Below are 115343 nucleotides of genomic sequence, written 5' to 3' on the forward strand. Positions count from 1 at the left end.
CGTTCCGGCATCGGACGTCCCGCGACTGCTACCGCGCATGGTCGAACTCCTGCCGCGGTGTCTCGCCGCGCATGAGGACGACCTCCGCGAGCGGGGCGTCCTCATGCCGGGTGCCGTGTCCGCCCTGAAGGCGGTGCACGAGCGGACGCACTGCGTGCCGACCGTCGTCACGGGCAACCTCAGGCCCAACGCGCTGCTGAAGCTTGGGGTGTTCGGCCTCGACACCTTCCTGGACACGGAAATCGGCGGGTACTCCTCCGACGACGAGCACCGTCCCGCCCTCGTCGCCATCGCACAAGAGCGGGCCGAGGCCAAGCTCGGGGTGGCCTTCACCCGCTCCAACACCGTCATCATCGGGGACTCGCTCGAAGACGTCCGCACCGGAGTCGAGGGCGGCGCTTCAGTGATCGGAATCGCGTCCGGCAGGACCACGGCCCGCGAACTGGCGGCAGCGGGAGCCGACGCCGTACTGGACAGTCTTGAGGACGTACCGCGGCTCTTGGAGGAGATCGCGGCGTTGGCGCGTTCATCGTCCATGAAGTGACGGGCAAGTAATCCGGTCTACGGCTCCCGGTCTTGTCGTCCTTGGCCGAGGAGGATTCGCGGCCGGGCCTCGGGTCTGTGAGCTGGGTGCCCGTGTGAGTTGCGCAGCCGGATGCCGTTGAAACCGCAGGTGCTGGAGGTGATGGTCTCCCAGTACGGCCACAGGACGTCCAGAACCCGGAGCTGGATGCCGGCCTGGGCGTGCAGGGCCAGAAGGTCGCCGACGGGCTCCGGGGGCCCCAGCGGCTCGACGGGTTCCTCCGCCACGTGGGCGCGAGGGATCGGCCCCCCGATGGGGCGGAAGGGTGTGGAGTCGAACCGGTAGGCGTAGAGGCGAACGCCGCGGATCTCCTCCAGCCAGTCGTACTCGATCGCGTGCACTCGATCCCCTCCGCCCGGACCGATGATCCGTTCGCGGTCTGACGAGGACGTCTCGGGTGTCACCCATGCCATCGCCCGGGGGCACTGCTTCGGAAACCAGTAGTCGGGGGCACGGACCGCGTCCACGGCCCAGACAAAGGCACCCTGGTCTTTCGACGTCGGAGCAACGCGCGGGACGAAGCGGGTGATCGTGGGATCTTCGGAGAAGTGCAGTACCTGTCCGGGTTCTGGCCGCATCGGGGCATGGTAGGTCCACACGCGCGCTGCTCGCGTACCACATTCCAGGCGCCAGTCAGAGTTGGCTTGATCTTGAGGGCCGTTGTTCGGGCTTGCCGCGACCAGGCGTGTACGTCCCGCGCCGGCCGACTGAGTGACCAAGCGCCGGCTTCAGAACGGGCAGCGTCCCAACGATCTCGCGCGCACGGCCCCATGGGTGAGTGACGCCGTTCCCCCCGTGGCTGTGACGTCGCGTCTGTCGCGTGCGTTGAGCCGGGCAGCCTTACCAGCTTGGGGCGATCGTCCAGAGCCGGGTGGCATCAACTCACCTGCAAACAAGGCCTGTTGCTGTCAAGAGGCTGGCGGCGAATTCCTGCGGACACTTTGTCCGCTCGCCGCACTCGCGTAGTGGAATCGTCTCCTCACGCTCCGTTGCGCGAATCCCCGACGGACCGCACCACCCATGCGCGACCCAGGTGTCTCCCTGCCCGAGCCACCGTTCTCCCCCGCCTATCCCGCACTGGAGGAGTCTTCCCATGGCAGCCCGTACACGCAGTTCACAGGGCGTGGCCCCCGTTCCGACGACCAAAGCGGTCCCTGCTCAGCGTCAGAGAGGTGAAGAGGGAGCCGTCGGGCCGGCCTCAACCACGATCCCGTCGAAGATCGCGGTCGCGCTGCATGACGGCTACTACGGGTGCACATCGGGTACGGGCTTCAGCAACAGGGCCTTCCTTGAGGTACTCACGCGGGCACTGCCCCGAGGACGCCTCCTGGTCATGCCCGTGCACATCTCACGCTCCGACCCCAGTTACGACCCCACCTGGGTGGCCGAGACCGAGGGAATGCTGGGGCAGGCCGGGGCCGAGGTCGTTCCGGTTCCGGGTGGTCGCGCGGCGACCGCCGCCCTCGCGGGCTGCGAAGCACTGTGCGAGCGGGTCACGGAAACCGCCCGGGCACGCCTTGCCGATGCGCCGATGGCCCAACTCATCGGCCTCGACATCCCCTTCCTCGGACTCGGATCCCATCGACGCGCCAACGATCCGTTCAGCCTCCTTCTCCTGCCCCGGTCGACGAGTGAACTCGCCTCTCCGGAGGACCGGCGACGCATCCGCTGGGAGCACAAGGGGCTGATGGCGGCGGTGGGTGACGGCGCACGCGTCGCCGCCATCTCGCACCACATGCGCGGCCATCTTGAGCAGGTCTACGGCCTCCCGCGACACGCGGTCGTCGATCTCCCCAACGGCCTGCTCCTGAACGACCACGAGGACGTGGTGCCTGCTCCGCTGCCGCCGCAAGCCGAGGCGGGGTTCCTGCTGGCCATGGGCCGGGCGGTGGAGAGCAAGGGCTTCGAGGACCTGCTGGAAGCCGTCCGACTCCTCCGTACGCAGGGCGAACGGGTGCCACACCTCCTGCTCGCACCCGCAACACACGCGGAGACCCTGACCGGCTACCAGCAACGGCTCCAGGCGATGGTCCGCGACTACACGATCGACGCGACGTTCCTGCCGCGGTTCTCCCCTCGGTACCGCTCCTGGCTGCGGAGCCCGGCGCTCCGGGGAGTGGTGGTGCCCTCCCGGGCCGAACCGTTCGGGAGGATCCCCCTCGAAGCCTTCGCCTCGGGGGCCGCGCCGGTGGTCGCGACTCGGGCAGGCGGGCTCACGGAGACCGTGGTCGACGGGGTGACCGGGTTCACGGCCGGAGCCCGTGACCCCATGGACCTCGCCCACGCGATCAGGCGAGCACTTCACATCAGCGTCCGAGAGCGTGAGCAGATGCGTGCGCGCGGCAGGGCACTGCTCATGGCCCGGCACGACTACGAGGCCACGATCCGCTCCTACCTGCGTCAGTACGCCCCTTGGGCAATGGCACGCAGCGCCCCCTTGAGGGATGGAGCGTGACAACCACCGCACTGGTTGCCCTCAACTCTCCATATCCCTTCTGGCAGTTATCCGAGTGGCACGCCGGACAGTTGAGGTCCGCCTTTCCGGACGTCCGCTTCCTGCTCGCCCAGGAGCAAGACGTCCCTGTCCAGATCCGTACCGCTGACGTCTATTTCGGCTGGTCCTTCGACGCGGAGTGGCTCAAGTCCTCCCCACGGCTCCGCTGGACGGCCACCCCATCCGCAGGCGTCGATCACTGGCCGGTCGCCGCGCTCGATGCCGCGGGCATCACGCTCACCCGCGGGTACGGCTACCACGGGAGGCCGATGGCCGAGCACGCGATCGGCCTGCTCCTCGGCTTCTCGCGGGGCCTGTTCACGAGTACACGACTTCAGACCCGGTCCGTCTGGTGGAAGGACGAACTCGCCGACAGCTTCTTCGACCTGTACGGCGAGACGCTCACGATCGTCGGCTGCGGCTCTGTCGGCATCCGCCTCGCCGAGGTGGCGCGTGCCTTCGGAATGCACGTCATCGGCGTACGGCGCAGTCCCACTCATTCCGAACCCGGCGGGATCGAATGGGTGCCGTCGCACCGCGTTCGTGAAGCACTCTCGCGTTCCCGTGCCGTCGTCAACCTGCTTCCCGCGACCGACGAGACGCGCGGCTTCTTCGACGAGAGCACCTTCAAGGCGTGCCGCCCCGAGACGGTCTTCATCAACCTCGGGCGGCCCAGCACCGTCGACCACCATGCGCTCCTCGGCGCCCTCGACCAAGGCCCGCTGGCCGGCGCCGCCCTCGACGTACAGCCGCGCAAGCCGCCCGCGCTCGACGATCCGCTCCGCCACCACCCGCAGATCGTGCTCACACCGAAGAGCGCCGTCTTCAGCCACGCCTACATGGACGAGGCGGTCGCCTTCTTCATCGACAACCTCCGACTTTTCCTCGCCGGCCAGCCCCTCAACGGTGCTGTCACCCCAACCCACGGAGGGACACATGATCCCCACTGACCAGCGATTTTCCAGGACCAACCTGTTGCGGCGGTTCGCCGAGTCGGGTCGGAACCATCCCTACCTGGCCTTCACGCTGAACTCCATCTGCAACCTCGACTGCGTCTTCTGCAAGCCGCGGTGCATGCCCGACTACGGACACAAGGACAAGACGCTCACGGTCTCCGACTACGCGGGCATCGCGAAGGAGGCCGGGCTCTGGGGCATCCGCAAGGCGCACACCTCGGGCGGGGAGCCGACGCTGCGCGCCGACATCCTCGACATCATCGGAGCGCTCTCCGACGGTCTCGGCGACAAGGCGACCATCGGCATGACCAGCCACGGCAACCTGCGCCGCGGCCTGACCGTGGACGCCCTGCGCGACGCCGGGCTCACGTACCTGAACATCAGTTTGCACAGCCTCGATCCCGCACGATCCACCGAGATCATGGGCGGCGGCGACCCACGAGTCTCCCGCGCCACCATCGACCGGGCACTCGAACTCGGCCTCAAGGTCAAGATCAACTGCGTGCTCCAGCGGTCGTACCTGGACGACGCCTTCGCTGTCGCCGAACTCGCCAGGCGACTGCCCGTCGCGGTACGGCTGATCGAGCTGCAGCGCATCGGACCGGCGGAGGCCCTGTTTCCCGCCGAGTTCGTGCCCGAGGCGGAGGTCCGCGAGCGCCTGCACGCCTGGTTCGAGGAGGCCGGCGAGATCTCCCGCGCCGAGCTGGGAGTGCGAAGCCCGGGTCGGTACCTGCAGCCGACCGGCTGGGCCGGCTCCATCGGGTTCATCTCCAACTCCTCCTGTGCCACCTGCTCCGACGCCAACCGCATCAAGATCACGCCCACCGGTATCGCCCGGCCCTGCATCCTCCACAACCGCGACATCCCCCTGAAGCCGCACCTCGCCGACGGCAGCATGGCCGACGCCTACGCCCACCTCTTCCGCGCCATGCTCGAACGTGACAGCAACGAGGCCTGGCAGGGCTTCCACTACGTCGACTACGACCTGCGCTGGGACCGCATGGAGCGACCGCAGGGCGTGCCCGTGCTTCCCCTACTGCCCGTGGCCAGCGGTACGGGCGGGGGCTGCTCGCTTCGCCGGCCCGGAGGTGAGTCCGAGTGACGACGGCCCGTTCCACCGTGTCTTACCCGCAGCTCGGCGTCGTCTACGCCGAGCAGTTGGCCGCCCAGGACGTCACCGCGAGCATGCTCACCCACAAGTGGCAGGCCGACGACCTCATCGCACCGCACTCGGACATCGACATCCGCGTCGTCCTCGACCAGGCCCCCGACTCGTGGTGGGAGTGGAACGAGCGGCTGGCCAGCGCCCATCGCCAGGCGGTACTCCTGGACCCGACCCACAGCCGACTGCTCGAACATCCTCCCGGGTTCGCGTTCACCGCCGGCGAGCTCGACCGGAACCAGGTGTCACCGGCCGAGATCTCCACCTGGAGCCTTGTCACGGGCAGCGCGGCCACGCTCGGGCGGTGGCAGTCCCGTGCGCGGATGATGCCGTGGAGTCGCGCGGACGAGAGGTTCTACCGCGGGATCCTCGACGCGAGGATCGGAGGCCGCTACCAACTCGACAAGGACAGCGCCGACAACGTCCACCACGACCTCGACAGCTACCGAAGGCACTGCGTCGCCTGGCACTACGTGGCGCCGTGCTGGTTCGCGTCGGCGGCCCTCGCCACGCGCACCCGGTGTCCCGGGAAGACCGCGGCTCTCAACCAGTGGCACCCCGGCGAACTCGAATCACATGCCGAGAGGTTTCTTCGCCTGTCCGCCGCCACCTCGGATCCGGACCTCTCCCCCACTCAGGTACTGCGCACGGCCCACGTAACCGTGGACGCCGTACTGCGCCGCACACCGCCTCCCAGGCCGCTGCCGGAGGCAGTGGACGCGGAAACGGCAGCCTGGATCACGGCCGCCGGCATGCTCCGTGTGCGCGTCGCACGCTGGATCTACTACCTGAACCCGCCGCCGGAGACCGTGACCGGCTACTTGATCGCTCGCGAGGAGAAGGAACTCCGTTCCGCCCGGAACACCTTAACCCGTCTCGCCGACCGAACCTCCGGTGACGACGCGCTGCTCGTCAAGGCCATGACGGAGCTGCTGCCCCCAGGCCCGACCACGACAGGCAGCCTTCGCGACCTCCTCGCCCTGTGGGGGCGTCACCGCTCCGTCGTCGAAGACTTCCTCTCCGCCCACCCCGAGTGACCAAAGGGGCTCCCCATGACGTCGTCCCCCGTGCTGTCCACCACGCAAAGGACCCTCAAGACCGCGAAGATCAAGATCACGACCAAGTGCAACCGCCACTGCGACTTCTGCATCTTCGCCGAGGGCGGCCAAGGCGAGAACATGCCGCTGGAGACGTTCAGGCGGGTCCTCGACCGCCTCGGACAGATCCCGTTCCGGCAGCTGCACATCAACGGCGGAGAACCCACCGTTCACCGCGACTTCAGCGAGCTCAGCGGCCTTGCCCGTGACCGTTTCCCGGAGCAGGTCATGGTGCTCGGCTCCAACGCGATCACCCTGGCCCGCAACGAGCGCCTCCTCCAAGCGACCCTCGCGCACTACGACCAGGTCCTGATCGGCTGCGACGAGGAGCACGACAACTACGACGAGGTCAGCGCCGTTATCCCCGTACTCCGGGAGGCCGGAAAGACCGTCGTGATCAACAGCGTGCTGGAGGCCATCGCCCCGGACCGTCTGAGCCAACTGGCGGCCCTCTGCGACGAGTACGGCGCCATCCACGTCACCAACCACGTCCACCACATCGACGTCGGCCAGCCTGCCAACGATCTCGGTGGGCTCTGCGACCGCAACGTCGACCGGCACCTCATGATCGAGGTCGACGGCGACTGCTACCGGTGCTTCAACGCCATGGCCAAGAACGACAGCGAGTTCACGGTCTGGGACGACGACTTCGCGGCCAAGGTCTTCGCGCCACGCCGCAAGCACTACGACTTCTGCCTGAAGTGCCACGAGTACAGGGACTCGGGCCTTCAGATCGTCCCCGCTCTGGCCCGTCGCACGGCTTCCGTCTGACCGCCCTCTTCCCGGAGGTCCCCATGCCCGCAGCGCTCGGTCTGAACTTCCACCACGACACCTCCGCCTGCCTCGTCGTCGACGGCCGCATCTACGCGGCCGAGGAGGAGCGATGGAGCGGCGTGAAACACAACCGCACAACACGCAAGGGGGTTCTCACCGCCCCCACCCACGCACTCGACTGGTGCCTGCGGTCCGCCGGCATCGCCGTCGACGACATCGACCACGTGTGGACCCCGTCCATGCGGCCCAGCCCCCGGCACGGATCGTGGGCGTCCACGGAGCAGGCCGAACTCGCCGCCCTGCTCCCCGGGGCGCTCGGGCAACGGTTGAAGCTCATCTCCCACCACACCGCGCACGTCCTGTCCGGCTATCTGCTCTCCGGCGAGGAGCACGCCGCCGGCCTTGTCATCGACGCGGGCGGTTCCGCCCTCGGCACGGACATCGCGTCGGGGCGCGAACGGATCACCGGCTACGACCTGACTCCGGACAGCATCGACCGGATCCACCAAGTCGCACCGGCCATCACCCGCGGCCCCTCCGGACCTGTGCGCACCCACCCGTCCCTCGGCCACTTCTACCGCAACCTCGCGCTGCGGGTGATTCCGCCGGGCAACGAAGTCGAGGGCAGCATGATGGCCCTGGCCGCCTTCGGTGACCCGGACCGCTGCTACAAGGAACTCCGCGACCTCGTCCATCTCGGCGAGAACGGGCACGTACACATCGCGGCGCCATGGGGGTCGTACGACGCCGAGACCCCGCTCGGGATCGAAGGCGCGGCATGGACCGCGCGGTCCGCCGACTCGAAGCCGCTGGACGCCCGGGCCGACCTGGCTGCGGCGGCGCAGCGGGTCTTCGCCGAGGCGGTCATCCACGTGGCCCGCCACCTGCGTCACCTCACGACCGCCCGCACACTGGTCTTCTCCGGCGGCTGCGCCCTGAACTCCCATCTCAACGGCACGCTCGCCGAGCAGTCCGGCTTCGAGAACCTCTTCGTCGCCCCGGCGCCGCACGACGCCGGCACCGCGGTCGGCGCCGCCCTCTACGCCTGGAACTACGCCCTCGGACAGCCCCTCCTGCCGACGCCCGAGGACGCCGACTGGGGCCCGCTCCCCGGCTCCCTGCCCGACGGAGCGCTCGCGGGCGGCTACCACGCCGTCTCCGGCCTCGGTGAGCGGCTGATCCCAACCGTCGCCGCGCTCCTCGCGGATCACCACGTCGTCGGCTGGGTACGCGGCGGCATGGAGTTCGGGCCCAGGGCCCTCGGCCACCGCTCGATCCTCGCCCACCCCGGTAAGGCAGAGACCAAGACCCGCCTGAACGCCCTCAAACAGCGAGCCGACTACCGCCCGTTGGCGCCTCTGGCACTCGCCGAGGAAGCCCATAGGTGGTTCCTCGGCGACGGCGACCCGTTCATGAACCGGGTCGTACGCGCCCGGCACTGCCAGTCCGACCGGATGCCCGCGGTGGTCCACCACGACGGAACCGCCCGCCTCCAGACCGTTGGCCGAGGGCACTCCGGCGTCCGCCCGCTCCTGGAGGAGTTCCACCGGCTGACCGGCGTGCCCGTCCTCCTGAACACCTCCCTGAACTTCAAGGGAACGCCCATCCTCCGCACCGCCGAACAGGCCGTCACCGCCGCGGTCGAGCTCGGCCTCGACGCCCTGGTCGTCGAGGACGCGTTGGTCCTCGCCCCGCACGTGCGGATCGACACGGCACTGTCGGCCCCCTACGGAACGGACCGCACATGACCAGCGCCCCCACCGTGACGGACGAACTCGGTTTCAAGGACTGGCCAGCGCCGGACCGAGCGCGAGGCCAGCTCGCCGCGACCCTCGCCACGACGATCTACGCCGGTCACGTCCGTGACCAGGGCACGCCCTACATCAACCACCCGGTGCGCGTCGTGACCGTCCTGAAGAACGAACTCGGCGTCATCGACCCCGAACTACTCATCCTCGGCCTGCTGCACGACGCGCTGGAGATTGCGCCGTCGAATGAGCGACTCATAGCGTCCCACCTGGGCCCAGCCCTCACCCAACGCCTGCGTTCCATGACCCCCGACCACCGGCTGGAGCAGCGCCGGAAGGAGCCGTGGGACTCTGACGTCTGGCACAACAAGATCAGGTGCCTCGGTCCGGAGGAACTGCTCATCCGTCTCGCCGACCGCATCGACAACCTGCGCGACCTGCGGCATTCGCCGGACCCGGACCGCCGGGCTCGCTTCCTCGACAGCCTGACCAGCACCTACTTGCCGCTCGCCGAGAAGTCCCGCGACGTGAACGCGCCACTACGAGCCGCGTACGAGGTGCTCCACGCCGAGTTCCGGCAGCAGGCAGAGGCGGGCACGTGACTCCGGTCGTCCACTCCATGTCGCCGCAGGGCCGCACCGGAGGCCGCGTCTACCTCCGCATGATCCACGAGGTCACAGCCAACTCGATCGAGTGGCGGACGGTGCCGGACTACAAACGCGCCTACACCGTCCGCCGAGGCCGGAAGGTACGCCACCTCGCCCGCCTCGCCCCCCACATCCGCGAACTCAGAGACGAGCCCGGCGCGATCCTCTGGGACGACCTCAGCATCCTGTTCTTCACCCCGGAGATGCGGGCCCGGACCGTATTCGTCTTCCACCACTACGAGCCGCTCCAGTTCGACTCCTGGCCCCTCGAACCGCTGCTGTGGCGCAGGCTCTTCGCGGTCCTGCCCCAGTGCCGCGCGGTCGTGTGCGTCGCCCCGTCCTGGGCAGTGTTCCTCCGGGAGCGCGGAGTGGACAACGTCCAGGTGATCTACAACGCCTTCGACCTCGCCGAGATCGACAGAGTCCGCGGCATGGACCCTGCTGAATGCAAGGCCCGCCTCGGTCTCCCTCAAAACGAGATCGCCGTGTACGCGGGCAAAGCAGTGCACTGGAAAGGCATCGAGACGGTCGCCACGGCCGTCGAAACCGATCCCGGGCTCCGTCTCGTGACCACCGGAAGCAACACCATCGGCTCCCCGGGGCACCATTTCGACCTGCCCCGTCCCCGGTACCTGGAACTGCTACGGGCCTGCGACGTCGGGGTCTTCACTCCGCGCATGCGGGAAGGGTGGAGTCGATGCGCCGCAGAGGCCCTGCTCCTAGGCCTGCCCTGCCTCATCCAGCCGGTCGCCGGGCTCGGTGACCTCGCGCGTCTGACCGAGCAGCCGGCTCCGGATCCACGCCGGCTGGCCCAGCAGATACGGAAGCGGGCGAACGCGGCGCCTGCCGAGTCGAAGACCGTGTACGAGACGCTGGCCCGTTTCGACACCGCGTACTTCGCCGAGGCCTGGTCCCGCCTCCTCGCACGGGCGACGGGACCGTGATCATCAAGTAGTCAGCCGGCGAGCTTCGCCAGCGCAGCGTCGATCCGTGCGAGCGTGCGGTCCTTGCCGAGGACCTCCAGGGACTCGAAGAGGGGCAGACCGACTGTGCGGCCGGTGACCGCGACGCGCACCGGGGCCTGAGCCTTGCCCAGCTTCAGGCCGTGCTCCTCGCCGGCGGCCAGGACCGCCTCCTTGAGGGACTCGGGGCTGGTCCAGTCGGCCGTCTCCAGCTTGACGCGGGCCGTGGTGAGGAGAGCCACCGGGTCGCCCTTCATCGCCTTGTCCCAGGACGCCTCGTCCTCCACCGGCTCCTTCAGGAACAGGAAGTCGACGTTGGCCGTGATGTCCGACAGGACGGCCACGCGGGTCTGGGCGTGGGGGGCGATCGCCTCCCACGCCGCCTGGTCGAAGTCCTCGGGCGCCCAGTTGGCGTACGGGGCGCGCAGCCACGGCTCACAGGCCGCGACGAACTTCTCCAGCGGCAGGGCGCGGATGTACTCGCCGTTGAAGGCCGTCAGCTTCTTGATGTCGAAGAAGGCTGGCGAGGTGTTCACGTCCTCGACGCGGAACTTCTCCTCCAGCTCCTCGTACGGGCGGAGCTCGACGTCGTCCCCGGGGCCCCAGCCGAGCAGCATCAGGTAGTTGGTCATCGCCTCCGGCAGGAAGCCCTCGGCGAGGTAGTCCTCGAGAGCGACCTTGTCCCGGCGCTTCGACAGCTTCTGCCGCTTCTCGTTCACGATCACCGGCAGGTGAGCCCACACCGGGGCCTTCGCGCCGAGCGCCTCCCACAGCAGCTGCTGCTTGGGCGTGTTCGACAGGTGCTCGTCACCACGGATGACCAGGGTGATGCCCTCGTCGAGGTCGTCGACCACGTTGGCGATCAGGAAGACCGGGGAGCCGTCGCCTCGGGCGATGACGAAGTCCTCGATCGCCGAGTTCGGGAAGGACGGCTCACCCCGGATCAGGTCCACGACGACCGTCTCGCCCTCCGTGGGCGTACGGAAACGCAGGGCCCGGCCCGCCACGTACTCCAGACCCCGGTCCCGGCAGAAGCCGTCGTAGCCGAGGTGCTGCGAACCGGTCCTCTCCTGGAGCTGCTCACGGGTGCAGTCGCAGTAGTACGCGTGACCCTGCGTGTAGAGCTGCTGTGCGGCCTCGGTGTGACGGCCGGCGTTCTGCGACTGGAAGTACGGACCCTCGAAGGTGGGATCGTCCTTGGAGATCCCGATGGCCGCGAGCGCGCTGATGATGCCGTCGATCCACTCGGGCTTGTTGCGGGCCGCGTCGGTGTCCTCGATCCGCAGGACGAACCTGCCCCCCGACTGTCGTGCGACGGCCCAGTTGTAGAGAGCCGACCGGGCCCCGCCAACGTGGAACATTCCAGTCGGGGACGGGGCGAAACGCACGCGCGTGGAGGCTGTAGACATGCGCGCAAGCCTACCGATTCCCAGCATGTGCTCGCCCGCACGCACAGGAGCGGGCGTCATCCTTCTCGTCGCACCCGGCGAGCACACGCGCTTTCAGTCCGTCGCCGGGCGACGGCTGCGTGCGCACACGTGCCAGGCTGTGGCCTCGCTGACGCCGAACGCCGCGCCGAGCTGGGCGTACGTGGCTCCGCTCTCCTCACGCATCCGTACGAGATCGGCTTCCCGGGCACTGGTGAGTGCGTGCCGGCCGCCCCGACCGGAGGCCGGCACAGGAGGTGGATCAGTGAGGTGGCGCCAGGTGGTCCCCCGCACCGCCGCTCGGACCGTCGCGTACTTCAGACGGAACTTGTCAGCGAGCGATCGCAGGGAAGCACCGCCGACGTGCGCACGCCGCATCTCCCCCACTGTCGCCGCGGTCAGGAGCACGCCTGGGCGGCACGCCTCCCCGGGGAGGATCTCCTCAGACACCTGTTCATCAACGTGCGCCCAGGTGACGCCTCGGATCGCATCGTGAACGGTGTTGTAGGTCAGTCCGTCTCTAGTCGCGAGATAGCGCACCGACGCGCCACCCGCATGCTCGCGGCGCAGCCTACGCACATGATCTTCGTTCAGAACGGTGGGGCTGGGCCGGTCTGGATCGGCAGGTCGGGGTCGGCTGATCGGCGGCGGATCGTCCACCCGGCGCCAGGTGACCCCGTAGACCGCCTTCGAGAGCGCCCTGCTGCTCACGCCGATCGCACGCGCGAGATGATCGACCGAGGCCCCGTCTCGCACCTGTCGGCGGGCGTCACGTACCAGCTCCGCGGTGAGCACCCTCCGGCCGCCGAGGTGCTCCCGCCCTGGACCGTCGGCATGCCGTTCCAGAGCACGTGCCGTCACCTGTACACACCCCCACTCCGAATGGCTGGACCGCGCGCCGACCTCCAGTTGCGGCCCCTTCTCCGCTCGGCGCGTCCAGGGATCACAACGACCAGAGGCACGGTCTGACCGTATCCGTCTTTCAAACCTCAGGGCCTCGGTAGAAAGCCCAGCTACGTCATACACCGGGCACGAGAGCACGCGATCGCGGCCATCGAGGCGGGGGGCACGCTCAGCCTGTGGCGACATCCGATGAGGCCACGGACGGCGGCTGGCCGATTCGACTCACGGCATCAGGCAGCCTGATGCTGCTTCCCCACCGCTGCTGGGACCAACGACGACCGCGGGTTGGACGACGACGCCATGGGAGCTTGGCACTCTGCTCGTCGCACGGCAGGTTCACCTGCGTGAGCGGAGAACGGCGCATCTGCGGAGTTGTTGCCCAAGCCGTCGGTCGACGGCTCCAGCGTGACCTCGAACCACGTCGTCTTGCCCGAGGGTTCCAGTTGCATCCCCCAGTCGGCCGCCAAGGCGCTCACGAGCAAGAGACCCCGACCGTTCTCGTCGTCCGGCCCGGCCTCAACAGTGCTTGGCAACGACGCGTCCGTGTCCGTGACTTCGACACGAAGCCGTTCATCAGCCCGCGTCACGGAGACGTCGCACGGAGCGTCTGTGTAAAGGACGGCGTTGGCGATCACCTCGCCGGCCAGCAACTCGACTGTCTCCAGCGTCTGGTCCGACAGCGGGAGGCCCAGATTCCGGGCCAGAGAGACGACTCGGCGACGTGCCGCCGGTACCGCGTCGACAGCAGCCGCGACCGTGAATCCGTACGTCGGACGTTCGGGACTGCGACGCGCCATGACGACAACCTCACCCTGGTAGTGGCCTCGGTGAAAGAAGCCTTCCACCCGACAAGCGCTGTGTGAGGACACTCTGTCCGTAGGCCCGCCCAGCAAGACGCCTTGCTTCTTCAGCGAGTTGTGGTACGCGGGGCAGCTTCCGTCGAGGGAGACACCGTGAGGCGCGTGGCGAACAAACCGTACCCCTCCACACCGCGCATCAGACCTCTAGGCGCACAGGCTGTGCCGCCGGCTTCCGGCTTCGAGGTCGCCGTCCGACGGCTGGCGGTCCAGCCCGAGCAGCCTCAGCAGGTCGGCAGTCACTACTCGGTAGGCATTTCCGAGCCGCAGCACCTTGACCGGGTACGCCCCTTGCTTGGCGAGCCCGTATCCGGTGGAGCGGCCGATCATCAGCGCCCGGTTCGCGGTGTCGAGGTCGATGACCGCCGGAAGAGCGAGCAGCTCGTCACTCGTCAGCCCTCGCACCTCACGGGAAGAAGCGGGTGCCGTCATGATGCCCTCCTGATGCCTTCAGGTGCTGCAATGTCGGGCCCAGGTGTATCACCTAGTTGCGGCAGCACTTTCCAGCGTCCTAAAGTGCAGCCATGAAACCCGATCACTGGCCAGCGGCGTTCACCGCCCGGATCGCCCAAGAGATGCGCGAGGCACGCAAGGCCGCCGGCCTCACCATGGGCGAGGTCGCCCATGGGTGCGCCGACCGCGGGCTGACGGAGATCACCGAGCAGTCCGTGAAGAACCTGGAGTCCGGCCGTAAGGCGAGCATGACCATCGCCGACTTCATCGTGCTGGCTGACGTCCTCGGCGTCCCGCCCGTGACCCTCCTCTTTCCGCTCGGTACCTCCGCCACGGTGGAGGTCCTCCCGGGTCAGGAGGTGTCCACCTGGGACGCGCTCGCGTGGTTCACCGGCGAGACCCCCATGGGCCAGCCCGCCCCCGAGGGCACCGCCCGCGATGTCCTCGACGTCTTCCGTAACCACGGTGACCTGGTGTCCGCCGCGGCAGCCTCCACCGCCCTGGCCAAGGAGAGGCGGCGCGCGGCGAGCACCACCTTGGACCGTGCTCGCAGAGCCACGCTCTTGGAGCGCGCCGAGGGTTACGAGGAGCACGCCTTCGAGGACTGCCAGGAGCTGCGCGCGTTCCGAGCCCGGATGCGTGAACGCGGCCTCGTACCTCCGGCCTTGCCCGACGAACTGGCCTTCGTCGACCAGCCCGACATAGCGACCCACCCGGAGGACGGCGAGTGAAGAACGGCACCATCACCCGGCGGTGCCGGTGCACCGATCCCGCGACCGGCAAGGACTACGGGGCCTCATGCCCCAAGCTCAAGTCGCGGCGACACGGCGTCTGGAGTGTGTTCCAGGAGCTGGACCCCGCTCAGGACGGCCGCCGTCGCCGGTTCCGTCGCGGCGGCTTCGGAAGCTCGGCCAAGGCCCAGGAGGAGTTGGACAAGGTCCGTGCTCTCATGGCCATACCCGAGGAGGACGACGCCTGGGGCAGGACCCAGATCAGCGACCTCATCGAGAGCTGCCTCAAGGAGAAGGAGCCGCTCCCGGACTACGACGAGACCCGTCGCCGCTTCCAGACCGGGCAGACTCTCAACTCGAAGACCACCGTCGCCGAGTGGCTCGACACCTGGCTCGCCGGACGCAAACGCCTGCGTCGCGGCGGGGCAGCGCGCTACGAGTGCGACATCCGCGTCCACCTCAAGCCGCACCTGGGCCACCTGCGGCTGGACAAGCTCCGCGTGCACCACATCAACACGATGTTCGACGCGATCAACGAGCGCAACATCGAGATCCAGGAGCAGAACGCCCAGCGGCGCGCGGTACGCGACGAACTCAAGGCGACGCCGTGGAAAGGCGCTGAGAACCGGGCCCGTCGCAAGTGGCTGCAGGCGCAGCTCGACGCCATGCCGCCGTTCCGGCGCATCACCGGCCTCAACACCCAGCCGCATATCCGCGACACCCTGCGGGCCGCGCTGAACATCGCTATCGCCCAGCAGGTGATGCCCGCCTTCAACCCGGCCGCCCACGTCGAGTTGCTGCCCGGCACCAAGCCGAAGGCCCTCATCTGGACCGACGAGCGGATCGCCCACTGGCAGGAGACCGGCGAGAAGCCCTCCCCGGTCATGGTCTGGACACCCGAGCAGACCGGTCAATTCCTCGACTTCGTCGCCGAGGACCGGCTGTATCCGCTGTGGCGGCTCATCGCTTTCCGGGGAACACGACGCGGTGAGGCCTGTGGCGTCCGCTGGGTGGATCACTCGGCCGCCGCGCAGTCCCTGGCCATCGCCACCCAACTCGTCCAGGACGGCTGGGAGATCCACGAAGGTGCCCCCAAGACCGACAGCGGCATCCGTCTGATCGCCCTCGACGACGAGACGCATCAGGTCATGCTCAGACACAAGGCCGGCCAGGAGCAGGAACGGGAGGCGTGGGGCGATGGCTGGCAGGACACCGGCCGCGTCTTCACCCAGGAGGACGGTTCCCTTCTCCACCCCGGCAAGGTCTCCGACCTCTTCGAGCGTCTGGTCGCCGCTGCCGGCCTGCCTCCGATCCGGCTCCACGACCTGCGCCATGTCTCCGCGACGCTCATGCTCGCGGCCGGAGTCGACATCAAGGTCGTCTCCGAGACCCTCGGGCACTCGGACACCCGTATCACCCGCGACATCTACCAGGCTGTCCTGGACGATCTCGCCCGCGACGCCGCCGAGAAGGTCGTGCAACTCGTGCCCCGGGCCCGGAAGCCCCTCACGGTGGTCAAGGACACCGAGGCTGCCGCCCCCAGCCGCAGGCCGAAGATGACTCCGCCCCGGAAGGCCAAGAGGGCAGACGAGGAGCGCTCCGCCTGAGTGAGCCATGAAGAGGAGCCCTGGTCAGCGGAAATCTGACCGATCGCATGCAGACTCGGCAGCGGGGCGGTCACGCTGCTGATCCTGTGGTGGGAAACCCGCCACTGCCGTTCTGGCGGGCCCCCGCTTAGCACGGGCCCGCCTCATCCCGACGGCACCGCATCGACATGGCACGCTCGATGGTGCTTGTGGGAGAGCTCGCCGCCGGACAGGCTCAGCCGATGACCGACTGGGCGAACAGGACACCGCCGGCGAACGCGCCGCCTCCGGCGAGCACGGCCGTCGGCCACGGGCTCCCCGACAGCCCGGTCAGGACCGCCGCCCCGACACCGGCCAGAACGCCTACTACAAGGACCACGGCGGCGCGCACGCTCAGCAGCGCCTGCGGTTCACCTCGTTCGCCGAGGCTGCTCACTGTCCCTCCCCCATCTCAAGGGTTTTGCGGCGCAGGACTTCGTTGCCGAGCCGGCGCAGCTTGCGTCGCACCCGGATACCGTCCTCAGGTTGCGCTCCGATCAGTAGCGGGGCCTCCAGCCAGGTGACGGTCGAATCCTCCGCCCAAACCCGGGAGACATCGCGCTCCTTCGGCTTCAGCTGCCTCGTGGCGTAGCGGACGTGCGGGTTGTCGAACTGATCAGGCCATGCCACGGCCCTGTTCAGCACGGCCGTTTCCGGGCCGGGTGCCAGGTCCTGGGGGACGAAGTCGCCCAGATACTGGATGCGTTGGCCTCGGAGGGTGCGGTCTCGTTCCAGACCTACGCCCGTACTGGCGTATGCGCGCATGGCCTTGTGCAGAGCAGCCGGGTCAGATGGGTCTGCGGCATCGATCAGCCCCTCCAGGATCGCTAGCGCCAGGGCTTGGCAGCGTTCGTCCAGCCGGTCGGTCAGCTTCAGCTCGTTCCTGATGAACGTACGCAGCGGCAGGGAGTCACCCGTGGCGTACGCAGTCAGCGCTCTCTTCGCCCAGCGCACCAGGCGGTAGCCCCTGGCTTCGTCGAGGATGACAGCCGCCCACTTCAGGGCGTCGCGCATCAGAAAGGGAACTTCCCAGTCCGCGAGGCTCGCACGAACCACCGCGCTGAGACGACTGGTGATGCCGAAGGCGGCCACGGTCTCCTGGACGGAACTGATCAGGGGCGCGATATCCAGCCTCATCCATGGGGCCGCCGCGATCCTTGCCTGGACGTCCAGGAGGGGCTGGCTGATGCTGCGGGCGTACTGCGCGAGCAGATGCTCGGTGTGCGCGACAGGAACGAGGGTTTCCAGGACGGCCCGCGGAACGAGTGGCGGCTGGAGCACCGAAGCGGCGAGATCCGCGAGGCCGCGCTGGACCGCGACAGTGCGGGTGTCGATGGCCGGGAACCTCATCTGGCTGGCAAGGCTCGCGACGGAGGTGACCGTGCCAGTGAGAATGGTCGCGGACTTTACGGCAGGGACGATGGCTGGCTGCGGCAGAACGACGGTGGAAGTGAGCTGCGCCGCGATCTCAGACACCCGAGATGCCGTCGCGACGACTGCTGCGGGAGCAGTGGCCACGGCCCGTACAGAGTCCATCGTCTGAGCGAGCTGTGCCGCGATATCTGCGTATGGCCGGCAGATCGCTGTCGCGGCTTCCACCGCTGCGGCAGCTGTCGAGTGCACCTGACGCAGGGAGGCGATCACCTCGGCCGCGTCAACTACGGCCGACTTGGCTGGCTCATCCGTGACGAGCACCAGTGCCTTGCTGGTGCTGCCCTCCAGCGCGGAGGCCTTCTGCGGACTGGGCTCCGCAGCCTCGCCCCCCGCCGGGGCGGCGTCAGAGGAAGCGGTGAGGGACATCTGTGCTCCTTGCCTTTTGACAACTCTCTGCCTAAAGGCAATGGCGCTGGTCTCAAGCGACAAAGATTCCGGCACCAGGTGAAGTGATGTACATCACTTACCGTCTGGTTAGACAGGTCGCTCGACCACCGTCAGCAACGCGGCGGCAATGCTGATCAACGCCTTCGCCTCGTCCGCGCTGTACTTGAATGCCGAGGTGACGGCATCCGCGTGTACCGATCCGCTCGCCTGGTCCTCGACGACCGAGCGGATCGCCGCCCACCGCTCGTCCTTTCCGCGCAGGCGGCTGTCCTTGTTGAGCGGCCACGTCCAACCGCTGTGGAGCCTGATCCACTCAAGGGTTCGGCGAGCGTCCAGGATCGCACCGTCGATGTCGTCGTCGAGGAGCCGACGCTGCGCGGACCGCAGGTGCTGCGCCGGCTCGGCCCGCGGGTCGTCCTCCAATGGAAAGGGCACCCTCATCTCGAAGGCGACCGACGGGCCGAGAGCGTTGATCTGGTCGATCCAGCGACTCCTGGCAACGCTGAAGTGCAGCACTTCCGTCGTGCTACCGGGGTATCCGGTCGCCTGGGGCAGCGTGCCTGTCACCTCCAGCTCCATGCGCAGGTCTCCGTCGCGGGCCTCGTTGATCGCGTGGAGCTGTGCGGCGGTGAGCAGGAACTTGAGGGTGCGGCGCTCGATGCCGATCTCGGGCGTGAACGGCAGCATCTCCGTTACTCGGCCGAGGAGCGTTCGCTGGTACGACCCACGTATGCCGTAGAGGTCAGCTTGAAGCGCCAGGAACCTGCCGACCTCCTGAGCGGGTGGGGCCTTGACCTCCAACCCCAACTGCAAGCAGATCGTGCCCATGCCCCTGAGAAGCTGGACGCTCTCCGCCTGGACACCGAGGGTGAAGTCCCCGACTCCGCCATCGAAACGCATAACGTTCACGACCGGGCTCCTCCGTACTAATGCCTCCAGCCGATTCTTCACCAGTAGCCGTCTCGGCTCCCTCGATTTATGGGAACCCCCCAACAGCACTGCTTCCGGCAACCCGTCGTACCAGGCCCGGCAGCCCCATCGCCTCTGGCATGTCAGTCCGGTTCTCGTACACCGGCTCGTCCACCGCTCTGCACGCTCGCTGCACGCTTGTCCACCGGTTGTCCACCGGAGCCCCCAAGCAGCGACCCTCGGGCCCGTCAGACGCAGCGAGACTCGTTCACGGAAAGTAAAAGGACCAGGTCAGATAGGGTCTGACCTGGTCCTAAAAAGAGCCGCCTTCGGGATTCGAACCCGAGACCTACGCATTACGAGTGCGTTGCTCTGGCCATCTGAGCTAAGGCGGCGCGCCGTCCGGACCATGGTGCGGTCGGCAACGTCGGTAAGTCTACACAGTTTCCGGGGGTGCTCCGCACCACCCCCGGAGGGGGGCGTTCCGGGGGCGGGGCAGGGGCTATGAGCAGCGCTTTCCCCGGGACGGGGGCGTTCCGTCGAGGAGGTAGGTGTCGATCGTGGAGTCGATGCAGGCGCTGCCGCGGCCGTATGCGGTGTGGCCGTCGCCGACGTAGGTGAGGAGGCGGGCGGAGGAGAGCTGGCGGGCCAGGGACTTCGCCCAGCGGTAGGGGGTGGCGGGGTCCCGGGTCGTGCCGACGACGACGATCGGGGCGGCGCCCTTCGCCGTGATGCGGTGCGGTCGGCCCGTGGGCCGCACCGGCCAGTACGTGCAGTTCAGGGAGGCCCAGGCGAGGCCCTCGCCGAAGACCGGGGAGGCCTTCTCGAACGCCGGCAGGGCCTGCTCGGCCTGCTCGGGCGTGGCGAAGGCGGCCGGGAGGTCGAGGCAGTTCACGGCCGCGTTGGCGGACATCAGGTTCGAGTACCGGCCGTCGGGGTCGCGCTGGTAGTAGCTGTCGGACAGCGCGAGCAGGCCCGCGCCGTCCCGGTCCTCGATCGCCGCGGTCAGCGCGGCGCGCAGCTGCTCCCAGCTGCTCTCGTCGTACATCGCCGCGATCACCCCGGTCGTCGCGAGCGCCTCGCCGAGCCTTCGGCCGTCGGGGTCTCCGGTGGGGAGGGGGCGCCGGTCCAGCGCGCCGAAGAACGCCTTCAGGCGCGGCCCGATCTCGTTCTCCTCGCGGCCGAGCGGGCAGTCCGTGCGCCGGGCGCAGTCCTTGGCGAAGGACCGGAACGCCGTCTCGAAGCCCGCCGTCTGCTCCAGGTTCAGCTCACGGGCGGACAACGAGGGGTCCAGCGCGCCGTCCAGGACCAGCCGTCCCACCCGGTCCGGGAACAGCCCCGCGTAGGTCGCCCCGAGGAACGTGCCGTACGACGCCCCCACGTACGTCAGCCGCCGGTCCCCCAGGGCCGCCCGCAGGATGTCCATGTCACGGGCCGCCTCGACGGTGGAGACATGGCGCAGCAGCCGGGCAGCGTGCGCGCCGCAGGCCTCGGCGAACCCCCGGTACGCCTCGACCAGCCCGTCCGTCTCCCGCCGGTCGTCAGGAGTCGTGTCCGTCTGCGTGTACGCGTCCATGCGGCGCCCGTCGAGGCACTCCACGGGCTCGCTGCGGCCCACGCCCCGGGGATCGACGGCGACCAGGTCGTACCGGGCGCGGACCGGGGCCGGGTAGCCGACACCGGCGTACGACTGGAGGTAGCCGACCGCCGAGCCGCCCGGTCCGCCCGGGTTCACGAGGAGCGATCCGAGCCGCTTCGCGGGGTCCGTCGCCCTCGTCCGGGACACGGCGAGCCGGACGTCCCCGGCGCCCGGGTGGGCGTAGTCCAGCGGCGCCCTCATCGTGGCGCACTGGAAGCCGGGGGCGCCGCAGGACCGCCAGGACAGCTTCTGCCGGTAGTACGGTGCGAGCACCGACGGTGTGGCCTTCGGCAGCGCCGCCAGTTCCGCCCGAGCCGCGGAGCCTGCGGTGGTCGCCGAGCCGCCGGAGGCGCACGCGGACAGGGCGAGCAGGGCGGCGAGGGGGAGGACGGACAGGGCGCGGAGGGCGATGCCGGTGCGGGTCCTGCGGGGAGTACGGGGCCTGCGGGGACAGCTCCTGAGGTGCATCCCGCGAGCCTAACTCTGCGCTATGGATCGAGTGCTTTCCGTGCGCGAACAGCCACGGACGAGGTACACCGTCAATCACCGGCCGACGTTCACCCGGGCCGCCGCCGCCCCGCTTCTTGGCCCCCCTGGCCGTCGTCAGCCCGCTCTCAGTGCCATCGTCATCGCCTCCACCGCCAGCAGCGGCGCCACATTGCGGTCGAGGGCCTCCCGGCACGCGCCGATGGCCTCGATCCGGCGCAGGGTGGACTCCGGGGTGGTCCCGCGGGCGAGCCGCTCCAGGGTGTCCTCGGCGTCCGCGTTGGCGATGGCGACCCGGGAGCCGAGCTGGATCGCGAGGACGTCCCGGTAGAAGGCGGTGAGGTCGGTCAGCGCGAGATCGAGGCTGTCGCGCTGGGTGCGGGTGCGCCGGCGCTTCTGCTTGTCCTCCAGGTCCTTCATCACCCCCGCCGTACCGCGCGGCATCCGGCCGCCCTGGGCCGCGCCCAGCGCCGCCTTCAGCTCCTCGGTCTCCTTGCCGTCCCTCTCCTCCGCGAGCACCTTGGCGTCCTCCGCCGCCGCGTCCACCAGCTCCTGGGCGGCCTTCAGACAACCCCCGACGTCCTCGATCCGCAGCGGCAGCTTCAGCACCGCCGCGCGGCGCTCCCGCGCGGCCGGGTCGGTGGCCAGGCGGCGGGCCCGGTCCACGTGACCCTGGGTGGCGCGGGCGACCGCGGCGGCCACCCCCGGCTCGATGCCCTCGCGCCGGACGAGCATGTCGGCGACGGCGTCGACGGACGGCGTCCGCAGGTTCAGGTGGCGGCAGCGGGAGCGAATGGTGGGCAGCACGTCCTCCAGGGAGGGCGCGCACAGCAGCCACACCGTCCGGGGAGCGGGCTCCTCCACCGCCTTGAGCACGGCGTTCGCCGACTTCTCGTTGAGCCGCTCGGCGTCCTCGACGAGGATGACCTGCCAGCGGCCGGTGGCCGGTGAGGTGTAGGACTTGCGGACGGTGTCCCGCATGTCCTCGGCGAGGATCTGGGCGCCGACGGCGGCGACGGTCGTGACATCGGCGTGGGTGCCGATCAGCGCCGTGTGGCAGCCGTCGCAGAAGCCGCAGCCGGGGGCGCCGCCGAGCGCGCGGTCGGGGCTCACGCACTGCAACGCGGCGGCGAACGCGCGCGCCACCTGGGTCCGGCCGGCCCCCGGCGGGCCCGTGAACAGCCAGGCGTGGGTCATCTTCGAGGCCTCGGGCGGCGGGGCCTGGGAGACGGCCGCGGTGACGGACGCGTCGGCGTCCCGGGCGGCAGCGGTCAACTGCTCGCTCACCCTCTCCTGCCCGACGAGGTCGTCCCACACGCTCATGGGTCACGCCGCCCTTCCGTCACGTCCGCTGCCGGTCTCCATTGTGCGGGCCCCCACTGACAACGGGGGCCACCGGCCCAAACGGCCAGGTGACCCCCGTGACGCTCAGTCCCGCGTCCGGCCCAGTCCCGCGTCCGGCCCAGTCCCGCGTCCGGCTCAGCGCCGTCGGCCGCGGCCCCGGCCGCCGTCCCGGTCCTCGTCGAACCCGTCGTCGTCGCGGTGCGGGCCCAGCAGCTCGTCGGCGAGGGACGGCAGGTCGTCCAGCGGTGTCTCCTCTGCCCAGTCCGGCCGGGGGCGCTGACGGGGCGCGCCCGCCTCGTCGACCTGGGGCAGCTCGCGCGTCCGGCTCTCGGAGCCGTCGGGCCCGGCGCCCTCCCGCTCGTCCCGGAAGAACCCGGACGGCATCCGGTCCGCGAGAGCGTCCTGCCGTACCGGAGGCAGTACGGCCGTCTCGTCCGCCGCGCCCCGGTCGTCGCGCACCGGCGGAAGCACCGCGGTCTCGTCCGTGGCGCCGGGGGCGTCCTGGCGTACCGGAGGCAGTACGGCCGTCTCGTCCGCCGCGCCGGCGGGCGGGGCCGAGGGCTGGGGCAGCTCGGCCGTCACCTCGGCGTCAAAGGGGTTCCCGGCCGGCCGCGTCGGCTCCGGGTCCTTGTCCATGCGGATCCGGGGCAGCGGAGTGGTGTCCTCCATCGGCCGCCTGTCCGCGACCGGCCGCTTGCTCATGTCCGGCCGCTTGCTCATGTCCGCCTTCTTGCCCATCGGCACCCGCGGCGGGACAGCCGACTCCTCCGTCGGCGCGGCCGAGGTGTCGGGAGAGGTGTCCGTCGAGGTGTCGGGCGCGACCACCGGCGTCGGCACGGTCGCCGCGTCCGGGGCGGCCGGCGGCCTGGACCGGGGGCCGAACTGGGCCGCCGCCGCGGCCTGCTCCGCCGCGCGCCGCGCCTCCTCGGCCCGCAGCAGCGCCTCCTCCGCCTTGCGCTGCTTCTCCAGCCGCGCCGCCTCGGCCTTGCGCAGCTCTTCCTGGCGGACCGCCTCGGCCTCGGCGCGCCGACGGGCCTCCTCCTCGGCCAGCTTGCGCTGCCGCTCCTCCTCGGCCCTGCGCCGTTCCTCCTCCACCTTGCGGCGGGCCTCGGCCTCGGCGCGGGCCTTCTCCTCGGCGAGGAGCCGCTGACGCTCCTCCTCCGCACGCCTGCGTGCCTCCTCGGCGCGCAGCCGGGCCTCCTCGGCCTGGCGCTCGGCCTCACGGCGCTGCGCCTCCTCCAGCTCGCGCCGCTTGCGCTCCTCCTCCTCGGCGCGCAGCTTGGCGAGCTGCTCCTGGCGCTCCCGCTCCAGGCGCTCCTCCTCGGCCTTGCGGGCGGCCTCCTCCTCGGCCTTGCGGCGGGCCTCCTCCTCGGCCTTCCGCCGCGCCTCCTCCTGGGCCTTGATCTCGGCCTCGGACAGCGGCAGCATCCGGTCGAGCCGGTGGCGTACGACGGTGGTGACGGCCTCGGGCTCCTGGCCCGCGTCGACCACGAGGTAGCGGCCGGGGTCGGCGGCGGCCAGGGTGAGGAAGCCGGAGCGCACGCGCGCGTGGAACTCGGCGGGCTCCGACTCCAGCCGGTCCGGTGCCTCCGTGAAGCGCTCGCGGGCGGTCTCCGGGGAGACGTCCAGCAGGACCGTCAGATGCGGCACCAGGCCGTTGGTCGCCCAGCGCGAGATACGGGCGATCTCGGTCGGGGACAGATCGCGGCCGGCGCCCTGGTAGGCGACGGACGAGTCGATGTACCGGTCGCTGATCACGACGGCGCCTCGCTCCAGGGCGGGCCGCACGACGGTGTCGACGTGCTCCGCGCGGTCCGCCGCATACAGCAGGGCCTCCGCGCGGTGGGACAGGCCGGCGCTGGACACGTCGAGGAGGATCGAGCGCAGCCGCTTGCCGACGGGCGTGGCGCCCGGTTCGCGGGTGAGGACGACCTCGTGGCCCTTGGCCCTGATCCAGTCGGCGAGCGCCTCGGCCTGGGTGGACTTGCCGGCGCCGTCGCCACCCTCCAGGGCGATGAAGAAGCCGTGCGCGGCGGGGGCCTCGGCCGGGTCGTCGCCGCCGAGCAGCGCGTCACGCAGGTCGAGGCGGAGCGGGACGCCCGAGCGGTCGTCGATCTTGGCCAGCACCAGCACGGCGACGGGCAGCAGCAGCGCGCCGACGAGCATCAGGGTGAACGCGGCGCCGCCGTGCGCGAACACGAACCTGCCGTTCTCCAGCCGGTGCGGTCCGATCAGCGCCGCGAGCAGCGGAGCGCCCACCGCGGCGAGCGCCACGCAGACCCGCACCACCGCGTGCAGGTGTTCCGTCGCGCGGGTCCGGCGGCTGTCCTCGGTCTCCTGGTCGAGCAGCGCGTGCCCGGTGTTCGCCGCGACGCCCGCGGAGACCCCGGCCAGCCCGGTGATCAGCAGCACGCTGGTGACGTCGGGGACGAGTCCGGCGGCGAGCAGGGCCAGGCCGGTGACGGCGATCGCCAGCGCGAGAAGGCGGCGGCGCGACAGCGCGACCAGCACCTTGGGTGCCGTACGGATGCCGAGGGCGACTCCGCCGGTCAGGGCGAGCACCAGGAGTCCGTAGAGCACGGGGCCGCCGCCCAGGTCCTTGGCGTGCAGCACGGCGACGGCCGCGGCGGCGGCGACGGCACCGGCGACGGCCGCGCAGGCGAGGACCAGCAGCGGGACGACGCCCGTGCGTCCCTTGTCGACGCCCGCGGCCGTCTTCGGGCGGCGCAGCCCCTCCAGCGGCGACCGCGCGCGCGGGGTGCGCACCGAGGGCAGTTCCAGGAAGACCACGACCGACAGGGACCCGGCGAAGAGTCCTCCGGCGACATAGGAGGCGAGGGCCGCCTGGTGCTCGGCGAACCACTCGATCCCGACGCCCAGGAGATTGTTGAACAATGCGGCGACGACCAGGGTGGCGGCGCCCAGGGGGATCGCCAGGAAGCCCGTGCGCAGCGACAGCCGGCGCAGGGCGTCCAGGTGGTCCGGCAGCGGCCGTACCGTCGCGCCCTCGAGCGGCGGGGCGGGCAGCAGGGCGGGGGCCGCGCTCTCCCGGGCGACCGTCCAGAAGCGCTCGGCGACACCGGTGACGAACGCGGTGACGAGCAGCAGGGCCGGCGCGTCGTCCGGTGTCCAGTCGATCCACAGCGGCGCGACGAGCAGCAGCGCGGCGCGCAGCCCGTCCGCGCCGACCATGGTCCAGCGGCGGTCGAGCGGGCCCTCGGGTGAGGTGAGCGAGGTCAGCGGGCCCAGCAGGACGGCGCCGAAGAGCAGGGTGGCCAGAATGCGTACGGCGAACACGGTCGCCACCGCGAACGCCACACCCCGGTAGCCGCCCCCGAACGAGCCCTCGGCGATGGCCGCCTGGAGGACGAGGAGGACGAACACGAGGAGTGCGAGCGCGTCGGCGACACCACCCACCAACTGCGCACTCCACAGCCGCTTCAGCTGGGGCTCACGCAACAGGGCGCGCACGGCGCGCTCGCGGGAATCCGCCACCAGGGCGTCGTCCGGTGCCGGGGGGAGGGCCGTTGGCTGCTCGGCTCGCGTCATGCTTTCAGCCTATCGGCAGCGACTGACAGCCCGGGGCGTCCGGCCTGGTGTACGACCACCCCGACACCAAAGTGATGCCGGGGCGTTCGCTTCGTGAAGCCGCTGTGGGGAAACCGTGGCCGGAGCCGACCTGTTCGGTCCGACCGACCGACCGTCCGGCCGACGGTCCGTCAGCCGGGTCAGTCCTCCGACGTCGCCGTCGTCGTCCGCGAGGCCGTCGTCTTCTTCGCGGCCGTGGCCGTCGCCTTCTTCGCGGCGGCCGTCGTGGTCTTCTTCGCCGCGGTCTTCTTGGCGGCCGTCTTCTTCGCCGGAGCCGCCTTCTTGGCCGCGGTCGTGGTCTTCTTCGCGGGGGCCTTCTTCGCCGTCTTCTTGGCGGGCCCCTTGGCGCGCTTCTCGGCGAGCAGCTCGAAGCCGCGCTCCGGGGTGATCGTCTCGACGCTGTCGCCGGAGCGCAGGGTCGCGTTGGTCTCCCCGTCGGTGACGTACGCCCCGAAACGACCGTCCTTGATGACGACCGGCTTCTTGCTGACCGGGTCCTCGCCCAGCTCCTTCAGCGGCGGCTTGGCGGCGGCCCGGCCGCGCTGCTTGGGCTGGGCGTAGATCGCCAGCGCCTCTTCGAGGGTGATCGTGAAGAGCTGGTCCTCGGTCTGCAGCGACCGCGAGTCCGTGCCCTTCTTCAGGTACGGGCCGTAGCGACCGTTCTGCGCGGTGATCTCCTGGCCCTCGGCGTCCGCGCCGACCACGCGCGGCAGCGACATCAGGCGCAGGGCGTCCTCGAGCGTCACCGTGTCCAGGGACATCGACTTGAACAGCGAGGCGGTACGCGGCTTGACGGCGTTCTTGCCGGTCTTCGGGGTGCCCTCGGGGAGCACCTCGGTGACGTACGGACCGTAGCGGCCGGCCTTGGCGACGATCTCGTGGCCGGTGGCGGGGTCGGTGCCCAGCTCGAAGTCGCCGCTCGGCTTGGCGAGCAGTTCCTCGGCCAGCTCGACGGAGAGCTCGTCGGGGGCGAGGTCCTCGGGGATGTCGGCGCGCTGGTGGCCTTCGCTGTCCTTCTCGCCGCGCTCGATGTACGGCCCGAAGCGGCCGACCCGCAGCACGATGCCGTTGCCCACGGGGAACGACGACACCTCGCGCGCGTCGATCGCGCCCAGGTCGGTCACCAGCTCCTTGAGGCCGCCGAGGTGGTCCCCGTCGCCGTTGCCGGCGTCGGCCGCGCCGCCCTCGGCGCCCGCGGGGATGCCGCTGTCGGGCGCGGTCTCGCCGAAATAGAAGCGCTTGAGCCACGGCACGGACTGGGCCTCGCCGCGCGCGATGCGGTCGAGGTCGTCCTCCATCTTGGCGGTGAAGTCGTAGTCGACGAGCCGCCCGAAGTGCTTCTCCAGGAGGTTGACCACGGCGAAGGACAGGAAGGACGGGACGAGCGCCGTGCCCTTCTTGAACACATAGCCGCGGTCGAGGATCGTGCCGATGATCGAGGCGTACGTCGACGGGCGGCCGATCTCGCGCTCTTCGAGCTCCTTGACCAGGCTGGCCTCGGTGTAGCGGGCCGGGGGCTTGGTGGCGTGCCCGTCGACCGTGATCTCCTCGGCGCTCAGCGGGTCGCCCTCGGCGACCTGGGGCAGCCGGCGCTCGCGGTCGTCGAGCTCGGCGTTCGGGTCGTCGGCGCCCTCGACGTAGGCCTTCAGGAAGCCGTGGAAGGTGATCGTCTTGCCGGAGGCGCTGAATTCGACGTCCCGGCCGTCGGCGGCGGTGCCACCGATCCGCACGGTCACGCTGTTGCCGGTCGCGTCCTTCATCTGGGAGGCGACGGTCCGCTTCCAGATCAGCTCGTAGAGCTTGAACTGGTCACCGGTGAGCCCGGTCTCGGCGGGGGTGCGGAAACGGTCACCCGAGGGGCGGATCGCCTCGTGCGCCTCCTGCGCGTTCTTGACCTTGCCGGCGTACGTGCGCGGCTGGGCCGGCAGGTAGTCGGCGCCGTACAGCTGCGTGACCTGCGCGCGGGCGGCGGTCACGGCGGTGTCGCTCAGCGTCGTGGAGTCCGTACGCATGTACGTGATGTAGCCGTTCTCGTACAGCTTCTGCGCGACCTGCATGGTGGCCTTGGCGCCGAAGCCGAGCTTGCGGCTGGCCTCCTGCTGGAGCGTCGTCGTACGGAACGGGGCGTACGGCGAGCGGCGGTACGGCTTGGACTCGACGGACCGGACGGAGAACCGGGTGTTCTCCAGCGCGGCGGCGAGCGCGCGGGCGTTCGCCTCGTCGAGGTGGAGGGTGTTCTCGCTCTTGATCCGGCCGAGGGAGTCGAAGTCACGGCCCTGTGCGACCCGCCGGCCCTCGACGGTCAGCAGCCGGGCGACCAGCGACGACGGGTCGGACGGGTCCCCGGCGCGGCCGGTGCCGAAGGTGCCGGTCAGGTCCCAGTACTCGGCCGAGCGGAACGCGATGCGCTCGCGCTCGCGCTGGACGACGAGCCGGGTCGCGACGGACTGGACCCGGCCGGCCGACAGGCGCGGCATGACCTTCTTCCACAGGACCGGCGAGACCTCGTAGCCGTAGAGGCGGTCGAGGATGCGGCGGGTCTCCTGGGCGTCGACGAGCTTCTGGTTGAGCTGGCGCGGGTTGGCGACGGCGGCCCGGATCGCGTCCTTGGTGATCTCGTGGAAGACCATCCGCTTGACCGGGATCTTCGGCTTGAGGACCTCCTGGAGGTGCCAGGCGATCGCCTCGCCCTCCCGGTCCTCATCGGTGGCGAGGAAGAGCTCGTCGGACTCCTTGAGCAGGTCCTTGAGCTTCTTGACCTGGGCGCGCTTGTCGGCGTTCACCACGTAGATGGGCTGGAAGTCGTGCTCGACGTCCACGCCGAGGCGGCGGACCTCACCGGTGTACGACTCCGGCACCTCCGCGGCGCCGTTCGGAAGGTCGCGGATGTGCCCGACGCTGGCCTCGACGATGTAACCGGGGCCGAGGTAACCCTTGATCGTCTTCGCCTTGGCAGGCGACTCGACGATGACGAGTCGGCGGCCGCCCTTCGCGGTCTCGCTGGTCGGGGACAACTTCGCTCTTCTCTCCGGTCGACGGGTGTGGGGCCTCCCCAGGCCTTGCTCCCGGGGTCGGGTCATGGTGACGCTGCGGAGTGTGACGGTACATCCCGCCCCCGTGTCAAACGGGAAAAGCCCACAACGGCCACTCGAACGGTAACCCGACTACCGCCATTCCTGCCGCCCGGAGTGCCGACCGGTCCTTTTCCGCCGTAGCGGAACGTGTCCTCTCCTTTACCCGTGGGCCACCTGCCTGCCCTGCTCGCGCGGTGCGCACGGGGGTCGGAACGGGATCCTCGGCGCCGGACCCGGACCGGGGTTCAGAGGCGGGTGAGGCACCACGTTCCGGCGGCCAGGGCGAGGAGCGCGGCGAGGGTCGTGAGGGCCGCCGATGCGACGGGGCTCACACCGTGGGCGACGGGCTCGCGATGCCGTACCCGGACAGCGGTCCACACCAGCAGTGCGGCTCCGAACAGGGCGAACACCATCCCCGCGAAGATCGCCGGCCCGCTCTCCATGATCGCCCCGCCTCTTTTCCGCCACACGCGCGTGCATCGCCCCCCGGAGGCTGACACGCGCGGGCGGCGCCCGGACGAACCCGAGGTGAACGGAAGCCCTCCGGACGGGGGCGACGGGCCACCACCGGGGCGCACGGCCGACCGCCCCGACGCGCTCCCCCGTCTTGTTGCCGGCGGCCCCGGACTGCGACGGGGCTCACACCGCATCCGAGGCGGGCATGTTCTTGTCACTCTTTTTGCCGAGCCCCGCTGCCGGGCGGACGGCCGTCACCGGGATGTTGGCCGGTTTCGGGTGCCGGTGGGGGGTGGGACGGGGGTAATTCCGGGGGTGGGGTGGCCGCAGGGGTTCCGGGACTGGGCGGGCGGCCGGGATCGATCCCGGGCGTGGGGTGGCGGCAGGGGTCCTGGGGCTGGGCGGGCGGCCGGAAGCCCGGGGGTGGGCGGACGGCCGGAATCCCCGCGGGTGGGGTAGCGGCCGGGATTCCGGAGCTGGGCGGGCGGCCGGGATCCCGGGCGTGGGGTGGCGGCCGGAATGCCGGGGCTGGGCGAGCGGCCGGAATGCCGGGACGGGGTGGCGGCCGGAATCCCGGAGCCGGGTGGGCGGACGGGATTCCGGGGCGGGCGGACGGCCGGGATTCCCGGGGTGGGCGGACGGCCGGGCAGTACCTGCCGACCCACCCGGGCGACGGGCCCCGGCCAGACCCGGGCAGCCGCCGGGCTCAGCTGGTCGGTTCCAGGAAGCCCTGTTCGACCAGCAGCCGGATCTGCGCGGGGGTGCGGTCGCGCAGGGACACCGGGTCCTCGCCGACCAGTTGGGCGATGGCGTCCAGGATGCGGCCGGCGCTCAGCGAGCCGTCGCACACACCGGCGAAGCCCGCGCCGACCGTGTCCACCTTCGTGGCGCGGCGCATCCCGCGGTGCTGGCGCAGCACCACGTGCTCGGGGTCCTCGGCGCCGGGCATGCCGACCTGCTCCTGGACGATCTCGCCGGCCAGCCTGAAGTGCCCGGCGAGCAGGGCCGCGTCGTCGTGCGCCCGCAGGTAGTCGAGCCGTTCGAAGTGCGCGCGGACGGTGTCCCCGAGCGGCTGTTCGACCGGGTGCGGCCATTCCTCGACGGTGATGACGGGCTCCGCCGCGGTCCTGCGCAGGGTGATCCAGCCGAACCCGACGGCCTTCACCTTGCGCGCCTCGAACTCGTCGAGCCACGCGTCGTACCGCGCCTGGTACTCGGCCGGGTCGCCCCGGTGGTCACCGGCGTCCCTGAGCCACAGCTCGGCGTACTGCGTGACGTCCTGGACCTCGCGCTGGACGATCCAGGCGTCGCAGTCGCGCGGCACCCACGACCTGAGCCGGTCCTGCCAGTCCTCCCCCTCCACGTGCTGCCAGTTGGCGAGGAACTGCGCGAACCCGCCCTCGGTCAGCCGTTCCCCCGCTCCCTGAACGAGCGAGCGGCACAGATCGTCCCCGCCCATCCCGCCGTCCCGGTACGTCAGCCGGGCGCCCGGCGAGATCACGAACGGCGGGTTGGACACCACGAGGTCGTACCGCTCGTCGTGGCGGAGCGGCTCGAACAGGGAGCCCTCGCGCAGATCCGCGGCCGGGGCGCCGGACAGGGCCAGGGTGAGCGAGGTGATGTGCAGGGCGCGCGGGTTGAGGTCGGTCGCCGTCACGCGCGTGGCGTGCCGGGCCGCGTGCAGCGCCTGGATGCCGGAGCCGGTGCCCAGGTCGAGGGCCGACGACACGGGCGTACGGACGGTGATGCCGGCGAGGGTCGTCGAGGCGCCGCCGACGCCGAGGACGACGCCCTCGTCGCGGCTGCCGATGCCCCCAGCGCCGCCGACCGCGCAGCCCAGGTCGGAGACGATGAACCAGTCCTCGCCGTCCGGGCCGCCGTACGGGCGGACGTCCACCGTCGCGGCGACCTCGTCGGCGCCGACCCGGGCCAGCCAGCCGCTCTCCACGCACGCGTGTACCGGCAGGAATTCCTCCACGCGTGCGTACGGCACGGGCTGCTGGAGGAGGAAGAGACGGACGAGCGTCTCCAGCGGTGTGTCCCCGCGGGTGGCCCGGAGGGCGGGCACGGTCTCGCTGCGGGCCAGGGCGGCGTAGGCGGGGGCGCCGAGCAGGTCGAGCAGGCCGTCGGCGGTGAAGGAGGCCGCGAGCAGGGCCTCCCGCAGCCGTGCGGCCACGTCGGGGCGGTCGGCGGAGGGCAGGGGGGACAGGGTGGCGTCACTCACGCCCCCATTGTCCCCGCTCCACCACCCCTTGTCCCCGCCCCGTTCAGCCACCCGCCCCCGGAAGGCACCCGCGCCCCGGACCACCGGGCCCCGGCCGCTCTCGCGACACGACCGAGCCCGTCACATGAGCCGTCCCCGCATGAGCCGTCCCCGCATGAGCCGTCCCATCTGAGCCGTCCGTCCCCGCGCGGGCCTCAGCTCGTCGTCGCCCGGGCCGACGCCGACGCCGCGACCTTCTTGCAGCTGTCCTGCTTGGCCATGGCGTCCTTGACGTCGCCCTGTTCCAGGTTCTTCAGCGCGGTGTTGCCGGTCTGGCTGAGGGTGCCGAGCTGGGTGGCGATGCCCGCGAGGCCGTCGGCGAACTTCGCCTGGTCCTTGACGTCCAGCGCGTCGACCGACTTCTTCAGGTCGGCGTAGGAGGTGGAGAGCGTGTTGAGCGCCGCGACGGCGTCCGTCTGCTTCTTCGCGCCCCCTTCGACCCCGGGCGGCGTGCCGGCCTTCTGGACGGCCTGGGCGAGCGCCGCGTACGCGTCGGACATGTCCTGGAAGGCCTGCGAGTCGGTCTTCTGGACGTTCGCCGGGGCGTTGTTGTCCGTGGCGGCCTGCTTGATCGCGGCGTTCGCGGCGTCGACCTTGGCGTCCTGCGCCGGCAGCGCGTCGCAGACGCTCTTGGCCCAGGCGTCGAGCTCCTTGTTGCCTTCGTCGCTGCTGCATCCGGACAGCGCCAGTACCAGTACCGCACCGCCGGACAGTGCGGCCGCGAGCTTCTTGTTCACCGGTTTGGTCCCTTCCATGGCCCTCGGCCCCGGAACATACACGCCCATCGGTCGACAACCCCAGGCCGAATATCCACTCCATGACGGTTTGAAGCCATTTGCACCAGGAGAGAGAAGGCTCACGGCCACGGCACACGCACAGCACAGCGGGCGGGCGGCGCGTCAACACGCGCCGCCCGCCCGCTTCTTGAGCAGGACCCCGACGGCCGGGCTACGAAACCACCGCGGGATCGGCCGTCTTGGACGACCGGTCGGCGTTGTCCTCGTCGCCCATGGCGATACCGCGCCGCTTGGAGACGTAGACCGCGCCGACGATCACCGCGAGCGCGAGGATCGCGATCATGATCCGTACGCCGATGTTCTTGTCGTCGCCGTAGCTGAACTTGATCACGGCCGGCGCGATCAGCAGCGCGACCAGGTTCATGACCTTGAGCAGCGGGTTGATCGCGGGCCCCGCGGTGTCCTTGAAGGGGTCGCCGACGGTGTCGCCGATCACCGTCGCCGCGTGGGCCTCGCTGCCCTTGCCGCCGTGGTGGCCGTCCTCGACGAGCTTCTTGGCGTTGTCCCACGCGCCGCCGGAGTTGGCGAGGAAGACCGCCATCAGCGTGCCCGCGCCGATCGCGCCCGCGAGGTAGGCGCCGAGCGCGCCCACGCCGAGCGTGAACCCGATGAAGATCGGCGCCAGCACGGCGAGCAGTCCGGGCGTGGCCAGCTCGCGCAGGGCGTCCCGGGTGCAGATGTCGACGACCTTGCCGTACTCCGGTGTCTCGGTGTGGTTCATGATCCCTGGGTGCTCGCGGAACTGCCGCCGCACCTCGAACACCACCGATCCCGCCGACCGCGAGACCGCGTTGATCGCCAGCCCCGAGAAGAGGAAGACGACCGCCGCGCCCGCGATGAGGCCGACCAGGTTGTTGGGCTGCGAGATGTCCATCATCAGGCTCATCGGGGCGCCGGGCCCGGAGAGTTTCTCCCCGACGTCGTTCGCGCCGGTCGTGATCGCGTCACGGTACGACCCGAAGAGCGCCGACGCCGCGAGGACCGCGGTGGCGATGGCGATGCCCTTGGTGATGGCCTTGGTGGTGTTGCCGACCGCGTCGAGGTTGGTGAGCACCTGGGCTCCCGCGCCCTCGACGTCGCCGGACATCTCGGCGATGCCCTGGGCGTTGTCGGAGACCGGCCCGAAGGTGTCCATGGCGACGATCACGCCGACCGTGGTGAGCAGGCCGGTGCCGGCCAGCGCGACCGCGAACAGCGCCAGCATGATCGACGTACCGCCGAGCAGGAACGCCCCGTACACGCCGAGCCCGATCAGCAGGGCGGTGTAGACGGCCGATTCGAGGCCGACGGAGATGCCGGCCAGGACGACCGTGGCGGGGCCCGTCAGGGACGTCTTGCCGATGTCCCGGACCGGGCGGCGGGTGGTCTCGGTGAAGTAGCCGGTCAGCTGCTGGATGACGGCGGCCAGGAGGATGCCGATCGCCACGGCGACGAGCGCGAGGACGCGCGGGTCGCCGTCCTTGCCGATGATCGCCGGGTCGGTGACCCCGTCGAGGTCGGCGTACGTGCCGGGCAGATAGACGTAGACGGCGACGGCCACCAGCACGAGCGAGATCACCGCGGAGACGAAGAAGCCCCGGTTGATCGCGGACATGCCGCTGCGGTCGGCGCGGCGCGGCGCGACGGCGAAGATGCCGACCATGGCCGTGAGCACGCCGATCGCGGGCACGAGCAGCGGGAACGCCAGCCCGAAGTCGCCGAAGGCCGCCTTGCCGAGGATCAGCGCGGCGACCAGGGTCACGGCGTACGACTCGAACAGGTCGGCGGCCATGCCCGCGCAGTCGCCGACGTTGTCGCCGACGTTGTCGGCGATGGTCGCGGCATTGCGCGGGTCGTCCTCCGGGATGCCCTGTTCGACCTTGCCGACCAGGTCGGCGCCGACGTCCGCGGCCTTGGTGAAGATGCCGCCGCCGACCCTCATGAACATCGCGATGAGCGCCGCGCCGAGCCCGAAGCCCTCCAGCACCTTGGGCGCGTCGGCCGCGTAGACCAGCACCACGCAGGAGGCGCCGAACAGCCCAAGCCCCACAGTGAACATGCCGACTACGCCACCCGTGCGAAATGCGATCTTCATGGCCTTGTGCGAGACGGCGGTGAGATCCTTTTCCGGTTCGCCGGGCCCCGGCGTGGCCTCACGGGCCGCCGCGGCGACCCGCACATTGCTGCGCACCGCGAGCCACATGCCGATATACCCGGTGGCCGCCGAGAACGCGGCGCCGATCAAGAAGAACAATGATCGGCCGGCGCGCTGATTCCAGTCGTCCGCGGGCAGCAACATCAACAGGAAGAACACCACGACGGCGAATACGCCGAGGGTGCGCAACTGGCGGGCCAGATACGCGTTGGCGCCTTCCTGGACCGCTGCCGCGATCTTCTTCATGCTGTCGGTTCCCTCGCCGGCCGCGAGCACCTGGCGCAGCAGGACACCCGCGACCACGAGCGCGGCCAGGGCGACGAGCCCGATGACCACCACGAGGAGACGGTTGCCGTCGGTCAGCACTGCGGCCGCGAAGGTTGTCGGATGGTCCAACCGATGAGGGGTAGAAAGCCCCGCCATTCGTCCTCCTTGACGCTTGGGCTGAGCTCAAGATTGTGGACGGATTGTAGGTACCGGAACCTGATCAAAACAGTGCGCGGTAAACAGAATTCGCCTACACGTCCAGTAATGCCTTCGGGGCATTCTCCGATCATTGAACGGGGCCATTGATCGTGAATTGCTTCACGAAATCCGGAAAGTGATTCCTGGACTCAAGATTCACTTCCCGGAACGGCTGGGACAACTGTAAGCACGAGTACCCGGGTGGGCGCATGCCAAAGGGCCCCACCGGAGTGGGGCCCTTCGGGTACGGATACGGCCGGAGCGGCCGGCGCGGGTCAGCCGACCGTCGCCGCGGCCGGTGTCCTCGGCCAGGTCATACGGATCAGACCGCCGTTCGCACCGGCGGTGACCTCCACGTCGTCGACGAGGCCGCTGATGACCGCGAGGCCCATCTCGTCCTCCTCGGCGTCCACGTCGTCCGCGCCGGAGCCGGGAACCCGGTCTCCTGGGGCGGCGCGCGGCGCCTCGTCGCCGACCTCGATGGAGAACTGCTTCTCCTCCTCGATCAGCGCCACCTTCACGGGAGCGGTGATACCGCCACTCTGGTGAAGGCCGACGGCACGGGTGCAGGCCTCGCCGACGGCGAGTCTCACCTCGTCGAGGACGGCCTCGTCCACTCCGGCCCTGCGCGCCACCGCTGCCGCCACCAGTCGGGCGGTCCTGACGTGCTCGGGCAGCGCGCTGAAGCGGAGTTCAACGGTGGCCATGCGTCCCCCTCGGAACTCGGGCGTGCTGTCGGGGGGCCGGGCTGCCGAAAGCCCGGTCCCCCGGTTGTACAACTGGGCCGTTCGGGTCACCGGACCCGGACGGACGGGTCAGTCGGTGGCTTGGACCGCGTCCTCGACCGAGGTGTGAATCGGGAACACCTTGGTCAGGCCGGTGATGCGGAAGATCTTCAGAATGCGCTCCTGGTTGCAGACCAGGCGCAGCGAGCCCTCGTGGGCACGCACACGCTTCAGGCCGCCGACCAGTACGCCGAGCCCGGTGGAGTCGAGGAAGTCCACGCCCTCCATGTCCACGACGAGGTGGAAATTCCCGTCGTTCACCAGCTCGACCAACTGCTCGCGCAGCTTGGGCGCGGTATATACGTCGATTTCGCCACCGACCTTGACGATCGTGCGATCGCCGACGGTCTCGGTCGACAGGGACAGGTCCACGGATCCTCCAGCACCTTGCTATCGAGCGGTCGCCCCTCGGGACACCTCGGCAGAGCCCCCTGGACGGTTCGCCAGCCGCGATGGCATTCAATCACTTACCGGCAGGCGTGCACGACGCCTTGGCTCCATTGTCCGTCACGCCAGTGACACACTCGGTGCCGATGGCCAAGAATCACCGAACCGATCGATCCTCGGCACAGCCCGCGCCCCGCCTGTCGCCGGGCGCCCTCCTGGACCGGCTCGCCCCGGGCCCGAGCCGGGCTTCGCGCATCACTCATACGGAGCACTTGCCCCCGCGCGCGGGCCGCCATGCCGTCTGGCCTGACCGGATTCGCCCGGAAGTGATCGCGGCGGTCCAGAACTGCGGGATCGCCCACCCCTGGGCCCACCAGGCGCTCGCCGCCGAGCACGCCCTGGACGGCGACTCGGTGGTCGTCGCCACGGGTACCGCCTCCGGCAAGTCCCTGGCCTATCTCGTCCCGGTGCTGTCCACCCTTCTGGACGGCTCCGAGGCCCCGAACGGCCGCGGCGCGACCGCCCTGTACCTCGCCCCGACCAAGGCCCTCGCCGCCGACCAGCGCCGCTCTGTGAAAGAACTCTCACACCCGCTCGGCAACGCGGTGCGTCCGGCCGTGTACGACGGCGACACGCCGTTCGAGGAACGCGAATGGGTCCGCCAGTACGCCAACTACGTGCTCACCAACCCCGACATGCTGCACCGCGGGATCCTCCCGTCCCACCCGCGCTGGTCCTCCTTCCTGAAGTCGCTGAAGTACGTCGTCGTCGACGAGTGCCACACCTACCGCGGCGTCTTCGGCTCCCACGTCGCCCAGGTGCTGCGCCGGCTGCGCCGCCTGTGTGCCCGCTACGGCTCCTCCCCGGTCTTCCTGCTGGCCTCCGCGACGGCCGCCGAGCCCGCGGTCGCCGCCGGCCGGCTCACCGGCCTGCCGGTGGTGGAGGTCGCCGACGACGCCTCACCCCGAGGTGAACTGGTGTTCGCCCTCTGGGAGCCGCCGCTCACCGAGCTCCAGGGCGAGAAGGGCGCACCCGTCCGGCGTACCGCCACCGCCGAGACCGCCGACCTCCTCACCGACCTCGCCGTCCAGGGCGTGCGCACGGTCGCCTTCGTCCGCTCCCGGCGCGGCGCCGAGCTGATCTCGGTGATCGCCCAGGAACGGCTCGCCGAGGTGGACCGCTCGCTCGCCCGGCGTGTCGCGGCGTACCGGGGCGGCTACCTGCCCGAGGAACGCCGCGCCCTCGAACAGGCCCTGCACTCCGGCGAGCTCCTGGGTCTCGCCGCCACCACGGCCCTCGAACTCGGCATCGACGTCTCCGGCCTCGACGCCGTCCTGATCGCCGGCTATCCGGGCACCCGCGCCTCCCTGTGGCAGCAGGCGGGCCGCGCCGGGCGGTCCGGGCAGGGCGCGCTGGCGGTGCTGGTCGCCCGCGACGACCCGCTGGACACCTTCCTCGTCCACCACCCGGAGGCGCTCTTCGACCGTCCGGTGGAATCGACGGTCCTCGACCCCGACAACCCCTACGTCCTCGCCCCGCACCTGTGCGCCGCCGCCGCCGAACTCCCGCTGACGGAGGAGGACCTGGCGCTGTTCGGCCCGGAGACCGAGGCGCTGCTGCCCCAGCTGGAGGCCGCCAGGCTGCTGCGCCGCCGCACGAGGGCCTGGCACTGGACGCGCCGGGAACGCGCCGCCGACCTCACCGACATCCGCGGCGAGGGCGGCCGGCCGGTGCAGATCGTCGAGGAGGGCACGGGCCGGCTGCTCGGCACGGTCGACGCGGGCGCCGCCCACACCACCGTCCACGAGGGCGCCGTCCACCTCCACCAGGGCCGCACCTATCTCGTCCGCTCCCTGGACCTCGACGACGCGGTCGCCCTGGTCGAGGAGGCCGCCCCGCCCTACACGACCGTCGCCCGCGACACCACCGCCATCGCCGTCCTGGAGACCGACACCGAAATCCCCTGGGGCCAGGGCCGGTTGTGCTACGGCTCCGTCGAAGTCACCAACCAGGTCGTCTCCTTCCTGCGCCGACGTGTCATCACCGGTGAAGTCCTGGGCGAGTCGAAGCTCGATCTCCCTCCTCGTACGCTGCGCACCCGCGCGGTGTGGTGGACGGTCACGGAGGACCAGCTCGACGCCGCCCGTATCGATCCCGAGATCCTTGGCGGCGCCCTGCACGCCGCCGAACACGCCTCCATCGGCCTCCTCCCGCTCTTCGCGACCTGCGACCGCTGGGACATCGGCGGCGTGTCGATCCCGCTGCACCCCGACACGCTCCTGCCGACGGTCTTCGTCTACGACGGCCATCCGGGCGGGGCGGGCTTCGCGGAGCGCGCCTTCCACACCGCCCGCGCCTGGCTCGCCGCCACCCGCGAAGCCATCGCCTCCTGCGAGTGCGACGCCGGCTGCCCGTCCTGCATCCAGTCCCCCAAGTGCGGCAACGGCAACGACCCGCTGCACAAGAGGGGGGCCGTGCGGCTCCTCACGGAACTGCTCCGAGGGGCGCCGGAGGAGACGGCCCCGGGGCCGGTCCCCGAGTCCCGGGAGGAGCCGCAGCCCGCGCCCCAGGAACCCACCCGTCCTGGCCCCGCCCTTCAAGAGCCCGCGCCCCAGGAGCACGCCCCTCCTGGACCCTCCCCTCAGGAGCCCACCCCTGAGGAGCCCACCCCTGAGGAGCCTGGGCCTCGGACGGTGGAAGCCGGGCCGGGGGCGGGCCCGGGAGCGGCGATACCGGCCCCGGAGGGCCCGCACGTGCCCTGACCTCGGCCGTGAAGGGTCCCAGGCCCGCCGCCGCCGTCACGTCCGCGATCTCCCCGGCGACCGCGCACCGCACCAGCCGCACGCCCTGAGCCCGCGCCACCCTGCCCGCCCGCGCACAGGCCCCCTCCTCGCCCTCCGGCCAGTGGTCCGCGGCCGCGAGCGCCGCGAGGTCCGCGCCCCCGGCGGCCCGGTGCCGGACCGCTACGGCCTGCCCCAGGGCCAGCACGGCACCGAAGACCACGCACAGCACCGCGATCGCCCCGAGACTCCAGACGGTGGCCGACCCCCGGTCGCCCCGCCCGCGCACCCGCGACCCGACGACACGAGCCGCCCTCACGGCCCACCTCCGCCGTCCGGCCCGGCTCCCGTGTCCGGCCCGCCCACGCCCTCCGGCCGCCCGGCTCCGCTCTCCGCCCCGACGCCGTCCCGCTCGCGTCCGCTCTCCGACCCGCTCCCGCCGTCCCGGTCGCCTCCGCCGTCCGGCTCACCTCCCACGGCCTCCTCGGCCGCCGCCACCGCCTCCTCCCGCACCTCGAAGGGCAAGCCCCTCAGCAGGGGCGGACTCGCCACGACCACCACGCGCACCTGGTCGCCCTCCCTGCCCACCGTCACGCGCGCCCCGCGCGGTGCGACCGCGCGGGCCAGTTCGACGACCGTCCCGGTGGGGTCCTGCCGGGCCGCTGCCCGGGCGCCGGTCCTGGCCGCGTCCACGCACTGGATCCGGGCCGCCATCACGAGCAGCCCCCACACCAGCGCCATCGCGAACACCACCAGCACCGGCAGCACCACGGCCGACTCGGCCGTCACGAAGCCCCGGTCCCCGCCGAGCCGCCGCCGCTCACATCCCCCCACTGAGCGCCCGCCTCACGAGGTCCTGGAGCTGTGTGCTGACGGCGTCGCTCGTCACCACCTGGTAGAGGAGCACGGCGAAACCCACCGCCGCCACGATCCCCATCGCGTACTCGGACGTCACCATTCCGGCGTCCTTGCGCGCGCCCCGCATGCCGCACATCAGGGCACGCAACCGCGCCCGTACCGCCTTGTACATCTCAACCCCCGTAAGGTCCGGCCTGTCGGCCTCTGACTGTTCGTCCGCTGTGTGATCCGTCGTCTCCGTCGTGTCCCCGCTCGGCGCCCCAGGGCGCCGGTTCAGCACCTCGTCGTCAGCCGCCCCCTCCTCCCATCACCCCGCCCGCGAGCCCGATCACGACCGGTACGACGCCGACCGCGATGAAGGCGGGCAGGAAGCACAGCCCCACCGGCGCGGCCACCAGGACGCCGGCGCGTCGGGCCCTGGCCGTCGCGGCCCGGGTCCACTCGGCCCGGGCGTCCCCGGCGAGCCGGGCCACGGGGCCGGCCGCCGGGACGCCCGTCACATCGGCGTGTTCCAACAGCCGCGCCAGGGCCTCCGCGCCCGGCGCACCGGCCAACCCCCGCCACGCCGTGGCCGGTTCGCCGCCCAGCCGCACCTCGGCGGCACCTCGCGCCAGCCCCTCCCCCAGCGGCCCGCCCAGCGCCTCTCCGACGGCCTGCGCGGCGATCACCGGGGCTGCGCCCGCCGCGATGCAGGCGGCCAGCAGATCGGCGGCGAGGGGCAGTTGTCCGGCGGCGAGCCGCACGTCGGCCTCGCCCACGGCGGCGGCCGCCCGCTGCCGACCGCGCCACCGCCACAGCCCGAACGCGCCGGCCACCCCGGCCACCGCCCCCACGACACCGCCGATCAGCACCCATCCGGCGCCCGCCACCGCCACCACCGGCAGCCAGGTCTCCGCCGCGTCCCGCATCCCCGCGCGCGGGACGTCCCGCGCCCTCTCCCGCCCCAGCAGCCCGGCCGCTCTCCCCCGGGCCCTGCGGGCGCACCGCACCCGCTCCAGCCACCACACCGGCGCCCCGAGGGCCGTCACGATCCCCACGGCCACCCCCAGCCTGTGGACAACTTCCACGCTCATGTCGCCTCCCTCCTCGTCACCGGCGCCCACCGCCCGTTTCCCTCGCCCGCACGCCCGATCACGCCCGTCACGCCCCCTCCGCGTTCCGTACAAGCCACCGCACCCACCACACCCCCGCGCCCTCCAGCAGCCCGCCGACGAGCAGGCAGCCCAGCCCGGCCACGCTGTGGAACAGCACCCGCAACGGGTCGGCGCCGAGCGCGGCGCCCAGGACGAGCCCCAGAGCGGGCAGACAGGCCAGCATCACGGCGGTGGCGCGTGGTCCCGACAACTGCGCTCGCAGGTCGGCCCGTTGATCGCGCTCGGCGCGCAACGCCCCCTCCAGACGGTCGAGTCCGGCCGCGAGGCCCGCCCCCTGGTCCACGGCCACCCGCCAGCACGCCGCCAGCCCCAGCAGTCCGCCGGCCCCCGGCCGCCGTGCGGCGACCGCGAGCGCCCGGGGCACATCCCCGCCGAACCGCGCCGCCGCCAGCACCGCCGCCCGCGCCTCGCCCAGCCCACCGGAGTCCCGCGCGGCCCGCTGCAACGCCTCCCCTGGCTGCCGTCCGGCGCGAACCTCCCCGGCGAGCGCGGCGCAGAGCCCGATCACGGAGTCCGCCGTGCGTTCCCCGGTGCGGCGCGCCTGCGCGGTCCGCCGCGCCCGGCGCAGCAGGGGTACCGCCGCGGCCCCGACGACGACCGGAAGCGGCGAGGCTCCCAGCAGCGCCAGCACCACTCCGACGACCGACGCCCACCACTCGGGCCGCCATCGCGCACGTAGTCCGCGCAATCCGCGCAATCCGAGGGTCAGGTCACGCCAGGCCGGTGGTCCACCGCCGACCACCCCGCCTCCGGCGAGCAGCAATTGCGCCCGCCGGCCACCGGAGTGCGGACCGCCCAGCAGCCACGCCGCCGCCCCGGCACAGGCGACGGCCGCCGCCGTCGACGCCTCATCCGTCCCGTACATCGCCCACCTCGTTCCTTTCGTCGCCCGCCCCGGGCTGCCCGCCCCTCAGCAGCTCCCGCAGCCGCCCCCACCCGCGCTCGTACGCGAAGGCGTCCGGCTGCCAGCGCAGTGCCGGTACCGTCCGCACCAGCCCCGTGGGGTCGCGCTCCAGCACGTGCACCTCCGCGATCCGGCGCCGCCCGGCCGGGTCACGGACGAGGTGCAGGACCACGGAGAGCGCGGCCGCCACCTGGCTGTGCAGTGCGGCCCGGTCGAGTCCGGCCGCCGTACCGAGCGCCTCCAACCGAGCGGGGACGTCCGCCGCGGCGTTGGCGTGGACGGTGCCGCAGCCCCCTTCGTGGCCCGTGTTGAGCGCGGCCAGCAGATGGACCACCTCCGGTCCGCGCACCTCGCCGACGACGAGCCGGTCCGGGCGCATCCGCAGGGCCTGCCGCACCAGGTCCTCGAGCGTGACGAGCCCCGCACCCTCCTGGTTGGCGGGTCTGGTCTCCAGGCGGACCACGTGCGGATGGTCCGGCCGCAGCTCCGCGGAGTCCTCGGCGAGCACGATCCGCTCCCCGGGCCCGACGAGGCCGAGCAGTGCGCTCAGCAGGGTCGTCTTGCCGCTGCCGGTGCCCCCGCTGACCAGGAAGGACAGCCGCGCTGCGAGCAGGGCCCGCAGCACCCGGTCGCCGCCCGGCGGTACCGTGCCCGCGGCCACGAGTTCATCGAGCGTGAACGCCCGCGGCCGTACCACGCGCAGCGACAGACAGGCGCAGCCGACGGCCACCGGCGGCAGCACGGCGTGCAGCCGGGTCCCGTCGGGCAGCCGGGCGTCGGCCCAGGGCCGGGCGTCGTCCAGGCGCCGACCGGCCACGGCGGCCAGTCGCTGCGCGAGGCGTCGTACGGCCGCGGCGTCCGGGAAGGAGACGGTGGTCAGCTCCAGGCCGCCGCCCCGGTCGACCCAGACCCGGTCCGGGGCGGACACCAGGACGTCGGTCACCGAGGGGTCGGCGAGCAGTGGCTCCAGGGGCCCGCTGCCGATCAGCTCGGAGCGCAGTTGCTCGGCCGCCCCGAGCACCTCGGCGTCCCCGAGCACCCGGCCCTGTTCGCGCAGGGCCTGCGCCACGCGTGCGGGCGTCGGCTCGGCCCCGCTCGCGGCGAGCCACTGCCGTACGCCGTCCAGCAGCGCGGCCCCCAGTGCCGGTGCTGCGCTCACCTGGGGCGCACTCGCGCGTGCCGTACTCACTCGTGGCGTACTGACGCGTGCCGTACTCATGCGCCACCCGCCTCGATCAGCGCCCTCTCCCAGAACTGCTTGCAGAAGCGGGCGAGGGGCCCGCGCGCGGCGGCGCCCGGGGGTGCCTTGCCGCCGTCGGGGCGGAGCAGTGTCTGCTCCACCGGCACCTCGCCGACCAGCGGCAGCCGGAGCAGTGCGGCCACCTCGCGGTCGTCGAGGCCGGGTGCGTACGGGCCCCGTACCGCCACCCTGAGGTCGCGCAGGACCATCCCGGCCGCGGCGGCCACCCGGCCTGCGGCCGCGACGGCGCGCAGTTCGGCGGGGACCACGAGCAGTCCGACGTCGATCTGGGCGAGCGCCTCGGCGGCCCCGTCGTCGAGGCGGCGGGGCAGGTCCACGACGACCGTGCCGCCCCGGCGGCGCGCGGCGGCGAGGACCGCGCGGACGGCCTGCGGCGGGACGGCCACGCAGTCGCCACGGTCCCAGCTGAGCACGCGCAGTGCGTGCAGTTCGGGCAGGGACTCCTCGAGGGCACCGCCGCCGACCCGCCCGCGTGAGGCGGCGAAGGCGGGCCAGCGCAGGCCTTCGGTCGTCTCCCCGCCGAGCAGTACGTCGAGTCCGCCTCCGAGCGGATCGGCGTCCACCAGGAGAGTGCGCAGGCCTTCACGCGCGGAGGTGACGGCCAGGGCGCACGCGAGCGTGGACGCGCCTGCGCCTCCGCGGCCGCCGATGACGCCGACGGTGAGCGCGGGCCGGCCGACGCCCTCGGCGACGTCGGCGATGCGGTCGACCAGCCACTGTTCGCCGTCGGGCAGCATCAGGACGTGATCCGCGCCGATCTCGACGGCGCGCTGCCAGACGCCGGAGTCGTCCTGGTCGCGTCCGACGAGGACCACTCCGCGCCTGCGGGTGGCCCCGCGCACCCGGCGGGCGGCGTCGTCGCCGACGAGGACGAGCGGCGCGGTCTCCCAGCTGCCGCGGCGCTCGGGCACCGAGGGGTGCACCTCGGGCGTCGCGCCGGCCGCGGCGCACAGGCGCAGCAGGTCGTCGAGGAGGTCGGCGTCCTCGGTGACGATGAGCGGTTTGCCCTGCCGGCGGGAAGCGGCGGGTGGCGGGTCGTGCGTGACGGCTCCGGCCATGTTTTCGTCCCCCTTTGTCGTGGGTCGCGCAGCCCCTGCGGCCCCGCGATTCCCGAGCGTGCGAAGAACCGGACAAGTGGCCTCCGCGAGAACGGCCGACGAAAAACCGGCCGCGCGCACCCGGCAAACGGAACCGGCCATGAACTCCGGCCCGAGCGGACGCGTCGGAATCACGGTGCGGCCCGCCGGGAAATCTTGTGGATCTTGGTGAAAATCTGTGGACGGGCAGCCGGTTGTGAATATCGCCGTCACCCATACCGGTGATGGCCGCCCGTCCCCAGTGCGACTCCCGCAGAGCAGTCCGACCGCTACCCAACGTGACGGATCACGGACATGCCGAAGGGGCGGCCGGAGCCGCCTCGCAGACGCGGCCGCACCGCGCGAAGTAGGGGAAAATGCACCCGGACATGCGACGACCCCCGCCGGGGGGGAGAGCGGGGGTCGTCTCCACGGCCGACTCGGGGGGGGAGGAGCCGGACCGGGTTAGCACGGTCGCGAACGATCCGTGACTTCCATGGTGTACCCGAGAGCCCTCTCAGGCAAACCCACGCGCCCACCTTACGCCGAATGGGCTGCCCCTATGCTCTTGGTTGTGGAAAACCACTCCTTGCCCCGCACAGCGGCCTTCTTTGACCTGGACAAGACGGTCATTGCGAAGTCGAGCACGCTCACCTTCAGCAAGTCCTTCTACCAAGGCGGTCTGATCAACCGCAGGGCCGCCTTGCGGACCGCATATGCCCAGTTCGTCTTCCGCGTGGGCGGTATGGACCACGATCAGATGGAGCGGACCCGGAAGTACCTGTCCGGGATGGTGCGCGGCTGGAACGTGCAGCAGGTGAAGGAGATCGTCGCCGAGACCCTGCACGATCTGATCGACCCGCTCATCTACGACGAGGCGGCCTCGCTCATCGAGGAGCACCACGCGGCCGGTCGCGATGTCGTGATCGTGTCGACGTCGGGCGCGGAGGTGGTCGAGCCGATCGGGGAGTTGCTGGGCGCGGACCGCGTGGTGGCGACCCGGATGGTGGTCGGCGAGGACGGCTGCTACACCGGCGAGGTGGAGTACTACGCCTACGGCCCGACGAAGGCGGAGGCGATCAAGGAGCTGGCCGTTTCGGAGGGGTACGACCTGGAGCGCTGTTTCGCGTACAGCGACTCGGCGACCGATCTGCCGATGCTCCAGTCGGTGGGCCGTCCGCACGCCGTGAACCCGGACCGGGCCCTGCGGCGTGAGGCCGTCGCGCGCGGGTGGCCGATTCTCGACTTCCACCGGCCTGTACGGCTCAAGCAGCGGATTCCGTCGTTCTCCGTACCGCCGCGCCCGGCCCTGGTCGCGGCGGCTGCCATAGGCGCGGCGGCGGCGACGGCGGGCCTCGTCTGGTACGCGAGTCGGCGCCGGGCGGCGACCGTCTGAGCTGCGGAGACCGTTTCACACCCCTTTGGCGGCAAAAGTAAAGAACTGGCGGCGGGGGTTCCGCTTGTCCTGGTCCTGGAGTAGAAAGGACTCACGGCCCGCGAGACCAAGGACATCCGAAAGGATCACCTTAATAACGCATTTGGCCCCACGGACCGGTGCATGAACATCGAGCACCCACGCGACGTCGACCCGTCGATTACGGGCCAGCCGCACCAGGTCACGGGCAAAGAACCCGGCCTGATGGGCACCATATCGAGGACGCTTGGTAACCCGGTGAACATGCCAGCGGCGGTACGAATTCTCGTACCGCCGCAACCCGTTACCGGGACTTTCCGCCTCTGCACCGGCCCTTACGCCGCTCCGCGCTGCAACGCCTCGCACACCGCCGTCGACTCGCGGGCGCCCAGCTCGACCGCCCTGCCGCAGTGCGTGATCCAGGCCGCCATGCCCTCGGGAGTGCCGGACACATAGCCGTCCAGTGCCGCCAGATAGGCGGCACGGCCCAGTTCCGCGTGGCCCACCTCGGCAGGGCAGACCGACTTGGGGTCGAGACCGCTGCCGATCAGCACGATGCGCTCGGCGGCGCGCGCGACCAGGCCGTTGTGCGAGGTGAAGGGGCGCAGGGCGAGCAGCTCGCCGTGCACCACGGCGGCCGTCACCAGGGCGGGTGCCGAGCTCCCCGCGATGATCAGCCCGGAGAGCCCGTCCAGTCGGCCGGCCACTTCAGCGGCTCCGGGCAGCGGCACCTCGACGAGCGGTTCGTCGACCGGCTCCCCCGCCTGGCGCGGCCGCCCGATGTCGTCGCCGCCACCCGCCGCGGCCACCAGATGCAGCCGCGCGAGCACCCGCAGCGGCGACTGCCGCCAGATGGACAGCAGCTGGCCGGCCTCGGCCGTCAGCCGCAGGGCGGCACCCATCACCCGCGCCTCGCCGTCGACGCCGAAGTCACTGCGCCGCCGCACCTCCTCCAGGGCCCAGTCCGCGCCGGACAGCGCCGCCGAACCACGGGCGCCGCGCAGGGCGGCCTCGGAGGTGACCGCGTTGCTGCGGCGCCGCATGACCCGGTGTCCGTAGACCCGGTCCACGGCCTTGCGCACGGACTCCACGGACTCGGCCACGCCGGGCAACGAGCCCAGGGCCGCGAGCGGATCGGCGGACGCGCCTGTCGTACTCATGAGTACGACATTACGCACCCCTGGGCCGGACCCCTCGAAGGAGTGGTCTTCTTCACGCACCGCTGCCACGCACAGCGATCGTCGCACTACTCTTGGTGAACATGAAAATTGCTTTCGTCGGGAAGGGCGGCAGCGGCAAGACCACGCTGTCGTCCCTGTTCATCCGCCACCTCGCCACCCTGGGCGCCCCCGTGCTCGCCGTGGACGCCGACATCAACCAGCACCTGGGGCCCGCTCTCGGCCTCGACGAGAGCGAGGCCGCCGCCCTGCCCGCACTGGGTGATCACCTGCCGCTGATCAAGGAGTACCTGCGCGGCTCCAACCCGCGCATCGCCTCGGCCGAGTCGATGATCAAGACGACCCCACCCGGCCGGGGCTCCCGGCTGCTGCGGGTGCGCGAGGACAATCCGGTGTACGACGCCTGCGCCCGGCCGGTGGAACTCGACGGGGGCGCCGTCCGTTTGATGGTCACCGGCCCCTTCACGGACGCCGACCTGGGGGTCGCCTGCTACCACTCCAAGACGGGAGCGGTGGAGCTGTGCCTGAACCACCTGGTGGACGGCCGCGACGAGTACGTCGTGGTCGACATGACGGCGGGCTCGGACTCCTTCGCCTCCGGCCTGTTCACCCGCTTCGACGTCACGTTCCTCGTCGCCGAGCCGACCCGGAAGGGGGTCTCCGTCTACCGTCAGTACAAGGAGCACGCCCGCGACTTCGGCGTCGAGCTGAAGGTCGTCGGCAACAAGGTGCAAGGGCAGGACGACCTCGACTTCCTCCGCGCCGAAGTCGGTGACGACCTGCTCGTCACGGTGGGGCACTCGAACTGGGTGCGCGCCATGGAGAAGGGCCGGCCGCCCCGGTTCGACCTCCTGGACGCGGCCGACCGCGAAGCCCTGCGCCTGCTGCGGACGACCGTCGACGCCGCCCACGAGCGGCGCGACCGGGCCCGCTACACCCGCCAGATGGTGCACTTCCACCTGAAGAACGCCCAGTCCTGGGGCAACGAACGCACCGGGGCCGACCTGGCGGCCCAGGTCGACCCCGACTTCGTACTCGGCGAGGGCGTGGCCGCCGCCGTCTAGAACACCCGGGCGGCGGCTACCGCCGGGCCGTCGGGCCGCCCGGGATGCCCTTGGGGGCCGGGGCCGGCCCGTCGGACAGGAAGGACGTCCAGCCCTGCTCCGGGACCTCGCCGACATCGAGGGAGCGCAGCTTGCTCAGAGTCTGCGGGTCCTGGGCGTCCAGCCAGTCGGCCAGCTGCCGGAAGGACACACAGCGCACGTCGGCCTGGTTGCAGACGGTCTCCACGACCTCCTGGACGGCGCGCATGTACGTTCCGCCGTTCCAGGACTCGAAGTGGTTGCCGATGATCAGCGGAGCGCGGTTGCCGTTGTAGGCGCGGTGGAAGCCCCGGAGCAGGCCGTCGCGCATCTGCTCGCCCCAGAAGGCGCGCTTGGCGGGGTCGCCCTGGGTCTTGGTGCCGGACTGGTTGACCATGAAGTTGTAGTCCATGGTGAGCTGCTCGTAGGTGTGTCCCGGGAAGGGCACGAGCTGCATCGACAGGTCCCACAGCCCCATCCGTTTGCGGGGCCAGACCTGCTGGTTGACGCCGCTGGTGTCATAGCGGAAGCCCAGTCGGCTCGCCGCCCGCATGAAGTTCTTCTGGCCCTCCAGGCAGGGGGTGCGGGCGCCGATCAGCTCCTTGTCGTAGTCGAAGGGCAGCGGCGCGGCCTTCGTCATGCCGGTGTTGGTCTTCCAGGTCTTCACGAACTGCTTGGCCTGGGCGATCTCGTCCCGCCACTCCGCCGGGGACCACGCGCCGACCCCGCCGTTCCTGCCGCAGAAGTGGCCGTTGAAGTGGGTGCCGATCTCGTTGCCCTCCAGCCACGCCAGCCGTAGCTGCTTCACGGTGTCGGCGATGCCCTGCTCGTCGTTGAAGCCGATGTCGGAACGGCCCGGGGAGTGCTGCGGGGGTCGGTAGAGGTCGGCCTTCTCCTCCGGCAGCATGTAGACGCCGCTGAGGAAGTACGTCATGGTCGCGTGGTTGGCCTTGGACACTTCACGGAAGTGCGAGAACAGCTTCTGGCTGTCCTCTCCGGCCCCGTCCCAGGAGAACACCACGAACTGCGGGGGCTTCTGACCGGGCTTCAGGCGTTGCGGACGGGGCAGGTGCGGCTGCGGTCCGGTGTACGCGGTGGAGCCGTCGCCGATCAGCCGGAGCACGTGTTTGGGTGCCGGGGCGCCTTTGCGGGGGGTCTGCGTCGTCGTCTTGGCGGCGTCGGTCGCCGTCGCACAACCGGCGAGTGATGCGGCGGCCGTCGCGGCGACCACGACGGCCGCGGCGATTCTCTGGGTGGCGGTCATGCTCCGCCCACCTTCTTCCTTCTCTCGGCCCACGCCGACGAGGGCGTGCTGTCGGTGCGTGCCGGGGCGAGCCGGCAGCGCGGTCAAGGTCGCACGGGGCCGAAAAGGAATTAATACGACAAGCCGATGAAATGCTCACTTCATCCAACTGAGTGATTCATTGCCCTATTTGCCACATAAATCCATGCCTGACCTTTACTCTGCATTACGATCGCTTTACCGAGCGTTGCTCTCTCATCCCGCCGCTGTACGCCGTGACCCACGGCCGCGACCGCCCCCGCCAGAGAGCGGGGGACCACCTGTTCCGCGACCGCGCTGCCCCGGAGGAGACGGGAACATGTCAGCCTGCGTCCCCACTCGTACGTCCGACTCGACGCGCGCCCGACGCGCCCACCCGCCGCACAGCCCCCCGTCGGGCCCGCACCGCCGCTTCCGCATCGCGGGCGCCGACGTGTCCGCCTCGATCGCGGTCTTCCTGATCGCCCTCCCCCTGTCCCTGGGCATCGCCCTGGCCACCGGAGCACCCCTGCAGGCCGGCCTCGTCGCCGCCGCCGTCGGCGGGATCGTGGCCGGCTGCGTCGGCGGGTCCCCGCTCCAGGTCAGCGGCCCCGCCGCCGGGCTCACCGTGGTCACGGCCGACCTCATCCAGCGGTACGGATGGCGGACGACCTGTGCCGTCACCGTGCTCGCCGGCTGCACCCAACTGGGCCTCGGCTGTCTGCGCGTGGCACGCACCGCGCTCGCCGTCAGCCCCGCCATCGTGCACGGCATGCTCGCCGGCATCGGTGTCACCATCGCCGTGGCCCAGCTGCACATCGTCCTGGGCGGCACCCCGCAGAGCTCCGTCCTGGCCAACCTACGCGCCCTGCCCGCCCAGTTGGCCGGGCTCCAGCCCGCCGCGGTCGCCGTGAGCACCCTGACCCTGACCCTGCTGCTGCTCTGGCCACGTATCCCCGGCCGGGCGGGCCGGATGCTGCGCAAGGTGCCCGCCGCCCTCGTCGCCGTCGCCGGCGCCACCGTCGCGGCGTCCCTCGGCGGCCTCGTCCTGCCCAAGGTCGACCTCCCCTCCTGGCGCAGCCATGCCCTGGCCGGACTGCCCGAGGGCCCGGCGCTCGGCGTCGCGGCGGCCGTCCTCACCATCACCCTGGTGTGCAGCGTGCAGTCGCTGCTCGGCGCGGTCGCCGTCGACAAGCTCATCTCCTCCCGCGCCGACCTCATCTCCTCGCCCGCGGGGCGCGCCCCACGGGTCGGCCGCTCCGACCTCGACCGTGAACTGCTCGGCCAGGGAGCCGCCAACATCGTCTCCGGCGCCCTCGGCGGACTGCCCGTCGCGGGGGTGGCCGTGCGCAGTTCGGCAAATGTCCACTCGGGTGCCGTGAGCCGGAACTCCACGATGCTGCACGGCGTTCTCGTAGTGATCGCCGCACTGTTGATGGTCCCGGTCCTGGAACTCATCCCCCTGGCCTCGCTCGCCGCCCTGGTGATGGCCGTCGGCATCCAGATGGTGTCCCTGCACCACATTCGTACGGTGACCCGCCACCGGGAGGTGCTGGTGTACGCCGTCACCACCCTCGGCGTGGTGTTCCTCGGCGTCCTCCAGGGCGTGACGCTGGGGATCGCGGTCGCCGTCGCCGTCGCCCTCAACCGCCTCGCCCACACCCGCATCACCCACCACGAGCAGGAAGGAGTCCATCACGTCCATGTGCGCGGCCAGTTGACGTTCCTGGCGGTACCACGGCTCAGCCGGGCCCTGCACCTCGTACCCCACGGCACCCGCGTGGTGGTCGAGCTGGACGGCTCGTTCATGGACCACGCCGCGTACGAGGCCCTCCAGGACTGGCAGAAGACCCACACCGCCCAGGGCGGGACCGTCGAGCTGACCGGCCGCAGACTCGGTACGGCGACCACGGCCGTCGACCACGCCGCCGCCGGTGCCGACTGCCGCTGCCGGCCGTGGACCCCTTGGCGCAACCACCAGTGCGAGCTACCGCGCTCCGCGCACGCCACGGGTTCCGCTTCCGGAGCCCCGAACCGGCCGAGTCTGGCCGGTACTCCGACCGCCCCCGACAGACCGCACCCGACGCACGAGACACAGGAGAGCCACGGGACAGACCAGAGCGACGAGACGCGCAGGACCGACGAGACGCGCGACCGGATGTACAAGACCCACCAGGCGCACCCGCCGAGCGGCACGGGCGGTCCCGCGGATGCCGGGGCCGACGGAAGTCACCCCCTGGTCCGCGGCATCAGCGCCTTCCAGCGGAACACCGCTCCGCTGGTGCGCGGGGAGTTGGCGCGGCTGGCCCGGGAGGGGCAGCAGCCGACGCAGCTGTTCCTCACCTGCGCCGACTCGCGGCTGGTCACCTCGATGATCACCTCCAGTGGTCCGGGCGACCTGTTCGTGGTGCGCAACGTCGGCAACCTGGTGCCGCCACCGGACGAGGAGTGCGGGGACGACTCGGTGGGGGCCGCCATCGAGTACGCGGTGGACGTGCTGAAGGTCCGGTCCATCACGGTGTGCGGGCACTCGGGGTGCGGGGCCATGCAGGCGCTGCTCGGCTCCGAACCCGGCGGGGAGCAGACGCCGTTGAAGCGGTGGCTGCGGCACGGGCTGCCGAGTCTGGAGCGGATGGCGGACGACGGCCGGCCCTCGGCCCGGCTGGCCGGGCGGTCACCGGCGGACGCGGTCGAGCAGCTCTGTCTGACGAACGTGGTCCAGCAGCTGGACCATCTGCGGGCCCACACGTCGGTGGCGGGTGCCCTGCGGGCCGGGGAGCTGGAGTTGCACGGGCTGTACTTCCACGTGGGCGAGGCACAGACGTATCTGCTCACTGGGAACGGAGGCAACGAGCTGTTCGATCATGTGGGCCATCGCGTGTGAAAGGCGCCACCGGCTGAACTCCTTCCGGCCCCCGTCCGTGGGTACGGATGACCCGGCCCGCACCAGAACAGGTCTAAACCAATTATCCGTCGGCCCTTGTCACACGGCCCCCGGTTCTGATGAGCTGTGGCCTGGGACACAACGGACACCCTTCGAGAGGGAGATGTCGTGAGCAACGAAAGCCTGGCCAACCTGCTCAAGGAAGAGCGCAGGTTCGCGCCGCCCGCCGACCTGGCCGCGAACGCCAATGTCACGGCGGAGGCGTACGAACAGGCCAAGGCTGACAGGCTCGGCTTCTGGGCCGAGCAGGCCCGTCGGCTGACCTGGGCCAAGGAGCCGACACAGACGCTGGACTGGTCGAACCCACCGTTCGCGAAGTGGTTCGAGGACGGCGAGCTCAACGTCGCGTACAACTGCGTCGACCGCCATGTGGAGGCCGGGCACGGCGACCGGGTCGCGATCCACTTCGAGGGTGAGCCCGGCGACAGCCGCGCGCTCACCTACGCCGAACTCAAGGCCGAGGTGTCGAAGGCGGCCAACGCGCTGCTGGAGCTGGGCGTCCGCAAGGGCGACCGGGTCGCGGTGTACATGCCGATGATCCCGGAGACGGCGGTCGCGATGCTGGCCTGCGCCCGGATCGGCGCCGCGCACTCCGTGGTCTTCGGCGGCTTCAGCGCGGACGCGCTGGCGACCCGGATCCAGGACGCGGACGCCAAGGTCGTGGTCACGGCGGACGGCGGGTACCGGCGCGGCAAGCCCTCCGCGCTCAAGCCGGCCGTCGACGACGCGGTCCGCAAGGCGGGCAACGTCGAGCATGTGCTCGTGGTCCGGCGTACGGGCCAGGAGGTCGCCTGGGACAACAGCCGGGACGTGTGGTGGGACGAGATCGTCGACCGCCAGTCCGCCGAGCACTCCCCGGAGGCCTTCGGCGCCGAGCAGCCGCTGTTCATCCTCTACACGTCCGGCACCACGGGCAAGCCGAAGGGCATCCTGCACACCTCCGGCGGCTACCTCACGCAGGCGGCATACACGCACCACGCGGTCTTCGACCTCAAGCCGGACACCGACGTGTACTGGTGCACCGCCGACGTCGGCTGGGTCACCGGCCACTCGTACATCGTCTACGGACCGCTGGCGAACGGGGCGACGCAGGTCATGTACGAGGGCACCCCGGACACCCCGCACCAGGGGCGCTTCTGGGAGATCGTGCAGAAGTACGGGGTGACGATCCTGTACACGGCCCCGACGGCGATCCGTACGTTCATGAAGTGGGGCGACGACATCCCCGCGAAGTTCGACCTGTCCTCGCTCCGCGTCCTCGGTTCGGTCGGGGAGCCCATCAACCCCGAGGCCTGGATCTGGTACCGCAAGCACATCGGTGCCGACCTGACCCCCGTCGTGGACACCTGGTGGCAGACCGAGACCGGCGCGATGATGATCTCGCCGCTGCCGGGTGTCACCGAGACGAAGCCGGGCTCCGCCCAGCGCCCGCTGCCCGGCATCTCCGCGACCGTCGTCGACGACGAGGCGAACGAGGTGCCCAACGGCGGCGGTGGCTATCTGGTCCTGACCGAGCCCTGGCCGTCGATGCTCCGCACCATCTGGGGCGACGACCAGCGCTTCCTCGACACGTACTGGTCGCGCTTCGAGGGCAAGTACTTCGCGGGCGACGGCGCGAAGAAGGACGACGACGGGGACATCTGGCTGCTGGGCCGGGTGGACGACGTCATGCTCGTCTCCGGGCACAACATCTCCACCACCGAGGTCGAGTCGGCGCTCGTGTCGCACCCGTCGGTCGCCGAGGCGGCCGTGGTCGGCGCGGCCGACGAGACGACCGGACAGGCGATCGTCGCGTTCGTCATCCTGCGCGGCACCGCCGCCGAGTCCGAGGACCTGGTCGCCGAACTGCGCAACCACGTCGGCGCGACCCTCGGACCGATCGCCAAGCCCAAGCAGATCCACCCGGTGACCGAGCTGCCCAAGACCCGCTCCGGCAAGATCATGCGCCGACTGCTGCGGGACATCGCCGAGAAGCGGGAACTCGGCGATGTGACCACCCTGACCGACTCCACGGTCATGGACCTCATCCAGGCGAAGCTGCCGGCAGCACCGAGCGAGGACTGAGCACGGCCCCACACGGGACGGGCATCCGGCGACGCGGGAAACCGCGCCGGGTGCCCGTTTCGCACCTATCGTGGGGATCACCTGCTCACTCGCCCACAGGCCCCGAGCGCGCCGCGTCGCACCACGCACCGCGTGGCACACCGCGCACCGCGTGCAGCGCGCACGGCCCGTACCGCGCGCGCTGGACGCACCTTAGGTAAAGTAATCAAAAAGGTGCGCCGGGAAGTCTGGTCGGCATGCGTTCCGCCATGCCCACCGACCGGAGGTCCCCACCGTGTCCGCGCCCCGCAGCACCGCCCGCAGAATCTTCGGACGGCTCTCCCTCCCCGAGCGGACCTACGTCACGGACGCGCTGCGGACCGAGACCGTGGGCGGTGTCCTGCTGCTTCTCGCCGCGGTGACCGCACTGCTCTGGGCGAACGTCCCCGCGCTGCACGACAGCTACGAGGCCGTCAGCCACTACCACCTCGGCCCCGAGGCCCTCGGACTGCACCTGTCGGTGGAACACTGGGCGGCCGACGGCCTCCTCGCGATCTTCTTCTTCGTCGCCGGCATCGAACTCAAGCGCGAGGTGGTCGCCGGGGAGCTGAAGGACCCCAGGGCCGCCGCCCTGCCCGTCGCGGCCGCGCTGTGCGGAATGGCCGTACCGGCGCTCGTCTACACCCTCACCAACCTCACCGGAGGCGGGGACACGGGCGGCTGGGCGGTACCCACCGCCACCGACATCGCCTTCGCGCTCGCCGTGCTCGCCGTCATCGGGACATCGCTGCCGAGCGCGCTGCGCGCCTTCCTGCTCACCCTCGCCGTCGTCGACGACCTGTTCGCGATCCTGATCATCGCGGTCTTCTTCACCGACACGATCGAATTCGCCGCCCTGGGCGGCGCCGTCGCCGGCCTCGCGGTCTTCTGGGTGCTGCTGCGCAGGGGCGTACGCGGCTGGTACGTGTACGTGCCGCTCGCGCTGGTGATCTGGGCGCTGATGTACAACAGCGGCGTCCACGCGACCATCGCCGGCGTCGCCATGGGCCTGATGCTGCGCTGCACCATCCGCGAGGGCGAGGAGCACTCCCCCGGCGAGCACATCGAGCACCTGGTGCGGCCGCTCTCCGCAGGGCTCGCCGTGCCGCTGTTCGCGCTGTTCAGCGCGGGGGTGACGATCTCCGGCGGGGCGCTCGGCGAGATGTTCACCCGGCCGGAGCCCCTGGGGGTCGTCCTCGGGCTCGTCATCGGCAAGACGGTCGGCATCTTCGGCGGCACCTGGCTGACCGCCCGCTTCACCCGGGCCTCCCTCAGCGAGGACCTGGCCTGGGCGGACGTCCTGGCCGTCGCCTCGCTCGCCGGCATCGGCTTCACCGTCTCGCTGCTCATCGGCGAACTGGCCTTCGCGGGCGAGGCGGCCCTCACCGACGAGGTCAAGGCCGCCGTCCTGACGGGCTCGCTGATCGCGGCGACCTGCGCGACGGTCCTGCTGAAGCTGCGCAACGCCCGCTACCGCCGGATCCAGGAGGCCGAGGAGCGCGACGAGGACAGCGACGGCATCCCGGACGTCTACGAGCAGGACGACCCGGCGTACCACCTGCGGATGGCCGCGGTCCATGACCGCAAGGCCGCCGAGCACCGCCGTATCGCCGCGGAGATCGCCCGCGGGAGAGCCGCCGGGACGGACCCGGATACGGACCCGGGGACGGACTCGGGGACGGACTCGGGGACGGACCCCGCGCACCGGATGGCGGCCGAAGTGCCGGGCGGGGCGGGCGAGGACGGCGACGGTCCGGCATGATCTGACGGGACGGTACAAAAGAAGCGAGGGAGACCGCGATGAGCGCACCCGACGGCGGCCCGGTCGGCGCCGAAGCCAGCATCGGCCAGCTGTTCGCCTCGGCGACGTCCGAGATGTCCGCGCTGGTGCACGACGAGATCGCGCTGGCGAAGGCTCAGCTCAGGCAGGACGTGAAGCGCGGCGCGGCGAGCGGCGGGGCGTTCACGGTGGCAGGCGCGGTCCTGGTGTTCTCCCTGCCGATGCTGAACTTCGCGCTGGCGTACGGCATCCGGACCTGGAGCGACTGGAACCTCGCGATCTGCTTCCTGCTGTCCTTCGCGGCGAACGTGCTCGTCGCGCTCGTCCTGGTGCTGATCGGCGTGGTGTTCGCGAAGAAGGCCAAGAAGAGCCAGGGCCCGCAGAAGGTGGCCGCGTCGATGAAGGAGAGCGCGGGCGTCCTGCAGAACGCCAAGCCGCACCCCAGGCCGGAGCTGACCGAGGACCGGGGCCCGGCGGCCATCGAGGCTGTGGCACGCTCGACGTCATGACGGACCCCGCCACCCCTTCGGCGCACCCCACCTCGGTCGTACGGCCGGAGTACGCCGAGGGCACCAAGGTGACCCATCGTGAGGTCGCCGCGAACGGCGCCCGCTTCCACATCGCGGAGGCCGGTGACGGACCGCTGGTCATGCTGGTCCACGGCTTCCCGCAGTTCTGGTGGACCTGGCGGCACCAGCTCGGCGCGCTCGCCGACGCCGGCTTCCGGGCCGTCGCCATGGACCTGCGGGGCGTGGGCGGCAGCGACCGTACGCCCCGGGGCTACGACCCGGCCAACCTCGCCCTCGACATCACGGGCGTGATCCGCTCGCTCGGCGAGCCGGACGCCGCGCTCGTCGGTCACGACCTGGGCGGCTATCTGGCGTGGACGGCCGCCGTGATGCGCCCGAAGCTGGTCCGGCGGCTCGCGGTGGCCTCGATGCCGCACCCGCGGCGCTGGCGCTCGGCGATGCTCGCCGACGTCCGCCAGTCCGCCGCGAGTTCCCACATCTGGGGCTTCCAGCGGCCGTGGATCCCGGAGCGGCAGCTCACCGCCGACGACGGGGAGCTGGTGGCTCGCCTCGTCCGGGAGTGGTCCGGGCCGCGGCCGCCGGAGGACGCGGTCCTGGAGACGTACCGGCGCGCCATGTGCATCCCCTCCACCGCGCACTGCTCCATCGAGCCGTACCGGTGGCTGGTGCGCTCGATGGCGCGACCGGACGGCGTCCAGTTCTACCGGCGCATGAAACGGCCCGTGCGCGTCCCCACGCTCCACTTGCACGGGTCACTCGACCCGGTGATGCGCACCCGTAGCGCGGCCGGCTCCGGCGAGTACGTGGAGGCGCCCTACCGGTGGCGGCTCTTCGACGGGCTGGGCCACTTCCCTCACGAGGAGGATCCGGTCGCTTTCTCCACCGAACTGGTCAATTGGCTGAAGGATCCGGAACCGGATCGGTGACCGAGTGGTCGCGCCCGGTGTCCGTCGCCGGATGCCACGGGAAACGCCTGTACGACAAGCGGCCAATTGCCCGACGCATAGGCCAATTGGCGGGCCTCGGGGCGGTTATCGACCTTGGGGCGGGGGCAGACGTCGGGGTATGGGCTGGACGCACGACTACAGTGACGCAGCACGCAACCGCCGCTCGGCCGCTGGCCTGAGCTCCCACCAACGAGGTTCCGACCCGCAGCTGCCGGGCTCCGACCTCCGGGTGGGCATTCCGCGCATCCTGCGCCGCCGGGCCCGCTGGGTCTCGGTACGCCTGCGTCACCCTCGAGGCTGACCGCCGCCCGGGCCGTCCCGACCGGCTGACCGCCGCTCCCGCGCCCCGAGAAGCAGCTAGTGCCGTGACCGGAAAGGTTCACCGGCTCGCGGCGTCCGCGAGCTTCCCGGCAAACCTTCCCGGTCACGGCACTAGAGGGCGCAGCGGTCGCTGTCCACCTGCTGTCCCGCGGTACGTCCGGCCGTGACGTCCTGCTGGATCTCGTCCGCGGTGAGCGCGTACCCGGTGGAGGCGTCGTCGAGCGACTTCGCGAACACCACGCCGTACACCCGCCCGTCGGGGGTGAGCAGTGGGCCGCCGGAGTTGCCCTGACGGACGGTCGTGTAGAGCGAGTACACATCACGGCGCACGGTGCCGCGGTGGTAGATGTCCGGGCCGTTGGCCGTGATGCGCCCGCGCACGCGCGCCGCCCGGACGTCGTACGAGCCGTTCTCCGGGAACCCGGCGACGATCGCGTCAGCACCGGTGGAGGCGACGTCGGTGGTGAACTTGAGCACGGGCGCGTGCAGGTCCGGTACGTCGAGCACGGCGATGTCGCGCTTCCAGTCGTACAGGACGACCGTCGCGTCGTACTTGCGGCCCTCGCCGCCGATCTGCACGGTGGGTTCGTCGACGCCGCCCACGACATGCGCGTTGGTCATCACGCGGCGCTCGCCGAAGACGAAGCCGGTGCCCTCCAGGACCTTGCCGCAACTCTCGGCGGTGCCCATCACCTTGACGATGGAGCGCTGCGCGCGCGTGGCGACGGCGCTGCCCGCGAGGGCCGGGTCGGGCGGCTGGACGTCGGTGATCGGCTCGTTGGCGAACGGGCTGAAGACCTGCGGGAAGCCGTTCTGCGCGAGGACGGAGGAGAAGTCGGCGAACCAGGTGTCCGCCTGGTCGGGCAGCGCCCGGGACACCCCCTGGAGCACGGTGGAGTTGCGGACCTCCTTGCCGAGGGTCGGCAGGGTCGTGCCGGCCAGGGCGGAGCCGATCAGCCAGGCCACCAGCAGCATGGCGACGACGTTCACCAGGGCGCCGCCGGTGGCGTCCAGGGCGCGGGCCGGGGACCAGGTGATGTACCGGCGCAGTTTGTTGCCGAGATGGGTGGTCAGCGCCTGTCCGACCGACGCGCAGACGATCACGACGACGACGGCGACGACGGCGGCCGTGGTGCTGACCTCGGCGTTGTCGGTCAGCCAGTCCCAGATGAGCGGCAGCAGATAGACGGCGACCAGACCGCCGCCCAGAAAGCCGATCACCGACAGGATGCCGACGACGAAGCCCTGGCGGAAGCCGACCACCGCGAACCAGACGGCCGCGACCAGCAACAGGATGTCCAGCACGTTCACGGGGTTCACCCTGTCATGACCGCCAGTCGAGCGGGACCTGCTTGTCCCGGTCCCAGGGGCGCTCCCAGCCCGCGAAGTGCAGCAGGCGGTCGATGATGCCGGCCGTGAAGCCCCAGACCAGGGCCGATTCGACCAGGAATGCCGGACCTCGGTAGCCGCCGGGGTGGACCGCGGTGGCCCGGTTCGCCGGGTCCGTGAGATCGGCCACGGGGACGGTGAAGACCCGGGCCGTCTCGTTGGGGTCGACGACTCCCACCGGGCTCGGCTCGCGCCACCAGCCCAGGACGGGCGTCACGACGAAACCGCTGACCGGGATGTACAGCTTGGGCAGCACACCGAAGAGCTGGACGCCCGAGGGGTCGAGTCCGGTCTCCTCCTCGGCCTCGCGCAGCGCGGCCCGCAGCGGGCCGTCGCCCTGCGGATCGCCGTCCTCCGGGTCGAGGGCGCCGCCGGGGAAGGAGGGCTGTCCCGCGTGCGAGCGCAGGGTGCCGGCCCGCTCCATCAGCAGCAGCTCGGGGCCCTGCTCGCCCTCTCCGAACAGCACGAGGACCGCGGACTGGCGTCCCGCGCCGTCCTGCGGCGGCAGGAAGCGGCTGAGCTGGCTCGGCCGGACCGTCTCCACGACCCGCACGACCGGGTCGAGCCAACCGGGCAGGCCGTGTGTCCGCAGCGGCACGGCGCCACCCCGGGTACCGCCCCGGGCACCCTCCTGGGCACCGCCCGGCTCACCCTTCGCGCCGTCGGCCACGGCTCCGGTCCCGGCGCCCACGGGACCACCGGACGGGGACGCCGCAGCACCGGCCGCGGGGTCGACCGCGCCTCCGACCCCGGCGCCCGCCGCACCACCCTCGGCGGCGCCGCCGCCCCGGGCACGCCCCGGGCCTCCGGTCGCGGCGTTCGCCGCGCGTGGCAGGTTCGCCGTGGCCCTCGCCGTCCCGCCGGCCGTCTCGCTGGCCGTGTCACTCACCCGTGTCATCGCCGCGCCCCCGTTCTGCCGGGTCCAACGCGCGAGGACCCGTAGATCGTTCCGTCGGCCGCGCCCCGTCGGCCGCCGGTCCCGCCTGCCTCGTCGCCCGGGTCATCCGGCCCCCAGCGGCGGGGCCGGCCGCCCGCCCGCGTCGAGGTAGGCCTGCGGCGGGTTGAGCCGCTGGCCGGGGAAGCCGCCCTTCTCGTACTTCAGGAGCTTCTTCGCCTTCTCGGGGTCCGTCTCGCCCTCGCCGTACGCGGGGCAGAGCGGGGCGATGGGGCAGGCACCGCAGGCCGGCTTGCGCGCGTGACAGATGCGGCGGCCGTGCCAGATGACGTGGTGGGACAGGTCCGTCCAGTCGCCCTTGGGGAAGAGCGTGCCGATCGCCGCCTCGATCTTGTCGGGGTCGGTCTCCTCCGTCCACCGCCAGCGCCGTACGAGCCGCTGGAAATGGGTGTCCACGGTGATGCCGGGCCGCCCGAAGGCGTTGCCCAGGACCACGAAGGCGGTCTTGCGGCCGACGCCGGGCAGGGTGACCAGGTCCTCCAGACGGCCGGGGACCTCGCCGCCGAACTGCTCCACCAGTCCCTTCGAGAGCCCTATGACCGACCGGGTCTTGGCCCGGAAGAACCCGCAGGGGCGGAGGATCTCCTCGACCTCTTCCGGGTTGGCCGCGGCGAGGTCCTCCGGGGTGGGGTACTTGGCGAAGAGGGCGGGAGTCGTCTGGTTGACCCTGAGGTCGGTGGTCTGGGCGGACAGGACCGTGGCGACCACGAGCTGGAAGGCGTTCTCGAAATCCAGCTCCGGGTGGGCGTACGGGTAGACCTCGGCGAGTTCGCGGTTGATACGGCGGGCCCGGCGGACGAGCGCGGTCCGCGACTCGGGCTTTCCGGCCGATTTGCGAGCAATGGCTTTTGTTGTCACTTTTGCCGTCTTCTTATCCTCACCGGACTCTTGTTCGCCCACAGCGGAATCCCGACGTACAACCACCCGCCCAGCCCCCTTGGCCTGTGCTCTCACCGGCGATTTGGACACCCGGCCAGCCTAAAGCCCGGCACCGACATCTGCCCCGGACCCCGAAGATCGGCCCCCAATTGGACCCCTGCCGCTTACCTCCGGACATGTGTGCGGCATCCTTGTGACAGATCACACTGTTTGGACCGTCCGGCAAAATGGGGAACCAGGTCCCCTGGTACGCGGGGGACAAGATCCCCTGAGCAGGCGACAAGGAGAGAACTCGTGGACGACGTTCTGCGGCGCAACCCGCTCTTCGCGGCACTCGACGACGAGCAGGCCGCGGAGCTGCGCGCCTCCATGAGTGAGGTGACCCTCGCCCGTGGTGACTCCCTGTTCCACGAGGGCGACCCGGGCGACCGGCTCTACGTCGTCACCGAGGGCAAGGTCAAGCTCCACCGCACGTCCCCCGACGGCCGCGAGAACATGCTGGCCGTGGTGGGCCCCGGCGAGCTGATCGGCGAGCTCTCGCTCTTCGACCCGGGCCCGCGTACGGCGACGGCGACGGCCCTCACCGAGGTCAAGCTGCTCGGCCTCGGTCACGGCGACCTCCAGCCCTGGCTGAACGCCCGCCCCGAGGTGGCCGCCGCGCTCCTGCGCGCCGTCGCCCGGCGTCTGCGCAAGACCAACGACGCCATGTCCGACCTGGTCTTCTCCGACGTCCCCGGCCGCGTGGCGCGCGCCCTGCTGGACCTCTCCCGGCGCTTCGGCGTGCAGTCCGAGGAGGGCATCCACGTCGTCCACGACCTCACGCAGGAGGAGCTGGCCCAGCTCGTCGGCGCCTCGCGCGAGACGGTCAACAAGGCGCTCGCCGACTTCGCCCAGCGCGGGTGGCTGCGCCTGGAGGCGCGAGCGGTCATCCTGCTGGACGTGGAGCGGCTCGCCAAGCGGTCGCGGTAACGACGCGACAGCGCGCGGCGGCGCCGGGGCCCCGGGGCCATTACGACCCCCGGGGCCATTACGGTCCCCAGGGCCACCCCTTTCCGCCCCATGGCTGAAACGATTCCCCCGCGAGGGCTCGACGCCCAGGGCTACCTCCTGCGCGAAGGCTCCCTCGCGCGCGTGACGAACCCCTTCCGCCCCGTCGTCGCGGCGGCCCGGGACGGGCTCCTGGAGCTGTTCGGGGCGCGCCTGCACAGCGCCTACCTCTACGGGTCGATCCCCCGCGGCACCGCGCGCGTGGGGCGCAGCGACCTGGACCTGCTGGCCGTCCTGCACGAGGAGCCGGCCGAGGCGGACCGGGCCGGTGCCCGGACCCTGCTCGAGGCCCTCGACCGGAGGTTCGCCCAGATCGACGGCGGCGGCGTGCTGCTGTCGAGCCGCACGCGCGTGCTGAGCGACCTGGAGCGGTACGACCTGGGGTTCTTCGTCGCCTGTCTGTGCACCCCGCTCCTCGGTGAGGACCTCGCCGAGTACCTGCCCCGCTACCGCCCCGACTCGCTCCTCGCGCGCGAGACGAACGGCGAACTCGCCCTGCTGCTGCCGCGCTGGCGGGCCCGCATCGCCGAGACCGCCGGAACGGAGGAGGCGCTCAGGCCTCTCGTCCGGTCGCTGTCCCGCCACCTCGTGCGCACCGCGTTCACCCTGGTCATGCCCCGCTGGAACGGCTGGACCAGCGACCTGCACGAGATGGCCGAGGCGTTCGCGGGGCACTACCCCGAGCGGGCCGAGCAGGTGCGGAAGGCGGCGCTGCGCGGCTACGAACCGGTCGGCGACGCGGTCGTCCTCGCGTCGTACGTGGACGATCTGGGGCCCTGGCTCGCGAACGAGTACGCGCGCGTGCACGGCATCAAGGCTCCCCGGCCGGAGGACGGCGCCTGAACCCCGGGGAACGGCCGCGAGTGCCGTGACCGCACTAGATCAGCCCGTGGTCCTCCAGATACTCGATCTGCGCCCGTACGGAGAGTTCGGCCGCCGGCCACAGGGAGCGGTCGACGTCGGCGTACACATGGGCGACGACGTCGGAGGCGGCGCGGAAGCCGTCCTCGACGGCCGTCTCGACCTGGGCGAGGCGGTGGGCGCGGTGGGCGAGGTAGAACTCCACGGCGCCCTGGGCGTCCTCCAGGACGGGGCCGTGGCCCGGGAGGACCGTGTGGACGCCGTCGTCGACCGTGAGGGACCTCAGGCGCCGTAGGGAGTCCAGATAGTCGCCCAGCCGGCCGTCGGGGTGGGCGACGACCGTGGTGCCGCGCCCCAGGATCGTGTCGCCGGTCAGGACGGCCCTGTCCGCCGGGAGATGGAAGCAGAGCGAGTCGGCGGTGTGGCCGGGCGTCGGCACGACCCGCAGCTCCAGGCCGCCCAGCGTGATCACGTCACCGGCGCCCAGCCCCTCGTCGCCCAGCCGTAGGGCCGGATCGAGGGCACGCACGCGCGTACCGGTCAGTTCGGCGAACCGGACGGCGCCCTCGGCGTGGTCGGGGTGGCCGTGAGTGAGCAGGGTCAGGGCGACCCGCTTGCCGGCCTGTTCTGCGGTGTCCACGACGGCGCGCAGATGGCCGTCGTCCAGCGGGCCCGGATCGATCACGACCGCCAGCTCGGAGCCGGGCTCGGAGACGATCCAGGTGTTGGTGCCGTCCAGGGTCATCGCGGAGGCGTTCGGCGCAAGGACGTTGACCGCGCGCGCGGTGGCCGGTCCGGTCAGGACGCCGCCGCGAGGCTGGCCGGGAAGCGCTGCTGCGTCGGTCATGCGGGGCCTCCACCGGCGGGGATGGGGATGTGCTTGGTGAACTCGCCGTGGCCCGGCCAGCTCAGCACGATCTCGCCGTCGGTCAGCCGGGCCTCGGCCAGGACGGCGGTCAGATCGCGGCCGGGAGCGGCGGCGAGGGCCTCGGCGGCGGTGGCGTACGGCGCCAGCTGGCGCAGGGTCGCGATCGTGGGCGGCATCATCGTCAGCTCGCCCTTGTCGTAGCCGTCCGCCGCCTCCTGCGGGCGGATCCACACGGTGCGGTCGGCCTCCGTGGAGGCGTTGCGGGTGCGCTGGCCCTCGGGGAGCGCTGCCACGAAGAACCAGGTGTCGTAGCGCCGGGCCTCGAACTCGGGGGTGATCCAGCGGGTCCAGGCACCGAGCAGGTCGGAGCGCAGGACGAGCCCGCGGCGGTCGAGGAACTCGGCGAAGGACAGCTCACGGGCGGCCACGGCCGCGCGGTCCGCCTCCCAGTCGGCGCCGGTCGTGTCACCGACGACCGAGTCGGGGTCCGGCCCGGCGAGCAGGACGCCGGCCTCCTCGTACGTCTCCCGTACGGCCGCGCAGACGATCGCCTGGGCCTCCGCCTCCTCGACGCCGAGCCGCCGCGCCCACCACGCGCGCGTGGGGCCCGCCCAGCGCACCGGACGCTCGTCGTCGCGCGGGTCGACCCCGCCGCCCGGATACGCGTACGCGCCCCCGGCGAAGGCCATGGAGGCGCGTCTGCGCAGCATGTGGACGAACAACGTCCCGGCCGGCCCGTCCTTCACGAGCATGACGGTGGCCGCGCGTCTGGGTGTGACGGGCGTGAGTGTCCCGTCCGCGAGCGCGCGGATGCGGTCCGGCCAGTCCGAGGGAAACCACTGCCCATTCGCCATGGGCGCGAGGCTATCCCCTGGTGAGCGAATGTTCGAGAGGTGCCCGAGGTCAGGGCACCCCGGGGTGGCCGTTACGGGACCAGCTCGACCTGGATCTCGACCTCGACCGGGGCGTCCAGCGGCAGCACGGCGACACCGACGGCACTGCGCGCGTGCACGCCCTTGTCGCCGAGGACCGCGCCGAGCAGCTCGCTCGCGCCGTTGACGACGCCGGGCTGGCCGGTGAAGTCCGAGGCCGAGGCGACGAAGCCGACGACCTTCACCACGCGCGCGACGCGGTCCAGATCACCGGCGACCGACTTCACGGCGGCCAGGGCGTTCAGGGCGCAGGTGCGGGCCAGCTCCTTGGCCTCCTCGGGGGTGACCTCGGCGCCGACCTTGCCGGTGACGGGCAGCTTGCCGTCCACCATGGGCAGCTGACCTGAGGTGAACACGTACGGCCCCGACTGCACGGCGGGCTGGTAGGCCGCGAGGGGCGGCACCACGGCCGGCAGGGTCAGGCCCAGCTCGGCGAGCTTCGCCTCGACGCCGCTCATGCCTTGGCCCGCTTCAGGTAGGCCACGAGCTGCTCGGGGTTGTTCGGCCCGGGAACGACCTGGACGAGCTCCCAGCCGTCCTCGCCCCAGGTGTCCAGAATCTGCTTCGTGGCATGGACGAGCAGCGGCACGGTTGCGTATTCCCACTTGGTCATGGGGCGACTTTATCCGCTGTCGCCCCAGGGCTCCCGTGCAGGCCGGGCGGCTGGTTCCGGGCCGGTTGTCCACAGGCCATGTGGCCGATACCGGCCCCCGTTGTCCACAGCCTCCCGATTGCCTCGGGCACGGACTGGTTACGCTCGAAGACGTGAGCAGGCTCCAGGTCGTCAGCGGCAAGGGCGGGACCGGAAAGACGACGGTCGCCGCCGCCCTAGCGCTGGCCCTCGCCACGGCAGGGAAGCGGACGCTTCTCGTCGAGGTGGAGGGCCGGCAGGGCATCGCGCAGCTCTTCGAGACAGAGGCGTTGCCCTATGAGGAACGCAAGATCGCCGTCGCGCCGGGCGGGGGTGAGGTGTACGCGCTCGCCATCGATCCCGAACTGGCCCTTCTGGACTACCTCCAGATGTTCTACAAGCTGGGGAGCGCCGGGCGGGCCCTGAAGAAGCTGGGCGCGATCGACTTCGCCACCACCGTCGCACCCGGGCTGAGGGACGTCCTCCTCACCGGCAAGGCGTGCGAGGCGGTCCGGCGCAAGGACAGGACCGGGCGGTTCGTGTACGACTACGTCGTCATGGACGCCCCGCCGACCGGTCGCGTCACCCGCTTCCTGAACGTCAACGACGAGGTGGCGGGGCTGGCCAAGATCGGCCCGATACACAATCAGGCGCAAGCCGTGATGCGGGTGCTGAAGTCGCCGGAGACGGCCGTGCACCTGGTCGCGCTGCTCGAGGAGATGCCGGTCCAGGAGACCGCGGACGGCATCGCCGAGCTGCGGGCGGCGAAGCTGCCGGTGGGCCGGGTGATCGTCAACATGGTGCGGCCCGAGGTGTTGGACACGGATGGTCTGGAACTCGTACGAACCGTGACACGTTCATCCCTTGCGCGGTCGTTGTCCGCGGCCGGGCTGGGCGGGGCGCGGCGCGGCGGGCACGCCGAGCGGCTGGTGGACCCGCTCCTGCAGCAGGCCGAGGAGTACGCCGAGCGGCACGCGCTGGAGCAGGAGCAGCGGGCGGTGCTGGGCGAGCTGGGCCTGCCGCTGCACGAACTGCCGCTGCTCGCCGAGGGAATGGACCTGGCGGGCCTGTACGACCTCGCCACCGAGCTGCGCAAGCAGCAGATCGCATGAGGGGGACGGTATGAGTCGGGACCAGGGCCAGGCACAGCACCGGCTCTCCCCCGCGCGCGTGCTCGATCTGGACCCGCTGCTCGACGACCCGGCGACCCGGATCGTGGTGTGCTGCGGTTCCGGCGGGGTCGGCAAGACGACGACGGCGGCGGCGCTGGGTCTCAGAGCGGCCGAGCGGGGCCGCAAGGTGGTGGTGCTCACCATCGACCCGGCGCGCCGGCTGGCCCAGTCGATGGGCATCGACTCGCTCGACAACACCCCGCGCCGGGTCAAGGGCGTCGAGGGCGACGGCGAGTTGCACGCGATGATGCTCGACATGAAGCGCACGTTCGACGAGATCGTCGAGGCGCACGCGGATCCGGAGCGGGCGTCCGCGATCCTGACGAACCCCTTCTACCAGTCGCTCTCCGCCGGTTTCGCCGGCACGCAGGAGTACATGGCGATGGAGAAGCTGGGCCAGCTGCGCGCCCGGGACGAGTGGGACCTGATCGTGGTCGACACTCCCCCGTCCCGCTCGGCGCTGGACTTCCTGGACGCGCCGAAGCGGCTGGGTTCGTTTCTGGACGGCAAGCTGATCCGGGTGCTGCTCGCGCCCGCGAAGGTCGGTGGCCGCGCGGGGATGAAGTTCCTCAATGTCGGGATGTCGATGATGACCGGCGCGCTCGGCAAGCTGCTGGGCGGGCAGCTGCTGAAGGACGTGCAGACGTTCGTGGCGGCGATGGACTCGATGTTCGGCGGGTTCCGCACGCGCGCGGACGCCACCTACAAGCTGCTCCAGGCACCGGGGACGGCGTTCCTCGTCGTGGCGGCCCCCGAGCGGGACGCGCTGCGGGAGGCCGCGTACTTCGTGGAGCGACTGGCCGCCGAGAGCATGCCGCTGGCGGGTCTGGTGCTCAACCGGGTCCATGGCAGCGGTGCGGCCCAGCTGTCAGCCGAGCGGGCGCTCGCCGCCGCGGAGAACCTCGATCTGGCCCACGCCGAGGCGGAGACCGAGGCGGAGGCCCCCGCGTCCGCTTCCCGCGTGGCGGAAAATCTTGATGACCCCCGCATTGTGGATCAGGACGGCGGGAAAGCTGGACTTCGTAACTCTCCCGACACGCACGGCAGTTCAGAATCACCCGCAACCGAGCCCGCCGCGGGCCCCGCGACCGACCAGGGTTCCGGCTCCCCCAGCGCCGATCAGCTGACCGCAGGCCTGCTGAGGCTGCACGCCGAGCGTATGCATCTGCTCTCCCGTGAGCAGCGCACCCGTGACCGCTTCACCGCCCTCCATCCGGAGGTGGCGGTGGCCGAAGTGGCGGCGCTGCCCGGTGACGTACACGACCTTGCTGGGCTGCGGGACATCGGCAATCGGCTCGCGTCCCCTCAACCGGAGCTTCCCGAGGCCAGCGACGACTGAAGCCGCCCGAAGACCGCAGCGCAGACGGCAGGCGCAGCCCCGCACGCAGACCAGCCACACAGACCGAACGCGCCGAAGACCGCCGAAGACCCCGAAGACCGCCGAAGCCGAACAGGAAGGCCCCGTACAGAAGGGCTCTTCTCAGCTGACTGCCGCGTAGTTCTCGTACATCTCGTCGTCGTCGAGCGACACGATGCCCGAGCCGCGCTCGTACTCCGAGCGCGCGGTCTCCAGCAGCCGGCGCCACGAGGTGACGGTCGGCCGCCTGCGCAGCAGAGCGCGGCGCTCGCGCTCCGTCATGCCTCCCCACACGCCGAACTCGACGCGGTTGTCGAGCGCGTCGGCCAGACATTCGGTGCGTACCGGGCATCCGGTGCACACCGCCTTGGCCCTGTTCTGCGCTGCTCCCTGAACGAACAGTTCATCCGGATCGGTAGTGCGGCAGGCAGCCTGCGCACTCCAGTCGGTAACCCAGCCCATACCGGCGCCGTCCTCTCCCGAATCGAGGCTCCCCCACGGCGGCAGCGGCATATTCACCGCCGCCAGTTGAGGACGTTACGGAAGGTGGGCACAGCGCAACACCCCCTTCGGGCCCAATCTTGAATGGCCCGAACGGACTATGGGTAAGCGGCAGATCACCCGGGGGAGTGAGCCTGCGACATGCGTGACCTTCCCGACAAATGGGACAGTTCACTTGGGCCACAACGGACGCCGGATGACACACAAGGCGGATTCGGGCACGCCCCCACCAAAAAATCGGGGAACCTCCGGAACGATTCGGGGTCGCCGGACGTATTGATACGTGGCCCTACTGCTGTGACAGTTGGGAGCAGCTTAGGCCAAGGCATTGACGCGTGTCCGGCGAATGAGAACGTAGGCTGCCCTCATGCCAAACAAGCGCTCGGGCGGTGGCCTGTCCGCCACGCAGCAGGCCGCCAAGTTCCTCGGTGTCAGTGTCCTCTCCGGAGCCGTGCTGGCGGGCATCGCGCTGCCCGCGTTCGGCGCGCTGGGACTGGCCGCCAAGGGGTCGGTCGAGTCGTTCGACGAACTCCCGGCCAACCTGAAGACACCGCCGCTGAGCCAGCGCACCACGATCCTCGACTCCGAGGGCGGCCAGATCGCCACGGTCTACTCCCGTGACCGCACGGTGGTCGACCTCAAGAACATCTCGCCGTTCATGCAGAAGGCGATCGTCGCGATCGAGGACTCGCGCTTCTACCAGCACGGCGCGATCGACCTGAAGGGCGTCCTGCGCGCCCTCAACAAGAACGTGCAGAGCAGCGGCGTCTCCCAGGGCGCCTCGACGCTCACCCAGCAGTACGTGAAGAACGTCTTCGTGGAGGAGGCCGGCGACGACCCGACGAAGGTCGCGCAGGCCACCCAGCAGACCATCGGCCGCAAGATCAAGGAGCTGAAGTACGCGATCCAGGTCGAGGAGGAACTCGGCAAGAAGAAGATCCTCGAGAACTACCTGAACATCACGTTCTTCGGCGAGCAGGCCTACGGCGTCGAGGCGGCCTCCCAGCGCTACTTCTCCACGCACGCCAAGGACCTCACCCTCCCGCAGGCGGCCCTGCTGGCCGGCATCGTCCAGTCCCCGAGCCGCTACGACCCGGTCAACGACGCGACCGAGGCCACCAAGCGCCGTAACACCGTGCTCCAGCGCATGGCCGAGGTCGGCGACATCTCGGAGGCCGAGGCCGCCAAGGCGCAGAAGGCCCCGCTGGGCCTGAAGGTCACCCAGCCGAAGAACGGCTGCATCACCGCCGTCCAGGGCGCCAGCTTCTTCTGCAAGTACGTCGAGCGGGTCTTCCTCAGCGACCCGGTCTTCGGCAAGACGAAGGAGGCGCGGGCCAAGCTCTGGAACCAGGGCGGTCTGACCATCCGGACGACCCTCGAACCGCAGGCCCAGGAATCCGTCCAGGCCAGCCTGAAGAAGCACGTCTACAAGTCGGACAAGGTCGCGGCGGCGGCCACGCTCGTCGAGCCCGGCACCGGCAAGATCCTCGGCATGGGCCAGTCCAAGCCGTACGGCTACGGCAAGAACGAGACCGAGTACAACTACTCGGTCAACGCCTCCATGGGCGGCTCGAACTTCGGCTTCCCGACCGGTTCGACCTTCAAGCCGTTCGTGGCCGCGGCCGCGATCGAGGAGGGCCGCCCGGCCAACCAGACGTACTCGGCGCCGTACGAGATGGCGTACCCCGAGACCGTCCAGACCTGCAGCGGCAAGTCCTGGCGCAACGACGGCGGCTACAAGCTGGAGAACGAGAGCGAGTCCGAGAAGGGCCCGTACGACCTGCAGACCGCCATGGCGAAGTCGGTCAACACCTACTTCGTGCAGATGCTCGCCGACATCGGCATGTGCCCCGTGGTGAAGATGACCGACGCGCTCGGCGTGGTCCAGGGCAACGGCGACAAGGTCCCCGAGGTGCCGTCCTCGATGACCCTCGGTTCGACCGGCCTCTCCCCCCTCACCATGGCGAGCGCGTACGCGGCCTTCGCCAGCCGGGGCATGTACTGCACCCCGATCGCCATCGAGTCGATCGCCCAGACCGTCGGCGGCAAGAAGAAGTCGCTGGAGGTCCCGAAGTCGACCTGCTCGCGGGCGATGAGCGAGAAGACCGCGGACACCATCAACACCCTGCTCAGCGGTGTGATCGACTCCGGTACGGGCCAGCAGGCCGGCCTCTCCGGCCGCGACAACGCCGGTAAGACCGGTACCACGGACTCCCGCAAGAACGCCTGGTTCGTCGGCTACACCCCGAACCTCGCGGGCGCCGTCTGGGTCGGCAGCGCCACCCAGAAGGTGCAGATGACCGACATCTACATCGGCGGCGTCTACCACGGCCAGGTCTACGGCGGTGACACCCCCGGCCCGATCTGGCGAGACGCCATGAACGGCGCCCTGGAGGGCAAGGGGGCCCCGGAGTTCCACACCGTCTTCATCCCGCGCAACAACCAGGACAAGGGCGACGACGACAACAGCGACGACAACAACAACGGGAACGGCAACGGGAACGGGAACGGCAACAACGGCGGCGGCAACGGCTTCATCGGCGGCCTCTTCGACGGCGGCACGTCCGATGGCACCTCGTCCAACGGCGGTTCCTCCTCGACCGGCGGCGACACCTCGACCGACTTCGGCAACCTGTTCCAGGGCAACGGCAACGGGGGCGGGCGCGGCCGGGGCTGAGAACCGCCCACCGGCCGGCGACGGCTCGGCGGTAAGCGGTAAGCGGTAAGCGGTAAGCGGTAAGCGGTGGTACTGGGTACGCATCGGGACGGCCCCTGCCCCTCGTACAGCGCACAGAGAAGTGTGTGCGGTACGAGGAGCAGGGGCCGTTTCGCTGGTACGGCGCCCCGAGGCCACGGCATGCGGGCGCGGCCGCTGCGTGCGGGTGAAGCCCCGGCGTGCGGCTGCGCGTGCGGCTGCGGCGTGCGGCTGCGCGTGCGCTGCGGCCGGGATCAGCCCGCGAGCAGCTTTTTGACGACCGCGGCGACGCGCCCGCCCTCAGCCAGCCCCGCCACCTTCGGGTTCACGATCTTCATGACGGCGCCCATGGCCCGCGGCCCCTCGGCGCCCGCCGCCTTCGCCTCCTCGACGGCCTGGGCGACGATGTCGTTCAGCTCCTCGTCGCTGAGCTGCTTGGGCAGGTACGCGGCGAGCACCACGCCCTCCGCCTTCTCCCGCTCGGCGGACTCGGGGCGACCACCCTGCGCGAAGGCGTCGGCGGCCTCCCGGCGCTTCTTCGCCTCGCGGGTGATCACCTTCTGCACCTCGTCGTCGGAGAGCTCACGCTTCTCCTTGCCCGCGACCTCCTCCTTGGTGATCGCGGCGAGCGTCAGCCGGAGCGTCGAGGAGCGCAGCTCGTCGCGCTCCTTGATCGCGGCGTTGAGGTCTTCCTGAAGCTTCGACTTGAGCGTGGTCATGCAGGTGATTGTCGCAGGTGCGGCAGCCCCGACGCCCGCTCATTTCGGGGGCGGGGGCAGACGGGGTGTCAGCCGGGCCCAACGGGTCTGACACGATGGAGGCATGCGCGCGCGATACGCAGTACCTCTGTCCATCGCGGCGGCTGGCGCCGCCGGTCTGGTGTACTCGGCGGGTTTCGAAGCCCGCTCCTTCCGCCTCCGACGGGTGACGGTCCCCGTCCTCCCCTCCGGAATGCGCCCCCTGCGCGTACTGCAGGTCTCGGACATCCACATGGTCGGCGGCCAGCGCAAGAAGCAGCGCTGGCTGCGCTCGCTGGCCGGTCTGCGCCCCGACTTCGTGATCAACACGGGCGACAACCTCTCCGACCCGGAGGCCGTCCCGGAGACGCTGGACGCCCTCGGCCCCCTGATGGACTTCCCGGGCGCGTACGTCTTCGGCTCGAACGACTACTACGGCCCCACCCTGCGCAACCCGGCCCGCTACCTCCTGGAGAAGGTCCAGGGCCGCCACGGCCTGAACGGCAACCCGCCCGCCGTCGGCGTCGTCCACAACCCGTGGGAGGACCTGCGGGACGGTTTCGACGGGGCGGGCTGGCTCAACCTGACCAACACTCGGGGCGTCCTGAAGATCGACGGCATGTCGATCGAGCTGACCGGCGTGGACGACCCGCACATCAAGCGGGACCGCTACGCCCAGGTCTCCGGCGGCCCCTCGGCCTCCGCGGACTTCTCGATGGGCGTGGTGCACGCGCCGTATCTCCGCGTCCTCGACGCGTACACGGCGGACGACTACCCGCTGGTGCTCGCCGGCCACACCCACGGCGGCCAGCTGTGCATCCCCTTCTACGGCGCCCTCGTCACCAACTGCGACCTCGACACGGACCGCGTGAAGGGCCTGTCGACGCACACGGCGCAGGACCGTACCTCCTACCTGCACGTCTCGGCCGGCTGCGGCACGAGCCGCTACACACCGGTGCGGTTCGCGTGCCCGCCGGAAGTGACACTGCTGACGCTGGTACCGAAGGACTGACCCGGTACCGAAGGACTGACCCGGTACCGAAGGCAGGCTGCCCTGGTACCGAAGGCAGGCTGCCCTGGTACCGAAGGACCGGCCTGGTACCGAGGGCTGACCTGGTACCGAAGGACTGACAGCGACAGCCCCTTCTTCCCCCATCCGGCCCACCCACATCGCCCCCTTTACCCCGTTTGCCTACTTTGGGGGCATGACCGCGCCGATACCCCGGGACATTCCGGAGCTGCCCGCGATTCCGCGGACCCACGCGCTCCTGCCCTCCTTCGTCCCCGCCTCCGCGGTGGTGCCCCCGGTACGCCGCCCCCTGACCGCCGTGCTGCGCCTGCTCCTGGCCGGCACGGCAGCCACGGGCGTGACCCTGGCGCTCCTGATCACGGACGCCCCGTTGCGCACCCTGAGTCACTTCTCCCTCCAGAGCAACGTGCTGCTGGCTGGGGTGACCCTCCTCTCGGCCCGCCGCGCCTGGTCGGCCCGGCCCCCTCTGTCCGCCGCCCTGACCGGCGCGGCACTGCTCTACATCACGATCACGGCCCTGGTGTACCACCTGCTCCTGCCAGACCCGGCCCCCCACTTCCTGGCGACGGCCCCGGCGATCTCCCCCACCCTCTGGACCACCCTGACCAACCACCTCCTCCACACGGTCACCCCCATGGCCGCCCTCCTCGACTGGCTGCTCCTGACCCCACCGGGCCGCATGCGCCTGCGCCGGGCGGCGACCTGGATGCTCTACCCCGCGGTCTACCTGCTCTTCCTCCTCCTCCGCGCCCAGCTGATCACCCCCACCACGCCAGGCCGCTACCTCTACCCCTTCCTCGACGCCGAGGCCCACGGTTTCAAGCACACCCTGGCCAACGCCCTCCTCCTCGGCCTCTCCTTCTACGCCCTCGCCGTCCTCCTCGTGGCCCTCGACCACGTCCGCCCCAACCCGATCCGCCACCGCGCCAAAACCGGATTTCGTCTCCAGCCACCAGTGGGCTAAAGTAAACGACGTCGCCGCGACAAGCAGGACAAGCAGCGACATCGGGGTGTAGCGCAGCTTGGCAGCGCGCTTCGTTCGGGACGAAGAGGTCGTGGGTTCAAATCCCGCCACCCCGACACAGGTCAGAGGCCCATTCGCTTGATCGCGAATGGGCCTCTGTCGTGCGTACAGCAGCGGAGTACAGCAACCGCTACGACTCTTGCTGGCCGTCCTCGGCCGCCTGCTCTTCCGCCCGCTTTGCTGCTTGCGCTTCCCCTTCTTTTCCTTCTTCTGCTTGCTGCCGCCGCCCATGGACATCTGGGAACAGACGACAGCCAGGTCCGATGTCACTGTCAGTGGCAGCCCTTAACTTAGGGAGCGTGGAACCCGTGCTCGGCCAGGTGACGGGGGTGGACGTGGCATCGTCAACTGTTGCTGGCAGTACGGCGCTTGAGGCCCTATTTCCACATTTCCCCTCCACCTCTATCCTCGCGATCAAGCGTCGTGTCACACTCCGGGATCGCGGTCTGATGGTGGACGTCGACATCCAACTTAAGTGCACCGAGAGCCCCCGCACTGTCCGGGGCGATACAGCTTCGACCTGGACATCGAGACGTACAACAAGCTGCGCAGCACGGAGCGCTCGGCGCCCGGCCATCTGGTCCTCCTGGTAGTCCCACCCAACCTGGAGTTATGGGTCACCCAGCATCAGGATTCGGTCGTACTGGCCTGCCATGGGTACTGGGCATGCCTGCACGGTCGGGAGGCGGCGAACAGCTGCGCCACTACAGCGATCAGCCTGCCGCAAGAACAGCAGCTGACGGCGAAGTCCATGCGCTCCATGTTCGACATGGCGCGGAGCATTCTCTGTTCGGCAGCACGGCGGTGAATTGACATGGCCACCGACGAACTCCCCTTCGGGCCTGACGAGATCCGGAGTTACCTCGCGGTTCACTGCCACGTGCCGGATGCGACCCGCGCACCCTGCCTGAATGCGGGCTTGCCAGGCTGCCCGCAAAGGAGCATAGATTGGCTCCAGTTGATCGTCAGGGGGAGCGGTGGCAGGGCGGGACCTTCGAACGCTGTTCAGCTCGAACGACCGGAGCATCGCCGCCAGTGAGGCGTTCACGAACCGGCAGGCACAGTGGCAAGCGGTGACCGTCGGCCTCGCTGAGCACATACGGCACGTGACCCGTGCGGACTTCGACGTGGAGGACCTGGAGGCTCCCCGCCGCAACATCCTCGTGTTCCACGGTGTGGGCGGGATCGGCAAGTCCACGCTCTCCCGCAAGATTGAGGCGTCGCTCGCCAGCAGCGAGCACCGTCCCGTGCAGTGGGAATCACCGTCCCACCCCGAGGAACGGACGCTGCCGGTCCGCATCGACCTCGCGCGCGCCGCGGGCATGGACTTCGAGCGCGTCATCCTCACCATCCGTCTTGCCGTCGCCGCGCTCGGCCGGCCGATGCCCGCCTTCGACCTCGCCTTGCGCCGCTACTGGGAGCACAACCACCCAGGCGAACCGATCGAGGACTACCTGCGCCGGGGCGGACTGCTGAGCCGCTTCAGCGCCGCTGCCGCCCTGCCGCAGCAGATGCAGTCGGCCCTCAGCGACGTGGCCCAGGCGCTGCTCCTGCCCGGCACCGTCGGGGGTGCGCTCGGCCATGGGGCCGGAGCGCTCATCAAGGCGTTACGCGAGCGGCGCCAGTCCGTACGCGCCCTCGCCAGCTGCTCGCGCCTGGCCGACCTCCTGGAAGCCGAGCCCGACCTGGAAGCCCTCAGCTTCTACCCGCACCTGCTTGCCTGGGATCTGGCCCAACTCCCGGCCGACAAGAGCGCGCTACCCGTGATCCTGCTGGACACCTTTGAGGACACCGGCGACCGCACCCACCGCGACTTCGAGCGCCTGCTCCAGCGCATCGTGTGGCTGATGCCCAACGTGTTCTTCGTCGTCACCGGACGCAACCGCCTTCAGTGGGCGGAGACGAGCCTGGAAGGGCAACTCGACTGGACCGGGGCGAACGCCTGGCCCAGCCTCGTCTCCGACGCAGCAGATAGAGGGTCCGGCGTATCCGGCCGCCAGATCCTGATCGGCGACTTTACCGACTGTGCTGTGAGTGTCGGGGGCACTCGTCGGGGTGGTCTGTAGGGCTTTCGCGTTCTCGTTTACCGATCTCGGCAAGGCTGTTCGTCGCGTCGGGATGGGGCGGGAGGGGCATGTGCGGAGCGTGATTGTCTTGGATGACATTCGTGTCGAGGAGATGCTCCGACGGGACGGGAGCCGGGCGTACACGATTGTGTGGCCGGACCCTGACCGTGGACGAGGAGGCGGACTGTTTCCTCTGCCAGTACGAGGGCTCGGGGACGCAGAAGACGTACGCGTACACCCTTGTCGATCACCTGCGGTGGCGGGTGCGCGAGGGGCTGACGACGGCGAAGCTCTCGCTGTCGGATCTGCAGCGGTACATGGGGGCGGTCGGGGCACGGGTGCCGATGCCGTTCGGAGAGCCGTGGCGGGTGCCGCCGAAACGTCCGTACGGCTCCGACGCCCTCAAGGTCACGGCTGCCTGCTTGAAGGGCTTCTATATGCACCAATGCGCCCGGCAGGGGGTGAACCCGGAGCTGAAGGCGGCGTTGGATGTGCGGCGGCTGCCGACTCAGCCGGACCGGGACCGAGTTCTGCTGGGGCACGTGGTGACCTCGATGTCGGCCAACCCTCTGACTCCGCCCGACCATTCGCGCCGTCGGCATCCCAAGATGCTCCCGGAGGGGGCGAGGCCCGAGCTGCTGAGCGAGGTCAACACGGCCCGAGATGCGATGGTGGTGACTTGGCTGTCCGACACGACCCTGCGGATCGGCGGGCTGACCGGGTTGCACCTGGTCGACCTGCACCTGCGGGAGAAGGCGGCCTGCGGCGAGTGCAAGAGTCCGCACGTTCACGTGTGTCACCGCGGGGCCAACGTGAACCGGGCGGCGGCGAAGAAGAAGCCCGAGTGGCAGCTGCAGGACGGTGTGATCACCGGTGGGGAGATCTACCGGGTGAGCCCGGCGATGATCAGCACCTACTTCGCCTACATGACCACCGAGTACACGAAGTACGCCACCGGGCACGGGATGCTGCTGATCCAGCTGCACGGGTCGAACACCGGTGATCCGTGGACGGCCGACGCGGCCCGCGGCATGCTGCGGCGGGCCGGGAAACGGGCCGGTCTGCCCGGCCGCATCAAGCCGCACCAGTTCCGGCACAGCACCATGGGCAAGATCCTCGACGCGTCGGGCAACGATCCGTTGGTGGCCAGGGAGGCGGGAAACTGGGCCTCGATGAGGATGGTCGACGAGGTCTATGGCCATCCTGATCAGCACTCGCCGGGGTTCGTGGCCGCCTTGAAGGCCGTCTGGGGTGAGGAGGAATGAGTACTCCCGCCCGTCGGCTGCTGCCCGTGCTGTCGCCGTCCTCGGTTCCGAGCCGCACCACCGGCGACCGGCTGGAGCTGTTGACCGCCCTGCTCAACGCGCCGACGTTCGACGCCGCCTTCAGCACGGACGTGATCGACCTGCCCGGCGACCACCCCGTCTACGCCTGGGAGTGCGGCGTCCCGCGGTGCGAGCGGCCTCTGAACCCGGGCACCGAGTTCTGCCATATGCACCTACGCGACTGGGGCCGACAACGCCGGGAAGGCGTCAGCGTCGCGGAGTTCCTTCGCGCCGCCCAGCCGTTGAAGCAGGCGTCCTGGAAGACGCCGCCGCCCTGCCGGATCTGTCGCCATACCCCGTCCTGGAGTCCGGACCGGCTGTGCCACATGCACGCCACCCGATGGCGCCGAGCTCAATATCCGCACCTCAAAGGGGGTGCTGTCCCGGACTTCGATGAGTGGGCCAACCAGCCGGTGCTGCCCTCGTTCGGGCAGTGTCAGGTGGTGCCGTGCCCCGAGGCCGCAGTGCATGCGCTGGGACTATGTCGGCGCCACCGACTCCTCTATAACCGCGCCGGGTGTCCCGGCGGAGCCCGGCTTCCTCATCACTGGGGCCGGCTGGCCAACGAAGGACACACGTCCGGTCTCGTCAGCTACCAGGACGAGGCAGCCTTCCGGCGATGGTGCTGGGAGACCGTGCCGATCATGCGCTCTCACGGCAAGGTGTCGCTGCTGGGCCTGAAACCTCTGGTCAAGGCCGAGATCCAGTGGGCGATGTTCCATCACACCCAGACTCCGGCCCAGGGCACGAACTGGGCACTTCCCTGGATCCAGCACCTTGCCGAGACCTGCCGGACCGCCAAAGCGGACTCTCTGGCCGACCTCGACCTGGACACGTGCAACCGCCTCGTCCGCCAGGTGGGCACGGCGATGCTCGGCTACCTGCGGCTGGTCTACTTCACCCGCGAGGACACCAAGGACGCCGGGTTCATCGAGACCGAACACTTCGGCGTCCGCTTCCCCCACGCCGGGAGCAGAATCGACCTGGGGCGAGTCACACAGCGCTGGCTGCGGGACCTGCTTTGGGACTTCCTGGCCGGCCGGCTGAAGACGAAACCGCCGCGCAGCCGAACCAGTTTCGATCAACTCCGCCGGGGGTGTGTGGAGTTGAGCGCCTATCTCGAAGGCTTCGTGCCGGGCGGAGGTCACGACCCCACGGTGCTGTCCGAGTCCCATGCGACGGACTTCGTCGCCGATCAGCGGCACCGAGCTCGGCATGGTCTGAAGTCGCTCGGCGTCCACCATCATCAGGGTGATCGTCGGTCTCGACATGCCGGTGAGCCTTCAATCGCCACCGCTGGAACCCTCTCGACCGTTTTGATGAGTGTTCGCCGCGTCCTGCGCGAAGCACTGGAGACCGGGGCTTCTGACAAGATCGGATTGGATCGCAGTTTCATCGTTGCGATGCCGAGGGCCACGGCTCCAACGGGGCGTCGATCGCCGTTCCCCGACGACGTCGCCAGGGCCCTGGCCCACCCGACCAACCTGGCGAACCTTGAAACGTTCGACATCAACAACCGCGGTCTCCGGGACGCCTGGGAGACGCTCGTCCTCGTCGGCCGCCGCTGCGGCGAGGTCCTCAACGCCCGCCTCGAATGCATCGGCCGGCTCAACGGACTCCCGATGTTCTGGCACGACCAGACCAAAGTCGGCAACTACGACGAGGCCATCCGCATCCCCGAACGGCTCTATCAGCGGATCGAACGCCGCCAGGCAGTGACCATCGCCCGCTTCACCCAGCGCTACGGGCAGCCTCCAACACCGCCTGAGCGCCTGCAGATTGCCCTGTTCCGCCGGCAGTACAGCAACCGCAACCTGCTCAAGGGCGCCAGCTACGGGTGGTTCCACAAGCTGTTCCGCGACTGGGTCGACACGCTTGACATCGCCCACTGCGTCCCCCACCAAAGCCGGCACACGCTGGCGACGAACCTCTTGCGCAACGGCGCCGACCTTATCCACGTCAAGCGCTACCTCGGGCAGGTCTCCGAGCGGATGGCCGAGCACTACGTCCACCTCGCCAACACCGACCCCCGCCTTGAGCAGGCCCTGCAGACCATCTGGGTCGCCGACCCCGGATCGGACGAGCCCGGACTGATCCTGTCCGGCAGCGAGCCCATGTCCAAGGAAGAGGCCGAGGCCCTCGCCATCGACCTGACGCGCCGGTCCACCCCGGCCGACGGCGGGTTCTGCACCTTCCAGCACGTTGTCGACGGCGCAGCCTGCCCATTCGATCTCAACTGCCACAGCTGCGAGAACTTTGTGATGTCGGGCGCAGACCTCGTCTTTTGGCACCGCAAGCGCGAGCAATGGCGCATGCTCGCCGAACGCGCGCCCGACAGTGCGACCGCCGACTACCTGCACGAGGTCTTCGAGCCCACCGCCCGCGCGATCACCGGCCTGGAACGTGCGCTGGAAGCCGTCGGTCTCCTGGACGAGGCCCTCGCGCTCGACCTCCGCCGCCCCCAGGACTACTTCGGCCGCGTCTGGTCCACCGCTTTCCGAACCGCAGACCTCACCGAGCCACCGGAAACCGACAATGGTGATGCCGCATGACATCCAATGCCGACTCCCCAGCGGCCGCGATCGCCGCTCGCCGCCGCCAGACCCGCACCAGACTGACCCAGCTCGAGAAGGCCATCACTCAGCTTCGCCGCGAACGCGGACAGCTCAACGTCCGAGCCATCGCCGAGCGAGCGGGAGTGTCCGCCACCTTCTGCTACGAGAACACGGACGCACGAGCCCTGGTCCAAGCAGCCGTCGCCGACGCCCGACAACGGCGTGATCAAGGAGCCCAGCAAGAACATGAGTGCATCGAAGTCTCCTGGCGCGAGCGTGCACTCAACGCCGAGGAGGCCCTCACCCGCACCCAAGAGACCGTCTTCACCCAGCGCAAGCGGATCGGCCAACTGATGGGCCAGCTCCGAGACGTCGAACAGAGTGCCCCCGCGGATTCCACCCCAGCCCTCCGCACCGAGAACGCCTCACTCAAGCGCCGCCTGGACCAGATGATGCGAGAGCACCGCTCACTGCAGGAGCGACTCGAAGGCGCCCGTTCAAACCTGCGGTTCGCCGAGAAACGCATCGCGGACCTGGAAGTCCAGCTACTCGAACAGGACCATTTATGACGCACACATGGTTCGGATGTCGCGCTTTCCGTCTGAACAAGCCCGCGTTCCGGCACTTTCTGGCAGGATGATCGGCGTGAGCGAGCCCTACAAGCCCTCCAGCGAGATACAGCTGAGCCTTGGCGGCCAGGACATCGATGTCCTGAATGACACTGACCAGCTACGTTCTCTCCGCACGTGGCTCATGTTGGAGGATCCGCTGCGTGGGGCAGTCACCCTTCCCGCTGCCGCGCCGGAACCTGGTCACATGGGTGGCGTGGTTGACGTGCTCACGGTCGCGGTTGGCTCCGGTGGTGCGGCAGCGGTCCTGGCCCGTTCCTTGACAACCTGGCTCATCCAGAGGCGTACGGATGTCACGGTCACCTTGACCGGCGAGGACGGTAGGCAAGTGAAAGTCGACGTACGCCGTGCTCGCCATCCGGAGGCGGTGATCCGAGAGGTGGTGGCCTTGACCGAAATGCCTGACCCACCGGGCTCGGCCGATGCCTGACCTCTGGTGGCCGGATGGCGAGTTATCGCGCATCCTGCTTCTGGGAACCGTCGAATACCAGTCGACTGACCTGACACCGATGCTTTCCGTACGCGACAACCTCACCGGACTCCGCGCGCTACTCACCGATCCTGATCGCGGTCTGTTTCTTCCTTCGCGTTGCCGAGTATTGGGTGACGACGAACCGTTGAGCATGTCCGCGCTCGGCGCTGCTCTGGCCTTTGCAGCACAGGATGCCACTGATTTACTGCTCGTCTACTACGCGGGACACGGCCTCCTCGATGAGGACGGGCGGCTGTACTTGTCACTGCCGGAAACCGACCCTGACAATGTCGGCTTCAGCGCTATCCCGGTGGACCTGATCCTGCGCAGCCTCGGCCGGGCTCGCGCGAAGGCACGGGTTCTCATTCTGGATTGCTGCTTCTCCGGACGGGCGGTGGCAGCGATGACATCACCCGGCAGCGTCGTCGTCGGTCAACTGGAGCATTCGGGAACCTACACACTGACTTCCACCACTCACACAGCACCGTCATACGCCCCGCCTGGCGAAGAGCACACCGCTTTCACGGGCGCCTTACTGCGCGCGCTGAAGAGCCCGGCCCCGCTTACACTCAACGAGATCCATAAGTTCATCGACGCCGAGCTGGTCAGCCGAGGCCTTCCCCGTCCCCAGAGCCGGGCGGTGAACACAGCGGGCTCCTTGGCGCTGGCTCGTCCGCCGATACTGGCGGCCCAGGAGTCAGCTGCAGTGCCTAAAATCCCGGCTGAATTGGTTTTTGGCAAGCCGCCGTTGAAAGCCTGGATTCGGTGGTGCGGCATGTTGTCCGCCACGGCGCTATTGTTAGCCGATCCGCCACTTACCTACTACCTATGGGGGCCGCTGAAGGGTGGGCCATCTGTCCTGCTCCTCACCATTTTTATGGTACTGGTTGCCATGATAATTTTCCCTCGCCGCTCCAGCCCAACCCTTACGATCAATACCAACGGACTCTCCCTCTCCCCCGATCGAGGCTCTCCGCATCACACTGATGTGAGCTGGGAGGATGTCATGTACATTGGGCTTCTCGCCAGCGCCAGACTACGTTCGGGGCAGGAGCACCGGACGCATCGGAACATCCTGTTGGTGCGGCCGAGGCCGGGCGTATACCTGCCCCTATATCCTCTAGGTGAGGGTGAGTTTGAAAAATTGGGTTACCACACGCTAGGCACCCTCAAGGAGTTTAACGCAGACCCGATCCTCTTACGCGAGGCGGTGATGACTTTCGCCCCTAATCGCTTTCGTACCAACAGCCAACTTTTTGACTTGGATCCGCGCCTTATCTCGCTGGCCGAGCGACAGTCTCATGCCTGACCAGGCCCTGGCCTGTCGGCGCCTACTCCGGAGGCGGGTCTCGAGGCGAGGTTTCGAGCGGTCGTCTGCTCTCCACCATCAAGCGCCGTTGACGTTGCGAAGGGCGGCAGGGGCGGCCTCCGCGTGCTGGCGGGCGGCCAGAGACGAACTGCCGGGTGCGCGGGGTGTCCGTCATCCGTACCGCCGTGCGAACTCCGTCGCTGATGTCCTCGACGGCGTCCGTGAAGAGTTTGCCGACAAGATTGAAGCCGACCTGGCGGGCGCCCAGACAACCGTCCACGACCTCTACGCGACGCATCGCCGCAGTTCACTGCCAATCCACACATCTTGAGAGTCGGTAAACAGTACTTCTCCCCTGAAGACTGCGAGGACTATCTGGCCCGCAGGCTCAGCCGCGACGGGCAGCCGCTGATCGACGAACCGGTCCGCCGGATCATCGCCGAGCGCTCCCACGGGCTGCCCCTGTACCTGGACCTGTCGGTCATGCGCTACCTGGAACTTCGGCGCAGTGGCAGGCAGCCACAGGTCACCGACTTCGACCACGACTTCCCCGCACTGATCGCCCGTACCCTCAGCGACCTGACCGCCGAGGAACGCGACGTGCTGCGCTCGGTCAGCCTGCTCGACGCGTTCTCTGTTCCTCTGGCCACCCCAGGTCGCCGGCATGAACCACGACGCGCCCGCCCTACGCTTGACCGAACGCCCCTTCATCCGGGAGTCCCCCTCCGGTGTGTGGCCCTTCCATCTCCACGACCTGATCCGCGCCGCCATCCGCAACGCGGACGACGGCAGTGACGACCGCTGGTCTGAGCAGGACTGGCAGCGCGCGGCCCAGCGCGCCTTCGGTGCCCTGGAATCGCAGTGGCGCCAGGACCTGCGACGTGACCGCGCCGTGCTGGTCGGCTGTCTCCAGCAAGGGCTGCTCCTTGCACGGGACTTCCGTCTCGATCTCGGCTGGCTCGCCGATGCCGCATTCCAGTACGTAGGGGACTCCGTCTGGGAACCGCTGGCACTTCCCGCAGCCGATGCCAGGTCGTCGGACGGCCTGCAGACCGCGGCGGACGCCCTGGTGGAAACACTCAGCGCCATCGCCAGGCGCCAGCACGAACACCGTGAACGCACAGCCGGGCGGCTCTCCGCCGTCCTTGCATCGCAACTGCTCCCGGATGACCTGGTCGAACTGGCCACGTATTACCTGGCGAAGGCCCAGCGGGACCTCGGCCTGACCGATGATTCGCGGCGCGGCATGCAGCGTGTCGCGTCCGCCGACGGTCGGCTCGCTTCCGCCGCTCGACGGGGCCTGGCGCATCTGAGCCGGCTGTCCGGAGATTTCCCTGCGGCGGTGGAAGCCGCTGGGAGGCTGGGCTGGGAAGGACGGCACCATCGGGTCCTGGGAGACGTGTGGTGGGTGCAGGGAGACATGGAGCGGGCGACCGCCGCCTACCTGGCAGCCAGGAGCGAGGCCGAAGAACACGGTGCGGCCGGCGAGACCGCCATGGTCCAGGCGCATCTCGCCTTCGCCGTCTCCTTCGCCGACCCGCTCCGCGCCGACGATGAACTCGACCTGGCGGACCGGCTGCTGTCGCGCCTCAGCCTGCGCTCCAGTGAGATGACCGCTCGCATCGCCGCACTCGTACGCGACGCCGGGTTCGAGGCAGACCTGCCGGACCGGGCGGCCGTCCTGCTCGCCGAAATCGGCGTCTCCGGCATTTCCTACGCCGCCGCGAAACTTCAACTGGCCCTGTGCTTCCACCACGCCGTCCTCGACAACCAGGACGACCTCACCACCGCGATCACCCGCCTGAACGAACTCACGCAGAGCGGCGACTACGCCCACTACGTCGAGATCGCGCACTTCATGGCCGGCCTTCCGTTCCCCGAGCACACCGCGCGAGCACGGTGGATCGACGGAGAACGACAGACTCGCGAACGCTGGCGGCACCTGGTTGAGAACCGTCGCAGTCGCCTCGGCACGACTCGTTAGGCCGCAACGGGCAACGTCGCACGAAGCCAGTGACCCCACGATGTCCGGGCGCCATCTGGGAGTCGACCCGCTCCCCATGCCTCCTCGAAACCACCGCACCCCAACGCCACTACGATCGCCGGTCATGGACTGGCTGGAGCGTGCCGCGAAGCTGAGGCAGTGGAGCAGAAGCGGGACCCGCGCTCCGCACAAGCCGCTGCTGTTCCTGTACGCGCTCGGGCGTTTCCAGCGGGACGCCGACGGTGAACTGCGGTACAGCGCGGTGGAGGACGACCTCAGACGGCTGCTGGCCGAGTACGGTCCGCCCAACAGAACGACGCCCGCCTACCCGTTCCACCATCTGGTGAGCGATGGCGTGTGGGAGGTACGCACCGATCGCGGACCGGGCAGCCCCGGCAGTGGCGTGCGGGAGCTGCGGGAGATCGGAGCCGCAGGGCGGCTGACGCCGGAACTACGGGCGGCGCTGCGGCGCGAGCCGTCGTTGCTCGGCCGGATGGCACGGGTCCTGCTCGACCTGAACTTCCCTCCCTCGCTCCACGGCGATCTCTGCGAAGCCGTCGGCCTGGAGCTGGAGCCGACGGAGAGCGAACAGTTCTCGGCCGTGCGCGGGCGGCGGGATCCCCGGATGCGGGAGCAGGTCCTGACGGCATACGAGTACCAGTGCGCCTTCTGCGGCTACGACGGCAGGATCGGCGCGGTGCCGGTCGGGCTGGAGGCCGCGCATGTGCGCTGGTGGGCGTTCGACGGCCCTGACGACGTCGACAACGGCCTGTGCCTGTGCGCGCTGCACCACAAGCTCTTCGACAAGGGCGTCCTCGGCATCGGTGACAGTCACCGCATCCTGGTCTCGCAGCGCTTCGTCGGCCACAGCCCCGCCGCCCGCGAGCACGTCATAGCGCTCGCCGGCCGCCCGCTCATCGGACCTCAACCGGGTGCCAGTCCCGTCGCGGCGGTCCACCGCTCCTGGCACACCAGCCAGGTCTTCCACGGCAGCCCACGGCCCGCCCCGGCCGCCTGATCGCCGAGCGCCTATCACGTGACCCGCTGGTAAGGAGTGCGATACCGGGAGTATGGTCTCTTGTATGGCGACGAAGAAGGTAACCGTGACGATTCCCGAGGATCTCCTGGACGAGATCCGCGCGGACGCGGCAGAGCGGGGCCTGTCGGCGTATGTCGCCGAAGCGCTGCGCTTCAAGCGCGACCGGGACCGGCTCCTGGAACTGGTCGACTGGCTGCAGGAAGAGCACGGCCCCGTCACCGAGGACGAGCATGCGGCAGCGCTCGTCGAGCTGGACGAACTCGACGCCGAACACGAGCGGCGTCGAACCGCCGGAAAGCACAACGCCGGAGAGGCTGCGTGAAGAAGCGAGCCGCCGAGCACGGACAGCGATCCCTCCGCGTCTTCGTACTGGACTGTGAAGCCCTGTCCCTTGCGGTACGCGGCGACCGGAAGATGATCGCCTGGCTCGACCTCGCGGCACGCGGGGAGGCCGAAGTGGTGACGTCCCCGATGACACTGGTCGAGGCGTACGACGGCAGAACGACCGAGCAGCGCTGGGACTGGGTACTGTCCCGACTCCAGGTCGTCGACATCGGGAAGGACGAGGCCCGCCAGGCGCGTCGCCTCCTGACCGACGCCCAGTTGCACGGCCACAAGTACGCGATCGACGCCGTGCTCGCCGTCATCGCGCGACAGCAGAGGGGACAGGTCACCGTCTTCACCTCGGACGTCGACGACCTGGAGAAGCTGGTCCCGGACACGATCGTCGTCAAGAAGGTCTGACCCGACCCGCGCTCCTCCAGCGCCCGCACCCACGCTGGTGTGCACCCGCGATGCCATCGCGTACTTCGTCCGGACCACATCGGCAGTCTCCGACGCCGGGCAGCGGACGGCGAATGGAGTGGCCGACTCGGCTTCCTGGCGCTGGTGGGCCGGTGGATTGCCTTCGGGACGCAGGGCTGACTCTCCCGACAGCTGAGTAGCAGATCAGAGGGCCCTTACCGGATCGGACGCTGTTGGTAAATGCGGGGGCCTGAGTGACGACGGCCTGCATGACCCCGTTGGGGTTGTGCAGGCCGTCGTCGTGTTTCTGGGGTGGGTTCGTGTCGTTGTGTGGGGTGGATCTGGCGGAGATTCCTGAGGAGACGGTGCGGGTGGCTCGCGCGGTGTTCCCGAAGGGGTGTCTGGCGATGCGGGTGCGGGATGCGCTCGGGCCGGTCTTCGCCGATGCCGACTTCGAGGAGCTGTTCCCGGTGCGGGGGCGACCGGTGGTGTCGCCGGCCAGGCTGGCGCTGGTGTCGGTGTTGCAGTTCGCGGAGGGGCTGACCGACCGGCAGGCCGCGCACGCGGTGCGCTCGAGGCTGGACTGGAAGTACGCCCTGTCGCTGGAGCTGACCGACACGGGCTTCGACTTCTCGGTGCTCAGTGAGTTCCGTGCGCGGCTCATCGAGGGCGACGCGGGCGGGGCCGTGTTCGATGCGGTGCTGCGGGCGGCCGGTGAGGCCGGCCTGGTCAAGGCGGGCAAGCGCCAGCGCACGGACGCCACCCACGTACTGGCCGCGACGAGGGATCTGAACCGGCTGGAGTTCGTGGTCGAGACACTGCGGGCGGCACTGAACCAGGTCGCCGAGGTGGCCGGGGAGTGGCTGGTGACGATGGCGGCGCCGCAGTGGTTCGACCGCTACTCCGCCCGGCCGGAGGACACCCGTTTCCCCTCTCGGTGGGCTGCCCGTGTCGAGCACGGCGACCAGTGCGGAGCCGACGGGATGGTGCTGCTGCGCGCCATCCGGTCGCCCCAGGCTCCGCCCGCCCTGCGTGACCTGCCCGCGGTGGAGTTCCTGCGTCAGACATGGGTGCAGCAGTTCCACCATGTCGACGGCGTCGTGCGCTGGCGCGAGCCGAAGAACACACCGCCTGGCCTGATCCGCTTACGCACCCCGCACGAGTCCGAGGCCAGGACCGGCGCGAAGCGGGATCTGGGCTGGTCCGGCTACAAGGTCCATCTCAGCGAGACCTGCGAGCCCGACGCCCCGCACCTGATCACCCACATCCACACCACCACGGCGCCGGTGAGGGACGACGCCGCCCTGGAGGACATCCACACCGCTCTGGCCGGCCGCGGGCTGGTGCCGGACGAACACCTGGTGGACGCCGGATACGTCGATGCCGAGCAGATCCACCACGCCCGTCGCGATCACGGCATCAACCTCGTCGGACCGGTCGGGAAGAACACCATCCGGCAACAGACGGCAGGCGGCTTCTTCGACAGCACCCGTTTCACCGTCGACTGGGACCAGCGCCAGGCCGTCTGCCCCGGCGGCCACACCAGCGTCCAGTGGCGAGACGCCCGGAGCCAGTACGGCACCCCGGTCACCCGCGTCCGCTTCGCCGAACGCCACTGCGGACCCTGCGAACTGCGGACCTCCTGCACCACCGCCGAAACCGGCCGCAACCTGACCCTGCGGCCGAAGGCCGAACACGAGATCCTCCGGCAGGCCCGCAGCGAGCAGGACACCGACCACTGGCGCCGTCGCTACGGACACCGCGCCGGCGTCGAGGGCACGATCTCCCAAGGCGTCCAGGCGTTCGGCCTGCGCAGATCCCGCTACCGCGGGCTTGCCAAGACCCGGCTGCAACACCACTTCACCGGCGCTGCGATCAACCTGGCACGACTCGACGCCTGGCTCACCGGCCGGCCCCTTGCCCGCACACGAGTCTCACCCTTCGCAGCACTCCGCCCCGCTGGATGAGATCCAGCGGGGCGGATTTACCAACAGCGTCCGGATCGGTGAGGGCCCTCTGGTGTTGCTGCGTGTCCAACCGCGTGACGAAACTCTTCGCCGGTCCGCACGTGTGGACCGCGGACACCGCGACTCCGCCACCGACGCCTCGGTGATCGCCGACACCCGCGCCCACCTGGCGGAGTTCGAGCGGGAGCCGGCCGCCAGCGGCGACAGCGCCGAGGTGCTGAAGGCCGCGATGCGGGTCCACGGCCCCGGCAAGGAGCCGTGGGAGGTCTACGTCGTCAAGGCCGACGCCGACACCCTCGCCGAGGGCGCCGGCCCGCACGCCTGCTGCCGGCCCACGGCCCCCCTCCGAGCAGGGTGCCGCCGTGAAGCCGCGGCCCCGAGTGAGCACAGATGTGTCTCGTCACGGTCCGCCCGGCCCGGGCGGGCGCATACTGGGGGCAATGACAAAGCCTGCCGCATCGAAGCGTCACCTGCCCACCAGTCCCTTCAAGGCCCCGGTCGCACCGGCTCCCAAGCACTTCGCCGTGGGTGACCAGGTCACCCATGACATGTACGGCCTCGGCCGAGTGATCGGCATCGAGGAAGGAATCGCAGCGCTCGTGGATTTCGGCTCGGCGCAAATGCGGATCCTGAGCCCGTACCCCAAGATGACCAAGTTGTAGCCGCGCGCGCCGCGGCGGCCCAGCGCTCAGGGGCCGCCACGGCGCGAGCCGCTCGACCGACCCGCCCGCAGACCGCCGATGAGCGGCAGCGCCTCGGCACCGCGCTGCCCCGAGTCGCCGAAAGTCGCCCCAATTTACCCCAATTCGCATCGATTTCTCCTGGTATACCTTGATCGCCCCCCGTTGCCGCCCGTCGACCCGCCGACGGGTCGGCCGTGCGGGCCCGTGGAAAAGCAGTCCATGCCGTGAAGTCCCCGCTGCTAGCATCGCTCGGCTTTATGTCATGACCAGCTCACGGGGAAGGCTTTCATCGTGCAGGCAAGGAAGAGACCCTGGCGGACCAGGCTGCTCGCGGTGGGCGTGGGAGGGCTGCTGATCGGTGCGCTGGCGGCCGGCCCCGCGCAGGCCGCGGAGCAGGAACAGCAGGCCGGGCTGCGGCTGACGGCCCTCGCCGTCGAGCAGGACACGGTGGACGCCACCTCCGGCGACGCCACGGTCACCGTCGACTGGACCGTCGCGGACGCAGACACGGCGGCCACCGATCTGTTCGGCACCCTCACGGTTCAGCAGGTGGGCGCCGACGGGCAGCTCGTCGGGGCGCCGCAGGACCTGACGTTCTCGTTCGAGCCGCAGTGGCCCTACCAGGCGAGCGCGGTCGCCGGCACGATGGCGTCCGCGGACTACAGCTACGCCTTCCCGGTCCCGCAGTACGCGGCGGGGTCCACCGCCCGCTGGGCCGTGGTGGGGGCGACCGCGCGGGACGACCGCGGCGGCACGTTCACCGCGGGACGCGACGCGCTGGCGCCGTACGACGCGGCGTTCACCGCAACCCATCTCGTCGACTCCACGGGACCGGCGTACGACGGTCTCGGCACCGTGCTCGACCAGCCCGAGTACCTCTACAACGCCGACGCCTCCGTCACGGCGAAGTACCGGCTGAACATCACCGACGCCGAGTCCGGCTTCTTCCGGGGGGAGCTCGTCCTCGGCGGCCCCGCAGGCGCGACGGCGAGCGGGACGGTCCGCCTGATCCGGCAGACCGACGGCACCCTGCGGTGCGGGGACTACGACGGGTACGACAGCCACGACGTCTCCTGCACGGTGGAGGTCACCCTCCCGGCCGGCGCCCCCGCCGGGGCGTGGTCCGTCTCGCGCGTCGCGCTGACCGACGCCTCGGGGAACGTCGGCGTCACCGAGGGGCTGTCGCAGGACCCGGTGCACCTCACCCAGAACAGCACGGTGCAGGCCTCGGACTTCGCCATCGGTCCCGCCCAGTACAACAACTGGAACGGAACGGCGCCGCTGACGATCACGATGAAGCCGTCCGGCTACCGCGACGGCATCGCTTCCGTGACGGTGCTGCTGGACGGCTGCGCCGGATCGGTCACGGAACATCCCGAGATCGCGTCCGACGGCTCGATCTCCGTGCGGGCCACCGTGCCGCCGATCTACACGAGGCGGTGCGCGGTCACGGGCATCGGCATCACGGACGGTACCGGGGCATCGGCGGCGTACGGTGAGCGCTTCCACGGGCCGGCCCTGGACCTCGTCGCCACACAGATCCCCGACACGGCGGCCCCGGTGGTGAACGCGGCCTCGCTGAACATCACGTCCGTGCCGAAGAGCGCGTTGCCGCGCAACGCCGTTCTCACCCTCGATGTGACGTCGTTCGTGGGCGTCGGCGGTTTCAGCCTCACCGTGTACGACGCGAGCGGCGCCTCCGTCGGCGGCAGCTCCGGTGGTGTCGCCACCGTGTCGAGCGGCCGGCTCGACCTGGTCGTCAGGCTGTATCAGGACCTCACTCCGGGCGAGTACACGGTCGGCTTCACCCTCACCGACATGGGCGGTCTGCACACCCAGTACGGCTACCCGGGCGGCCACGGTCTGCCCGTGCCCGGCGGACCGCTCCGCATCACGGTGACCGACGGCTGAAAACAACGCCGGTTCCCGCTTCCTGCCGACCGGTCGGCGCCCCGCCCGTCCGCGGTGGCGGGCGGGCGGGGCGCCGGCTCACGCGGACTTGCCGCCCGTGCAGGCGGCGCCCGGCTCCGGGGTCTGCTCGCCCTGGACGTACTTGTCGAGGAACTGCTGCACGCGCGGGTCCGAGGCCGTCTTCACGCCCAGCTGGTGGCCCCAGGCGGACAGGGTGATCGGGGAGGTCTGGCCGGTGTAGGGGCTCATCAGCGTGTACGGCGTCCGCTCCACCCGGTCCTGGAGGGCGCTGACGTCGGCGTCGGCCGCCCGGTCGTCGTACGTGATCCAGACCGCGCCGTGTTCGAGGGAGTGGACGGCGTTGGTCTCGGAGATCTCCTCGGTGTAGACGTCGCCGTCGCAGTTCATCCAGACCGGGTCGTGGTCGCCGCCGACGCCCGGGGAGGTCTTGTAGTCGACGGGCGTGCCGACGTGGTTCTGCGTCAGGCCCTTGTAGACCTTGACGCCCTTCACCGGTGCGGCGACCGCGGCCGCCTTGGCGTCCCGCTCCTCGCGGGCGTCCTGGACGAGGTACCAGCCGCCGCCGGCGGCCGCGGCCAGGACGACGCCGCTCAGCGTCCAGGTGATGATCCGGTTGCGGCGCTCGCGGGCCGCCTCGGCCCTGCGCATCTCCTCTATCTTCGCGCGGCGGGCGGCGCGCTCTTCCTTGGCTCGGGAAGACCCCATGACATGTCCTTCTGCGGTGGGTGCGGACCTGCGCCGCGAGCGCGGGGCAGGGGGAACGGCGGCACGACGGCACGACGGCACGGCAGTACGGCGGCATGGCGGCATGGCGGCCGTACGGTGCCGGCGCTGTCGGCTGTTCGCCGTTCCTAGGTCCGCTGCACCTGGAGCCGGTGGATGTCGGGGGTGCGGGCGGGCGGGTCCGGGGCTCCGCGGGAGGACGGGGCGTGCGGGGCCCGGGCCGGCGCGATCGCCTCGCCCACCGGGCGGAACGGCACCGCCAGCGGTCCGGCGGTGCCCGCGACCGCCCCGCTCACGGGACGGCAGTGCGTGCCGCCCGGCCGGTGTTCCCGGTCGGGACACAGGGGTGCGGCCGACGACCGGGCGCCCTCGTCCCCGTCCGCGGCGCCCGCCCACACGGCCGCCGCCGGAGCGGCGAACGGCTCCCGGGCGTCGTGGGCACAGACGGGAAGCGCCCAGAGCAGAACGGCGAGCAGCATCACCCAGCGCAGCACGAGAACCGGGGCCACGCGTCCCGCCGCGCCCCGTACGCCCTCCCCGCGCTCACCCATCGCGCTCACCCATCGCGCAGATCGTAGCCAAGAGGGGGAACGGACCGGGAGCCCGATCCGCCGCGGGCCGATCGCGGCTCCGGAAGGCGGCGGCCGGTTCACCAGGAGCCGACTCCGGCCCTCCCCTGCGCTCCGGAGGCCGGGTGCGTCCCGGCCGGGCCGAGCGGGGCCGGGCGCAGCCGGATCCGGGCGAGGAGGCCGGTGCCGGGGGCGGGGTGGAGGGTGATCGTGCCGCCGGAGGCGTCGACGAGGTGGCGGACGATGGGCAGACCGAGGCCGGTGCCGTCGTGGTGGGTGTCGGAGGCCCGCCAGAAACGGTCGAAGGCACGGGCGCGGTCCGCGTCGTTCATGCCCGGCCCCTGGTCGACGACGTGGAGTTCGGTGCCGGGGGACCGGTGGAGCGTGAGGGTGCTGCCTGCCGGGGAGACGCGCAGGGCGTTGGCGACCAGGTTGTCGATGATCTGCTCCAGCGCCCCCGGTATCGCCCATACCCCGCCGACGGGCGGACCGGTGACGTCGAGGGTGACGTACTGCTCGGCGGCCAGGGGTTCCCACATCGCGACGCGGTCGGTGAGGACGGTGTCGAGGTCGACGGGTTCGGGGGTGGTGGCGGTGTTCTCCAGGCGGGCGAGGGCCAGCAGCCCCTGGACCATGCGGCCCAGGCGTTCGACCTCGCCGACCGCCTCGTCCAGGCTGGGGTGGGCGCGGGGGTCGAGGTGGGGCTCGAAGTTCTCCAGGCGCAGCCGCAGCGAGGTCAGGGGGGTCTTCAGCTGGTGGGAGGCCTCGGAGGCGAAGGCCTGCTGGGCCCCCAGCAGGTGCTGGAGGCGGGTCGCCGTGTGCGTGAAGGAGGCGGCGAGGCGGCGCAGTTCGGGCGGTCCGGTGGCGGCGTCGGGCGGGTCGGCCAGATGTCCGTCGGCGAGCTGGGCGGTGGCCGCCTCCAGGGTGCGCAGCGGGCGCGTGATCCAGCGGGCCAGGCTGAAGGCGACCAGCGCGACCGCGGCGAGGACGCAGGCCCCGCCCAGGGCGAGGGCGCCCCAGATCCGGTGGACGCGGGCGTCGACCTCGGACAGCGGGTAGGTCAGCCGCAGGGTGCCCCGGACGGTGGTGCCCGAGGCGCCGGGCAGGGTGGCGGAGAGGACGTCGGCGCCGTCGCCGTCGGTCGTGGTGGTGACGGTGGCCCGGTTGGCCAGGGCGCGGGCGATGTCCGGCTGCGCCGCGAGGCTGATGCCGGTACGGCCGTCGGGGTCGGAGTCGGCGAGGACGGTGCCGTGCCGGTCGGTGACGACGACCCGGCCGCCGTTGCGCTCGGTGTACTCGTCGAGCACCTCGGGCAGCGCGGCGAGTTCGCCCTTCTCGATGTCCTCCTCGGTGATCTCGGCGAGCATGGCGGCGTCGCGCTCCACGTCCCGGGCGGCGCGGGAGGTCTCGCCGCGGGCGTAGACGTACCCCAGGGGGATCTCCAGTCCGGCGAGGACGAGCACGGCCAGGGCGAGATAGCTGAGCAGCAGGCGCCTGGTCATCCGCCCGCCTCGCCGCCGCGGCCGTCGGGGACGGTCAGGCGGAAGCCGACTCCGCGGGCGGTGGTGATCCAGCCGGGGTCGCCCAGCTTGCGGCGCAGCGCGGCGACATGGGCGTCCAGGGTCTTGGTGGGGCCGAAGAAATGCGGGTCCCAGACCGTGTCCATGATCTGCTGACGGGAGTGGACCGTGCCGGGGTCCTCGGCGAGATAGGCCAGCAGGTCGAACTCCCTGGGCGTCAGGGCGACGGGGTGGGCGTCGAGGTGCACCTCGCGGGTGCGGCGGTTGACTGTCAGGGGCCCCAGGGAGTGGGCCCCGGGGGCCGACGCCGGCACGCCGGGGCTTTCCGGCATCCCGGCCGGCGCGTAGGCGGGGGCTCCGGCGCGGCGGGTCACGGCCCGGATGCGGGCGATCAACTCCCGTACGCCGAAGGGCTTGGCCAGGTAGTCGTCGGCGCCTAGCTCCAGTCCGACGATCCGGTCGGCCTCCTCGCCCCGCGCGGTGATCATGATGATCGGGACGGCGGAGCGGGCGCGCAGGCCGCGGCAGACGTCCAGGCCGTCCATGTCCGGCAGACCGAGGTCGAGGAGGACCAGGTCCGGCGCCACCACGGTGTCGGCGAGACCGGCGGCGCCGGTGCGGACGTGGTCGACCGTGAAGCCGTACCGCCCGAGCCCCTCGGTGAGGGGGCCCGCGATCCGGTCGTCGTCTTCGATGAGCAGCAGCCGCATGGCGCAAGGCTCGCACAGCTGTGCAGGCGCTGTCGGAGGGTTCACCCGTCGGAGTCCTCGGTCTCCTCCGTGCCCTCCTTCTTGGTGTCCGTGACCTTGAAGGACGTGTCCAGGTACACCTCGATCGAGGTGCCGTCGGCCTGCTTGACCTCCACCGCGTACATGCCGGGCTTCTCGGCGTCCTCCTCGGACTTCACGACCGTGCCCGGGTAGGCGGCGAGCGCGGCGGCCTCGGCCTTCTCCTTGATCTCACCGGTCAGCGGGGGTTCGGTCTTCTCGTCGGCGTCGCCGGCCGCGCCTTGCGCCTGCTGGGCCGCGCCCTGCTGCGCCGCCCCCGAGTCGGTGGTTCCGGAGTCGGAGCCGCCGCAGGCGGTCAGCGCGAACAGCAGCACGGCGGCGGGGGCGGCGAGCAGGGCACGGCGGGGCAGAGCACGCATGAGGGGGTCTCCTGACGAGGGGAATCACGGGCCGGCGAACCGCGAGGGAGCACGCGGAACCACGAAGGATCACGCGGGATCACGGGCGGTTCGCTCGGGATTCACCCTAGGAAGACCACCTCCAGAGACAGCCCAGCGGACGGAGAGCGGCAGTCCAGCAGACCGCCAAGATTTCGCGGTGCCGCGGTCAGCGGGCGGCCGCGTCGGGCTCGTCCGCCGCCGAGGGGTGGATGTACCTGCCGCGCTGGAACGGGGTGAACCACGCGTCGAAGGGCACGGCAGCGACCCCGAGCGGGCCTTCGAAGGCACCCCCCGCGCCGGGCTGCTCGTGCTGTCCGCCGCCGTGGGCGTCATAGGCGTCGTGGGCGTCGCGGGCGTCGCGGGCGTCGCGGGCGTCGTGCACGTCGTAGAGGTACTCGTGGTCCATGTCCTCGTAGAGGTGGTCGGTGAGCGCGTCGAGGGCGGCCGCCACGTCGTCGTCGAGCAGGTCGTGCAGCTCCAGGATCGTGGTCGTCCGGCTCAGCAGCAGGCGCAGGGCGAGTCCTTCGGCGACGCAGCCGAGCCGCTGGAAGCTGCCGTCGGTGAAGCGGGTGGTCAGGGCGACGGCGGTGACCAGGAAACGGCGGGCGAACGGGGCGTCGTACTGGAGGGCGTAGCGGTCGGGGAGCCGTTCGAGGTGCCAGAGGGGGCCCTCGCACTCCGCGACCGTGGCGTCCTCCTGGGTCAGGACCTGGACGTCCTCGAAGAGTTCGTCCACCAGGACGTCGGTGGCGTGGACGAGGGCGCCGGCGGCGAGCCTGGCGCTCTCCGGCGGGACGGCGAGCCCCTCCTCGCCGTCCAGGACGCCGAACCCGGCCGGGGGCAGGGAGCGCAGTTCGTCGGCCAGCTCCAGCATCCGGCGGCGCATGGCCGCGGATCTGCGGGCGGCGTCGGGGCCCGCGCCGGTGGCGAGGTCCACCGCGGCCTCGGCGTGGCGGGCCTTGCGGGCGACGGGGTCGTCGGGCGGCGCGTCGGGGCCGTCGGCGGCTTCGAGGCTGGCCAGGGCGAGGTCCTGGTGGAGTTCGACCTCGCAGCGCTCGATCTCCCAGTCGGCCAGCAGCTCGGTGCGCTCCAGCAGTTCGTCGACGAGCACCCGCACCGAGTCCTCGGCGAACTCCAGCGCCGGGGCGTCCACGACGACCTTCAGCAGGGCGCCGCCGGGGTGGACGGCCACGATGGTGTCGAGGACGTCCACCTCCAGTCCGTCGGGCCCTTCGACGGCCCGCACGGAGTCGAATCCGTCCTCGATGAGCGACACCGCGCCGGCGCGCTGCAGCGGGTCCATCTCCGGAGTGCCCTCCGGGATGCAGGTCTCCACGGTCACTACGTACGTCACGCGTCCGAGCCTTACAGCAGGAACGCCCTCGCGCGAGAGTGCGAACACATCCGCGCCGTGAATTCGATCTGTCCGCGGGCCTCGAGAGGGCCTGCGGGTCCGCCCGCGCTGTTGAACGCGGAACCGGCGGCTTGGCTACGCTGGTCAGCATGCACCCATTAAGGGCAATCCACAGGAATTCGGGCACCGCGCATCCGGGCACCGCGCATCCGGGCACCGCGCATCCGGGCAGCGCCCGAGGAAGCCGGGGTGGAGGCTGATGGGGCGCGGCTCGCTGGCCGTGTCCGTCGCCGCCGCCCTGGCCCTCGTCGGCGCCTGCGGCTCGGGCGGTGGGGACGGCAAGGACGGCGACCCCACCATCGGCCTGCTCCTCCCGGGCGGCGGGGCCTCCCGCTTCGGACAGTTCGACCGGCCCCTGATCGTGAAGGGGGTCAAGAAGCTGTGTCCGTCCTGCCCGGCGGTGCAGGTCGCCGCCACGCCCGACCCCGCGGTCCAGCGGCAGCAGCTCGAGGCCATGATCACCCGGGGGGTGGACGTGCTGGTCGTGGCCGCCGTCGACCCCGAGCTGCTCCGGCCGTCGGTGGTGGCCGCGGAGCGGGCCGGCATCCCCGTGGTCGCCTACGACCGGCTCGCACAGGGCCCGATCTCGGGTTACGTCACCTTCGACGGCGCCGAGGTCGGCAGGCTCCAGGGCGAGGGGCTGCTGAAGGCGATGGGGACGAAGGCGGACGGCGGGCAGATCGTCATGATGAACGGCGCCACGACCGACCCGAACGCCGCGTGGTTCAAGCGGGGCGCCCTCTCCGTCCTCAAGGGCAAGGTGAAGATCGCGAAGTCGTACGACACCGTCAACTGGCGCCCGGAGAACGCCTTCGTCAACATGCGGGGCGCCATCGCCGCGCTGGGCGCCGGCCGCATTGACGGCGTCCTGGCCGCCAACGACAGTCTCGGCGGAGCCGTGATCTCCGCCCTGAACGCCACCGAGGTCAGACCGCTGCCCCCGGTGACCGGGCAGGACGCCGACCTGGCGGCCGTACGGCGCATCGTCAAGGGCGACCAGTACATGACCATCTACAAGCCGTACAGGTCCGCGGCCGACGCCGCCGTCCGGATGGCCGTGGCCCTGGGCCGCGACGAGCCGCTCGGGTCCATCGCCACCTCCACCGTGGACAACGCCACCTCGAAGAACGTCCCGGCGGTCCTGCTGCCGTCCGTGTCGGTGACCGTCGGCACCATCAAGGACACTCTGATAAAGGATGGTTTGTACACCGTCGGTCAGATCTGCACCCCCGCGCTCCGGGCCGCCTGCGCCGAGGCCGGGCTCACCGGATGAGCCCGAGGAAGGAGGTGGGCAGTGCCGGTCCGGTTCCGCCCCGAGGAGGCCTGGCCGTGACGGAGCCCACCCCGGGAGGCGACGGCAGCCCACCGGACGGCGGCGGCCGGTACGGCCGGTACGCCGCCCAGCTCGCGACGTACGCCGCCTCCGTACGCCACCGGTTGCGCGCACGCGATCTCGGCCCCGTGCCGGTCCTGCTCGCCCTCGCGGTGACGTGGGCCGTCTTCCAGTCCCTGAACCACAACTTCCTCTCGCCGCGCAATCTGTCCATCCTCAGCGTGGACATCGTCGGCACCGGCCTGGTCGCCGTCGGCATCGTCTTCGTGCTGCTGATCGGCGAGATCGATCTCTCGGTGGGCTCGCTCGCAGGCCTCGCCGGGGCCCTGTTCGCGGCGCTCAACGTGAACCTCGGGATGCCGGAGTGGCTCGCCGTGCTCATCGCGCTGGCCTGCGGTGCGGCGGCCGGCGGGCTCCAGGGGTTCTCCTTCGCCAGGATCGGCGTACCGGCGTTCGTCGTCACCCTCGCGGGGCTGCTGGCCTGGAACGGCCTCATGCTCTACCTGCTGGGCACGGACACCTCCATCGCCTTCAGCGACAACGGGCTGGTGGCCCAGCTGACCAGCCACTACTTCGGCGACGCCGCCGTCGGCTACGGCCTGGCGGCGCTCGCCACGGCCGGCTACCTCGCCCTCAGCCTGCGCGACCGCAGACGCCGGGGCGCGGCAGGGATGCCGTACCGTCCGGCGGCCGGCATCTGGGTCCGTACGGTCCTGCTCGCGGCGGTGACCTTCACCTCCGTCCATGTCCTGAACCGGTTCGAGGGCCTGCCGCTGGCGCTGCTGATCTTCCTCGCGGTGGTCGTCGTCTCGGACGTCTTCCTGCGCCGCACCCCGTACGGCCGGCAGATCATGGCGCTCGGCGGCGGCGTGGAGGCCGCGCGCCGGGCCGGGGTGGACCCGACCCGGGTACGGATCGCGGTGTTCACGGTGTCGGGGACCCTCGCCGCGCTCGGCGGTCTGTTCATCGCCTCGCGGCTGACGTCGGCGAGCCAGGTGCCGGGCTCCGGGATGCTGCTGATCAACGCCATCGCCGCCGCCGTCATCGGGGGCACCAGCCTGTTCGGCGGGCGGGGGTCGACCTGGTCCGCGCTGCTGGGGGTGCTGATCATCCAGTCCATCGCCTCGGGCATGGCGCTGCTGGGGGTCGGATCACCGGTTCAGTTCATGATCACCGGCGGGGTGCTGTACACGGCGGTGATGCTCGACTCCGTGACCCGCCGCTCGGCGGAGACCCACGGGCGGGCCTGAGGCCGGCGCCGAGGGGGCAGCCGCAGCGGGGCGATTTTCGGTCGATCCCCGCCGGACGGGTGACGACCGCCGTCCCGGGCGCCGCCTCCCGACCTATGCTGCTTCTACGTTGCTGTAGAAATCACGTGAAGGAGTGGACGCCACGATGGTGTTCAAACGACTGCTCGGCTCGCTCGGCGTGGGTGGTCCCACGGTCGACACGGTCCTCGACCCCACACCGGTCCGGCCCGGCGGGACGCTCACCGGGCAGGTCCACCTCCAGGGCGGCAACGCCGACCACGACATCGAGCACATCACCCTGGAGCTGGTGGCCCGGGTCGAGGCCGAGCACGGGGACGGCGAGAGCGAGGGGACCGTCGTCTTCGAGCGGGTCACGGTCGGCGGCGGCTTCCGGCTCGGCGAGGGCGAGCGGCGCAGCGTGCCGTTCGGCGTGACCCTGCCGTGGGAGACGCCCATCACCGAACTGTACGGGCAGGCGCTCGGCATCGTCCTCGGGGTGCGCACCGAGCTGTCCGTGGCCGGCGCCAGGGACAAGGGCGACCTCGACCAGCTCACCGTCGCCCCCCTCGCGGCCCAGGAGCACATCCTGGAGGCGCTGGGCCAGCTCGGCTTCGGCTTCAGGTCGGCGGACCTGGAGTACGGCCGGATCGGCGGCACCGGCCAGCAGCTCCCCTTCTACCAGGAGATCGAGCTGACCCCGGCCCCGCAGTACGCCCAGCAGATCAACGAGATCGAGCTGACCTTCCTCGCGCACCCCGGCGGCCTGGAGATCGTCCTGGAGGCCGACAAGCGGGGCGGGTTCCTCGCCGAGGGCCGGGACGTGCTCACCCGGTTCAGCGTCGGGCACCACGACCTGCGGGACTGGAACACCGAAGTCGACGGCTGGATCCGCCAACTGGCCGAACACCGGGCGTCGTACCCCTCGTACGGCTCCTCGTACGGCTCCTCGTACGCGCCCTCCCACGACCCGCACGCCTACGACGGACACGGGCACGGGCACGACGGTCACGGCGAAGGACACCGCTCCTCCGGCCCCGGCATCGGGACCGCCGTCGCGGCGGGCGCGGCGGGGCTCGCCGTCGGTGTGGTCGGCGGCATGGTGGCGGCGGAGGTCGTCGACGAGGTCGGGGACTTCTTCGAGGGCGACGAGGAAGAGGACTGAGCGCCGCGGGACCAGGAGGACCGAGGACCGATCCCCGCGGACACCCCTACAGGGACTCGCGGTGGGCGAGTGCCGTCTCCAGCCGGTCGTTGCAGCGGGCGGAGGAGGCGGCGGGGGTGTCCGGCCGCTCCTGGTGGGCCCGCAGGGCGGCGCTCATCAGGGTCATCAGCAGGTTCACGTCCGACTCGCACTCCAGCCGGACGGTCACCCAGTGCGAGCCGGGGACCAGCCGGATCGCGGTGGAGCGCCGCAGGTCCCGCTCGTAGCGGCGGATCGCCCGGGCCGTGAGGTACAGGTCCACCCTGCGCTCGGTGTGGAAGTGGGCGATCTCGCCACCGGCCGAGCCGAGTGCCCGGCCGGTGCCGCAACTGGACCGGACCTCCGTGAGGTCCGGCCAACTCGCCAGCTGTGCCAGGGCGTGCCAGGCCGTCGTCATAGGCCCATCATGGGGTGCTCACCGCACGGACACCAGGGTTTGAGGGAGACGTAACCGCGACGTAGCGCCCCGGCTCGGCACGGTGGCGGGGCTCACCGCCGTGGCACGGGACGTCGGCTGAACAGCCGGAGACCGGCTCTCGTACTCCTGGGAGACCGATCCGATCCCCCAGTCGCGTACGGAGTCCCGATGCGCCGTCCCGTCCGTCGTCTTCTCGGAGTCCCGGTGTGCGCGCTCACCGCGGCGCTGCTGCTCGCCGGGTGCGGCGGCGGCTCGGGGAACGGCGGCGAGGAGCGCACGGCCGCGTCGAAGAGCGCCGCGCCGACCGCCCGTCCGATGACCCTGGAGGCGATGGGCAAGGCCGTCGGCTGTACGACCGCGCCCCAGGAGGCGGGCAAGACGCTCGACTTCCGGCAGGGCGTGTGCAAGTCGGCGGACGCCCAGTTCGTGCTGCTGACCTTCGACAAGGCCGAGGGCCAGCGCGCCTGGCTCGACACGGCGATGATCTACGGCGGGGTCTACCTCGTGGGCGACCGCTGGGTCCTGTCGGCCGATCCGCGCTCGGAGATGGAGAAGCTGCGCGGGGAACTCGGCGGCAAGATCGAGGAGTCGCCGTACGGCGCGAGCCCCGCCGCCTCCTGACGCCACCCGGCCGGTCAACTCGGTCATCGGCGTCCCCCGGGACGCCCGAATGAATCAGTTTGAGTGAATAACTGGCAAATGCCGTAGGCCGGTTGCGCCCGCCCCTACTGTCCATCCAGTCGCCGCCATCACCGAACAGAGGAGGCCGGCTGTGGTGCAAGTACGGGTCAACGAAGGTGTGCTGTGGGTGGAGGGAGAGGCCTACCCCCTGCGCAACATCTCCCATGTCGGCCAACGGGTGCTGGAGGTCGACCGGCGCGCGGCCTGGAAGCGGTTCATCCAGCGCTCCCTCATCTGCTTCTTCGTCGGCGGACTCATCGGTGCCGGCGCGGGCACCTACGGCCTGATCATCTGGCTCGCCGTGCAGGCCCTCCTGATCTGGCAGCTCGTCAAGCTCCTCAACAAACCGACCCTGTACGGCCTCGTCCTCAACACCTCCGGCACCCAGCGCGACGCCGTGTGGTCCACGGACCGCAGCGAGATCACCTACCTGGTCGGCGAGATCACCAAGGCGATCGGCCACCCGGACATCGCGCAGATCACCTACAACGTCCAGCACGCCGTGCACGGCGACATCATCAACCAGTACGGCGACAACAACGTCGGCAAGAACCAGCACAGCGGTTCCGGGAACATCGTGGGGTCGCGATGAACGGCGACCACATCCAGCAGTACGGCTCGGGCAACCTCGGCAAGGTCGTGCACAGCGGCTCGGGCGACATCGTCACCGGCGGCAAGCACACGGCGGCGGGACCGGACGCGCGGGCGGCGGCCCTGGACACCCTCCTCACCGAGCTCCAGGCCCTGCGCCACCACCTCGACGACGGCCGGCGCGCGGAGGTCGACGCGGCCGTACGGGAGATCGGCGCCCACCCGTCCGGCGAGGGGTTCCGACAGGTCCTGGAGCGGATCGCCGGGATCGCCGCCGTCCTCGGCGCCGTGGGCACCCCGGTCGTCTCCGCCGTCATGGCGCTGATGGGCGCCTCGTGAAGCGGGCGGTCAGTTGTTGTACGACTCGTCGTACGGGTCCCGGGGCTCCGGCGTCGGTGCGGCCGCGGTGATCTTCAGGTAGGGGATGGGGCCGTTGTTGACGGGGTCCCGGGTCGACCGGGGGGTGTAGGTGCCGGTGACGGTGAGCCAGGTGTCGGGCTGCAGCACCGGGGGGATGGCGCCGGTCAGGGCGACCTTGACGGGCTGGGCGTCCGCGGCGCAGCAGTTGAGGGCCATGCGGACCAGGTAGGGGGTGCCGTCGTGGTCGAGGGCGATGAATCCGGTGAGCCGGACGGTGCGGCCCTCCAGGGTGCGGCCGTGGTCGTACACCGCGCGGCCCGCGTAGTCGACGAGACCGAGGGGCAGCGGGTCGGTGGCCGGGAGGGCCGGGTAGGCGAGGGGTTCCTGGAGGGCCGTACCGGTGCGGGTCGCGCTGTAGGAACCCAGGGCGGGCGGGGCGACCAGGATCAGGGCGAGGAGGGGGAGCACGAGCAGCCAGGAGATACGGGGTTCGGGGTGCGCGCCGTGCCGCTCCTGCTCCCGCTCCTCGTGCGTCTCCCCCTCCCCCGGCTCCCCCAGCTCCTCCCGCTTCTCGTGTTCTTCCCGCTCCGACTTCCCCCTGCGCCACTCGTACCAGGCCGTCGCCAGCGCCGCGACGATCAGGACCGCCCCGGAGGCCAGCAGCAGCGGTTGCAGGCCCGCCTTGACGTAGCGGAGGTAGAGGTCGGTGGTGCCGGCGTGCAGGAGGGCCGCGCCGAGCAGGAACAGGACGGCGGCCTGGGACTGTCGGTTCACAGCAGCACCGCTCCTGTCAGTACGGCCGAGGCGATGGCCAGGACGAAGGTCATGGGGGCGAAGCGCAGGGCGAAGCCACGGCCGAAGGTGCCCGCCTGCATCGCGAACAGCTTGAGGTCGATCATCGGGCCGACGACCAGGAACGCGAGCCGGGCCGTCAGGGAGAACTGGGTGAGGGACGCGGCCACGAAGGCGTCCGCCTCCGAGCAGATGGACAGGATCACCGCGAGCAGGGCGAGCGCCAGGACCGCGACGACCGGGTTGCCGGCCGCCGTGCGCAGCCAGCTCTCCGGCGCGACCGCCTTCAGCGTGGCCGCCGCCATCGCGCCCACCACCAGGAACCCGCCCGCGTGCATCACGTCGTGCCGCACCGAGTCCCAGAACGCGGCGCCCTTCGTCTGCCCCTCGTGATGCGCGTGCGCCGGGGGCCGCATCCAGTCCGTGCGGCCCACCCGCTGCCACAGCCAGCCCATCGCACACGCCACCAGCAGGCTCGCGACGAAGCGGCCCAGCACCATCTCGGGGTTCCGGGGGAAGGCGACGGCCGTCGCGGTCAGCACGATCGGGTTGATGGCGGGGGCGGAGAGGAGAAAGGCGAGCGCCGCCGCGGGGGTCACGCCCCGGCGGACCAGCGCCCCCGCGACCGGCACCGAGGCGCACTCGCAGCCCGGCAGGACCGCCCCCGCCATCCCGGCGACCGGCACCGCCAGCGCGGGACGGGAGGGCAGCGCACGGGCGAAGAACGACGGCGGGACGTACACCGCGATCGCCGCCGACAGCAGCACGCCCAGCACCAGGAACGGCAGGGCCTGGATCACGACCGCCACGAACACGGTCGTCCAGCTCTGCATCACCGGCGCGGACAGGGCCCGGCGGATCGGGCTCTGGAGCAGCACCAGCAGGAGCAGCAGCAGGGTCAGGGCGAGTGGGGAGGTCAGTCGGCGGGGCTCCTCGGCCGGCGCTTCGGCCTCTGGGGCCGCCTTGGTGATGGCCACGGGTCCGGCACCTCCGCGTTCCGTGCTGTTCTGGCTGATCCCTGTTTCCCGCATTCCCTCCCCTTTTCTACGGTGCCGGGGTGCCCGGTGTTCACAGCGGGGCCCCGTCCGTGGAACCCCGGGTCCCGGTGCGGCAGTCTTCTCCCTCGTGGGGAGCGTTCCGAATCAGGGCAGCGCGGCGGGTGACACCGGCGCGCACATGGTGGTGTGCGGCGACGACGGGCTCGCGCACCGGCTCGCCGCCGAACTGCGCGGGGTCTACGAGGAGCAGGTCACGCTCGTCGTGCCGCCCGCCGAACGCTCGGTGCGGCCGCCGGTCGTCGGGCGCGCCCGCGCGGTGTCCGCGGCGCTGCTCGACCGGGTGGTGAGCGCGGCCGTCAGCCGGGCCGCCGGCAACGGCACGGCGGCCGCCCCGGCGACCGGTGAACCGGGCAACGGACAACGGACGTTGGAGGCCGTGGAGCCCACCGAGGCGGTGCTCGCCGAGGCGGGCGTGGAGCGGGCCGACGCGCTGGCCCTGGTGTACGAGGACGACGAGACCAACATCCGCGCGGCCCTCACCGCCCGCCGGCTGAACCCCGACCTCAGACTCGTCCTGCGCCTGTACAACCGCCGTCTGGGCCTGCACATCGAGGAACTCCTCGACCAGGCGGCCGCGTTGGCCGTCGGCGGCGGTCCGGCGGCCGGCAGCGACGCCTCGACCACCGTGCTGTCCGACGCCGACACCGCCGCGCCCGCGCTGGCCGCCTCGGCCGTCGCCGGCACCACCAAGGTCGTCCAGACGGACCGGCTGCTGCTGCGCGCCGTCGAACGCGCGCCGGGTGAGCCCGCGAGCGGGCGCCCCACCCTCGCGCTGCTGTCCGCGAACGCCGCCGACCCCGCCTTCGCGGACGGTTCCGAGAGCAGCGGCGAACAGGGGCCGCTGCTCCTGCCGGACGCGCGGGCGGTGCGGGAGGCGGCCGGGCGGCGCGGGTCGGTGGAGCTGGAGCAGGTGACGTACGCGAGGCGCCCCGCTCCGCAGACGGGCCGGGGTCTCGGGGCGATGGTCCCGATCGGCATCCTCTTCTCCCGGCGGCTGCGGCTGTCGCTGGCCGGTCTCGTGGGGTGTGTGCTCGCGCTGGCGGTGGCGCTGTGGGTGGTGACCGGGATCCATCCGCTGGGCGCGCTGTATCTGACCCTGCTGGACCTGTTCGCGATCAACGACCCGGCGATCGGGGCGAGTACGGCCCGTCAGGTGCTGCAACTGCTGTCCGGGCTGATGGGGTTGCTGCTGCTGCCGGTGCTGCTGGCGGCGGTGCTGGAGGCACTCGGGACGTTCCGGGGGGCGGGGTCGCTGCGGCGGCCGCCGCGCGGGATGGGCGGCCATGTGGTGCTGCTCGGGCTGGGGAAGATCGGCACCCGGGTGCTGGTGCGGCTGCGGGAGCTGAACATCCCCGTGGTGTGCGTGGAGGCGGGGCCCGAGGCGCGGGGGCTCGCGGTGGCGCGGCGGCTGCGGGTGCCGGTGGTGCTGGGGGACGTCACCCAGGAGGGGGTGCTGGAGGCGGCGAAGATCCACCGGGCGCACGCCCTGCTGTCGGTGACCAGCTCCGACACGACGAACCTGGAGGCCGCGCTGTACGCCCGGACGCTCCGGCCCGATCTGCGGGTGGTGCTGCGGCTGTACGACGACGACTTCGCGACCGCCGTGTACCGCACCCTGCGGGCGGCTCACCCCCAGGCGCTGACCCGGAGCCGGAGCGTGTCGCACCTGTCGGCGCCGTCGTTCGCCGGGGCGATGATGGGTCGGCAGATCCTGGGGGCGATCCCGGTGGAGCGCCGGGTGCTGCTGTTCGCCGCGCTGGGGGTCGGCGAGTGCGCCCGGCTCACGGGCCGGACGGTCGGGGAGGCCTTCCGGGCGGGCATGTGGCGGGTGCTGGCGCTGGACACGGGCGAGGGCGGCGACGGACTGGTCTGGGACCTGCCCGACACCTATGTCCTGCGGGACGAGGACCGCGTGGTCCTGGCGGCGACCCGGCGGGGCCTGGCGGAGCTGCTGGGCCGGCGGGGACGAGGGTCGGGCCTGTAGAGGTGGGCCGGGGACGGGTTTCACTCACCCCCGCCGGCGGGGTGCCGCTGCGCCCACCGGTGCCGCCCCAGGGGCGCGGGGAACTGCGCGACCAGCCCCCACGCGCCCGCACCAGGCGACGCACCCCTTACTTCACGTACCGCTCCGCGAACTCCAGTTCCAGCCGCACCTGCTTGATCCGCTCGTCCACCACGAGTGACCCGTGCCCCGCGTCATAGCGGTACACCTCGTGGACCGCGCCCCTCGCCTCCAGCCGCTTGACGTAGTTGTCGATCTGGCGGATCGGGCAGCGCGGGTCGTTGATGCCCGCCGAGATGTACACCGGTGCCTTGACGTCGTCGACGTACGTCAGGGGCGAGGACGCCTCGAAGCGGTCCGGCACCTCCTCGGGGGTGCCCCCGAGCAGCGTGCGGTCCATCGCCTTCAGCGCCTCCATCTCGTCCTGGTAGGCCGTGACGTAGTCCGCGACCGGCACCGCCGCGATCCCGACCGTCCACGCCTGCGGCTGGGTGCCGAGGCCGAGGAGGGTGAGGTAGCCGCCCCAGGAGCCGCCGGTGAGGATCAGCCGGGCGGGGTCGGCGAGTCCCGAGCCCACCGCCCACTGCCGTACCGCCTCGATGTCCTCCAGCTCGATCAGGCCGACCCGCACCTTCAGCGCGTCCGTCCAGGCCCGCCCGTACCCCGTCGAGCCGCGGTAGTTGACCCGGATCACCGCGTACCCGTGGTCGACCCAGGCCGCCGGGGCCGCCGCGAAGGCGTCGCTGTCGTGCCAGGTCGGGCCGCCGTGGATGTCGAAGACGGTCGGCAGCGGCCCGGTGGCACCGGCGGGCTTCTGGACCAGCGCGTGGATCCGGCCGCCGGGGCCCTCCACCCACACGTCCTCCACGGCGACCGAGCCCGGTGACTTCATGCCGGGCGGGTCCAGGACGACCTGACCGGTCGTCGAGCGGACCACCGGCGGCTCGGCGGCCGAGGACCACAGGTACTCCACGCTGCCGTCCGGCCGGGCCGTCGCCCCGGAGACCGTGCCGCGCGGGGTCGGGACCCGCTCCAGGGCGCCGCCCGCCAGGTCGTACCGGAACAGCTCGCTGCGCGCCTCGAAGCTGTGGGCGATGAGCAGCCCGGAGCCGTCCGGGTACCACTCGGCGCTGACGTCGCCCGGCAGGTCCAGCGCCAGGTCGGTCTCCTCGCCCGTGGCCACGTCCCACACCAGCGGCTCCCAGCGGCCGCGCCGCTGGTGCCCGATGAGCAGCCGGGTGTCGCCGTCCACCGGGGCGAAGCCCAGCACCTCGAGGCCCAGCTCCTCGGTGCCGCCGGCGGTGTCGTCCAGCTCGGCGACCTTCGTGCCGTCCGGGCGCAGCACCCGCAGCGCGGAGTGCATCGCGTCGCCGTGCTCGGTGTGCTCGATCGCGATCAGCGTGCCGTCGTGGGAGAGGTCCCCGACGCCCGCCGACTCCCGGTGCCGGTACAGCTCGAAGGGCGCCTCGCCGACCCGCGCCACATGGATCGTCGTCCCCTCCTCGTCGGTCGAACGGCCCACGACCGCCGTGCGCCCGTCGCGGCCGAGCGCGAGACCCGCCGGGTACGAGGGGTCGAGGCCGGGGGTGGCCAGTTCGTCCTCGCCGCCCTCGAAGGGCTGCCGGCGCCAGACGCCGAACTCGTCGCCGTCCTTGTCGTCGAACCACCAGATCCACGCGCCGTCCGGGGAGAGCACGCCGTCCGTCGTGCCGTTCGCCCGTTGGGTCACCTGCCGCTGCTCGCCGGTGGCCCGGTCCCAGGCGTACAGCTCATACGTACCCGTCGCATTGGAGACGAACAGGGAACGGTCAGGCGTGTCCTCCGCCCAGTCCGGCAATGACACCCTGGGCGCCCTGAAGCGCTTCTCCCAGTCCGGCATCTCCTCGTACCGCCCCGGCGCGGCGGACCCGTAGCTCTCAGTCATGGACCCATACTGCCCGCCCTCGGCGACAAACGACCGCCACGGGACCCGGCCTGTGGATAACCTTTACATCCGTGCAGGTCAGGCGAGTGTCGGTGGTGACTGCACCGACCGCTGGGCGAGGGTCGCCCACCCCGCGCCCGGACAGCGCGGCCGTGCCACGTACCGTGGTGGCGTGTACCGGTTCCTGCTGACGCCCCGCTGGTGGGGGATCAACGTCTTCGTGCTGCTGGCCATCCCCTTCTGTGTGTTCATGGGTTCCTGGCAGCTGAGCCGGTTCGAGGCGCGGGTCGACGACCACCGGACGGCGAAGGCACAGGCCGAGACCGACCGCGAGGAGGCGGCCCGCCCGCTCGCCGAGCTGCTGCCCGTGGACAAGGCGACCGTCGGCAAGCAGGTCACCGCCACCGGCCGCTACGGCAGGCAACTGCTGGTCCCCGGCCGGGAGCTGGACGGGAAGAGCGGCTACTACGTGCTGACGCTGCTGCGCACCGACGGCGGCGAGGCCCTGCCCGTCGTCCGCGGCTGGCTGCCCGGCACGGCGGACGCCGCGAAGGCCCCCGCGCCGCCCTCCGGCGAGGTCACCGTGACCGGCTCCCTCCAGGCCTCCGAGCAGCCGGGCGACAACGGGGTGAGCGCCCGGGGCGGCCTGCCGTCCGGCCAGACCGCCGCGATCAGCGCGGCGTCCCTGGTCAACCTGGTCCCGTACGACGTCTACGACGCCTGGGTCACCCTGGACACCGCCGACGGCGGGATGAAGGCGGTGCCGGTGAGCGCGGTCCCGGACACCGGGCTGGACCTGAAGGCGTTCCAGAACCTGGGCTACACCGGCGAGTGGTTCGTCTTCGCCGGGTTCGTGGTGTTCATGTGGTTCCGGCTGCTGCGCCGTGAGGTGGAGTTCGCGCGGGACGCGGCCCTCGGGATCGCTCCCGAGGGGTCCGAGGCGGTGCCGGCTCAGGAGGGCGCCAGCACGCCCGTCCGGTAGATCGTGCCCGCACAGGCGTTCGGCACGGTCGCGGAGACCGTCGTTGCCCCGTCGTCCGCGGTGTAGGTCACGACCACGCTGCCGTCGGCGGTGCCGTCCTCGGTGAACAGCTGGGTGGTGGCGCCGGCGGAGGTGTCCCCCGTGGTGCCGGTCTGCTCGCTCGGCGACGGGGAGGGCGAGGACTCGCCCCCGGTGCTGCCGCCGGTGCCGCTCGTGGTGGGACAGGTCTCGGTCGGCTGCCAGGCGAACTTCACCTCGTACGCGGACCCCGGCGCGAGGGCGTACCCGGTGACGTAGAGGGAGGGGTCGGGCAGGCCTGCCGCCGCGTCGCCGGAGGCGTGCTGCACCACGGTGATCTTCGTGGGGTCGGCCGCGCCCTGGGCGGTCGGGGTGAGGGTGACCGCGCCGACGACGGTACAGGCCGTGGCGGAGACGTTGGCGACGCGGAAGGTGCCGTAGACGATCCCGGCGGAGTCCGCGCCCGCGACGTTCGCGGTGGCGGAGCCGAGCTGGGAGGCGGTGCAGGCGGGGGCGGCCTGGGCGGTGGAGGTGGAGGACTCGCTGCCGCTGGAGGCGCCGGTGCTGCCCGTGCCCTTGCTCTCGCCGGTCTCGGTGCTGCCGCTCCTGCCCTGCTCGTCGGTCTTGCCCGAGGAGTCGCCGACCTTGCCGCCGGTGGTGCCGTCGGGGCCCTTGCCCTGGCTGGTGCCGCCCTGGGCCTGGGAGGCCTGACCGGCGATGGCGGGGTTGGCGTCGGAGCCTCCGGCCGCGGAGACGTGCAGCACGGCGGGGACGGCGGTGCCGACGAAGAGCGCCGCGGCGGCCATGCCGACGGCGGCCTGCCGCTTGCGGGCCCGGCGGGCGGGAACGGCTCGGCGCAGGTGGTTCAGCGTGCCGTCGCGCGGTTCCATCTCCCGGACGGCCTGGTGCAGCATCCGGCGCAGTGCCAGCTCGTCCGAGTCGAGCCCGTCGGGACCCTGGTCGTCGAGGTGGTGGTTCACGGTTTCGTTCCCAGCGTGCGAGTGCTTCGGATCGTCTGTCTCCGGCCGCGTCGGCTCGTGCCATGCGTACGGTTCGTGGCGCTCGTGCGAGTCGCGGCCCTCGACCCCGTTGTTCACGCCGCCGCCTCCATCGCGATGCGCAGGGCGGCTATGCCGCGGGAGCCGTACGCCTTGACCGATCCGAGGGAGATGCCGAGGGTCTCGGCGACCTGGGCCTCGGTCATGTCGGCGAAGTAGCGCAGGACGAGGACCTCGCGCTGGCGGCGCTGGAGGCCCTTCATGGCCTTGATGAGGGAGTCGCGCTCCAGCTGGTCGTAGGCGCCCTCCTCCGCGCTGGCCATGTCCGGCATCGGCTTGGACAGCAGCTTCAGCCCGAGGATGCGGCGGCGCAGGGCGGAGCGGGAGAGGTTGACGACCGTCTGGCGGAGATAGGCGAGGGTCTTCTCCGGGTCGCGGACGCGTTTGCGCGCGGAGTGGACCCGGATGAAGGCCTCCTGGACGACGTCCTCGCAGGAGGCGGTGTCGTCGAGGAGGAGGGCGGCGAGACCGAGCAGCGAGCGGTAGTGGGCCCGGTAGGTCTCGGTGAGGTGGTCGACGGTCGTGCCGGCGGCCACGGCGTCCTCGGCGGAGGCGGGCTGCTCGGCGCCGTCACGCTGGCTGGGGAGGCGGGTGGGCCGCGCCGCGGGCATGGGCGCGATCACCGGCATGCCGCCGGGCGCCCCGGCGAACCGGGGTCGGAGGACGGCACGAGCCAGGGGGAGTTCGAGTACCTCTGCCACGCCAGTTGGACACACGTCCCCCCGCGGAGGTTGTACGTGCCGGGCGTCACTTTTCCGTCGGACGAGGCCACGCCTACCCGTCTCATGTGTCCCGCTCTTCCCTTGTATCCCATATGAACGGGCGTCCCCACGCCCGGATCACGGCGTCCCCACGCCGGGACCGCAAAGACGCTCCCCGCCCTGTGCGCGGTTGCACAGAACGGGGAGGAAGTCTTCGGCAATCTTCAGACGACAACGCTGTCCGACACAAGTATCTGAGCCATCGACCGGCTCACACTTTGCCATGGCCCTGGCCAGGGCTTTTGCCGGACCGTTCCTGACCCGCGGGTCAGTTGCGCTCGGCCGCCAGCAGCTCGGCGATCTGCGCGGCGTTCAGGGCGGCGCCTTTGCGTAGATTGTCCCCGCAGACGAACAGCTCCAGGGCGGTCGGGTCGTCCAGGGCCCGCCGGACCCGGCCCACCCAGGTCGGATCGGTGCCGACGACGTCGGCGGGCGTGGGGTACTCCCCCGCCTCCGGGTTGTCGAACAGGACGACCCCGGGCGCGGTGGCGATGATCTCGCGGGCGCCGGCCACGGTGACCGTGTCCTGGAAGCGGGCGTGCACGGTGAGGGAGTGGGTGGTGACGACCGGCACCCGGACACAGGTCACGGCCACCGGCAGCTTCGGCAGTCCGAGGATCTTGCGGGACTCGTCCCGCACCTTCATCTCCTCCGACGACCAGCCGTCCTCGCGCGGCGTCCCGGCCCACGGTACGACGTTCAGCGCGACCGGCTCCGGGAACGGCCCGGTGTGCTCGCCGACGGCCCGCCGCACGTCCCCGGGGCTGGTCCCCAGCTCGGTCCCGGCGACCAGCGCGATCTGCTGCCGGAGCGTCTCCACCCCGGCCCGGCCGGCCCCGCTGACCGCCTGGTACGAGGAGACCACCAGCTCGCGCAGCCCGTACGCGGCGTGCAGCGCGCCCAGGGCGACGATCATCGACAGGGTGGTGCAGTTGGGGTTGGCGACGATCCCGCGCGGCCGGACGCGCACGGCGTGCGGGTTGACCTCGGGGACGACGAGGGGCACGTCCGGGTCCATGCGGAAGGCGCCGGAGTTGTCCACGACGACCACGCCCTTGGCGGCGGCGACCGGCGCCCACCGCGCGGCGACCTCGTCCGGGACGTCGAACAGGGCGAGGTCGACCCCGTCGAAGGCCTCCTCCGACAGGGCCGTGACCTCGACCTGCTCGCCGCGCACGGCCAGCTTGCGGCCGGCCGAGCGCGGTGAGGCGACGAGCCGGATCTCGCCCCAGATGTCCGCCCGCTGGGACAGGATCTGGAGCATGACGGTGCCGACGGCTCCGGTCGCCCCCACGACCGCGAGCGTCGGCCGGCTGATGGCGGGCATCAGCGCCCGGTGCCTCCGTAGACGACGGCCTCGTCGCTGTCGGAATCCAGTCCGAAGGCGGTGTGCACGGCGCGCACGGCCTCGTTGACGTCGTCGGCGCGAGTGACGACCGAGATCCGGATCTCGGAGGTCGAGATGAGCTCGATGTTCACCCCCGCGTCGGACAGGGCGGTGAAGAAGTCCGCGGTGACGCCGGGGTTGGTCTTCATGCCCGCGCCGACCAGCGAGATCTTGCCGATCTGGTCGTCGTAGCGCAGCGAGTCGAAGCCGATGCCCTCCTTGTTGCGCTCCAGGGCGTCGATGGCCTTGCGGCCCTCCGCCTTGGGGAGCGTGAAGGAGATGTCGGTCAGCCCGGTGGAGGCGGCGGACACGTTCTGCACGATCATGTCGATGTTGATCTCGGCGTTCGAGATCGTCCGGAAGATCGCGGCGGCCTCGCCCGGCTTGTCCGGCACGCCGACGACCGTGATCTTGGCCTCGGAGGTGTCGTGCGCGACACCGGAGATGATGGCCTGCTCCACCTTGCGGTCCCCAATCGGCTCACTGCTGACCCAGGTGCCCTGAAGTCCGCTGAAGCTGGACCGCACATGGATCGGGATGTTGTAACGGCGGGCGTACTCCACACAGCGGTGGAGCAGCACCTTGGAGCCGGAGGCCGCGAGCTCCAGCATGTCCTCGAAGGCGATCCAGTCGATCTTCCGGGCCTTCTTCACCACCCGCGGGTCGGCGGTGAACACACCGTCGACGTCGGTGTAGATCTCGCAGACCTCGGCGTCGAGCGCGGCGGCGAGGGCGACGGCGGTCGTGTCGGAGCCGCCGCGGCCCAGGGTCGTGATGTCCTTCTTGTCCTGGCTGACACCCTGGAACCCGGCGACGATGGCGATGTTGCCCTTGTCGAGGGACTCCCGGATGCGGCCCGGCGTGACATCGATGATCCGGGCTTTGTTGTGGACCGAGTCGGTGATGACGCCTGCCTGGCTGCCGGTGAAGCTCTGGGCCTCGTGGCCCAGGTTTTTGATCGCCATCGCCAACAGGGCCATGGAGATCCGCTCTCCGGCGGTCAGCAGCATGTCGAACTCACGCCCGGCAGGCATCGGTGACACCTGCTCGGCGAGATCGATCAGCTCGTCCGTCGTGTCGCCCATCGCGGAAACGACGACGACCACCTGGTGGCCGTTCTTCTTCGCTTCCACGATCCGCTTGGCGACGCGCTTGATGCCCTCGGCATCGGCTACGGAGGAGCCTCCGTACTTCTGCACGACAAGGCCCACGTGCGCTCCTCGCTCAGTTTGTCTTCATTCCGCACATACGCCCTTGTACTGCGGTCGGCTCAGTCTAACGAGCACCCGAAATCCACCCCCCGAGTACCGCATCGTGAGATGTGATCGCGCTGCGCCGGACGCCCGTTCGCAGACTTCCCTTCCCACTGAAACGCAAGTGATAGCTGTGAATTAAGTTTCAAGCAGTTCTTCGCACTATCGTGCGGCTGTGCACGTACTCCTGGTGGAAGACGACGAGCCGGTCGCCGAGTCGCTGCGGCGCGGCCTGAGGCGCTACGGCTTCGAGGTCGACTGGGTCACCACGGGCGCCGCCGCCCTCGCCCACCGCGACCCCTACGACGTCGTCCTGCTGGACCTGGGGCTGCCCGACACCGACGGCCTCGACGTGTGCAAGGCGCTGCGCGTGCGCGGGAACGTGCCGATCATCGTGATCAGCGCGCGCAGCGACGAGACGGACCGGGTGGTCGGCCTGGAGCTGGGCGCGGACGACTACGTCTCCAAGCCCTTCGGGGTCCGCGAGGTCATCGCGCGGATACGGGCCGTGATGCGGCGCGCGCAGCCCCGTACGGCCGCCGAGAGCGGTCCCGACCGGTACGGCGCACGGCTGACGATCGACCGCAAGGCGGCCCGGGTGCACGTGGACGGCGCGGAGGTCGCCCTCGCGCCCAAGGAGTACGACCTGCTGGCCTTCCTCACCGAGGAGCCGGGCGCGCTGATGTCCCGCGAGCAGATCATGGAAGCGGTCTGGGACGCGAACTGGTTCGGCCCGACCAAGACCCTGGACGTGCATGTGGCGGCGCTGCGGCGCAAGCTCGCCGATGTCGTCACCATCGAGGCGGTGCGCGGGGTGGGCTTCCGGCTGGAGATCGCCAAGGAGTCCAAGGGGTCCAAGGAGTCCAAGGGGTCCAAGGAGAGCGAGGAGAGCGAGGACGGCAAGGGCGAGGACGGCAAGGGCGCCGAGGTCACGTGAACCGGCAACTCATCCGCAGCTACATCCTGCTCGTCGCGGTCGCCATCCTGCTGTTCACGGTGCCGGTCGCCTTCACGCTCACCAAGCAGCTCCGCGACGACACCGAGCTGTCGGTACGGCGCGAGGCCGCCACCATGGCCCTGCTGCTCGGAGGCGGCGACAGCATCTCCTGCGAGGCGCTGACCGAGGTGGCCAGGGCCTACCGCCAGGAGACGCCCGGCGAGGTCCAGGTCACCCCCACCGGCAGCTGCACCCCCGATCTGCCGCGCCCCGCCGAGGACGCGGCGCTGACCCGGGCCGTGGAGAAGAACGAGGCGACCACCGACTGGGGCTCCGACTTCATCTGGGGCAGGCAGCTCAAGGTGACCGTCCCCGCCGAGGGCGGCGCGGCGGCCGTACGGATCGTCTACTCGACGTCGGACATGACCCGGCGCCTGTGGTCGATCTGGGGCTTCCGGGCCGGGCTCGCGGTGTTCGTCCTGGCGGCGGCGGCCGCGATCGGCGCGTACGCCGCCCGCCGGATCACCGCGCCCCTGCGCGAACTCAACTCCATGGCCAGCAAGTTCAGCGACGGAGATCTGACCGCCCGCTCCCCGGTGACGGGCCCGCCCGAGACCCAGACCCTCGCCCGCACCCTCAACCAGGGTGCCGAACGCCTGGACACGCTGGTCGCCTCACAGCGCATCTTCGTCGCGGACGCCTCCCACCAACTCCGCACCCCGCTCACGGCATTGCGGCTGTCGCTGGACAACATCGCGGACGGCGTGGACGACGAGTTCGTACGGGAGGACGTGGAGCAGGCCACCGCCGAGGTCGTCCGGATGAGCCGGCTGGTGAACGGCCTGCTGGTGCTGGCGCGGGCCGAGGCGAAGGTCACGGACGCGGAGCCGCTGCCGCTGATGGACATCGTGGACGAGCGCCTCACGGTGTGGAGACCGGCCGCCGACGAGCGCGGAGTCACCATCGCGCTCAAGGGGAGTGGCGTCGACGGCCGGCCGTCTGTGCTGGCCAGCCCCGGTCA

General features: G+C 70.9%; 99 protein-coding genes, 2 tRNA genes and 2 pseudogenes (2 of these 103 cut by a window edge). 52 read left to right on the forward strand and 51 right to left on the reverse strand.

From position 1 onward, the window contains the following. Nucleotides 1–544: the 3' portion of a haloacid dehalogenase-like hydrolase gene (locus U5640_RS20480; protein ID WP_340377218.1), read on the forward strand. 191 nt of this gene lie to the left of the window's left edge; only the last 544 of its 735 coding nucleotides appear in the window; its start codon lies off the left edge, out of view; the stop codon is at nt 542–544. 17 nt (nt 545–561) lie between these two features. Here the strand turns inward: U5640_RS20480 and U5640_RS20485 are convergent, their stop codons facing one another. Then, complete coding sequence (locus tag U5640_RS20485; RefSeq protein ID WP_340377219.1) at nt 562–1161, reverse strand: DUF6886 family protein; 600 nt, start codon at nt 1159–1161, stop codon at nt 562–564. Between the two features lie 755 nt (nt 1162–1916). Between U5640_RS20485 and U5640_RS20490 the strand changes: the two genes are divergently transcribed. Genes U5640_RS20490 through U5640_RS20525 form a run of 8 tightly spaced genes read left to right on the forward strand, consistent with a single transcriptional unit; the run spans nt 1917 to nt 10405 of the window. Beyond that, nucleotides 1917–3038: a glycosyltransferase family 4 protein gene (locus tag U5640_RS20490; protein WP_340377220.1), complete on the forward strand. Its 1122-nt coding sequence runs from the start codon at nt 1917–1919 to the stop codon at nt 3036–3038. Beyond that, nucleotides 3035–4027 (forward strand): D-2-hydroxyacid dehydrogenase, encoded by a 993-nt coding sequence (locus U5640_RS20495; protein ID WP_340377221.1) that lies wholly within the window; start codon nt 3035–3037, stop codon nt 4025–4027. Before U5640_RS20490 ends, U5640_RS20495 begins: the two co-directional genes overlap by 4 nt. After that, nucleotides 4014–5135 (forward strand): radical SAM protein, encoded by a 1122-nt coding sequence (locus tag U5640_RS20500; RefSeq protein ID WP_340377222.1) that lies wholly within the window; start codon nt 4014–4016, stop codon nt 5133–5135. Before U5640_RS20495 ends, U5640_RS20500 begins: the two co-directional genes overlap by 14 nt. Before the next feature lie 17 nt (nt 5136–5152). Then, nucleotides 5153–6232: a hypothetical protein gene (locus tag U5640_RS20505; protein ID WP_340377223.1), complete on the forward strand. Its 1080-nt coding sequence runs from the start codon at nt 5153–5155 to the stop codon at nt 6230–6232. A gap of 15 nt (nt 6233–6247) precedes the next feature. Next, nucleotides 6248–7063: a radical SAM protein gene (locus U5640_RS20510; protein WP_340377224.1), complete on the forward strand. Its 816-nt coding sequence runs from the start codon at nt 6248–6250 to the stop codon at nt 7061–7063. A gap of 23 nt (nt 7064–7086) precedes the next feature. Then, entirely contained in the window at nt 7087–8814 is a 1728-nt protein-coding gene (locus U5640_RS20515; RefSeq protein ID WP_340377225.1) for a carbamoyltransferase C-terminal domain-containing protein, read from the forward strand. After that, the gene (locus U5640_RS20520) at nt 8811–9416 is read left to right on the forward strand and encodes an HD domain-containing protein (RefSeq protein WP_340377226.1); all 606 of its coding nucleotides are present in this window, start codon (nt 8811–8813) and stop codon (nt 9414–9416) included. Before U5640_RS20515 ends, U5640_RS20520 begins: the two co-directional genes overlap by 4 nt. Further along, nucleotides 9413–10405, forward strand: a complete 993-nt coding sequence (locus tag U5640_RS20525) for a glycosyltransferase (RefSeq protein ID WP_340377227.1) — start codon at nt 9413–9415, stop codon at nt 10403–10405. Before U5640_RS20520 ends, U5640_RS20525 begins: the two co-directional genes overlap by 4 nt. Nucleotides 10406–10416: 11 nt before the next feature. Here the strand turns inward: U5640_RS20525 and gltX are convergent, their stop codons facing one another. The 4 genes from gltX to U5640_RS20545 form a co-directional block, all read right to left on the reverse strand. Beyond that, entirely contained in the window at nt 10417–11784 is a 1368-nt protein-coding gene (gene gltX, locus U5640_RS20530) for a glutamate--tRNA ligase (RefSeq protein ID WP_340377228.1), read from the reverse strand. Nucleotides 11785–11925: 141 nt separating this feature from the next. Further along, the gene (locus tag U5640_RS20535; RefSeq protein ID WP_340377229.1) at nt 11926–12711 is read right to left on the reverse strand and encodes a hypothetical protein; all 786 of its coding nucleotides are present in this window, start codon (nt 12709–12711) and stop codon (nt 11926–11928) included. Nucleotides 12712–12983: 272 nt separating this feature from the next. Beyond that, the gene (locus tag U5640_RS20540) at nt 12984–13550 is read right to left on the reverse strand and encodes an ATP-binding protein (protein ID WP_340377230.1); all 567 of its coding nucleotides are present in this window, start codon (nt 13548–13550) and stop codon (nt 12984–12986) included. 207 nt (nt 13551–13757) lie between these two features. After that, entirely contained in the window at nt 13758–14042 is a 285-nt protein-coding gene (locus U5640_RS20545; RefSeq protein WP_340377231.1) for a hypothetical protein, read from the reverse strand. Between the two features lie 92 nt (nt 14043–14134). Between U5640_RS20545 and U5640_RS20550 the strand changes: the two genes are divergently transcribed. Both U5640_RS20550 and U5640_RS20555 read left to right on the forward strand, forming a co-directional pair. Next, nucleotides 14135–14794: a helix-turn-helix transcriptional regulator gene (locus tag U5640_RS20550; protein WP_340377232.1), complete on the forward strand. Its 660-nt coding sequence runs from the start codon at nt 14135–14137 to the stop codon at nt 14792–14794. Then, entirely contained in the window at nt 14791–16401 is a 1611-nt protein-coding gene (locus U5640_RS20555; protein ID WP_340377233.1) for a tyrosine-type recombinase/integrase, read from the forward strand. Before U5640_RS20550 ends, U5640_RS20555 begins: the two co-directional genes overlap by 4 nt. 214 nt (nt 16402–16615) lie before the next feature. Here the strand turns inward: U5640_RS20555 and U5640_RS20560 are convergent, their stop codons facing one another. From U5640_RS20560 to bldG, 14 genes are all read right to left on the reverse strand, one after another. Beyond that, nucleotides 16616–16816: a hypothetical protein gene (locus U5640_RS20560; protein ID WP_250335381.1), complete on the reverse strand. Its 201-nt coding sequence runs from the start codon at nt 16814–16816 to the stop codon at nt 16616–16618. After that, nucleotides 16813–18219, reverse strand: a complete 1407-nt coding sequence (locus U5640_RS20565) for a hypothetical protein (protein ID WP_340377234.1) — start codon at nt 18217–18219, stop codon at nt 16813–16815. Before U5640_RS20565 ends, U5640_RS20560 begins: the two co-directional genes overlap by 4 nt. 108 nt (nt 18220–18327) lie before the next feature. Continuing rightward, nucleotides 18328–19149 (reverse strand): hypothetical protein, encoded by an 822-nt coding sequence (locus tag U5640_RS20570; protein ID WP_340377235.1) that lies wholly within the window; start codon nt 19147–19149, stop codon nt 18328–18330. Nucleotides 19150–19470: 321 nt separating this feature from the next. Next, a tRNA-Thr gene (locus tag U5640_RS20575) sits at nt 19471–19544 on the reverse strand. 107 nt (nt 19545–19651) lie between these two features. Further along, complete coding sequence (locus U5640_RS20580; protein ID WP_340377236.1) at nt 19652–21256, reverse strand: alpha/beta hydrolase; 1605 nt, start codon at nt 21254–21256, stop codon at nt 19652–19654. 135 nt (nt 21257–21391) lie between these two features. Then, nucleotides 21392–22597: a DNA polymerase III subunit delta' gene (locus U5640_RS20585; RefSeq protein WP_340377237.1), complete on the reverse strand. Its 1206-nt coding sequence runs from the start codon at nt 22595–22597 to the stop codon at nt 21392–21394. Between the two features lie 156 nt (nt 22598–22753). Then, nucleotides 22754–26167: a dTMP kinase gene (tmk, locus tag U5640_RS20590; RefSeq protein ID WP_340377238.1), complete on the reverse strand. Its 3414-nt coding sequence runs from the start codon at nt 26165–26167 to the stop codon at nt 22754–22756. Nucleotides 26168–26346: 179 nt separating this feature from the next. Further along, nucleotides 26347–29220, reverse strand: a complete 2874-nt coding sequence (gene topA / locus U5640_RS20595; protein WP_340377239.1) for a type I DNA topoisomerase — start codon at nt 29218–29220, stop codon at nt 26347–26349. Nucleotides 29221–29525: 305 nt separating this feature from the next. Beyond that, a complete protein-coding gene (locus U5640_RS20600; RefSeq protein ID WP_340377240.1) occupies nt 29526–29723 on the reverse strand; it encodes a hypothetical protein in 198 nt (65 codons plus the stop codon). A 719-nt stretch (nt 29724–30442) separates the two neighbouring features. Continuing rightward, entirely contained in the window at nt 30443–31960 is a 1518-nt protein-coding gene (locus U5640_RS20605) for a class I SAM-dependent methyltransferase (protein WP_340377241.1), read from the reverse strand. Between the two features lie 194 nt (nt 31961–32154). Beyond that, on the reverse strand, nt 32155–32754 hold the full coding sequence (locus tag U5640_RS20610) for a small secreted protein (RefSeq protein ID WP_340377242.1): 600 nt from the start codon (nt 32752–32754) through the stop codon (nt 32155–32157). A gap of 193 nt (nt 32755–32947) precedes the next feature. Beyond that, nucleotides 32948–35353, reverse strand: a complete 2406-nt coding sequence (locus U5640_RS20615) for a sodium-translocating pyrophosphatase (RefSeq protein ID WP_340377243.1) — start codon at nt 35351–35353, stop codon at nt 32948–32950. Nucleotides 35354–35670: 317 nt separating this feature from the next. After that, nucleotides 35671–36102 (reverse strand): ATP-binding protein, encoded by a 432-nt coding sequence (locus U5640_RS20620; protein WP_340377244.1) that lies wholly within the window; start codon nt 36100–36102, stop codon nt 35671–35673. 108 nt (nt 36103–36210) lie between these two features. Continuing rightward, complete coding sequence (bldG, locus tag U5640_RS20625; protein WP_055636390.1) at nt 36211–36552, reverse strand: anti-sigma factor antagonist BldG; 342 nt, start codon at nt 36550–36552, stop codon at nt 36211–36213. An 80-nt stretch (nt 36553–36632) separates the two neighbouring features. On the opposite strand from bldG, the gene U5640_RS20630 reads away from it, so the two are divergent. Beyond that, complete coding sequence (locus U5640_RS20630; protein WP_340377245.1) at nt 36633–39329, forward strand: DEAD/DEAH box helicase; 2697 nt, start codon at nt 36633–36635, stop codon at nt 39327–39329. Here the strand turns inward: U5640_RS20630 and U5640_RS20635 are convergent. The 7 genes and pseudogenes from U5640_RS20635 to ssd all read right to left on the reverse strand — a co-directional run. Then, nucleotides 39304–39636, reverse strand: a pseudogene (locus U5640_RS20635) (Rv3654c family TadE-like protein); the annotation flags it as partial. The gene U5640_RS20630 and the pseudogene U5640_RS20635 sit on opposite strands and share 26 nt — an antisense overlap. 182 nt (nt 39637–39818) lie before the next feature. Next, nucleotides 39819–40181: pseudogene (locus U5640_RS20640) on the reverse strand (TadE family type IV pilus minor pilin); the annotation flags it as partial. Next, on the reverse strand, nt 40168–40377 hold the full coding sequence (locus U5640_RS20645; RefSeq protein ID WP_340377246.1) for a DUF4244 domain-containing protein: 210 nt from the start codon (nt 40375–40377) through the stop codon (nt 40168–40170). The pseudogene U5640_RS20640 and the gene U5640_RS20645, both read right to left, overlap by 14 nt. Nucleotides 40378–40492: 115 nt before the next feature. Then, nucleotides 40493–41278: a type II secretion system F family protein gene (locus U5640_RS20650; protein ID WP_340377247.1), complete on the reverse strand. Its 786-nt coding sequence runs from the start codon at nt 41276–41278 to the stop codon at nt 40493–40495. A gap of 67 nt (nt 41279–41345) precedes the next feature. Then, nucleotides 41346–42224 carry a type II secretion system F family protein gene (locus tag U5640_RS20655; protein WP_340377248.1) on the reverse strand — a complete coding sequence of 293 codons (879 nt, stop codon included), beginning with the start codon at nt 42222–42224 and terminating at the stop codon, nt 41346–41348. Then, a complete protein-coding gene (locus U5640_RS20660; RefSeq protein ID WP_340377249.1) occupies nt 42208–43422 on the reverse strand; it encodes a TadA family conjugal transfer-associated ATPase in 1215 nt (404 codons plus the stop codon). Before U5640_RS20660 ends, U5640_RS20655 begins: the two co-directional genes overlap by 17 nt. Before the next feature lie 56 nt (nt 43423–43478). Next, on the reverse strand, nt 43479–44582 hold the full coding sequence (gene ssd / locus U5640_RS20665) for a septum site-determining protein Ssd (RefSeq protein ID WP_340377250.1): 1104 nt from the start codon (nt 44580–44582) through the stop codon (nt 43479–43481). A gap of 580 nt (nt 44583–45162) precedes the next feature. Between ssd and U5640_RS20670 the strand changes: the two genes are divergently transcribed. Then, nucleotides 45163–45996 carry an HAD family hydrolase gene (locus U5640_RS20670; RefSeq protein WP_340377251.1) on the forward strand — a complete coding sequence of 278 codons (834 nt, stop codon included), beginning with the start codon at nt 45163–45165 and terminating at the stop codon, nt 45994–45996. Between the two features lie 353 nt (nt 45997–46349). Here the strand turns inward: U5640_RS20670 and U5640_RS20675 are convergent, their stop codons facing one another. Next, on the reverse strand, nt 46350–47174 hold the full coding sequence (locus tag U5640_RS20675; protein WP_340377252.1) for an oxidoreductase: 825 nt from the start codon (nt 47172–47174) through the stop codon (nt 46350–46352). A gap of 101 nt (nt 47175–47275) precedes the next feature. Between U5640_RS20675 and U5640_RS20680 the strand changes: the two genes are divergently transcribed. Next, entirely contained in the window at nt 47276–48256 is a 981-nt protein-coding gene (locus U5640_RS20680) for an ATP-binding protein (RefSeq protein ID WP_340377253.1), read from the forward strand. Nucleotides 48257–48272: 16 nt separating this feature from the next. Here U5640_RS20680 and U5640_RS20685 read toward each other — a convergent pair whose 3' ends face one another. Continuing rightward, nucleotides 48273–49538: a hypothetical protein gene (locus U5640_RS20685; RefSeq protein ID WP_340377254.1), complete on the reverse strand. Its 1266-nt coding sequence runs from the start codon at nt 49536–49538 to the stop codon at nt 48273–48275. A 337-nt stretch (nt 49539–49875) separates the two neighbouring features. On the opposite strand from U5640_RS20685, the gene U5640_RS20690 reads away from it, so the two are divergent. The 6 genes from U5640_RS20690 (at nt 49876) to U5640_RS20715 (ending at nt 58119) form a co-directional block, all read left to right on the forward strand. Beyond that, entirely contained in the window at nt 49876–52419 is a 2544-nt protein-coding gene (locus U5640_RS20690) for a SulP family inorganic anion transporter (protein ID WP_340377255.1), read from the forward strand. 168 nt (nt 52420–52587) lie between these two features. Further along, on the forward strand, nt 52588–54543 hold the full coding sequence (gene acs, locus U5640_RS20695; protein ID WP_340377256.1) for an acetate--CoA ligase: 1956 nt from the start codon (nt 52588–52590) through the stop codon (nt 54541–54543). Nucleotides 54544–54817: 274 nt separating this feature from the next. Beyond that, nucleotides 54818–56323 carry a Na+/H+ antiporter NhaA gene (gene nhaA, locus U5640_RS20700; RefSeq protein ID WP_340377257.1) on the forward strand — a complete coding sequence of 502 codons (1506 nt, stop codon included), beginning with the start codon at nt 54818–54820 and terminating at the stop codon, nt 56321–56323. Between the two features lie 38 nt (nt 56324–56361). Further along, a complete protein-coding gene (locus U5640_RS20705; RefSeq protein ID WP_340377258.1) occupies nt 56362–56850 on the forward strand; it encodes a phage holin family protein in 489 nt (162 codons plus the stop codon). After that, complete coding sequence (locus U5640_RS20710) at nt 56847–57797, forward strand: alpha/beta hydrolase (RefSeq protein ID WP_340377259.1); 951 nt, start codon at nt 56847–56849, stop codon at nt 57795–57797. The genes U5640_RS20705 and U5640_RS20710 overlap by 4 nt, the downstream gene beginning before the upstream one ends. A 139-nt stretch (nt 57798–57936) precedes the next feature. After that, on the forward strand, nt 57937–58119 hold the full coding sequence (locus U5640_RS20715) for a hypothetical protein (RefSeq protein WP_340377260.1): 183 nt from the start codon (nt 57937–57939) through the stop codon (nt 58117–58119). 131 nt (nt 58120–58250) lie between these two features. Here the strand turns inward: U5640_RS20715 and U5640_RS20720 are convergent, their stop codons facing one another. The 3 genes from U5640_RS20720 to nth form a co-directional block, all read right to left on the reverse strand. Continuing rightward, nucleotides 58251–59450 carry a MarP family serine protease gene (locus tag U5640_RS20720; protein WP_340377261.1) on the reverse strand — a complete coding sequence of 400 codons (1200 nt, stop codon included), beginning with the start codon at nt 59448–59450 and terminating at the stop codon, nt 58251–58253. A gap of 13 nt (nt 59451–59463) precedes the next feature. Then, on the reverse strand, nt 59464–60126 hold the full coding sequence (locus U5640_RS20725; protein WP_340385229.1) for a CoA pyrophosphatase: 663 nt from the start codon (nt 60124–60126) through the stop codon (nt 59464–59466). A 402-nt stretch (nt 60127–60528) separates the two neighbouring features. Next, a complete protein-coding gene (gene nth / locus U5640_RS20730) occupies nt 60529–61341 on the reverse strand; it encodes an endonuclease III (RefSeq protein WP_340377262.1) in 813 nt (270 codons plus the stop codon). A gap of 315 nt (nt 61342–61656) precedes the next feature. Between nth and U5640_RS20735 the strand changes: the two genes are divergently transcribed. Next, nucleotides 61657–62331, forward strand: a complete 675-nt coding sequence (locus U5640_RS20735; protein WP_029382547.1) for a Crp/Fnr family transcriptional regulator — start codon at nt 61657–61659, stop codon at nt 62329–62331. A gap of 90 nt (nt 62332–62421) precedes the next feature. Continuing rightward, the gene (locus tag U5640_RS20740; protein ID WP_340377263.1) at nt 62422–63252 is read left to right on the forward strand and encodes a nucleotidyltransferase domain-containing protein; all 831 of its coding nucleotides are present in this window, start codon (nt 62422–62424) and stop codon (nt 63250–63252) included. 34 nt (nt 63253–63286) lie between these two features. On the opposite strand, the gene U5640_RS20745 is transcribed toward U5640_RS20740, so the two are convergent. The 4 genes from U5640_RS20745 to U5640_RS20760 all read right to left on the reverse strand — a co-directional run bounded on the left by U5640_RS20745 (nt 63287) and on the right by U5640_RS20760 (nt 65683). Beyond that, entirely contained in the window at nt 63287–64117 is an 831-nt protein-coding gene (locus tag U5640_RS20745) for an MBL fold metallo-hydrolase (protein ID WP_340377264.1), read from the reverse strand. Then, entirely contained in the window at nt 64114–64992 is an 879-nt protein-coding gene (locus U5640_RS20750) for an NUDIX hydrolase (protein WP_340377265.1), read from the reverse strand. Before U5640_RS20750 ends, U5640_RS20745 begins: the two co-directional genes overlap by 4 nt. Nucleotides 64993–65063: 71 nt before the next feature. Beyond that, nucleotides 65064–65528, reverse strand: coding sequence for a RidA family protein (locus tag U5640_RS20755; protein ID WP_340377266.1), 465 nt, complete (start codon nt 65526–65528; stop codon nt 65064–65066). Next, on the reverse strand, nt 65525–65683 hold the full coding sequence (locus U5640_RS20760; RefSeq protein ID WP_020129281.1) for a DUF4177 domain-containing protein: 159 nt from the start codon (nt 65681–65683) through the stop codon (nt 65525–65527). Before U5640_RS20760 ends, U5640_RS20755 begins: the two co-directional genes overlap by 4 nt. A gap of 152 nt (nt 65684–65835) precedes the next feature. Here U5640_RS20760 and U5640_RS20765 point away from each other — a divergent pair, with 152 nt between their 5' ends. Both U5640_RS20765 and U5640_RS20770 read left to right on the forward strand, forming a co-directional pair. Next, nucleotides 65836–66813, forward strand: coding sequence for an ArsA-related P-loop ATPase (locus U5640_RS20765; RefSeq protein ID WP_340377267.1), 978 nt, complete (start codon nt 65836–65838; stop codon nt 66811–66813). A 10-nt stretch (nt 66814–66823) separates the two neighbouring features. Beyond that, complete coding sequence (locus U5640_RS20770) at nt 66824–68212, forward strand: ArsA family ATPase (RefSeq protein ID WP_340377268.1); 1389 nt, start codon at nt 66824–66826, stop codon at nt 68210–68212. A 141-nt stretch (nt 68213–68353) separates the two neighbouring features. Here the strand turns inward: U5640_RS20770 and wblA are convergent, their stop codons facing one another. Beyond that, nucleotides 68354–68692: a transcriptional regulator WblA gene (gene wblA, locus U5640_RS20775; protein ID WP_055634507.1), complete on the reverse strand. Its 339-nt coding sequence runs from the start codon at nt 68690–68692 to the stop codon at nt 68354–68356. Between the two features lie 406 nt (nt 68693–69098). Between wblA and U5640_RS20780 the strand changes: the two genes are divergently transcribed. After that, entirely contained in the window at nt 69099–71408 is a 2310-nt protein-coding gene (locus tag U5640_RS20780) for a transglycosylase domain-containing protein (RefSeq protein WP_340377269.1), read from the forward strand. Nucleotides 71409–71680: 272 nt separating this feature from the next. Here the strand turns inward: U5640_RS20780 and U5640_RS20785 are convergent, their stop codons facing one another. Beyond that, nucleotides 71681–72145, reverse strand: coding sequence for a GatB/YqeY domain-containing protein (locus tag U5640_RS20785; protein WP_067256541.1), 465 nt, complete (start codon nt 72143–72145; stop codon nt 71681–71683). A gap of 103 nt (nt 72146–72248) precedes the next feature. Here U5640_RS20785 and U5640_RS20790 point away from each other — a divergent pair, with 103 nt between their 5' ends. The 17 genes from U5640_RS20790 to U5640_RS20870 all read left to right on the forward strand — a co-directional run bounded on the left by U5640_RS20790 (nt 72249) and on the right by U5640_RS20870 (nt 90901). Continuing rightward, nucleotides 72249–73175, forward strand: coding sequence for a metallophosphoesterase (locus U5640_RS20790; RefSeq protein WP_340377270.1), 927 nt, complete (start codon nt 72249–72251; stop codon nt 73173–73175). A 193-nt stretch (nt 73176–73368) separates the two neighbouring features. Further along, complete coding sequence (locus tag U5640_RS20795; protein ID WP_340377271.1) at nt 73369–74157, forward strand: Pr6Pr family membrane protein; 789 nt, start codon at nt 73369–73371, stop codon at nt 74155–74157. A gap of 42 nt (nt 74158–74199) precedes the next feature. Next, a tRNA-Pro gene (locus tag U5640_RS20800) sits at nt 74200–74273 on the forward strand. 419 nt (nt 74274–74692) lie between these two features. Continuing rightward, a complete protein-coding gene (locus tag U5640_RS20805) occupies nt 74693–75025 on the forward strand; it encodes a DUF4365 domain-containing protein (RefSeq protein ID WP_340377272.1) in 333 nt (110 codons plus the stop codon). A 298-nt stretch (nt 75026–75323) separates the two neighbouring features. Continuing rightward, complete coding sequence (locus tag U5640_RS20810) at nt 75324–76283, forward strand: hypothetical protein (protein ID WP_340377273.1); 960 nt, start codon at nt 75324–75326, stop codon at nt 76281–76283. Between the two features lie 167 nt (nt 76284–76450). Further along, nucleotides 76451–77548: a tyrosine-type recombinase/integrase gene (locus U5640_RS20815; RefSeq protein ID WP_340377274.1), complete on the forward strand. Its 1098-nt coding sequence runs from the start codon at nt 76451–76453 to the stop codon at nt 77546–77548. Continuing rightward, nucleotides 77545–80160: a site-specific integrase gene (locus U5640_RS20820; protein WP_340377275.1), complete on the forward strand. Its 2616-nt coding sequence runs from the start codon at nt 77545–77547 to the stop codon at nt 80158–80160. Before U5640_RS20815 ends, U5640_RS20820 begins: the two co-directional genes overlap by 4 nt. After that, nucleotides 80157–80732, forward strand: coding sequence for a DUF6262 family protein (locus U5640_RS20825; RefSeq protein WP_340377276.1), 576 nt, complete (start codon nt 80157–80159; stop codon nt 80730–80732). The genes U5640_RS20820 and U5640_RS20825 overlap by 4 nt, the downstream gene beginning before the upstream one ends. A gap of 76 nt (nt 80733–80808) precedes the next feature. Continuing rightward, nucleotides 80809–81222 (forward strand): hypothetical protein, encoded by a 414-nt coding sequence (locus tag U5640_RS20830; protein WP_340377277.1) that lies wholly within the window; start codon nt 80809–80811, stop codon nt 81220–81222. Beyond that, on the forward strand, nt 81215–82573 hold the full coding sequence (locus U5640_RS20835) for a caspase family protein (RefSeq protein ID WP_340377278.1): 1359 nt from the start codon (nt 81215–81217) through the stop codon (nt 82571–82573). The genes U5640_RS20830 and U5640_RS20835 overlap by 8 nt, the downstream gene beginning before the upstream one ends. A 664-nt stretch (nt 82574–83237) precedes the next feature. Further along, on the forward strand, nt 83238–84557 hold the full coding sequence (locus U5640_RS20840; protein ID WP_340377279.1) for a hypothetical protein: 1320 nt from the start codon (nt 83238–83240) through the stop codon (nt 84555–84557). 124 nt (nt 84558–84681) lie between these two features. Beyond that, nucleotides 84682–85575, forward strand: coding sequence for a phosphorothioated DNA-binding restriction endonuclease (locus U5640_RS20845; protein WP_340377280.1), 894 nt, complete (start codon nt 84682–84684; stop codon nt 85573–85575). Between the two features lie 64 nt (nt 85576–85639). After that, complete coding sequence (locus U5640_RS20850; protein ID WP_240102980.1) at nt 85640–85918, forward strand: ribbon-helix-helix domain-containing protein; 279 nt, start codon at nt 85640–85642, stop codon at nt 85916–85918. Beyond that, entirely contained in the window at nt 85915–86340 is a 426-nt protein-coding gene (locus tag U5640_RS20855; protein ID WP_340377281.1) for a PIN domain-containing protein, read from the forward strand. The genes U5640_RS20850 and U5640_RS20855 overlap by 4 nt, the downstream gene beginning before the upstream one ends. Before the next feature lie 320 nt (nt 86341–86660). Continuing rightward, nucleotides 86661–88307 (forward strand): IS1182 family transposase, encoded by a 1647-nt coding sequence (locus U5640_RS20860; protein ID WP_340377282.1) that lies wholly within the window; start codon nt 86661–86663, stop codon nt 88305–88307. A 440-nt stretch (nt 88308–88747) separates the two neighbouring features. After that, nucleotides 88748–88969, forward strand: a complete 222-nt coding sequence (locus U5640_RS20865) for a hypothetical protein (protein ID WP_340377283.1) — start codon at nt 88748–88750, stop codon at nt 88967–88969. 312 nt (nt 88970–89281) lie between these two features. After that, nucleotides 89282–90901, forward strand: a complete 1620-nt coding sequence (locus tag U5640_RS20870; protein ID WP_340377284.1) for a hypothetical protein — start codon at nt 89282–89284, stop codon at nt 90899–90901. A gap of 78 nt (nt 90902–90979) precedes the next feature. On the opposite strand, the gene U5640_RS20875 is transcribed toward U5640_RS20870, so the two are convergent. From U5640_RS20875 to U5640_RS20900, 6 genes are all read right to left on the reverse strand, one after another. Beyond that, the gene (locus U5640_RS20875; protein ID WP_340377285.1) at nt 90980–91627 is read right to left on the reverse strand and encodes a DUF3105 domain-containing protein; all 648 of its coding nucleotides are present in this window, start codon (nt 91625–91627) and stop codon (nt 90980–90982) included. A 146-nt stretch (nt 91628–91773) separates the two neighbouring features. Then, nucleotides 91774–92205 (reverse strand): hypothetical protein, encoded by a 432-nt coding sequence (locus U5640_RS20880; RefSeq protein WP_340377286.1) that lies wholly within the window; start codon nt 92203–92205, stop codon nt 91774–91776. An 89-nt stretch (nt 92206–92294) separates the two neighbouring features. Then, complete coding sequence (locus tag U5640_RS20885) at nt 92295–93716, reverse strand: HAMP domain-containing sensor histidine kinase (protein WP_340377287.1); 1422 nt, start codon at nt 93714–93716, stop codon at nt 92295–92297. Beyond that, nucleotides 93713–94444: a response regulator transcription factor gene (locus U5640_RS20890; RefSeq protein ID WP_340377288.1), complete on the reverse strand. Its 732-nt coding sequence runs from the start codon at nt 94442–94444 to the stop codon at nt 93713–93715. The genes U5640_RS20885 and U5640_RS20890 overlap by 4 nt, the downstream gene beginning before the upstream one ends. 41 nt (nt 94445–94485) lie before the next feature. Beyond that, nucleotides 94486–94881 carry a peptidase gene (locus U5640_RS20895; RefSeq protein WP_340377289.1) on the reverse strand — a complete coding sequence of 132 codons (396 nt, stop codon included), beginning with the start codon at nt 94879–94881 and terminating at the stop codon, nt 94486–94488. Nucleotides 94882–95068: 187 nt separating this feature from the next. Beyond that, the gene (locus tag U5640_RS20900) at nt 95069–96256 is read right to left on the reverse strand and encodes a hypothetical protein (protein WP_340377290.1); all 1188 of its coding nucleotides are present in this window, start codon (nt 96254–96256) and stop codon (nt 95069–95071) included. 259 nt (nt 96257–96515) lie between these two features. Between U5640_RS20900 and U5640_RS20905 the strand changes: the two genes are divergently transcribed. The 3 genes from U5640_RS20905 to U5640_RS20915 all read left to right on the forward strand — a co-directional run bounded on the left by U5640_RS20905 (nt 96516) and on the right by U5640_RS20915 (nt 100061). Next, on the forward strand, nt 96516–97589 hold the full coding sequence (locus tag U5640_RS20905) for a substrate-binding domain-containing protein (protein WP_340377291.1): 1074 nt from the start codon (nt 96516–96518) through the stop codon (nt 97587–97589). A gap of 164 nt (nt 97590–97753) precedes the next feature. Beyond that, a complete protein-coding gene (locus U5640_RS20910; RefSeq protein WP_340385233.1) occupies nt 97754–98899 on the forward strand; it encodes a sugar ABC transporter permease in 1146 nt (381 codons plus the stop codon). A 145-nt stretch (nt 98900–99044) separates the two neighbouring features. Beyond that, nucleotides 99045–100061, forward strand: coding sequence for a sporulation protein (locus U5640_RS20915; protein ID WP_340377292.1), 1017 nt, complete (start codon nt 99045–99047; stop codon nt 100059–100061). Nucleotides 100062–100107: 46 nt separating this feature from the next. On the opposite strand, the gene U5640_RS20920 is transcribed toward U5640_RS20915, so the two are convergent. Next, nucleotides 100108–100497: a luciferase family protein gene (locus U5640_RS20920; RefSeq protein ID WP_340377293.1), complete on the reverse strand. Its 390-nt coding sequence runs from the start codon at nt 100495–100497 to the stop codon at nt 100108–100110. Between the two features lie 189 nt (nt 100498–100686). Between U5640_RS20920 and U5640_RS20925 the strand changes: the two genes are divergently transcribed. The 3 genes from U5640_RS20925 (at nt 100687) to U5640_RS20935 (ending at nt 102129) form a co-directional block, all read left to right on the forward strand. Beyond that, nucleotides 100687–101139, forward strand: a complete 453-nt coding sequence (locus U5640_RS20925; protein WP_340377294.1) for a hypothetical protein — start codon at nt 100687–100689, stop codon at nt 101137–101139. 151 nt (nt 101140–101290) lie between these two features. Next, nucleotides 101291–101791, forward strand: coding sequence for a DUF6232 family protein (locus tag U5640_RS20930; RefSeq protein WP_340377295.1), 501 nt, complete (start codon nt 101291–101293; stop codon nt 101789–101791). Beyond that, nucleotides 101788–102129, forward strand: coding sequence for a hypothetical protein (locus tag U5640_RS20935; protein ID WP_340377296.1), 342 nt, complete (start codon nt 101788–101790; stop codon nt 102127–102129). Before U5640_RS20930 ends, U5640_RS20935 begins: the two co-directional genes overlap by 4 nt. 9 nt (nt 102130–102138) lie before the next feature. On the opposite strand, the gene U5640_RS20940 is transcribed toward U5640_RS20935, so the two are convergent. Together U5640_RS20940 and U5640_RS20945 are read right to left on the reverse strand one after the other, a co-directional pair. Further along, the gene (locus U5640_RS20940; RefSeq protein WP_340377297.1) at nt 102139–102924 is read right to left on the reverse strand and encodes a TIGR03943 family protein; all 786 of its coding nucleotides are present in this window, start codon (nt 102922–102924) and stop codon (nt 102139–102141) included. Then, nucleotides 102921–103919, reverse strand: a complete 999-nt coding sequence (locus tag U5640_RS20945) for a permease (protein ID WP_340377298.1) — start codon at nt 103917–103919, stop codon at nt 102921–102923. Before U5640_RS20945 ends, U5640_RS20940 begins: the two co-directional genes overlap by 4 nt. Before the next feature lie 199 nt (nt 103920–104118). On the opposite strand from U5640_RS20945, the gene U5640_RS20950 reads away from it, so the two are divergent. Then, nucleotides 104119–105984: an NAD-binding protein gene (locus tag U5640_RS20950; RefSeq protein ID WP_340385234.1), complete on the forward strand. Its 1866-nt coding sequence runs from the start codon at nt 104119–104121 to the stop codon at nt 105982–105984. 127 nt (nt 105985–106111) lie between these two features. Here the strand turns inward: U5640_RS20950 and U5640_RS20955 are convergent, their stop codons facing one another. After that, nucleotides 106112–107926 (reverse strand): prolyl oligopeptidase family serine peptidase, encoded by a 1815-nt coding sequence (locus U5640_RS20955; protein WP_340377299.1) that lies wholly within the window; start codon nt 107924–107926, stop codon nt 106112–106114. Between the two features lie 172 nt (nt 107927–108098). Here U5640_RS20955 and U5640_RS20960 point away from each other — a divergent pair, with 172 nt between their 5' ends. Then, nucleotides 108099–108908 (forward strand): SURF1 family protein, encoded by an 810-nt coding sequence (locus U5640_RS20960; protein WP_340377300.1) that lies wholly within the window; start codon nt 108099–108101, stop codon nt 108906–108908. Here the strand turns inward: U5640_RS20960 and U5640_RS20965 are convergent. From U5640_RS20965 to U5640_RS20980, 4 genes are all read right to left on the reverse strand, one after another. Beyond that, entirely contained in the window at nt 108878–109906 is a 1029-nt protein-coding gene (locus U5640_RS20965; RefSeq protein ID WP_340377301.1) for a hypothetical protein, read from the reverse strand. The genes U5640_RS20960 and U5640_RS20965 overlap by 31 nt on opposite strands. Before the next feature lie 113 nt (nt 109907–110019). Then, nucleotides 110020–110613, reverse strand: a complete 594-nt coding sequence (locus U5640_RS20970; protein WP_340385236.1) for a SigE family RNA polymerase sigma factor — start codon at nt 110611–110613, stop codon at nt 110020–110022. A gap of 400 nt (nt 110614–111013) precedes the next feature. Then, on the reverse strand, nt 111014–112072 hold the full coding sequence (locus U5640_RS20975; RefSeq protein WP_340377302.1) for an aspartate-semialdehyde dehydrogenase: 1059 nt from the start codon (nt 112070–112072) through the stop codon (nt 111014–111016). After that, nucleotides 112072–113343 (reverse strand): aspartate kinase, encoded by a 1272-nt coding sequence (locus U5640_RS20980; RefSeq protein WP_067256580.1) that lies wholly within the window; start codon nt 113341–113343, stop codon nt 112072–112074. The genes U5640_RS20975 and U5640_RS20980 overlap by 1 nt, the downstream gene beginning before the upstream one ends. 217 nt (nt 113344–113560) lie before the next feature. Between U5640_RS20980 and U5640_RS20985 the strand changes: the two genes are divergently transcribed. After that, nucleotides 113561–114322: a response regulator transcription factor gene (locus U5640_RS20985; RefSeq protein ID WP_340377303.1), complete on the forward strand. Its 762-nt coding sequence runs from the start codon at nt 113561–113563 to the stop codon at nt 114320–114322. Beyond that, on the forward strand, nt 114319–115343 hold the 5' portion of the coding sequence (locus U5640_RS20990) for a HAMP domain-containing sensor histidine kinase (protein ID WP_340377304.1). Its footprint extends 337 nt past the window's final position; 1025 of the gene's 1362 nt are visible here — the first part of the coding sequence; it begins with the start codon at nt 114319–114321; its stop codon lies off the right edge, out of view. The genes U5640_RS20985 and U5640_RS20990 overlap by 4 nt, the downstream gene beginning before the upstream one ends.

The organism is Streptomyces sp. SS7, from assembly GCF_037993025.1.
GTDB lineage: Bacteria > Actinomycetota > Actinomycetes > Streptomycetales > Streptomycetaceae > Streptomyces.

Bases quoted from the DNA above. Each gene is read 5' to 3' on its own strand.
- U5640_RS20485 (WP_340377219.1), bottom strand. From the start codon at position 1,161: ATGCGGCCAGAACCCGGACAGGTACTGCACTTCTCCGAAGATCCCACG.
- U5640_RS20490 (WP_340377220.1), top strand. From the start codon at position 1,917: ATGCCCGTGCACATCTCACGCTCCGACCCCAGTTACGACCCCACCTGG.
- U5640_RS20500 (WP_340377222.1), top strand. From the start codon at position 4,014: ATGATCCCCACTGACCAGCGATTTTCCAGGACCAACCTGTTGCGGCGG.
- U5640_RS20510 (WP_340377224.1), top strand. From the start codon at position 6,248: ATGACGTCGTCCCCCGTGCTGTCCACCACGCAAAGGACCCTCAAGACC.
- U5640_RS20515 (WP_340377225.1), top strand. From the start codon at position 7,087: ATGCCCGCAGCGCTCGGTCTGAACTTCCACCACGACACCTCCGCCTGC.
- U5640_RS20520 (WP_340377226.1), top strand. From the start codon at position 8,811: ATGACCAGCGCCCCCACCGTGACGGACGAACTCGGTTTCAAGGACTGG.
- gltX (WP_340377228.1), bottom strand. From the start codon at position 11,784: ATGTTCCACGTTGGCGGGGCCCGGTCGGCTCTCTACAACTGGGCCGTC.
- U5640_RS20540 (WP_340377230.1), bottom strand. From the start codon at position 13,550: ATGGCGCGTCGCAGTCCCGAACGTCCGACGTACGGATTCACGGTCGCG.
- U5640_RS20545 (WP_340377231.1), bottom strand. From the start codon at position 14,042: ATGACGGCACCCGCTTCTTCCCGTGAGGTGCGAGGGCTGACGAGTGAC.
- U5640_RS20550 (WP_340377232.1), top strand. From the start codon at position 14,135: ATGAAACCCGATCACTGGCCAGCGGCGTTCACCGCCCGGATCGCCCAA.
- U5640_RS20565 (WP_340377234.1), bottom strand. From the start codon at position 18,219: ATGTCCCTCACCGCTTCCTCTGACGCCGCCCCGGCGGGGGGCGAGGCT.
- U5640_RS20580 (WP_340377236.1), bottom strand. From the start codon at position 21,256: ATGCACCTCAGGAGCTGTCCCCGCAGGCCCCGTACTCCCCGCAGGACC.
- U5640_RS20585 (WP_340377237.1), bottom strand. From the start codon at position 22,597: ATGAGCGTGTGGGACGACCTCGTCGGGCAGGAGAGGGTGAGCGAGCAG.
- tmk (WP_340377238.1), bottom strand. From the start codon at position 26,167: ATGACGCGAGCCGAGCAGCCAACGGCCCTCCCCCCGGCACCGGACGAC.
- U5640_RS20600 (WP_340377240.1), bottom strand. From the start codon at position 29,723: ATGGAGAGCGGGCCGGCGATCTTCGCGGGGATGGTGTTCGCCCTGTTC.
- U5640_RS20610 (WP_340377242.1), bottom strand. From the start codon at position 32,754: ATGGAAGGGACCAAACCGGTGAACAAGAAGCTCGCGGCCGCACTGTCC.
- U5640_RS20615 (WP_340377243.1), bottom strand. From the start codon at position 35,353: ATGGCGGGGCTTTCTACCCCTCATCGGTTGGACCATCCGACAACCTTC.
- U5640_RS20620 (WP_340377244.1), bottom strand. From the start codon at position 36,102: ATGGCCACCGTTGAACTCCGCTTCAGCGCGCTGCCCGAGCACGTCAGG.
- U5640_RS20630 (WP_340377245.1), top strand. From the start codon at position 36,633: ATGGCATTCAATCACTTACCGGCAGGCGTGCACGACGCCTTGGCTCCA.
- U5640_RS20645 (WP_340377246.1), bottom strand. From the start codon at position 40,377: ATGTACAAGGCGGTACGGGCGCGGTTGCGTGCCCTGATGTGCGGCATG.
- U5640_RS20650 (WP_340377247.1), bottom strand. From the start codon at position 41,278: ATGAGCGTGGAAGTTGTCCACAGGCTGGGGGTGGCCGTGGGGATCGTG.
- U5640_RS20655 (WP_340377248.1), bottom strand. From the start codon at position 42,224: ATGTACGGGACGGATGAGGCGTCGACGGCGGCGGCCGTCGCCTGTGCC.
- ssd (WP_340377250.1), bottom strand. From the start codon at position 44,582: ATGGCCGGAGCCGTCACGCACGACCCGCCACCCGCCGCTTCCCGCCGG.
- U5640_RS20670 (WP_340377251.1), top strand. From the start codon at position 45,163: ATGCTCTTGGTTGTGGAAAACCACTCCTTGCCCCGCACAGCGGCCTTC.
- U5640_RS20675 (WP_340377252.1), bottom strand. From the start codon at position 47,174: ATGAGTACGACAGGCGCGTCCGCCGATCCGCTCGCGGCCCTGGGCTCG.
- U5640_RS20680 (WP_340377253.1), top strand. From the start codon at position 47,276: ATGAAAATTGCTTTCGTCGGGAAGGGCGGCAGCGGCAAGACCACGCTG.
- U5640_RS20685 (WP_340377254.1), bottom strand. From the start codon at position 49,538: ATGACCGCCACCCAGAGAATCGCCGCGGCCGTCGTGGTCGCCGCGACG.
- U5640_RS20690 (WP_340377255.1), top strand. From the start codon at position 49,876: ATGTCAGCCTGCGTCCCCACTCGTACGTCCGACTCGACGCGCGCCCGA.
- U5640_RS20705 (WP_340377258.1), top strand. From the start codon at position 56,362: ATGAGCGCACCCGACGGCGGCCCGGTCGGCGCCGAAGCCAGCATCGGC.
- U5640_RS20710 (WP_340377259.1), top strand. From the start codon at position 56,847: ATGACGGACCCCGCCACCCCTTCGGCGCACCCCACCTCGGTCGTACGG.
- U5640_RS20715 (WP_340377260.1), top strand. From the start codon at position 57,937: ATGGGCTGGACGCACGACTACAGTGACGCAGCACGCAACCGCCGCTCG.
- U5640_RS20740 (WP_340377263.1), top strand. From the start codon at position 62,422: ATGGCTGAAACGATTCCCCCGCGAGGGCTCGACGCCCAGGGCTACCTC.
- U5640_RS20745 (WP_340377264.1), bottom strand. From the start codon at position 64,117: ATGACCGACGCAGCAGCGCTTCCCGGCCAGCCTCGCGGCGGCGTCCTG.
- U5640_RS20750 (WP_340377265.1), bottom strand. From the start codon at position 64,992: ATGGCGAATGGGCAGTGGTTTCCCTCGGACTGGCCGGACCGCATCCGC.
- U5640_RS20755 (WP_340377266.1), bottom strand. From the start codon at position 65,528: ATGAGCGGCGTCGAGGCGAAGCTCGCCGAGCTGGGCCTGACCCTGCCG.
- U5640_RS20760 (WP_020129281.1), bottom strand. From the start codon at position 65,683: ATGACCAAGTGGGAATACGCAACCGTGCCGCTGCTCGTCCATGCCACG.
- U5640_RS20770 (WP_340377268.1), top strand. From the start codon at position 66,824: ATGAGTCGGGACCAGGGCCAGGCACAGCACCGGCTCTCCCCCGCGCGC.
- wblA (WP_055634507.1), bottom strand. From the start codon at position 68,692: ATGGGCTGGGTTACCGACTGGAGTGCGCAGGCTGCCTGCCGCACTACC.
- U5640_RS20780 (WP_340377269.1), top strand. From the start codon at position 69,099: ATGCCAAACAAGCGCTCGGGCGGTGGCCTGTCCGCCACGCAGCAGGCC.
- U5640_RS20785 (WP_067256541.1), bottom strand. From the start codon at position 72,145: ATGACCACGCTCAAGTCGAAGCTTCAGGAAGACCTCAACGCCGCGATC.
- U5640_RS20790 (WP_340377270.1), top strand. From the start codon at position 72,249: ATGCGCGCGCGATACGCAGTACCTCTGTCCATCGCGGCGGCTGGCGCC.
- U5640_RS20795 (WP_340377271.1), top strand. From the start codon at position 73,369: ATGACCGCGCCGATACCCCGGGACATTCCGGAGCTGCCCGCGATTCCG.
- U5640_RS20820 (WP_340377275.1), top strand. From the start codon at position 77,545: ATGAGTACTCCCGCCCGTCGGCTGCTGCCCGTGCTGTCGCCGTCCTCG.
- U5640_RS20825 (WP_340377276.1), top strand. From the start codon at position 80,157: ATGACATCCAATGCCGACTCCCCAGCGGCCGCGATCGCCGCTCGCCGC.
- U5640_RS20835 (WP_340377278.1), top strand. From the start codon at position 81,215: ATGCCTGACCTCTGGTGGCCGGATGGCGAGTTATCGCGCATCCTGCTT.
- U5640_RS20840 (WP_340377279.1), top strand. From the start codon at position 83,238: ATGAACCACGACGCGCCCGCCCTACGCTTGACCGAACGCCCCTTCATC.
- U5640_RS20845 (WP_340377280.1), top strand. From the start codon at position 84,682: ATGGACTGGCTGGAGCGTGCCGCGAAGCTGAGGCAGTGGAGCAGAAGC.
- U5640_RS20850 (WP_240102980.1), top strand. From the start codon at position 85,640: ATGGCGACGAAGAAGGTAACCGTGACGATTCCCGAGGATCTCCTGGAC.
- U5640_RS20865 (WP_340377283.1), top strand. From the start codon at position 88,748: ATGACAAAGCCTGCCGCATCGAAGCGTCACCTGCCCACCAGTCCCTTC.
- U5640_RS20875 (WP_340377285.1), bottom strand. From the start codon at position 91,627: ATGGGGTCTTCCCGAGCCAAGGAAGAGCGCGCCGCCCGCCGCGCGAAG.
- U5640_RS20885 (WP_340377287.1), bottom strand. From the start codon at position 93,716: ATGACCAGGCGCCTGCTGCTCAGCTATCTCGCCCTGGCCGTGCTCGTC.
- U5640_RS20890 (WP_340377288.1), bottom strand. From the start codon at position 94,444: ATGCGGCTGCTGCTCATCGAAGACGACGACCGGATCGCGGGCCCCCTC.
- U5640_RS20895 (WP_340377289.1), bottom strand. From the start codon at position 94,881: ATGCGTGCTCTGCCCCGCCGTGCCCTGCTCGCCGCCCCCGCCGCCGTG.
- U5640_RS20905 (WP_340377291.1), top strand. From the start codon at position 96,516: ATGGGGCGCGGCTCGCTGGCCGTGTCCGTCGCCGCCGCCCTGGCCCTC.
- U5640_RS20915 (WP_340377292.1), top strand. From the start codon at position 99,045: ATGGTGTTCAAACGACTGCTCGGCTCGCTCGGCGTGGGTGGTCCCACG.
- U5640_RS20920 (WP_340377293.1), bottom strand. From the start codon at position 100,497: ATGACGACGGCCTGGCACGCCCTGGCACAGCTGGCGAGTTGGCCGGAC.
- U5640_RS20925 (WP_340377294.1), top strand. From the start codon at position 100,687: ATGCGCCGTCCCGTCCGTCGTCTTCTCGGAGTCCCGGTGTGCGCGCTC.
- U5640_RS20935 (WP_340377296.1), top strand. From the start codon at position 101,788: ATGAACGGCGACCACATCCAGCAGTACGGCTCGGGCAACCTCGGCAAG.
- U5640_RS20950 (WP_340385234.1), top strand. From the start codon at position 104,119: ATGGTGGTGTGCGGCGACGACGGGCTCGCGCACCGGCTCGCCGCCGAA.
- U5640_RS20955 (WP_340377299.1), bottom strand. From the start codon at position 107,926: ATGACTGAGAGCTACGGGTCCGCCGCGCCGGGGCGGTACGAGGAGATG.
- U5640_RS20970 (WP_340385236.1), bottom strand. From the start codon at position 110,613: ATGCCGGTGATCGCGCCCATGCCCGCGGCGCGGCCCACCCGCCTCCCC.
- U5640_RS20975 (WP_340377302.1), bottom strand. From the start codon at position 112,072: ATGCCCGCCATCAGCCGGCCGACGCTCGCGGTCGTGGGGGCGACCGGA.